The organism is Paenibacillus sp. B-A-8 (assembly GCF_048572915.1).
Taxonomy (GTDB): domain Bacteria; phylum Bacillota; class Bacilli; order Paenibacillales; family Paenibacillaceae; genus Paenibacillus_AQ.
In genome coordinates this window covers 5,361,885-5,477,227 of record NZ_CP183882.1, presented here as the reverse complement: position 1 = coordinate 5,477,227, position 115,343 = coordinate 5,361,885, and the positions used below count along the sequence as shown (strand labels likewise).

General features: G+C 46.5%; 94 protein-coding genes, 9 tRNA genes, 3 rRNA genes and 1 other annotated feature (2 of these 107 cut by a window edge). Of the genes, 87 read left to right on the top strand and 19 right to left on the bottom strand.

Annotated elements, in window-relative coordinates:
• From ACN6MV_RS24745 to ACN6MV_RS24590, 32 genes are all read left to right on the top strand, one after another.
• Positions 1–443, top strand: partial view of a peptidoglycan DD-metalloendopeptidase family protein gene (locus ACN6MV_RS24745; protein WP_419885059.1) — the 3' portion only. Its footprint begins 421 nt before the window's first position; 443 of the gene's 864 nt are visible here — the last part of the coding sequence; the start codon falls outside the window, past its left edge; it ends in the stop codon at positions 441–443.
• Positions 436–1,278 (top strand): M50 family metallopeptidase, encoded by an 843-nt coding sequence (locus ACN6MV_RS24740; RefSeq protein WP_042130570.1) that lies wholly within the window; start codon positions 436–438, stop codon positions 1,276–1,278. The genes ACN6MV_RS24745 and ACN6MV_RS24740 overlap by 8 nt, the downstream gene beginning before the upstream one ends.
• Before the next feature lie 59 nt (positions 1,279–1,337).
• A complete protein-coding gene (locus ACN6MV_RS24735) occupies positions 1,338–2,579 on the top strand; it encodes an Rne/Rng family ribonuclease (RefSeq protein WP_419886810.1) in 1,242 nt (413 codons plus the stop codon).
• Positions 2,560–2,709, top strand: a complete 150-nt coding sequence (locus tag ACN6MV_RS24730; RefSeq protein ID WP_156114857.1) for a hypothetical protein — start codon at positions 2,560–2,562, stop codon at positions 2,707–2,709. The genes ACN6MV_RS24735 and ACN6MV_RS24730 overlap by 20 nt, the downstream gene beginning before the upstream one ends.
• Positions 2,642–2,727: a sequence feature (ribosomal protein L21 leader region), on the top strand. (Overlaps the previous gene by 68 nt.)
• A gap of 14 nt (positions 2,728–2,741) precedes the next feature.
• The gene (rplU, locus tag ACN6MV_RS24725) at positions 2,742–3,053 is read left to right on the top strand and encodes a 50S ribosomal protein L21 (protein ID WP_042130566.1); all 312 of its coding nucleotides are present in this window, start codon (positions 2,742–2,744) and stop codon (positions 3,051–3,053) included.
• Positions 3,054–3,065: 12 nt separating this feature from the next.
• The gene (locus ACN6MV_RS24720; protein WP_076120423.1) at positions 3,066–3,401 is read left to right on the top strand and encodes a ribosomal-processing cysteine protease Prp; all 336 of its coding nucleotides are present in this window, start codon (positions 3,066–3,068) and stop codon (positions 3,399–3,401) included.
• Positions 3,402–3,418: 17 nt separating this feature from the next.
• A complete protein-coding gene (gene rpmA, locus ACN6MV_RS24715; RefSeq protein ID WP_042130564.1) occupies positions 3,419–3,730 on the top strand; it encodes a 50S ribosomal protein L27 in 312 nt (103 codons plus the stop codon).
• 279 nt (positions 3,731–4,009) lie between these two features.
• On the top strand, positions 4,010–4,750 hold the full coding sequence (locus ACN6MV_RS24710; RefSeq protein WP_042130563.1) for a Spo0B domain-containing protein: 741 nt from the start codon (positions 4,010–4,012) through the stop codon (positions 4,748–4,750).
• Positions 4,751–4,765: 15 nt separating this feature from the next.
• Positions 4,766–6,076, top strand: coding sequence for a GTPase ObgE (gene obgE, locus ACN6MV_RS24705; RefSeq protein WP_042130561.1), 1,311 nt, complete (start codon positions 4,766–4,768; stop codon positions 6,074–6,076).
• A gap of 212 nt (positions 6,077–6,288) precedes the next feature.
• The gene (locus ACN6MV_RS24700; protein WP_076120420.1) at positions 6,289–7,608 is read left to right on the top strand and encodes an SPFH domain-containing protein; all 1,320 of its coding nucleotides are present in this window, start codon (positions 6,289–6,291) and stop codon (positions 7,606–7,608) included.
• An 11-nt stretch (positions 7,609–7,619) separates the two neighbouring features.
• Positions 7,620–8,366 carry a hypothetical protein gene (locus ACN6MV_RS24695; RefSeq protein ID WP_042130557.1) on the top strand — a complete coding sequence of 249 codons (747 nt, stop codon included), beginning with the start codon at positions 7,620–7,622 and terminating at the stop codon, positions 8,364–8,366.
• A 15-nt stretch (positions 8,367–8,381) separates the two neighbouring features.
• A complete protein-coding gene (locus ACN6MV_RS24690; protein ID WP_042130556.1) occupies positions 8,382–9,152 on the top strand; it encodes a DeoR family transcriptional regulator in 771 nt (256 codons plus the stop codon).
• A 66-nt stretch (positions 9,153–9,218) separates the two neighbouring features.
• Positions 9,219–10,580 carry a hypothetical protein gene (locus ACN6MV_RS24685; protein ID WP_339287786.1) on the top strand — a complete coding sequence of 454 codons (1,362 nt, stop codon included), beginning with the start codon at positions 9,219–9,221 and terminating at the stop codon, positions 10,578–10,580.
• 158 nt (positions 10,581–10,738) lie between these two features.
• Positions 10,739–11,176: an ACT domain-containing protein gene (locus tag ACN6MV_RS24680; RefSeq protein WP_042130552.1), complete on the top strand. Its 438-nt coding sequence runs from the start codon at positions 10,739–10,741 to the stop codon at positions 11,174–11,176.
• Positions 11,177–11,212: 36 nt separating this feature from the next.
• Positions 11,213–12,499 carry a homoserine dehydrogenase gene (locus ACN6MV_RS24675; protein ID WP_042130551.1) on the top strand — a complete coding sequence of 429 codons (1,287 nt, stop codon included), beginning with the start codon at positions 11,213–11,215 and terminating at the stop codon, positions 12,497–12,499.
• Positions 12,500–12,558: 59 nt separating this feature from the next.
• Complete coding sequence (gene thrB, locus ACN6MV_RS24670; protein ID WP_419885058.1) at positions 12,559–13,539, top strand: homoserine kinase; 981 nt, start codon at positions 12,559–12,561, stop codon at positions 13,537–13,539.
• Positions 13,536–14,423: a prephenate dehydratase gene (gene pheA, locus ACN6MV_RS24665; RefSeq protein WP_042130547.1), complete on the top strand. Its 888-nt coding sequence runs from the start codon at positions 13,536–13,538 to the stop codon at positions 14,421–14,423. Before thrB ends, pheA begins: the two co-directional genes overlap by 4 nt.
• A gap of 4 nt (positions 14,424–14,427) precedes the next feature.
• Entirely contained in the window at positions 14,428–15,309 is an 882-nt protein-coding gene (ilvE, locus tag ACN6MV_RS24660) for a branched-chain-amino-acid transaminase (protein ID WP_042130546.1), read from the top strand.
• 326 nt (positions 15,310–15,635) lie between these two features.
• Positions 15,636–17,429: a LysM peptidoglycan-binding domain-containing protein gene (locus tag ACN6MV_RS24655; RefSeq protein ID WP_419885057.1), complete on the top strand. Its 1,794-nt coding sequence runs from the start codon at positions 15,636–15,638 to the stop codon at positions 17,427–17,429.
• Positions 17,430–17,916: 487 nt separating this feature from the next.
• Positions 17,917–19,474, top strand: a 16S ribosomal RNA gene (locus ACN6MV_RS24650).
• A gap of 212 nt (positions 19,475–19,686) precedes the next feature.
• Positions 19,687–22,615: ribosomal RNA gene (locus ACN6MV_RS24645) — 23S ribosomal RNA — on the top strand.
• A 214-nt stretch (positions 22,616–22,829) separates the two neighbouring features.
• Positions 22,830–22,946 (top strand): 5S ribosomal RNA (gene rrf, locus ACN6MV_RS24640).
• The 16S, 23S and 5S rRNA genes sit together here, the layout of an rRNA operon.
• Positions 22,947–23,151: 205 nt before the next feature.
• Positions 23,152–23,679: an AAA family ATPase gene (locus ACN6MV_RS24635; RefSeq protein ID WP_042130542.1), complete on the top strand. Its 528-nt coding sequence runs from the start codon at positions 23,152–23,154 to the stop codon at positions 23,677–23,679.
• A 93-nt stretch (positions 23,680–23,772) separates the two neighbouring features.
• Positions 23,773–23,847 (top strand) — tRNA-Glu (locus ACN6MV_RS24630).
• An 88-nt stretch (positions 23,848–23,935) separates the two neighbouring features.
• A tRNA-Val gene (locus ACN6MV_RS24625) sits at positions 23,936–24,011 on the top strand.
• Positions 24,012–24,055: 44 nt separating this feature from the next.
• Positions 24,056–24,132, top strand: a tRNA-Met gene (locus tag ACN6MV_RS24620).
• 25 nt (positions 24,133–24,157) lie between these two features.
• Positions 24,158–24,235, top strand: a tRNA-Asp gene (locus ACN6MV_RS24615).
• A gap of 15 nt (positions 24,236–24,250) precedes the next feature.
• Positions 24,251–24,323, top strand: a tRNA-Lys gene (locus ACN6MV_RS24610).
• A gap of 36 nt (positions 24,324–24,359) precedes the next feature.
• A tRNA-Gly gene (locus ACN6MV_RS24605) sits at positions 24,360–24,434 on the top strand.
• Between the two features lie 10 nt (positions 24,435–24,444).
• A tRNA-Arg gene (locus ACN6MV_RS24600) sits at positions 24,445–24,521 on the top strand.
• A 19-nt stretch (positions 24,522–24,540) separates the two neighbouring features.
• A tRNA-Leu gene (locus tag ACN6MV_RS24595) sits at positions 24,541–24,619 on the top strand.
• Positions 24,620–24,699: 80 nt separating this feature from the next.
• Positions 24,700–24,772 (top strand) — tRNA-Lys (locus ACN6MV_RS24590).
• Positions 24,773–25,221: 449 nt separating this feature from the next.
• Here the strand turns inward: ACN6MV_RS24590 and ACN6MV_RS24585 are convergent.
• Positions 25,222–27,225 (bottom strand): beta-galactosidase, encoded by a 2,004-nt coding sequence (locus ACN6MV_RS24585; protein ID WP_419885056.1) that lies wholly within the window; start codon positions 27,223–27,225, stop codon positions 25,222–25,224.
• 128 nt (positions 27,226–27,353) lie between these two features.
• On the opposite strand from ACN6MV_RS24585, the gene ACN6MV_RS24580 reads away from it, so the two are divergent.
• Positions 27,354–28,265 carry an AraC family transcriptional regulator gene (locus ACN6MV_RS24580; RefSeq protein WP_419885055.1) on the top strand — a complete coding sequence of 304 codons (912 nt, stop codon included), beginning with the start codon at positions 27,354–27,356 and terminating at the stop codon, positions 28,263–28,265.
• Here ACN6MV_RS24580 and ACN6MV_RS24575 read toward each other — a convergent pair.
• Positions 28,262–29,149: a helix-turn-helix domain-containing protein gene (locus tag ACN6MV_RS24575; RefSeq protein WP_419885054.1), complete on the bottom strand. Its 888-nt coding sequence runs from the start codon at positions 29,147–29,149 to the stop codon at positions 28,262–28,264. The two genes, ACN6MV_RS24580 and ACN6MV_RS24575, sit on opposite strands and share 4 nt — an antisense overlap.
• Positions 29,150–29,279: 130 nt before the next feature.
• On the opposite strand from ACN6MV_RS24575, the gene ACN6MV_RS24570 reads away from it, so the two are divergent.
• From ACN6MV_RS24570 to ACN6MV_RS24535, 8 genes are all read left to right on the top strand, one after another.
• On the top strand, positions 29,280–30,044 hold the full coding sequence (locus tag ACN6MV_RS24570; protein ID WP_419885053.1) for a GDSL-type esterase/lipase family protein: 765 nt from the start codon (positions 29,280–29,282) through the stop codon (positions 30,042–30,044).
• A gap of 58 nt (positions 30,045–30,102) precedes the next feature.
• The gene (locus ACN6MV_RS24565) at positions 30,103–32,412 is read left to right on the top strand and encodes a helix-turn-helix domain-containing protein (RefSeq protein ID WP_419885052.1); all 2,310 of its coding nucleotides are present in this window, start codon (positions 30,103–30,105) and stop codon (positions 32,410–32,412) included.
• A 290-nt stretch (positions 32,413–32,702) separates the two neighbouring features.
• A complete protein-coding gene (locus tag ACN6MV_RS24560) occupies positions 32,703–33,689 on the top strand; it encodes an ABC transporter permease (protein ID WP_419885051.1) in 987 nt (328 codons plus the stop codon).
• A gap of 15 nt (positions 33,690–33,704) precedes the next feature.
• A complete protein-coding gene (locus ACN6MV_RS24555; RefSeq protein WP_042130532.1) occupies positions 33,705–34,589 on the top strand; it encodes a carbohydrate ABC transporter permease in 885 nt (294 codons plus the stop codon).
• 38 nt (positions 34,590–34,627) lie between these two features.
• Positions 34,628–36,178 (top strand): ABC transporter substrate-binding protein, encoded by a 1,551-nt coding sequence (locus tag ACN6MV_RS24550; RefSeq protein ID WP_042130530.1) that lies wholly within the window; start codon positions 34,628–34,630, stop codon positions 36,176–36,178.
• A gap of 290 nt (positions 36,179–36,468) precedes the next feature.
• The gene (locus ACN6MV_RS24545) at positions 36,469–37,149 is read left to right on the top strand and encodes a hypothetical protein (protein ID WP_042130528.1); all 681 of its coding nucleotides are present in this window, start codon (positions 36,469–36,471) and stop codon (positions 37,147–37,149) included.
• The gene (locus tag ACN6MV_RS24540; RefSeq protein WP_419885050.1) at positions 37,142–41,326 is read left to right on the top strand and encodes a glycoside hydrolase family 2 protein; all 4,185 of its coding nucleotides are present in this window, start codon (positions 37,142–37,144) and stop codon (positions 41,324–41,326) included. Before ACN6MV_RS24545 ends, ACN6MV_RS24540 begins: the two co-directional genes overlap by 8 nt.
• A 32-nt stretch (positions 41,327–41,358) precedes the next feature.
• Positions 41,359–43,752, top strand: coding sequence for a GH36-type glycosyl hydrolase domain-containing protein (locus ACN6MV_RS24535; RefSeq protein ID WP_042130526.1), 2,394 nt, complete (start codon positions 41,359–41,361; stop codon positions 43,750–43,752).
• A gap of 243 nt (positions 43,753–43,995) precedes the next feature.
• Here the strand turns inward: ACN6MV_RS24535 and ACN6MV_RS24530 are convergent, their stop codons facing one another.
• The 5 genes from ACN6MV_RS24530 to ACN6MV_RS24510 form a co-directional block, all read right to left on the bottom strand.
• Entirely contained in the window at positions 43,996–44,856 is an 861-nt protein-coding gene (locus ACN6MV_RS24530) for an AraC family transcriptional regulator (protein WP_042130525.1), read from the bottom strand.
• A 93-nt stretch (positions 44,857–44,949) separates the two neighbouring features.
• Positions 44,950–46,080: a glycoside hydrolase family 88 protein gene (locus tag ACN6MV_RS24525; protein ID WP_419885049.1), complete on the bottom strand. Its 1,131-nt coding sequence runs from the start codon at positions 46,078–46,080 to the stop codon at positions 44,950–44,952.
• A gap of 264 nt (positions 46,081–46,344) precedes the next feature.
• Positions 46,345–47,265, bottom strand: a complete 921-nt coding sequence (locus tag ACN6MV_RS24520) for an aldo/keto reductase (RefSeq protein WP_341114625.1) — start codon at positions 47,263–47,265, stop codon at positions 46,345–46,347.
• Between the two features lie 175 nt (positions 47,266–47,440).
• A complete protein-coding gene (gene fabV / locus ACN6MV_RS24515) occupies positions 47,441–48,631 on the bottom strand; it encodes an enoyl-ACP reductase FabV (protein ID WP_042130518.1) in 1,191 nt (396 codons plus the stop codon).
• Positions 48,632–49,147: 516 nt separating this feature from the next.
• Positions 49,148–50,083, bottom strand: coding sequence for an aldo/keto reductase (locus tag ACN6MV_RS24510; RefSeq protein ID WP_042130516.1), 936 nt, complete (start codon positions 50,081–50,083; stop codon positions 49,148–49,150).
• Between the two features lie 184 nt (positions 50,084–50,267).
• Between ACN6MV_RS24510 and ACN6MV_RS24505 the strand changes: the two genes are divergently transcribed.
• The 11 genes from ACN6MV_RS24505 to yajC all read left to right on the top strand — a co-directional run bounded on the left by ACN6MV_RS24505 (position 50,268) and on the right by yajC (position 62,488).
• Entirely contained in the window at positions 50,268–51,242 is a 975-nt protein-coding gene (locus ACN6MV_RS24505; RefSeq protein WP_419885048.1) for an ornithine cyclodeaminase family protein, read from the top strand.
• An 11-nt stretch (positions 51,243–51,253) separates the two neighbouring features.
• Positions 51,254–52,417: a dipeptidase gene (locus tag ACN6MV_RS24500; protein WP_419885047.1), complete on the top strand. Its 1,164-nt coding sequence runs from the start codon at positions 51,254–51,256 to the stop codon at positions 52,415–52,417.
• A gap of 11 nt (positions 52,418–52,428) precedes the next feature.
• Positions 52,429–54,555, top strand: a complete 2,127-nt coding sequence (locus ACN6MV_RS24495; RefSeq protein WP_042130512.1) for a CocE/NonD family hydrolase — start codon at positions 52,429–52,431, stop codon at positions 54,553–54,555.
• A gap of 191 nt (positions 54,556–54,746) precedes the next feature.
• Positions 54,747–55,391, top strand: coding sequence for a BofC C-terminal domain-containing protein (locus tag ACN6MV_RS24490; RefSeq protein ID WP_419885046.1), 645 nt, complete (start codon positions 54,747–54,749; stop codon positions 55,389–55,391).
• Positions 55,392–55,644: 253 nt separating this feature from the next.
• Positions 55,645–56,148, top strand: a complete 504-nt coding sequence (gene ruvC, locus ACN6MV_RS24485; protein ID WP_036677679.1) for a crossover junction endodeoxyribonuclease RuvC — start codon at positions 55,645–55,647, stop codon at positions 56,146–56,148.
• The gene (gene ruvA / locus ACN6MV_RS24480) at positions 56,145–56,762 is read left to right on the top strand and encodes a Holliday junction branch migration protein RuvA (protein ID WP_042130510.1); all 618 of its coding nucleotides are present in this window, start codon (positions 56,145–56,147) and stop codon (positions 56,760–56,762) included. The genes ruvC and ruvA overlap by 4 nt, the downstream gene beginning before the upstream one ends.
• 35 nt (positions 56,763–56,797) lie before the next feature.
• On the top strand, positions 56,798–57,805 hold the full coding sequence (ruvB, locus tag ACN6MV_RS24475; RefSeq protein ID WP_042130508.1) for a Holliday junction branch migration DNA helicase RuvB: 1,008 nt from the start codon (positions 56,798–56,800) through the stop codon (positions 57,803–57,805).
• A 32-nt stretch (positions 57,806–57,837) separates the two neighbouring features.
• Positions 57,838–59,940 carry a SpoIID/LytB domain-containing protein gene (locus ACN6MV_RS24470; RefSeq protein ID WP_419885045.1) on the top strand — a complete coding sequence of 701 codons (2,103 nt, stop codon included), beginning with the start codon at positions 57,838–57,840 and terminating at the stop codon, positions 59,938–59,940.
• A gap of 9 nt (positions 59,941–59,949) precedes the next feature.
• Positions 59,950–60,978 (top strand): tRNA preQ1(34) S-adenosylmethionine ribosyltransferase-isomerase QueA, encoded by a 1,029-nt coding sequence (gene queA / locus ACN6MV_RS24465; protein WP_042130506.1) that lies wholly within the window; start codon positions 59,950–59,952, stop codon positions 60,976–60,978.
• Between the two features lie 21 nt (positions 60,979–60,999).
• Positions 61,000–62,136 carry a tRNA guanosine(34) transglycosylase Tgt gene (tgt, locus tag ACN6MV_RS24460; RefSeq protein WP_042130504.1) on the top strand — a complete coding sequence of 379 codons (1,137 nt, stop codon included), beginning with the start codon at positions 61,000–61,002 and terminating at the stop codon, positions 62,134–62,136.
• A 43-nt stretch (positions 62,137–62,179) separates the two neighbouring features.
• The gene (yajC, locus tag ACN6MV_RS24455; protein WP_042130502.1) at positions 62,180–62,488 is read left to right on the top strand and encodes a preprotein translocase subunit YajC; all 309 of its coding nucleotides are present in this window, start codon (positions 62,180–62,182) and stop codon (positions 62,486–62,488) included.
• Positions 62,489–62,579: 91 nt separating this feature from the next.
• Here yajC and ACN6MV_RS24450 read toward each other — a convergent pair whose 3' ends face one another.
• Together ACN6MV_RS24450 and ACN6MV_RS24445 are read right to left on the bottom strand one after the other, a co-directional pair.
• Positions 62,580–63,419 carry a phosphatase PAP2 family protein gene (locus ACN6MV_RS24450; RefSeq protein WP_419885044.1) on the bottom strand — a complete coding sequence of 280 codons (840 nt, stop codon included), beginning with the start codon at positions 63,417–63,419 and terminating at the stop codon, positions 62,580–62,582.
• Between the two features lie 95 nt (positions 63,420–63,514).
• Entirely contained in the window at positions 63,515–63,907 is a 393-nt protein-coding gene (locus tag ACN6MV_RS24445; RefSeq protein ID WP_042130498.1) for a TIGR04086 family membrane protein, read from the bottom strand.
• A gap of 225 nt (positions 63,908–64,132) precedes the next feature.
• Here ACN6MV_RS24445 and ACN6MV_RS24440 point away from each other — a divergent pair, with 225 nt between their 5' ends.
• Positions 64,133–64,897 carry a DUF421 domain-containing protein gene (locus tag ACN6MV_RS24440; protein WP_042130496.1) on the top strand — a complete coding sequence of 255 codons (765 nt, stop codon included), beginning with the start codon at positions 64,133–64,135 and terminating at the stop codon, positions 64,895–64,897.
• 5 nt (positions 64,898–64,902) lie between these two features.
• Here ACN6MV_RS24440 and spoVB read toward each other — a convergent pair whose 3' ends face one another.
• Positions 64,903–66,498 (bottom strand): stage V sporulation protein B, encoded by a 1,596-nt coding sequence (spoVB, locus tag ACN6MV_RS24435; protein WP_419885043.1) that lies wholly within the window; start codon positions 66,496–66,498, stop codon positions 64,903–64,905.
• A gap of 196 nt (positions 66,499–66,694) precedes the next feature.
• Here spoVB and ACN6MV_RS24430 point away from each other — a divergent pair, with 196 nt between their 5' ends.
• The 6 genes from ACN6MV_RS24430 to ACN6MV_RS24405 all read left to right on the top strand — a co-directional run bounded on the left by ACN6MV_RS24430 (position 66,695) and on the right by ACN6MV_RS24405 (position 73,512).
• Complete coding sequence (locus ACN6MV_RS24430; protein WP_042130493.1) at positions 66,695–66,946, top strand: post-transcriptional regulator; 252 nt, start codon at positions 66,695–66,697, stop codon at positions 66,944–66,946.
• Between the two features lie 221 nt (positions 66,947–67,167).
• Complete coding sequence (gene secD, locus ACN6MV_RS24425) at positions 67,168–68,418, top strand: protein translocase subunit SecD (protein ID WP_042130491.1); 1,251 nt, start codon at positions 67,168–67,170, stop codon at positions 68,416–68,418.
• Positions 68,408–69,310 (top strand): protein translocase subunit SecF, encoded by a 903-nt coding sequence (gene secF / locus ACN6MV_RS24420; protein ID WP_042130490.1) that lies wholly within the window; start codon positions 68,408–68,410, stop codon positions 69,308–69,310. Before secD ends, secF begins: the two co-directional genes overlap by 11 nt.
• Before the next feature lie 165 nt (positions 69,311–69,475).
• Positions 69,476–70,426, top strand: a complete 951-nt coding sequence (locus ACN6MV_RS24415) for a cation diffusion facilitator family transporter (protein WP_076117411.1) — start codon at positions 69,476–69,478, stop codon at positions 70,424–70,426.
• 29 nt (positions 70,427–70,455) lie between these two features.
• A complete protein-coding gene (gene recJ / locus ACN6MV_RS24410; protein ID WP_419885042.1) occupies positions 70,456–72,858 on the top strand; it encodes a single-stranded-DNA-specific exonuclease RecJ in 2,403 nt (800 codons plus the stop codon).
• Between the two features lie 135 nt (positions 72,859–72,993).
• On the top strand, positions 72,994–73,512 hold the full coding sequence (locus tag ACN6MV_RS24405) for an adenine phosphoribosyltransferase (protein WP_042130484.1): 519 nt from the start codon (positions 72,994–72,996) through the stop codon (positions 73,510–73,512).
• A 240-nt stretch (positions 73,513–73,752) separates the two neighbouring features.
• Here ACN6MV_RS24405 and uraA read toward each other — a convergent pair whose 3' ends face one another.
• A complete protein-coding gene (gene uraA, locus ACN6MV_RS24400) occupies positions 73,753–75,066 on the bottom strand; it encodes a uracil permease (RefSeq protein WP_042130482.1) in 1,314 nt (437 codons plus the stop codon).
• A gap of 306 nt (positions 75,067–75,372) precedes the next feature.
• Here uraA and ACN6MV_RS24395 point away from each other — a divergent pair, with 306 nt between their 5' ends.
• Together ACN6MV_RS24395 and dtd are read left to right on the top strand one after the other, a co-directional pair.
• Positions 75,373–77,553, top strand: a complete 2,181-nt coding sequence (locus tag ACN6MV_RS24395) for a RelA/SpoT family protein (RefSeq protein WP_042132407.1) — start codon at positions 75,373–75,375, stop codon at positions 77,551–77,553.
• Between the two features lie 21 nt (positions 77,554–77,574).
• The gene (gene dtd / locus ACN6MV_RS24390) at positions 77,575–78,018 is read left to right on the top strand and encodes a D-aminoacyl-tRNA deacylase (RefSeq protein ID WP_419885041.1); all 444 of its coding nucleotides are present in this window, start codon (positions 77,575–77,577) and stop codon (positions 78,016–78,018) included.
• A gap of 136 nt (positions 78,019–78,154) precedes the next feature.
• Here dtd and ACN6MV_RS24385 read toward each other — a convergent pair whose 3' ends face one another.
• From ACN6MV_RS24385 to ACN6MV_RS24375, 3 genes are all read right to left on the bottom strand, one after another.
• Positions 78,155–79,276 (bottom strand): TolB family protein, encoded by a 1,122-nt coding sequence (locus tag ACN6MV_RS24385; RefSeq protein ID WP_419885040.1) that lies wholly within the window; start codon positions 79,274–79,276, stop codon positions 78,155–78,157.
• 131 nt (positions 79,277–79,407) lie between these two features.
• Complete coding sequence (locus tag ACN6MV_RS24380; RefSeq protein WP_419885039.1) at positions 79,408–80,871, bottom strand: sensor histidine kinase; 1,464 nt, start codon at positions 80,869–80,871, stop codon at positions 79,408–79,410.
• A gap of 2 nt (positions 80,872–80,873) precedes the next feature.
• On the bottom strand, positions 80,874–81,566 hold the full coding sequence (locus tag ACN6MV_RS24375; protein ID WP_419885038.1) for a response regulator transcription factor: 693 nt from the start codon (positions 81,564–81,566) through the stop codon (positions 80,874–80,876).
• 283 nt (positions 81,567–81,849) lie between these two features.
• Here ACN6MV_RS24375 and ACN6MV_RS24370 point away from each other — a divergent pair, with 283 nt between their 5' ends.
• The 16 genes from ACN6MV_RS24370 to ACN6MV_RS24295 all read left to right on the top strand — a co-directional run bounded on the left by ACN6MV_RS24370 (position 81,850) and on the right by ACN6MV_RS24295 (position 99,888).
• A complete protein-coding gene (locus ACN6MV_RS24370) occupies positions 81,850–82,005 on the top strand; it encodes a hypothetical protein (RefSeq protein ID WP_156114855.1) in 156 nt (51 codons plus the stop codon).
• A gap of 147 nt (positions 82,006–82,152) precedes the next feature.
• A complete protein-coding gene (locus ACN6MV_RS24365; protein WP_042130474.1) occupies positions 82,153–82,662 on the top strand; it encodes a type 1 glutamine amidotransferase domain-containing protein in 510 nt (169 codons plus the stop codon).
• A 44-nt stretch (positions 82,663–82,706) separates the two neighbouring features.
• A complete protein-coding gene (locus ACN6MV_RS24360) occupies positions 82,707–83,156 on the top strand; it encodes a hypothetical protein (protein ID WP_419885037.1) in 450 nt (149 codons plus the stop codon).
• A gap of 350 nt (positions 83,157–83,506) precedes the next feature.
• A complete protein-coding gene (locus ACN6MV_RS24355) occupies positions 83,507–83,647 on the top strand; it encodes a hypothetical protein (RefSeq protein ID WP_156114854.1) in 141 nt (46 codons plus the stop codon).
• A gap of 197 nt (positions 83,648–83,844) precedes the next feature.
• The gene (gene hisS, locus ACN6MV_RS24350) at positions 83,845–85,098 is read left to right on the top strand and encodes a histidine--tRNA ligase (RefSeq protein WP_419885036.1); all 1,254 of its coding nucleotides are present in this window, start codon (positions 83,845–83,847) and stop codon (positions 85,096–85,098) included.
• Between the two features lie 83 nt (positions 85,099–85,181).
• Positions 85,182–86,960, top strand: coding sequence for an aspartate--tRNA ligase (aspS, locus tag ACN6MV_RS24345; RefSeq protein ID WP_076117403.1), 1,779 nt, complete (start codon positions 85,182–85,184; stop codon positions 86,958–86,960).
• A gap of 66 nt (positions 86,961–87,026) precedes the next feature.
• Positions 87,027–87,782, top strand: a complete 756-nt coding sequence (locus ACN6MV_RS24340) for a tRNA threonylcarbamoyladenosine dehydratase (protein ID WP_042130468.1) — start codon at positions 87,027–87,029, stop codon at positions 87,780–87,782.
• A 238-nt stretch (positions 87,783–88,020) separates the two neighbouring features.
• Positions 88,021–89,319 carry an NCS2 family permease gene (locus tag ACN6MV_RS24335; protein ID WP_042130466.1) on the top strand — a complete coding sequence of 433 codons (1,299 nt, stop codon included), beginning with the start codon at positions 88,021–88,023 and terminating at the stop codon, positions 89,317–89,319.
• Between the two features lie 129 nt (positions 89,320–89,448).
• Complete coding sequence (locus ACN6MV_RS24330; RefSeq protein WP_042130465.1) at positions 89,449–91,632, top strand: HelD family protein; 2,184 nt, start codon at positions 89,449–89,451, stop codon at positions 91,630–91,632.
• 391 nt (positions 91,633–92,023) lie between these two features.
• Positions 92,024–92,305, top strand: coding sequence for a CD3324 family protein (locus ACN6MV_RS24325; protein ID WP_042130463.1), 282 nt, complete (start codon positions 92,024–92,026; stop codon positions 92,303–92,305).
• Positions 92,306–92,501: 196 nt separating this feature from the next.
• Positions 92,502–93,806: a replication-associated recombination protein A gene (locus tag ACN6MV_RS24320; protein WP_042130461.1), complete on the top strand. Its 1,305-nt coding sequence runs from the start codon at positions 92,502–92,504 to the stop codon at positions 93,804–93,806.
• A gap of 376 nt (positions 93,807–94,182) precedes the next feature.
• Entirely contained in the window at positions 94,183–95,199 is a 1,017-nt protein-coding gene (locus ACN6MV_RS24315; RefSeq protein ID WP_419885035.1) for an ABC transporter ATP-binding protein, read from the top strand.
• Positions 95,186–96,121, top strand: a complete 936-nt coding sequence (locus tag ACN6MV_RS24310; protein ID WP_042130458.1) for an ABC transporter ATP-binding protein — start codon at positions 95,186–95,188, stop codon at positions 96,119–96,121. The genes ACN6MV_RS24315 and ACN6MV_RS24310 overlap by 14 nt, the downstream gene beginning before the upstream one ends.
• Positions 96,122–96,125: 4 nt before the next feature.
• A complete protein-coding gene (opp4B, locus tag ACN6MV_RS24305) occupies positions 96,126–97,088 on the top strand; it encodes an oligopeptide ABC transporter permease (protein WP_042130456.1) in 963 nt (320 codons plus the stop codon).
• A gap of 27 nt (positions 97,089–97,115) precedes the next feature.
• Positions 97,116–98,021, top strand: coding sequence for an ABC transporter permease (locus ACN6MV_RS24300; protein ID WP_419885034.1), 906 nt, complete (start codon positions 97,116–97,118; stop codon positions 98,019–98,021).
• 19 nt (positions 98,022–98,040) lie between these two features.
• Positions 98,041–99,888 (top strand): oligopeptide ABC transporter substrate-binding protein, encoded by a 1,848-nt coding sequence (locus tag ACN6MV_RS24295; protein ID WP_042130453.1) that lies wholly within the window; start codon positions 98,041–98,043, stop codon positions 99,886–99,888.
• A 349-nt stretch (positions 99,889–100,237) separates the two neighbouring features.
• Here the strand turns inward: ACN6MV_RS24295 and mnmA are convergent, their stop codons facing one another.
• Entirely contained in the window at positions 100,238–101,359 is a 1,122-nt protein-coding gene (gene mnmA / locus ACN6MV_RS24290) for a tRNA 2-thiouridine(34) synthase MnmA (RefSeq protein ID WP_042130452.1), read from the bottom strand.
• A gap of 292 nt (positions 101,360–101,651) precedes the next feature.
• Between mnmA and cymR the strand changes: the two genes are divergently transcribed.
• Positions 101,652–102,071 carry a cysteine metabolism transcriptional regulator CymR gene (gene cymR, locus ACN6MV_RS24285; RefSeq protein ID WP_042130450.1) on the top strand — a complete coding sequence of 140 codons (420 nt, stop codon included), beginning with the start codon at positions 101,652–101,654 and terminating at the stop codon, positions 102,069–102,071.
• A gap of 195 nt (positions 102,072–102,266) precedes the next feature.
• Here cymR and ACN6MV_RS24280 read toward each other — a convergent pair whose 3' ends face one another.
• Positions 102,267–103,403 (bottom strand): sialidase family protein, encoded by a 1,137-nt coding sequence (locus tag ACN6MV_RS24280; protein ID WP_231573899.1) that lies wholly within the window; start codon positions 103,401–103,403, stop codon positions 102,267–102,269.
• Between the two features lie 114 nt (positions 103,404–103,517).
• Positions 103,518–103,883, bottom strand: coding sequence for a hypothetical protein (locus ACN6MV_RS24275; RefSeq protein WP_042130447.1), 366 nt, complete (start codon positions 103,881–103,883; stop codon positions 103,518–103,520).
• A 264-nt stretch (positions 103,884–104,147) separates the two neighbouring features.
• On the opposite strand from ACN6MV_RS24275, the gene ACN6MV_RS24270 reads away from it, so the two are divergent.
• The 3 genes from ACN6MV_RS24270 to ACN6MV_RS24260 all read left to right on the top strand — a co-directional run bounded on the left by ACN6MV_RS24270 (position 104,148) and on the right by ACN6MV_RS24260 (position 107,015).
• Positions 104,148–104,522, top strand: coding sequence for a hypothetical protein (locus ACN6MV_RS24270; RefSeq protein WP_042130445.1), 375 nt, complete (start codon positions 104,148–104,150; stop codon positions 104,520–104,522).
• Positions 104,523–104,682: 160 nt separating this feature from the next.
• Positions 104,683–105,891 carry a glycosyltransferase family 2 protein gene (locus ACN6MV_RS24265; RefSeq protein ID WP_042130442.1) on the top strand — a complete coding sequence of 403 codons (1,209 nt, stop codon included), beginning with the start codon at positions 104,683–104,685 and terminating at the stop codon, positions 105,889–105,891.
• A gap of 26 nt (positions 105,892–105,917) precedes the next feature.
• Positions 105,918–107,015, top strand: a complete 1,098-nt coding sequence (locus tag ACN6MV_RS24260) for a glycosyltransferase family 4 protein (protein ID WP_419885033.1) — start codon at positions 105,918–105,920, stop codon at positions 107,013–107,015.
• Positions 107,016–107,264: 249 nt separating this feature from the next.
• Here ACN6MV_RS24260 and ACN6MV_RS24255 read toward each other — a convergent pair whose 3' ends face one another.
• Positions 107,265–107,933 (bottom strand): SOS response-associated peptidase, encoded by a 669-nt coding sequence (locus ACN6MV_RS24255; protein ID WP_419885032.1) that lies wholly within the window; start codon positions 107,931–107,933, stop codon positions 107,265–107,267.
• Positions 107,934–108,057: 124 nt separating this feature from the next.
• Between ACN6MV_RS24255 and ACN6MV_RS24250 the strand changes: the two genes are divergently transcribed.
• From ACN6MV_RS24250 to leuS, 6 genes are all read left to right on the top strand, one after another.
• Positions 108,058–108,507 (top strand): DUF523 domain-containing protein, encoded by a 450-nt coding sequence (locus tag ACN6MV_RS24250; protein ID WP_076117383.1) that lies wholly within the window; start codon positions 108,058–108,060, stop codon positions 108,505–108,507.
• Between the two features lie 229 nt (positions 108,508–108,736).
• Entirely contained in the window at positions 108,737–109,882 is a 1,146-nt protein-coding gene (locus ACN6MV_RS24245; protein WP_375103745.1) for a cysteine desulfurase family protein, read from the top strand.
• A gap of 100 nt (positions 109,883–109,982) precedes the next feature.
• A complete protein-coding gene (locus ACN6MV_RS24240; protein ID WP_042130435.1) occupies positions 109,983–110,504 on the top strand; it encodes a PRC-barrel domain-containing protein in 522 nt (173 codons plus the stop codon).
• 14 nt (positions 110,505–110,518) lie between these two features.
• Positions 110,519–110,728 (top strand): hypothetical protein, encoded by a 210-nt coding sequence (locus tag ACN6MV_RS24235; RefSeq protein WP_036677557.1) that lies wholly within the window; start codon positions 110,519–110,521, stop codon positions 110,726–110,728.
• Between the two features lie 213 nt (positions 110,729–110,941).
• Positions 110,942–112,009: an AI-2E family transporter gene (locus tag ACN6MV_RS24230; protein WP_042130433.1), complete on the top strand. Its 1,068-nt coding sequence runs from the start codon at positions 110,942–110,944 to the stop codon at positions 112,007–112,009.
• 514 nt (positions 112,010–112,523) lie between these two features.
• The gene (gene leuS, locus ACN6MV_RS24225) at positions 112,524–114,974 is read left to right on the top strand and encodes a leucine--tRNA ligase (RefSeq protein ID WP_419885031.1); all 2,451 of its coding nucleotides are present in this window, start codon (positions 112,524–112,526) and stop codon (positions 114,972–114,974) included.
• Between the two features lie 59 nt (positions 114,975–115,033).
• Here the strand turns inward: leuS and comER are convergent, their stop codons facing one another.
• Positions 115,034–115,343, bottom strand: partial view of a late competence protein ComER gene (gene comER / locus ACN6MV_RS24220; protein WP_375103733.1) — the 3' end only. The gene runs 542 nt beyond the window's last position; 310 of the gene's 852 nt are visible here — the last part of the coding sequence; its start codon lies off the right edge, out of view; the stop codon is at positions 115,034–115,036.

Below are 115,343 nucleotides of genomic sequence, written 5' to 3'. Positions count from 1 at the left end.
TTAACGGTGCACCAGCGTTCATACCGATATTTGGGGATAAAGATGAACCTGCTCAAAAGGCAGCGGCTCATCATGAGCTTAGCGCTCCGGTAGCCGGGAGCATTGTGGAGCCTTTTGCATCCACGCTAAAAGGTGTTGAAATTATGCCTCAACTCGATTCAACCTTAAATGTGACGGTGAAGAGTATAGACATGGGACGCGTTCTTTCCATATCCAAAGAATTGGACGGAGGAATTCGAATTGCGGTCCAGCATTCTGGAGGAATTACAGCAGAATACGGACATTTAAGCGGCACCAAGCTGGAGATAGATGACTGGATTCAAAGCGGAGATTCACTTGGCTGGATGCTGGAGAAAGAGGGCTCCTCAGCACCAACGCTGTTTTTTGCCGTGATGAAAGACAAGACTTATATTGATCCTACAGAAGTGGTATCGTTTGATTAGGATCTTAGGGATCGATTTGTCACTACATCCATTGTTCGTAATCATCATGTTGTTCTCTGTACTCACAGGACAATTTCTGGAGCTGCTGACTTTATTTACGATCGTCCTCATACATGAATTAGGACATGTGGTGGCTGCCCTTCTGGTTGGTGTTACCGTCAAGTCGGTTCAGCTTCTTCCGTTTGGTGGCGTTGCGGTTATTGAAGATCATGGGCGGCTTACAGCTAGTCGTGAGATTGGCATTGCACTTGCCGGTCCGCTGCAAAATGGAATCATGATTGTTATGGCTCTTGGGCTTCAGCAGGCAGGTTACGGCAATCAGGAATTTTTAACCTATTTCATAAATGCCAATGCAATTATTGCACTCTTTAATCTAGTGCCTGTTCTCCCACTTGACGGAGGCAAAGTACTTCAAGCGACAGTGAGTCTTTTCCTTCCTTATTACTATACTTTGCTGTGGAGCGGACGAATTAGTGTTGCTGCAAGTGTTCTTGTGATTGTTTATGCGCTACTGCCCCTTGGAGCGGGTGGAGGACTCAGGCTGAATATGGTCATGATCGGTGCCTTTCTGCTGTATTCAAATCTTACGGATCATCGGAATTTACCGTACCGATTCGTTGCATTTTTGATGAATAGGGAGGCTGTCTACGAGTATCATTTGCGGACAGGTAGTGTGGCTCGTCCAATTGTTGCCTTATCGGCGAAACCTTTAGATGCTATATTGCGTCTATTTAAACGTAATCAATATCATTTTATCTATGTATTAAACGGCAAAGGAAATGTTGTTGCTGTTGTGCCGGAACAGCGCTTAATATCTACTTACTTCGGAATGTAGTGTATTTATGCAGAGAATGAGCAAGTAATCAATGAATGAACGAAACCAGAGGTGAAGCCATGAAACAGATGATCGTTCACTGCACGCAGCACATTACCCGAATGGCTCTTCTGGAGAACGGAAGGCTTGTGGAGTACGCGGCTGAGCGCGATCAGCAGCAAGGGCTGGTCGGAAGTTACTACAAAGGCCGTGTGATTAACGTACTTCCAGGTATGCAGGCTGCTTTTGTTGACATCGGACAGAAGAAGAATGCTTTTTTATATGTTGATGATGTATTGCACCCTCATTTGGATAAACAGCCGGATGTGAAGCCTTCTATTGAGACGCTTTTACAGCCTGGTCAGGATATTGTTGTACAAGTAAGAAAAGAGCCAAGTGGCGGTAAGGGGGCCCGTGTAACCACACATTATACATTGCCAGGTCGCTGGATGGTGTATATGCCTTTTGCTGATTATGTCGGGGTATCCAAAAAAATAAGTCGCGATGCAGAACGTAGCCGGCTCAAAGGAATCGGCGAACGTCTGCGCATGAAAGAAGAAGGGCTTATTATGCGGACTGTCTCTCAAGACGAGCCGCATGAAGCGGTGGAAGGTGATCTTTCATTTTTACGTGCACAATGGGATAACATTACACGTCGGGCGCAAACTGCAGAAGCTCCGGCACTGTTGCATCGTGATCTTAGTATTGTTCAGCGCTTCATTAGAGATGCATTTAATCCGCAGCGAGATCAGTTGATTATAGATTCTCCTGCCGCAGTTAAAGAAGCCACGGCATTTCTGGATGACATGGCACCTGATGGGTACAAGCCTGTAAGTTTATATAATGGATCGGAGTCCATTTTTACAGCGTATGGAATTCAGGAACAGCTGCACAAAAGCTTCAGTCGCAAGATCACACTGGAGGGCGGAGCAACAATGATCTGGGATGAAACGGAGGCGCTCACCGTTATTGACGTTAACACTGCGCAATACATTGGAGGAGCATCGCTTGAAGAGACGGTGACGAATACTAATATGCTTGCAGCTGAGGAAATTGGTCGTTTGATCCGTTTGCGAGATACGGGCGGAATCATTATTGTCGATTTTATTGACATGGAGGAAGAAATACACCGTAAAATGGTTACTGAACGGCTGGAGAAGGTGATCTGCAAGGATCGAACCAAAACACATATTCTCGGTTGGACAAGACTTGGACTCCTCGAGATGACCCGGAAGAAGGCAAGACATGATTCAGCCAGCTTCGCACCTATCCTTTGTCAGTGCTGCGGAGGGACTGGGAAAGTTGGAGAATGGATGGAATGAGTTGACGATAGGCGATAAGTATGATAATATCTTCAAGTATGTGTTTGATTCATTCGGTCCTGCACATGCTGTAACCGCTCCGATCGGGTACATAAGTGCAGTTCCCACGGGAATCTGCCACCTAGACTAGGCGAGTCTGAGACATGAGGAGGTGCAAGTAAAATGTATGCAATTATCGAAACTGGCGGTAAACAATACAAAGTCCAAGAGGGCGATGTTTTGTTCATTGAGAAGTTGGAAGCTGAAGACGGCGCAAGTGTAACTTTTGACCGTGTATTGGCTGTTTCTAACGAAGGTGGTCTGACTGCAGGAACTCCGCTCGTAAGCGGCGCGTCTGTAACAGCTAAAGTCGAGAAACATGGTAAAGGCGCTAAGGTTGTAGTTTACAAATACAAACCTAAGAAGAACTACCACAAGAAACAAGGCCATCGTCAACCGTACACGAAAGTAACTATCGAGAAGATTCAAGCGTAAGAAGGTGCGTGAATGATTAACGTACGGATTACACGATCTTCGGATCTAGGGACTATCGTTGGCTTTGAGGTAAAAGGGCACGCGGGTTATGCAAAGCGTGGCGAAGATATCGTATGTGCCGGAGTTTCGGCCGTAACGGTTGGAACCGTCAATTCGATTGAGACATTGACCGGAATCTCCATGGATACATCCATGAAGAACGGATTCCTAAATGGAACATTAAGTTCCATTGATGATTTCGATACTTCCGCGAAGGTGCAATTGTTGCTTGAATCCATGGTCGTGATGCTAAATGATATCGCAGAATCATACGGAAAGTATCTTCAAATAGAGCAAGTAAATATTTAAAGAAGGAGGTTGACAACATGTTGAAATTGAATCTTCAATTGTTCGCATCGAAAAAAGGTGTAGGTTCCACAAAAAACGGACGGGATTCCCATTCCAAACGTCTTGGCGTGAAACGTGCTGACGGTCAAGCAGTAACCGGCGGTAACATCTTGGTTCGTCAACGCGGAACAAAAATTCACCCAGGCACTAACGTAGGCATCGGTAAAGATGATACGTTGTTCGCATTGGTGGATGGCGTAGTGAAGTTCGAACGTTGGGGCCGCGATCGCAAAAAAGTGAGCGTATACCCAGTTGATGTCGCTCCGGTAGCAGCGGCACTGGAAGCGTAAGCTTACGGAACCATATTTGCATGTAGAAGCCTCCGGCATGAGTGCCGGAGGCTTTTTTGTAGAATATTCAGAATCGTTTGTGAAACCTCTTTGAGCACTTTAGAAACATACCTTCAGAGTTTTAAGAAAGCATGAACATCCTTAAACATATGTAAAATACTCATGGTTATCTCTGGTGAACTACAGGGAACTGCTGTGTTATACTAGGAAATGGTAATTGATGAGGTAATATTCTAAACAAAGTCATGAATTTTGCGAACTGAGGGACGGGGAGAAAGAATGAAATCCTGGAAAAGTGCAATCTGGGCAGTCATGTTATCCGTAATGCTTCCTTTAGGACTCGTGTATTGGCATACCTCCCTTTTGACGTGTCTGTTGCTTGGAATTTGGGTAGCGGTAATAGTTGCCTTTAGTTTCATTTGGAATCAGCGTCATTGGGAACGGGAACTGCGCATACAAGAGAACACTCTGCAACAGGCGGCGATTCGGACACTGAATCATCATCGTCATGATTGGATGAACGATTTGCAGATTCTTTATGGATATATTCAGCTTGGAAAACCTGATAAATCCGTGGAGTGTGTGGAAAGAATAAAGGAACGCATAGCGCTTGATAGTCGTATCGCTAAGCTGGGCATTCCTTCATTGGTCTTTTTTATCCAATCTTTCCGAACTTACCGGACTAGTCTGGAACTGGAAGTTCAAGTGGAGGAAGGATTGCAGCTGGAGGACAAGCTAAACCGGGAAGCAGGAGATGAGCTGACTTCAGTGATTATGCAGACCGTACGGGCTTATCAATATAACGGACTGGCTCCCCAGGGAGAAACGCGCAAGCTGCGTCTTGGCTTTATTCAGGATGGAGGAGACATTCTTATCTCCTTCGAAGGTGAGGGAGAGCATGGCAATCCCGAGCAGCTCAAAGGGCAAATTTATAATATAGTACAAGGAAAAATCATGAAAGCGGAGCAGTTTAAGCCTAGTAAGGCTTATGTAGAACTGCGGTTGCCGCTTGAAATGTGAGGAAGGTGAACATTAATGTTCGTAGATAAAGCTAAGATTTATGTTAAGGGCGGAGACGGCGGGGATGGTATCGTTGCGTTTCGTCGGGAAAAGTATGTACCGGATGGTGGTCCAGCAGGTGGTGACGGTGGCCGTGGTGGCGACGTTATCTTCCGCGTAGATGAGGGCTTGCGTACGCTGATGGATTTCCGTTATCAGCGCCATTTTAAAGCGGACAAAGGGATTAAAGGACGTAACAGAAGTCAGCATGGGGCGAACGCTGATCATATGATCGTGCGGATTCCACCTGGAACCATATTAATTGACGATGATACACAAGAGATCATCGCCGATTTGACTCGTCATGGTCAGCAAGTTGTTGTTGCCCGTGGGGGTCGTGGGGGTCGTGGGAATTCTCGTTTTGCCACAGCAGCTAATAAGGCTCCAGAGCTAGCAGAGAACGGCGAAGAGGGTCAAGAGCGGTATATTGTTATGGAACTTAAGGTTATGGCTGATGTGGGACTTGTAGGCTTCCCGAGTGTAGGCAAATCTACGCTACTGTCGGTCGTATCCGCAGCTCAACCAAAGATTGGTGCATACCATTTCACTACGATTACACCGAACTTAGGAGTAGTAGATGTTGGGGATGGACGAAGCTTTGTAATGGCGGATCTGCCAGGGTTAATTGAGGGAGCTAGTGAAGGCATAGGGCTTGGTCATGAATTCCTACGTCACGTTGAACGTACACGGATCATTATTCACGTAGTGGATATGTCTGGTTCAGAGGGGCGTGATCCCTTCGAGGATTGGGTTCTCATTAATGACGAGCTGAAGCAATATAATGCGGCTCTAATTGATCGTCCTCAGATCGTGGCTGCAAATAAAATGGATATGCCAGCGTCAGAGGAGAATCTCATCGCTTTCCGAGAACGCGTAGCTGAGGTGCGTCCGGATCTTGAGATTATGCCAATCTCCTCGCTTACTCGTCAGGGTGTTCAGGAACTGTTATATCGTGCAACGGATATTCTTGATAGTATTCCGGTGGCACCGGTAGTTGAAGACGTATCAGGTACAACTGAACGTAAGGTTTATAAGCTAGAAGCGGAAGATGATAACTCATTCACGATTACACGTGATAATGAAACATATGTGGTCAACAGCCCTCGTATCGAGAAAATGTTGAAACGTATGCAGCTTAGCACACATGATGCGATTCTAAAGCTCGCCCGGACTTTGCGGCATATGGGTGTAGATGCAGAGCTTCGTAAACGTGGAGCTGTAGAGGGGACTATTGTCCGTATTGGTGAGTTCGAATTCGAGTTCGTAGAGAGTAGTAGTTACTATTAATATTTAGCTGATTACAAAGCGCGACTTGTGTTCTCCTGTAAAGGAAGACACAAGTGGCGTTTTTTTTATTTCCGTACAGAGCATTTTTTTTTCAAGAAAAGAACCCAAAACACGATATATATCGTATACAATAAATATCGAAATACACTTATTCCCAACCGGGAACACATACGTTATTCGTATATCATAGATGATGAAAGAAGGAATAGCAGATGGCAATTATAGAAGTGGTGAAGTACGACGGTCCTCCAGGGATTTTCGCATGGAAATATCCTAACCAAGAGCTAGGAACATGGACTCAGCTAATCGTTAATGAATCTCAGGAAGCGATCCTGTTTAAAGGAGGACAGGCGCTTGATTCCTTTTCGGCAGGAAGACATACCCTAAGCACCGCCAATATACCAATTTTATCTAATATCGTTAATCTCCCTTTCGGCGGGAAGTCACCATTTACAGCAGAAGTATGGTATGTGAACAAGACTAACTCGATGAATGTTAAATGGGGAACAAGCGCACCTTTACAACTCCAAGATCCTAAATATAAAATTATGATTTCTGTTCGTTCCTTCGGACAGTTTGGTGTAAAGGTCGATAATCCGCGTAAATTTTTATTGCAGCTCGTTGGAACGCTTCCTCAGTTTGATCACGATACGCTGGTTAATTATTTCCGGGGCTTGCTTATGTCGAATATAAATGAACTGATCTCATCCTACCTTGTACATAAGCAAATCAGTATTCTGGAGATTAATGCTTATGTTGCAGAGATCTCAAAGCATATCCAGGGGCGGTTAGCATCGACTTTTCTGGATAATGGTCTTGAGCTGAATAACTTCTATATTGATTCGATCAATATTCCTGATGATGATCCGGCAACGATTCGATTAAAGGAAGCTTTAGCTAAAAAAGCAGAAATGGATATTATCGGTTTCAATTACCAGCAAGAGCGGGGCTTTAACACGATGGAGAAAGCAGCCGGCAATCCTGGCAATCTTGGTGTAGGTATGATGAACACTGGGATGGGACTTGGGCTTGGAATGGGATTCGCTGGTCCGGCTATGGATATGGTAAACCGTATGACCCGAGGGATGAGTTTTGATTCAGGGACAACAGTTGTACGTCAAGAACGCTCCTGTTCGAAGTGTGGGGTTATGAATCCTGTAGAGGGAAGGTTCTGCAGCGGCTGTGGGCATGCTCTGGAGAGCATTCAGCAAAGTACGCCGTCCGGAAATAAGATCAATTGTTTGGAGTGTGGACATGAACTGAAACCTGGAGCCAAGTTCTGTCCTGGCTGTGGTAATCCTTATCGAGCTTGTCCAACCTGTGGAGCGGATAATCCTGAGGGTGCTTCTTCCTGTGTCTCTTGTGGAAAAGAAATGCCTAAGGCCTGTGGCAAATGTGGAGAAATGGTATCGCCAGGGGTAAAATTCTGTCCTCATTGTGGAGACAGCTTGGTTATTAAATGCGGAGGCTGTGGGCATGAGCTGAAGCCTGGACAGAAATTCTGTGCTGAGTGTGGAACTAAGGCAGGCTGAAGGAGGACGTAATGAACAAGGGTAAAAGCTATATTCGTATCATCACCATTATTTATGTTGCTGCTATAATACTAACGGTGTTCTCCTTTATAGGATTAGGCTTCTCTGAATCCCTGTTTCGATTCGTGACTTCGCTAGTTGCTGTTCTGCTGGCGGAGAGTGTGGTGTATGGCTATTGTATTTTTTGGCTCCGTAGTGCAGGTAGTGTTCAGAGAACCTCACCCGTTCTTCTCAGTGGTGCATTCATCACGGGAATCTATGCGGCTGTCGTATTCGTATCAGCTATTGTTTTTGATTGGCTGCTGGAGATGTCTCCTTTGTGGTATGCTGCCGTGCAACTGCTGATTCTTTTGATTGGTGGAATCACACTGGCTGTGATCGGGATCTATGGATGGAATGCAGGAACAGAAGAACAGCAACTGCGGAGATCCTTACAAGCATTTCGGCAGCATCAGAGTGAAATAAACGAGATCAGAGCGCTGGCAAGCAGCTGGAAGGATCCCGAATCTGAAACGCTTGTGAAGATGCTCAATAAGTTGCAAGATCAATTTAAGTTCAGCGATCCTGTTTCAGATTCATCTTTATATGCTACTGAGGATATCATGCATCAGCAGATCTCCCTGTTGCATGATCATGTGAAGCTGCTGCTCATGACAAATGAGCCACATGAGAACTGGCAAGCTGAAATCAACGAAATGGCCGACAGTATTAAAGCTACTCTAGAGCGGCGAAATCGGGAATTAGCGGCACTTAAATAGGAGGAAAATAACTACATGAACAGATTGAACATACAAGAGCCGTCACCGAACCCAGCGGGGAGTGCAGCGGTTCCTCTGATTAAATTAGATCGGACTGGGTTTGATTATGTCATTCTAGCGGCAGCTTATTTATTCATGCCCATTGGACTCGTCCTTGCATTGTTACGGTTGATGCTGACCCATTATAAAAATTACCGGAGGCCCACCAATCTAAATCTGCTCATGCATGTATTTATCGGAGGATTTGTTGAGCTCTCTATTGCAATGTTTGTGGATACCATGAGTGGAAACACTGGAACTTCCGAATTATTAACGATCCAGATTTTCCTTGCAGTCATATTTTTGATTCCGGCTTTTATTCTTGCGAGTGTGACAGCAAAAGCTAAATATACACTTTCTAAACTTAACACTTCTTATATAGAGCTGATTCAAAATAAAAATATCCGATATGTCGGCAGTATAGCAGAACGGATAGGTATAAGCGAAAGTGATGTACGGAGGGATGTCCAGTATCTAAAGAATAAAGGATTACTAGATATTGATATTGTCCTTTCGGAGGGGCGCCAGACGCCAGATCCATCCATGACAGCACCTAATCTTGTTCATCCTGGAAGGCCATCAGGCTTCGGAGCCCAAGCCTCGGGACAGCAGGTTCATACTCAACCTCAGTCCTCGCCGCAACTGCCTAAGTCCATTCGTTGTCCGGGCTGCGGAGCACAGAACACGGTTCAGCCTAGTCAGTCCAAGAGCTGTGATTATTGTGGAACAATGATATCGTATAGTTAATGCCGTCAACCAACAGATTAGCTGCATCGCATATAGGATTACATAAATAAGGGGATTAAAGACAAAATGAGTGGATTGGATATACGCAGACAGCCGCCGACATCGGGAAAGCCCGTGTATAAGCATGAATATGAGCGGACGGCGTTTGATTATACGACTATTGTGTTTGCGTATATATTTGCTCCGGTTGGCTTTATATTGGCTGCCATTCGGTTATTATCTACACATTCCAAGAGACAGCGCAAAGCAAGCAATATTAACCTGTTTTATCATGCGTGTATGGGTGCCTTTGTAGAATTGGCGATCTATTTCATTATTAGTAAGCTACTCGGTCAAATCGATTATGTCGCACTCTTGATCAGGCTGGTGATTATCTACGCATTGTTTAGGATTCCTGCCATCAAATTGTCGGTTAGGGCCGTAGGATGGAGAGAGGGATTCACCTATCTTTGCAATGACTATATCGCATTGGTTCTTGTGGACGGCATAAGGCATATCGGCAGCCTATCCGATATTCGCGGATTCAGTGAAGAGAACGTCCGCGAGGTTTTGGAATATTTAAAAGATCAGGGAGTACTTTCTCCAGATATTGTTTATTATGAAGGACGTGTAGACAATCCATTTGTAAAATTGCCGCCGAAGCTTATTTATTCCAAACGGGCACAAGCACTGGTGCGTGCTCCTGAGAATAACCTTCGCTACCGTAACAAGCGAGACCGGACAGTGTTTGATCGAATCATCATGGCGATTGCCTATTTGTTTGCTCCGCTTGGGTTTGTACTTGCGATGCTTCGTTTTGTAAGCACTCATTATAAGAATGAGCGGAAATCATTTAACTACAAATTGCTCTATCATGTATGTATGGGAGCTTTTATGGAACTTGCCGTCCTCTTCGCCGTGGGGACCTACAAAGGGGATTTTAAGTGGTTCACTTTATTGATCATTCTGGTGGTCCTCTACTTGATCTTTATAATTCCGGCGGACAGCTTTGCAGGGAGGGCTACCTTCGCAACAGAAAACTTTGATTTTCTGTGCAAGAAGTATCTCATGCTGATCATAGTGGATGATGTTAGACATATTGGTAATTTAGCTGATATCACGAAACAAAGTGAAGATGATGTACGTAGAGACCTACGGTATTTGGTGAGATGGGGGTTACTTGCTTCTGATCTTGTCTATTATGAAGGACGTGTTAAGCTCTTAGATAAACAACCGCCCAATCTTGTGCATCCTGACCGGGCACAGCCCTCCGCGGCATCAGAGAACCAGCCATCATCTGGGCGGCAGTCATTACCGGAGAATAGGCCTAAGCCACCTGTCCAACTGCCGAAATCCATCGTTTGTTCGAGTTGCGGTGCTAAGAGTAGAGTACTTCCTGGGCAGGATAAAATCTGTGACTATTGCGGGACGACGATTCCATACAGTTAGTGTACATACGATTGTCTGCTGCCCCCGGGAATCCGGGGGTTTTGCTGCACCGAACTCCCCGACCTCAGAGTATACATATAAAGTTATTGCATTTTATAAGTCTTTTCCGATATAATGTCCACTAAGAAAACACAAAAGTCTTTGAGGTGAGGACGTTCGTGAAAGAACGCTATTATTTGGTCCGTGAGGACATATTACCTGATGCCGTACTTAAGACAATGCAGGTCAAACAATTGCTTGAGGCCGGGGATGCGAAGACCGTACATGAGGGTGTAGAACAGGTAGGATTAAGCCGAAGTGCTTTTTATAAATACAAGGATGGCATTCACCTGATCCATCAGCTCGAACGTGAGCGAATTGTTACGATCTCCATGGATTTGGAACATGAATCTGGGATGCTCTCCAAGGTTCTAGGATCTGTGGCGGGACATGGGGCTAACGTGCTGACGATTCACCAGAGTATTCCGCTACAAGGACGAGCGAATGTGGTGATTTCCGTGGAAATCTCACATTTGAATGAGGAGCTCGGAGAGATGCTTGATAGTCTGAAGAATATTCCGGGAGTGAAGCGCGCCCTAATCGTTGGACAGGGATAGAGAAGTTATATACGTAAAACTTTTAGGAGGATACAGATGAAGCCGGTTAAAGTAGGGTTGCTGGGTCTGGGAACAGTTGGTACAGGTGTAGTTCGTATCGTGGAAGGAAATCAAGAGGATTTGAGCAGTCAAGTAGGCTCTCCAATACTCATTGAGCGCATAGCGGTGAATAATTCCAATAAGCCACGTGATATTGAGGTTGACCCTGCCAAAATAACAACAGATCCATGGGATGTTATTCGTGATCCTGAAATTGATGTAATCGTTGAAGTGATGGGTGGTGTCGATGGAACAAAGGAATATATTCTTGAAGCTTTGGACCGCGGTAAGCATGTCGTAACTGCGAACAAGGATTTGATGGCGCTGCACGGTTCGGAGATTCTGGCTAAGGCGCAAGAGAAGCAATGTGATGTCTTTTATGAGGCTAGCGTTGCGGGTGGCATTCCGATTATTCGGACGCTTATCGAAGGCTTTTCTTCAGATAAGATCATGAAGATTATTGGAATTGTAAATGGAACAACTAATTACATACTAACCAAAATGAGTCAAGAAGGCGCATCCTACAATGATGTGTTAAAAGAAGCGCAGGATCTAGGATATGCAGAGGCCGATCCAACTTCCGATGTTGAAGGTCTGGATGCTGCCCGCAAAATGGCGATTCTCGGAACCTTAGGCTTCCGCACTAACGTGGAGCTACATGATGTAAGTGTGAGCGGGATTTCAAAAGTGAGTAAAGCCGATATTGCTTTTGCGAAGCGTCTCGGATATGAAATCAAGCTTCTGGGTATCGCTGAACGTCAGGATGAGGAATTTAGTATCAGTGTTCAACCGACCTTGATTCGAACAAGTCATCCGCTTGCATCCGTAAATGGTGTCTTCAATGCAGTTTATGTTTATGGTGAAGCGGTAGGAGAAACGATGTTCTATGGTGCGGGCGCGGGTGCAATGCCAACAGCAACTTCGATAGTAGCTGACTTGGTAGCCATTATTAAGAACCTCAAGCTGGGTGTTAATGGATTGAAGCAAAAAGTACCTTATAAGCAGAAGAAGCTTAAGAGTGATGAGGATATCTTTTATAAAAACTTCCTACTTTTACACGTTGATGATAAAGCAGGTGTATTGGCCAAGATTACTCAGGTGTTTGCCGAGTATGATGTGAGTCTTGATTCGGTAGTTCAACAAGCCAATCCAAATAATCCTGATGCGGAGATTATTATTGTTACCCATAACGCCAGCAAAGCAAGTATGAATAAAGTGCTGCGCCACTTTAAGGAACTGAAAGTCATCCACCGGATCAAGAGTCATTATCGTGTGGAAGGTTAGCACTGTAGATGGACTATACTTTCTATATTTAAACAATGAGTAAGGAGATTGCACCTGTTATGAGTACTTATGGAGTAGCAAGGGTTAAAGTACCTGCTAGTACTGCCAATCTTGGTCCGGGCTTCGATACTCTTGGCATGGCATTGCCGCTGTATGCCTGGATTGAGATGGAGGAAGCAGAGGAGACAGTTTTTCATCTATATGGTGACGAGATGAAGGGAGTGGCTCGGGATAAGAGTAATTTACTCTATAAGGTCGCTCAAATGGTATTTGCAGAGGCTGGCGTTACGGTGCCTGAAATATCTATTTCGATGTACTCTGAGATTCCGCTTACGCGTGGACTCGGCAGCAGTGCCTCGGCCATCATTGGGGGCATGGTCGCAGCTAATACGATGATCGGCTCTCCGCTCGATGATGCGAAGCTGTTTGATATGGCTACCCAGCTTGAGAAGCATCCTGACAATGTAGGAGCTTCCTTATTTGGTGGCATCATTACCGCAGTGTGGGACGGTGATCATGCGGATTACGTTCGCCTTGATCCACCTCAAGACCTTGAGGTTCTCGTGGTTATTCCTGAATTCGAGCTGGAAACCACAAAAGCACGGGGAGTGCTTCCAACAGAAATCTCAGTTAGTGATGCTGTGTACAACATCAGTAGAACCTCTTTAATGACGGCATCGTTTGCATCAGGTCGGCTTGACCTGATCAGTAGAGCGATGCAGGATCGTTTGCATCAACCTTATCGGGCAGCGCTTATTCCAGGCATGGAGAAGCTGCTCGCAGAAGCACCTAAACATGGTGCTTTAGGGATCGCACTTAGCGGTGCCGGCCCTACGCTACTGTGTTTAGTTGATCGCCGTGAGACTCGTAAGAGTGAGCTTGAGGCTTTCCTGAAGAATACGATGCAAGAACACGGCATCTCTGCTAAGACTTGCTGGCTGATGCCTTGTACTTCAGGTGTTACATCAGAGCTGCTTAAAAGAAACGAGATGCAAAACGTATCATTTTTGGATATGATAAAAGGAGAAGTACGGTCATGAAATCAATAGCGGTATTGCCGCAGGGCTCAGTATCTCACGAAGCGCTGCTGCATTTGTTTAACGGTGAGCCTGTAAAAATTGTGCATCACAAGTTAATTTCCGATGTCTTTCTCTCTACGGATGGTGGAGCCACTGATTACAGCGTTATCCCGATTGAGAATACTATTGAAGGTTCGGTTAGTCTCCATATTGATTGGCTTATTAATGAAGTTGATCTACCTATGCAGGCGGAATGGATCTTTCCATCGATACAGAATCTCATCGGTCACCCGCTGGAATTCAGAGATACGAACGGTAATAAGGATTTCACTAAAGTGAAAAAAATCCTTTCGCATCCTGTTGCAATGGCACAGTGTATGCAATTTGTTCGGAAGCATGCACCTTGGGCTGAACTGGAGTCGGTCGGAAGTACCTCTGAAGCTGTTGAAATCGTTAAGAACAATCCTGGAAAGGGTTGGGCTGCGATCGGTACTGCGCTTGGTGCAGCTACTCATGGACTGGAGATTGTTGATCGGAAAGTTACAGATCACAACAACAACTACACAAGATTTGTCCTTGTCGGTCCGCAGAAGGTAGATCTTCCACGGAGCAGCAATGGTGTAAAGACGAGTGTCCTAGTAACGCTGCCTGAGGATTTTCCAGGTGCTTTGCATCAGGTTCTCGCTGCCTTTTCTTGGCGAAAGCTGAATTTATCGCGTATTGAATCACGACCAACGAAAAAAAAGCTGGGTACTTATTATTTTTATATTGATGTGCTGGAACCGATAGAATCGGTCCTGCTGCCAGGGGCTATTGAAGAGATTAATGCTTTAGGCTGCCAGGTACGGATTCTGGGCTCGTATCCCACATACACCTATGAGGAAGAGAAAGCGGAGGTGCAGTAAATTCATGGCTGAACAATGGATCTATCTGGATGGACAACACGTAACTAAGGAAAATGCAAAGGTATCCGTTTTTGATCACGGTTTTTTGTATGGAGACGGCATATTTGAAGGTATTCGTATTTACAATGGCAATATTTTTAAATGTAAAGAGCATTTGGACAGACTTTATGATTCGGCGAAGTCGATCATGCTGGACATTCCGCTCACTTATGACGAGATGCTGGAAGCTATGGCTGAAACGATTCGACTTAACGACATGCGTAACGGCTATATTCGACTGATCGTATCCCGTGGTCCTGGTAACTTGGGTCTTGATCCACGCCGTTGCCCTAAAGCCAGCGTAATCATTATCGTTGAACAATTAGCTATTTACCCAGAGCAAGCGTACATTAATGGGCTTCGTGCTGTTTCTGTATCCCAACGCCGTAATATTCCGGATGCACTGAATCCGAAGATTAAATCGCTTAACTATCTCAATAATATCCTAGTGAAAATTCAGTCCAATCTGGCAGAAGCCGATGAAGCGATTATGATGAACGCTCAAGGATATGTTACTGAAGGATCTGGCGATAATATTTTCATCATCAAAAATGGCGTGGTCACCACTCCACCTTGCTATCTGGGTGCGCTCGAAGGAATCACACGTCAGGCTATCATCGAGCTATGCGAGAAATTGGGTATTAAACTGAAAGAAGAACCATTCAGCATGCATGATGTTTACATCGCCGACGAGGTATTCTTCACTGGAACGGCAGCAGAGGTTATTGCAGCGCGTGAAATTGACGGACGCATCATCGGAGAAGGACATGCAGGTCCAATAACGTTGAAGCTTCTTGAAGAATTCCGCAATGTTGTTGACAAAGATGGCTACAAGGTTTGGGAATAACAGTTACTCGTACAATATGCTCTTTTACATGCTTGTCGTGTAAAAAGTGTTAAATAGGCATTAATAATCCTTTCATGATACATGAAGAAGATGTCCGGAAGTCTACGGTAGATCTTTTCATGATACATGAAAGGATTTTTTTTATTTCAGGGATGTCATTCGCCCATGGGCTGCATAAGATGTAGTAACGAAGGAGGCGGCTGTACCGCATATAACTTTGTAAGAGAGCAATGTTCTATCCAAAGGGTGTTTGCTTTCAAAGCCAGTTTTGCTGTGTAGCTGTAAGAAAGCAATACTCCACAAAACTTTTAGGAGGTTAATGCTACGTGAAAATACACATTGTCAAACAAGGCGATAGTCTGTATGCATTATCGCAAAAGTACGGAGTGCCGTTACAAAAAATTATTGAAGCTAATCCACAGATCAGTAATCCGAATGTGCTGGCACTTGGTGAAAAAGTAAAAATACCTACGGCTCCTGTATCCGTACCGGATAACAGTGAAGTTTACTACAAGCATACAGTTAAACAAGGAGATACCTTATGGAAATTATCTAAGGCGTGGGGAATCCCCTTAAAGGATATGGTTGAAGCAAACCCTCAGCTAAAGAATCCGAATGTATTGATGTTAGGGGAAATAGTTAACATTCCTAAAAAGACATCAAACGCTTCGCCCGTACAGCCAGGCTACATGCCTTCTAATGCTTCTGAGAAAACACAAGTTGGTGGGAAGGAATATACGGGTCCAAAAGAACAGCCAGTTGCTGAGGTGGTTCCTGCACCAAAACCGGAAACTAAACCAGAGGTTAAACCAGAAACTAAACCGGAAGCAAAAGCAGAAACTAAACCTGAGGCAAAAGCAGAAACTAAACCTGCACCTAAACCAATGCCAAAAATCGCACCTGAATCCAATTCAGCACCACATCCATCGGTAAATATAGCTCCAATTAATGCACCGAACCCTGCGCCAAATATGCAAATGGAAGTTGCTCCTGTGCAAGAAATTGAAATGCAGAGCTTGTTTGTTCAGATTACAGTACCAAATCAAGAGCCAGTAGCACAACATGAGGCGTCAAAAGCTGAGATGAAGCCAGTGGCTTGCAAAGAGGAAAAGGCGAATTCTTGTGACAGTATGGGATATCCAGGTCTAGGTGGAAATCCTTATCTCTATGATTCTTATCAAAATAACCCTAATATGAATATGAACTGGGCACCAAGTTATGTTCAGCCAGCGGCATTTGGACCAGAGTGCATGTCTCCATACTACTTTTCAGAAAACATGTATTCACCTAATATGAGTCCAGAACAATGGAATCCGAACGCTGCGCCTAACGTGAGTCCGGAACAATGGAATCCGAATGCTGCTCCTAACGTGAATCCGGAACAATGGAATCCGAATGCTGCGTCTAATGTAAGTCCGGAGCAATGGAATCCAAATGCTTGGCCTAATATGAGTCCGGAGCAATGGAATCCAAATGCTGCGCCTAATGTAAGTCCGGAACAATGGAATCCGAATGCTTGGTCTAATGTGAGTCCGGAACAATGGAATCCAAATGCTGCACCTAACAATATGGAGGCTAATGTTTCGGGGATGAACCCGATGTATGGGATGTCATCGAACCTTCCTTGGCCAACTACTTGTGGGTGCGGGGGAATGCATGTTCAACCCTATTCATATGAAATGCCCGTATATAATAACTATCCTGCATATGGTGACCCAAATGCATTCTCTGCTTATGGAGCAGGAGCACCTAATCAGGGAATAGTCCCAGCTTCTCCTCTTGGAGCTTTTGGCGGGCCGATAATGTCGAGTATTCCGTCTAATCCGCAGTATCCTGGTATAGGTAATTATTCGCAGCATAATCGGGTTCCGGAAATCCAAGATCCTGAAACGTTTGTACAGGACACTCCCGAAGTTGCTAGAACAGTGAGTGAGGAATCTAGCTCTGGTAGTTCGCTCAAGAGTAAGGGGAATGCAACGAAGGAAACGGCAGCAAAAGCAAAGACCTCAAGTCAAAATAGCAGCAAGAAGACCAAAACGGTTGTGAAATCTCAGCGTTCAAGTGCAGGTGGTCGTACAGAGAGTTCTAAGAAACGCAGAAATCCGTGGATTTCTAATTAATACAGTTTTAAACTAAAAGCCAATCTCTCTTTAACGTGCAGATTCTGATTATCAGAGTTTGCACGTTTTTTATGAGAAGAAATGAAGCAGATGTAAGAATGAGGCGAAAGTATTTTTTTGAATTTTTAAAATTTAGGGGTTGTTTTTAGAGTGGGTTATATGTTACATTATAAATCCAGTCGCAAAGAGGAGATATAAACTTTCGATTGGTGAATGTTAATCCAGATGAGATTACACAAGACTTTGAAAAAAAAGTATTGCAATTCATCGGAAAGCATGATATATTATAAGAGTTGCTGCTGAGACATTAAACGGCGCCAACGAGAACTTGATCTTTGAAAACTGAACAACGAGTGAGTAGGAAATCACGAAAGTGAAATCCAAAACTGATGAGTTTCACAGCGTACTTTACGCTTTTGAAATTTCATCGTGAGAATTAATTTTCTCGTCAGATGTTTCAAAATGAGCATATCGCTCTTTTCAATACTAATTGGAGAGTTTGATCCTGGCTCAGGACGAACGCTGGCGGCGTGCCTAATACATGCAAGTCGAGCGGAGTCATTTTGAAAGCTTGCTTTCAAAATGACTTAGCGGCGGACGGGTGAGTAACACGTAGGCAACCTGCCCCTTAGACTGGGATAACTACCGGAAACGGTAGCTAATACCGGATAATTTCTTTTTTTTCCTGAAGAAAGAATGAAAGACGGAGCAATCTGTCACTGAGGGATGGGCCTGCGGCGCATTAGCTAGTTGGTGGGGTAACGGCCCACCAAGGCGACGATGCGTAGCCGACCTGAGAGGGTGAACGGCCACACTGGGACTGAGACACGGCCCAGACTCCTACGGGAGGCAGCAGTAGGGAATCTTCCGCAATGGACGAAAGTCTGACGGAGCAACGCCGCGTGAGTGATGAAGGTTTTCGGATCGTAAAGCTCTGTTGCCAGGGAAGAACGTCCGGTAGAGTAACTGCTACCGGAGTGACGGTACCTGAGAAGAAAGCCCCGGCTAACTACGTGCCAGCAGCCGCGGTAATACGTAGGGGGCAAGCGTTGTCCGGAATTATTGGGCGTAAAGCGCGCGCAGGCGGTCATTTAAGTCTGGTGTTTAAACCTTGGGCTCAACCTAAGGTCGCACTGGAAACTGGGTGACTTGAGTACAGAAGAGGAAAGTGGAATTCCACGTGTAGCGGTGAAATGCGTAGATATGTGGAGGAACACCAGTGGCGAAGGCGACTTTCTGGGCTGTAACTGACGCTGAGGCGCGAAAGCGTGGGGAGCAAACAGGATTAGATACCCTGGTAGTCCACGCCGTAAACGATGAGTGCTAGGTGTTAGGGGTTTCGATACCCTTGGTGCCGAAGTTAACACAGTAAGCACTCCGCCTGGGGAGTACGGTCGCAAGACTGAAACTCAAAGGAATTGACGGGGACCCGCACAAGCAGTGGAGTATGTGGTTTAATTCGAAGCAACGCGAAGAACCTTACCAGGTCTTGACATCCCTCTGAATCCACTAGAGATAGTGGCGACCTTCGGGACAGAGGAGACAGGTGGTGCATGGTTGTCGTCAGCTCGTGTCGTGAGATGTTGGGTTAAGTCCCGCAACGAGCGCAACCCTTAACTTTAGTTGCCAGCAAGTAATGTTGGGCACTCTAGAGTGACTGCCGGTGACAAACCGGAGGAAGGTGGGGATGACGTCAAATCATCATGCCCCTTATGACCTGGGCTACACACGTACTACAATGGCCGGTACAACGGGAAGCGAAGCCGCGAGGTGGAGCCAATCCCATCAAAGCCGGTCTCAGTTCGGATTGCAGGCTGCAACTCGCCTGCATGAAGTCGGAATTGCTAGTAATCGCGGATCAGCATGCCGCGGTGAATACGTTCCCGGGTCTTGTACACACCGCCCGTCACACCACGAGAGTTTACAACACCCGAAGTCGGTGGGGTAACCCGCAAGGGAGCCAGCCGCCGAAGGTGGGGTAGATGATTGGGGTGAAGTCGTAACAAGGTAGCCGTATCGGAAGGTGCGGCTGGATCACCTCCTTTCTATGGAGAATCGTCTTCTGCAATGAAGACATTCAAATCGGAAGTTAAACTTCCAAAACTCACTCGTTGCTCAGTTTTGAGAGTTTAAGCTCTCAGTAAGACTTGATCCTTGAAAACTGGATACCGAAACGAATTTGCGTTTTAGAACATCTTTTAGCAACTTGTTCAAACAAGTAAATGTTATTAGTGAGATTTTTCGAAAGAAAAATCAAGGTTAAGCTAATAAGAGCACACGGAGGATGCCTAGGCGCCAGGAGCCGACGAAGGACGTGGCGAACAACGAAACTGCCTCGGGGAGCTGTAAGCAAGCTTTGATCCGGGGGTGTCCGAATGGGGAAACCCAGCTGTGGTAATTCGCAGTTACTCATACCTGAATACATAGGGTATGTAGAGGCAGACCAGGGGAACTGAAACATCTAAGTACCCTGAGGAAGAGAAAACAATAGTGATTCCGTCAGTAGCGGCGAGCGAACGCGGAACAGCCTAAACCTAAGAGCTTGCTCTTAGGGGTTGTGGGACGTCTCACATGGAGTTACAAAGGAATATGGTAGGTGAAGAGGTCTGGAAAGGCCCGCGATAGAGGTAAAAGCCCTGTAACCTAAACTGTGTTCTCTCCGAGACGGATCCCGAGTAGTGCGGGGCACGTGAAACCCCGTATGAATCCAGCAGGACCATCTGCTAAGGCTAAATACTACCTGGCGACCGATAGTGAAACAGTACCGTGAGGGAAAGGTGAAAAGCACCCCGGAAGGGGAGTGAAATAGAACCTGAAACCGTGTGCTTACAAAAAGTCAGAGCCCTATCTATGGGTGATGGCGTGCCTTTTGTAGAATGAACCGGCGAGTTACGTTTAACATGCAAGGTTAAGTCGAGAAGACGGAGCCGCAGCGAAAGCGAGTCTGAATAGGGCGAATTAGTATGTGGACGTAGACCCGAAACCGTGTGATCTACCCCTGTCCAGGGTGAAGGTGCGGTAACACGCACTGGAGGCCCGAACCCACGCACGTTGAAAAGTGCGGGGATGAGGTGGGGGTAGCGGAGAAATTCCAATCGAACTCGGAGATAGCTGGTTCTCCCCGAAATAGCTTTAGGGCTAGCCTCGGTATAAGAGTAGTGGAGGTAGAGCACTGATTGGGTGCGGGGTCCGCAAGGATTACCAAGCTCAGTCAAACTCCGAATGCCATATACTTATTGCCGGGAGTCAGACAGTGAGTGCTAAGATCCATTGTCAAAAGGGAAACAGCCCAGACCATCAGCTAAGGTCCCCAAGTGTGTGTTAAGTGGGAAAGGATGTGGAGTTGCACAGACAACCAGGATGTTGGCTTAGAAGCAGCCACCATTGAAAGAGTGCGTAATAGCTCACTGGTCGAGTGACTCTGCGCCGAAAATGTAACGGGGCTAAACACACCACCGAAGCTATGGCTAGATACGTATGTATCTGGGGTAGGGGAGCGTTGTATGTGGGTTGAAGGTGTACCGTAAGGAGCGCTGGACAGCATACAAGTGAGAATGCCGGTATGAGTAACGAAAAGATCAGTGAGAATCTGATCCGCCGAAAGCCCAAGGTTTCCTGAGGAAGGCTCGTCCGCTCAGGGTAAGTCGGGACCTAAGGCGAGGCCGAAAGGCGTAGTCGAAGGACAACAGTTTGAAATTACTGTACCACCGTAATCCGCTATGAGCGATGGGGTGACGCAGGAGGGTAGTGACGCGGACTGATGGATATGTCCGTCTAAGCAGTGAGGCTGATGTGTAGGCAAATCCGCACATCGTTAAGGCTGGGCTGTAATGGGGAGCGAAAATTGTAGTAGCGAAGGTCATGATCTCACACTGCCAAGAAAAGCCTCTAGCCAGGAGAAGGTGCCCGTACCGCAAACCGACACAGGTAGGCGAGAAGAGAATTCTAAGGCGCGCGGAAGAACTCTCGTTAAGGAACTCGGCAAAATGACCCCGTAACTTCGGGAGAAGGGGTGCCCCGGTAGTGTGAATAGCACGAGGGGGCCGCAGTGAAAAGGCCCAAGCGACTGTTTAGCAAAAACACAGGTCTGTGCGAAGCCGCAAGGCGAAGTATACGGGCTGACGCCTGCCCGGTGCTGGAAGGTTAAGGGGAGTGGTTAGGGGTAACCCGAAGCTATGAACCGAAGCCCCAGTAAACGGCGGCCGTAACTATAACGGTCCTAAGGTAGCGAAATTCCTTGTCAGGTAAATTCTGACCCGCACGAATGGCGTAACGACTTGGGCGCTGTCTCAACGAGAGATCCGGTGAAATTTTAATACCTGTGAAGATGCAGGTTACCCGCGACAAGACGGAAAGACCCCATGGAGCTTTACTGCAGCTTGATATTGAATTTGGGTACGATCTGTACAGGATAGGTGGGAGCCGTAGAAATCGGAGCGCAAGCTTCGGTGGAGGCGCCGTTGGGATACCACCCTGATCGTATCTAGGTTCTAACCTAGTGCCCTTACCGGGTACGGGGACCGTGTCAGGCGGGCAGTTTGACTGGGGCGGTCGCCTCCTAAAGAGTAACGGAGGCGTTCCAAGGTTCCCTCAGAATGGTTGGAAATCATTCGAAGAGTGCAAAGGCATAAGGGAGCTTGACTGCGAGACCTACAAGTCGAGCAGGGACGAAAGTCGGACTTAGTGATCCGGTGGTACCGCATGGAAGGGCCATCGCTCAACGGATAAAAGCTACCCTGGGGATAACAGGCTTATCTCCCCCAAGAGTCCACATCGACGGGGAGGTTTGGCACCTCGATGTCGGCTCATCGCATCCTGGGGCTGAAGTAGGTCCCAAGGGTTGGGCTGTTCGCCCATTAAAGCGGTACGCGAGCTGGGTTCAGAACGTCGTGAGACAGTTCGGTCCCTATCTGTCGTGGGCGCAGGAAATTTGAGAGGAGCTGTCCTTAGTACGAGAGGACCGGGATGGACGTACCGCTGGTGCACCAGTTGTTTCGCCAGAAGCATGGCTGGGTAGCTACGTACGGACGGGATAAGCGCTGAAAGCATCTAAGCGTGAAGCCCCCCTCAAGATGAGATTTCCCAATTAGTAAGACCCCTTGAAGACGACGAGGTAGATAGGTTGGAGGTGGAAGTGCAGTAATGCATGGAGCTGACCAATACTAATCGGTCGAGGGCTTATCCTAAAAATACCCCAAAAAGTGAAGAAGAAGCTGCGAAGCTAATTCCTAGTACTTTCCGGGGGCCCCGTAAGAAGGGCGAACGCAAATTCAATTCGGATTCAGTTTTCAGGAATCAAGTTCTAACCCATATGGTACTAGTGACCGTATGATGATGAATTTGTTTTCAGCATTTGGCGATGCTGAGACCTGAATAATGCATTTGTACCGCAAATGCCCGTTTGGTGGCGATAGCGGAGGGGTTCCACGCGTACCCATCCCGAACACGACCGTTAAGCCCTCCAGCGCCGATGGTACTTGGACCGAAGGGTCCTGGGAGAGTAGGACGTTGCCAAGCACGCGAGACCACTGTTGAGTAATCGACAGTGGTCTTTTTGTTATACAGAGAACCTGCATGTAAGGGTTTAAAGAAAACAAAAAGAACTAAATCTATTAAATACATTATTACATGAAAGGATTCTTATGATATTGTGATTAATAGAGTCTTAATGAGACTAGTCTTGGCCACTCAAAATATAGATTATTTATGGGGGAGAATCATCTTGATTATATGGATCAATGGAGCTTTTGGTGCGGGGAAGACAGAAACTGCATATCAATTACATCGCAGGCTTCCTAATTCCTTTGTATACGATCCAGAGAATGTTGGGTATTACATAAGAGCAAACATTCCCGATGTGATGACAATAAGTGACTTTCAGGACTATCACCTTTGGCGTGAAATTAATCATTCCATGTTAAAATACATAGTTAGCGAATATAGTGGGACGATTATCGTACCTATGACTATAGTCAACCCAGATTATTGGATAGAGATTGTGGGGAAGCTAATGAATGAAGGAATAGAGGTTCATCATTTCACTTTATGTGCCTCACGAGAGACGCTGCTTAAGCGATTGACTAGTAGAGGTGAGGAGAAGGACTCATGGGCCGTTCAACAGATCGACAGATGCATCACAGGACTGAACCAGGACGTATTCCGAGAGCATTTAGACACGAATAACCGGACTGTTCTTGAAGTCGTGGAGCTTATATCACTCAAGCTAGGCATTACTTTAATGCCTGCTTAGAATAGAAGTGAAAGTATTTTAATTTATGTATTGCTATACTTCGAAATACATGATATAATCTTTTTTGTTGTCAAAACATTTTGTTTTCAATAAGGCCCGTTGGTCAAGGGGTTAAGACACCTCCCTTTCACGGAGGTAACATGGGTTCGAATCCCATACGGGTCACCAATTTCTTTAAAACGTTATTGTTCTTCTGAAATAAAATGTTGCATTACTGGTTAGATTGTGTTATGATAATTGAGTTGCTTCTTTACATGGAGGCTTAGCTCAGCTGGGAGAGCATCTGCCTTACAAGCAGAGGGTCGGGGGTTCGATCCCCTCAGCCTCCACCATGAAACTTTCTTATTGTAATGGATAGTTGAATATTTTTTAATGACGCGGGGTGGAGCAGCCCGGTAGCTCGTCGGGCTCATAACCCGAAGGCCGCAGGTTCAAATCCTGCCCCCGCAACCAATTTTCATCAAGCAATTATATTTTTGGAACCGTGGTGTAGTTGGCCTAACATGCCTGCCTGTCACGCAGGAGATCGCGAGTTCGAATCTCGTCGGTTCCGCCATTTTTCTTGCTTTATGAGCCATTAGCTCAGTTGGTAGAGCACCTGACTTTTAATCAGGGTGTCGAAGGTTCGAGTCCTTCATGGCTCACTTCTTTAGTGAGTCGGACATCAATACATACCGTGTGCGGACGTGGCTCAGCGGTAGAGCATCGCCTTGCCAAGGCGAGGGTCGCGGGTTCGATTCCCGTCGTCCGCTCCATATAAATTTTGCGCCCTTAGCTCAGCTGGATAGAGCGTTTGACTACGAATCAAAAGGCCGGGAGTTCGAATCTCTCAGGGCGCGCCATCTTTTAACTCAATAATTTGCCGGTGTGGCGGAATGGCAGACGCGCTCGACTCAAAATCGAGAGGGAAACCGTGGAGGTTCGAGTCCTCTCACCGGTATCAATTAGCAAGCGAAGCTCTTATGCGTTATGCTAAGAGCTTTTGCTTTTCAAGTTCTATAAGATAAATCATTATATTGTGGACTCTTAGCTCAGTTGGTAGAGCAGTAGACTCTTAATCTATTTGTCCAGGGTTCGAGCCCCTGAGAGTCCATCCTAAAGGAGTTTATAAGATTGCTTACTAAGCGATTTTATAAACTCTTTTTCTTTGCTGAAATATATTACATCTTTATTGTCTTATTCATGGTTTGTGCTATGTTGATTTTTGAATTGAACCTAAGGTGATTCCTGAACTTTTTTTATACTGACGCCATTGGAAAGAAGCGCAGTAACACAGCACAACTATGACGAAGAACATGGTCTTTGGTGCACTGGGAGGACTGGCACAGCAAATGGCTTAAGCTTGAGATTTTCTATGAGCAACTTTGTTTAAAATATAGCTATGGATCAACTCATCTGCGATGGGTTGATTTTTTTATATCTGAATCGGAGAGGATCGGCGAAGGGACTATGTTTTGAAGGGGACATTGCAATAAGAAAAGGGAGGTTATAGAAGCCATGACAGGTTGCTGGACCTCCCTGATTCTGTTTGATTGAGCGAATTTACTCTACTGGCAATTTCTCCTGTGCCAGCTCTATTACTACCATTTGGTGATTCTCCAAGCAAGGAATTATATAAGAGATTTCATCCTGGCCTACCGTAAACGGCAGAGCTGTCATTGACGGGGCCAGATAGACCTGCTGGACAGGAGCAGAAGATAGAAGACGCAGGCTGACAGAAATGTCCCGTAGCGGCACGATGTCTTCGATAACTTCAATGCGTCCTTTTAGCACGGGGGAGGCATAAAGCAGATGGTTCACATAACGCTGCTCCGTCTGCTGATACTGCAGGGTCGCTATTCCCCGGGCCGGCAGATTGGTGCGCAGGGCAGGCTGGGGGACCAGCCGTGATAGCGCATGAAGCACCATCTCTTTCAGGATAAGATGGCCTGCTTCCGCATAATCGCTGAACACATCCCAAGCGATATAGATTCCATTGCTGCTTTCGACCATGCCTGGTCCATTGTCTTCCTTGGTACCAGGCGTGTGCTGATGTGAACAAAAGGTGAATACATCGCGGTTGAAATATGGATTCTCCAGATTACCCAGTGATTGTCCGTCATGCAATTCCACAAGCTGACCTTCGCCGTACATTACGTAGGAGGCTGGCAGCAGAGCCCCCGGGGTGAAATGCGGATAGAAATAAGCTGGCCGGTAAGGATTGGTTCCCAGCCAGTTGATACCCAGGTTCAGTGCAAACGCATCGCCTGCTGTGTTCAGACCTGAACGCCCGGTGGCGAGCACTTTACCTCCTCCAGCTGTGAAGATTTCAATAGCGGTGGATAACTCCGGCCATACCGGTACCTCATCCGGCAGTATCAGTACCTTATAAGCGGCAAAATCGCTGAAGGTATCTACGATGTCGAACAGATAATGGCCCTCGGTAAGCATGCGTACCGCACCCGCGTCGGCCAGATTGCGCGCTCCTCTCAATGCCTGCCCGTCGGGGCAGGCCTCACGTGCCGCCTCCAGGGACAAGACGGCAATGTCTGCAACGGACTCAACTCCGCTGCACCACTGCTCTTTCGCCTCCACCTCAGCGTAGGCAGCGCCGATCAGGGCATAGGTCGCTTCATCCATTAAGCCTGAAGGATGAAGCTGATCACCAATGGAGCATTTGGCACCGTGGGCCAGACTGAGCGCTGCTTCAAACCGCAGCGCATTCGGGTGCTTGTATCCGCCGAATTCGCCCCAGGAGGTATGGAATTTGCCGGTCATACCGAGAAATTCCATGCCCAGCGTCTGGGCGTACCGTGCTGACAGCGGGAAGTGATCGTAGCCCCAGCCTCCTGTAGGGAGCGACTCGAGCTCGAGATGGCTATTGACCTGCACGAGATCCCGGCGGCCCCGCTGCTGATGACCGTTGTTGTGATAGACCGGTAAACCAGGCTTCACAGCATCGATTGTCTCCCGGACGCGGCGTGCATAATTCAGATAAGTCTGCTCGCCCAAGGCAATGACTGAAGCCTCGTCGCGGGGGTCCAGGCCTGAGGCACGAAGTGCGTCAACGCAATACTGGCAGCGGCATTTACGGACGCCGACGATATCAAGAAAGATACCGTCGGTGTCATACCGGGAGACCACCTCATGGATTTGCGCCAGTAAAATGTCCAGATAAGGCGTGTTAAGGCAAAATTCGTGGTAACCCGGTGTCATAAAGTCCTTCACCCAGCGTGTGCGGTCCTCTGCATCGCGGATCAGCCACTCGGGATGCCGGCGAGCAAGCTTCTCGTCAAGACCAGCCGACAAATATACCGGCGTCAGTACTCCGATATCATGAGCTGCGGTGATCATCTCCCCCAGCAGATCAAAAGAGAGCTGCGGATGGATTTCATTGGCTTCGCTGGGATGATAAGCCCACCCGTGATGGCATTTGGAGAACACAGTGATAGAGTCTACATGACCGGCACGCAGCATGGACTGAAACTGGGATTTGGAGAATTCATTGGCTATGCCGGGAATGGCTTCAGAAGTATGGAAATCAAGGTGAACCTGACGAAAGCGCATGGATATACAGCCCCTTATCTAATTGGATGAAAAGCGGGTTCCCAGTCAATGTAACTCTTTTCTGCCGGAGCAGCCAGTGATAATATAGACTTGGAATAGCATAAAATCGACTTTGACAGGAGAGATATATGGTGCTGTGCCTGGAATTCGCGATACCTCCGTTGCCGCAATTTGTCACGGTGGGACATGCCGTCTGGTCGCCGGGAGACCGGCATTTCGTCCGCACCTTCGGCGTGTATGATCTGCTGCTGGTCAAACGGGGAACACTCTATATGACAGAAGAGGGCAGGGATTATGCAGTGGGTCCGGGAAAACTGCTGGTGCTGGAGGCAGGGCTGCTGCATGATGGGTATCGGGCCTGCGGGGAGGATACGGAGATTTACTGGGTGCACTTCATCCATGGATGTAAGCCAGCTCATATCCGGCGGGAGGACATTCCATGGTCGTCTCTGCTGGCCAAAGGAACGGTAGAGGATGAGGAGCCCTCTGTACAACAGCGTCTATACATGCCTAAGTACGCCACTGTTGACGTAGAAGCATTGGAGCCGATCTTGCATGAGATGAACGAGATCCATAGCCGGCTGAATGCTGAGAACGCACTCCGGCTTCATCTGCTGCTGGCTGGGCTGCTGGCGGCACTGCAAGAGGAATGTGCGCGGACTACCCTGCCGGAGCCGGCGGTCCGGCTGGCCCGGGCAGCCGCTGCCTATCTAGATATTCAATGGAGACAGCCATTTAACCTTGCCGCACTCGAGGAGGAGCTGCACTTCCAGGCGGATTATATTACGAGGTGCATGAAACAGCATATCGGAACCACACCGCTACAGTACGTGCTGCAGCGGCGCCTGGAAGAAGCCAAGAAACTGCTAAGCGGTACGGTGCTGGGCATCTCCGAAATCGCCGAACGGGTGGGCATTCACGATCCAAACTACATGACACGTTTGTTCAGCACAAGATTCGGCGTAACGCCCGGAGCGTACCGGCGGCGGCTGCGCCAAAAGGAAGATGCTACTGCCGTGAACGATACGCTGGAGCTCTAGGAGTTCCTTGGGGTCCGGCAGGATTCCTGATTTCTCTCTCGGTATTCGCTGGGTGTACAGTTAAATACTTTGCGGAACTGGCGGGAGTAATAGTTCTGGTCATGAAAGCCGCTGTCCATGGCCACCTGGGAAATCGTGAGTCCGGGGCTGCGCAGCAGCGTGCAGGAATAGTCCAGCCGCTTACGGATGACATAGTCCATAGGAGTGGTCTGATAATTGCGGGTGAAGACTCTCAGAAACTGGCGGGTTGACATATAAGCCATATCCGCCATGGATTGCAAGGTGATTGGCTGTAGAAAATGCTCTTCGATATAGGTGACTGTCTCACCGATCCGCAGCGCCTTGTTATCCTCGTGTTTGCTGCTGGTTTGGTAATAGCGTGATAGCATGCCTACCAGAGCAGTAAAATAGGTGCGGATCATCAGCCTGTACCCTTCAGGCTGCCGGTCATGCTCTTCGAGGATATTATCCAGCAGCCGTGTAGCCTCCAAGAGTTGTTCTGCTTCAAGGGAGAGCATGCCTTTGAAATACATTTCCTTTCGGTAAAAAGGCTCAATGTAAAATAATGCCTGAAAGCCCGGCATCAGTCTGAGCTCGGACTGCTGCAGCAGCTGCTCAGGCTGGAACATCACATTAAAGTATTCGATGCCGTCGACATCCTTGTAACCATGGGAAACATCGCTGTGGATCAGAAAAACCTGGCCGGCAGTGACTGGATACTCTCTCCCCTCAATGATATGCACGGCGTTTCCCGACAGAATGACGACCAGCTCGGAGAAGTCATGGCTGTGGACATAGTAATCATGGGTCAGTGGACATTTCTGGATTCTAAAAGTGAAACCGGGTTCAAGTCCGATGTCCTGTGCAAATATTTTGGTTGTCATGGCCATATTATGCTAAAGAAGGTCGAAATCGTCAAGGCGGAAAAGGACAGCCGGCGCTACCATTAGAATGCGGGGCATCGCCTGGCTTCGGCCAAGCGGGAGATCTGCGCGATGGTCAGGAGGGATAAATATGTTGCATCTATTTACTGACAAGGTAACAAAAGATTCCGCAGATTCCCAGATTCTATTTCTAGGGGACAGCATTACGGCTGACGGTCTATATATCCGCTTAACCAGGGAGTGGCTGCAGGTGCACCGTCCGGATTGGACGGTAGAACTGGTCCCTTGCGGTGTTCCCAGCGAGACGGCTTCGGGACTTAGCGAAGCCACTCATCCTTTTCCACGGCCCTGTGTACATAACCGGCTGTCAAGAGAGCTTAAGGAAGCCTCTCCCAGTGTGGTCGTAGCCTGCTACGGGATGAATGACGGGATTTATCATCCCTTTTCGGAAGAACGTTTTGCAGCCTATCAGGTGGGGATGCTGCGGCTGAGCACACAAATTCGGGAAGCAGGGGCCAAAGCCGTGCTGATGACACCGCCGCCATTCGACGCCCCGTCAATGAACGGTACGCTGCAGCCGGCGGAAGCGGATGATTTCAGCTATTTGGTGCCCTACAGAGATTACGATCATGTGCTGGAGCGTTATGCGGACTGGCTGCTAAGCGGGGGCTGTCCCGCTGATGGTGTCATCGATCTGCGCACACCGCTGCTGGAGCATATCCGGCATGAGAGGTCGGTTAATGCCTCGTATAGATATGGCGACGGTATCCATCCGGATGTATCAGGACATAGGGTTATAGCACGCATACTTCTGCGGGATTTGTTCCACGCAGAGCTGGATAAGCTGTCGGATGCAGAGGATTCGCGGGAGGCGGCCCGCGAAAACGCGGATTGACAAGCAAAACAAGGCGGGATTATATTAAGGTCACCCTAAAATCAGGGAGTGAGGACACATGAATGTACTGCAGACAATCCGTTCGCGCAAATATCTACAGCGGATTTTGCTCAGCTTTATGCTTGTTGTCGCCGTTCTGGCGGTCGCTTCGCTGGTTGTGAACTCGAGCGCCCGCGGCAAGGTACTTAGTCTGCAGAACGAAGCCGACCGGAAGCTGCTTACCCAAATTAACTACAATATAGAGAATATGAATGGTATCGTTAAGGATCTGGCAGTATCCCTTTATAATGATGAAGAGCTGCTCGCGCTGAAGTCCGGCGCAGATTACAAACAGAGCATTCTCAAGATCGAGCGCCTAAACCATACAGTGGCGGCTTCCCCGTATTTGCATGCAGCTGTCTTTTACAACGGTGCCCAGCACCGGTTCTTCTCTTCGCTGAATCATGAGATTAACAATAGTCTTCTTTACGATTCCTTGAAGAAATACATGAACTCCCGGGCTGATCTGCCGAAGCTGCAGCTGATTCCGCTGGACCTTGACGGAAAGGACGGGGGGATTGATGTGTTTGCTACATTCATTTATGACGGGGAGTCTCTTGGTTCTATCAATGACAATGTGCTGATTTTAACGGTGAAGCCGGGTTGGATGCTGGATAACATGAAAGCGCTTAATCATGTAGCGGAACGGGAAAATGATGTGCTCTTTATCACGGACAGCGAAGGCGAGGTGCTTATTTCTACCAACGGGCAGCTGCCTGACGGGCTTAACATCAAGGCGGATTTGCTGCCGCGGATTTCCTCCTCGGATACGGTTCTTAATTCTTTTAACTATACGAATGGAGAAAGGAAATATAAGGTCACTTATCTGAGCAAAGCGATGAATAACTGGCAGATCGTCAGTATGCAGGACTACGATGTTGTGCTGGGCAGCGTCCGGCAGATGAAATGGACGGAGGTAGCGGTCACGCTGTCTGTAGTCCTGCTCGCTATCCTGCTGTCCGTATTCTTTGCATTGCGGCTGTATAAGCCGGTGGGTCAGCTGCTGACGCTGGTGCCGCAGGATGTACGCGGCGCCCCGCAGGCGAAGGATGAGCTGTCGCTGATTGCGGCCAACGTAACTGAGATGATCAGCAAGCTGAAGGGTCTGGAGCTGGAACGGGCATCGCAGTCGAATATCGCTAAGCTTTACCAGCTGCGGAGTCTGATCGGGTCAAGCGGCAGTATTGATGAACAGGCATTCCAGCAGATCAGAAAGCAGCACGGAATTGACATCGCTTTTCCGTCGCCTCTGCGACTAGCCTTGGTGCAGATCGACAATCTGCAGGGACTTGCGGCAGATCCGGGGCTGCCGATGGAATCCCTGCTTTACTTTGCCATTGCCAATATCGGTCAGGAGCTGTTGCGGCTTGAAGGGTCCTGCGAAGCGGCGGACATGAAAAGCGGCCATCTTGTCTTTATCGTCGGCAGTGAAGCAGGGACACTTACGAAGCTGGATGAGCGCTTTAGAGCGCTTCAGCAGACTATTTTTGACTATTACCATATTACCTTTACGGTTACGCTGAGCGAATTGTTCACAGATTACCGGTGTATATCGGAGCATTATAATCTAGCCATTCGCCACTCCAATTACCGGATGATTTTCGGCAAGGGAGTAGTGCTTGAACCTGAAATGCTTCGGGAGAATGAGGAGAATGAATCCCTGCGCATTCCGCAGGAGCTGGAAAGGCAGCTGACGGAAGGACTGAAGGGCGGGGATCTGGCGGAGACGGAGCAAGCGATACGCAAATGGAGGGAGCTGCTCGGCGGCTTCAGTTTCGAAAATATGTTCTCTGCGGTGCTTCATCTTGCTGTTACATTAAGCAATACGCTTGGCGAGATGAACAATCGTAACGTCAATCCGGTGCCTTACAACCTGCAGGCCATTAACCGTCGTATTCTTGAAAAAGAGACACTGGATGAGATTGAGGGCGTACTCCTGGAGGTTGTACGCGAGGTCACAGGGCAGCGCAAGAGCGGGCGTGAAGATAAGAACAGGCTGCTTGCAGAAACGGTGAAGGAAATTATCGACAAGCATTATGCCGATCCAGATCTTAATGTGCAGCGGATTGCCGACATGCTCAAGATGAGCTCCGTCTATCTGGGCCAAGTCTTCAAAGCGCAGGAAGGAACGACCGTTGTTGACCAGATTAACGCAGCGCGTTTGAGCAGTGCCAGAGAGTGCCTGGAACAGAAGGACTTAACCGTAACTGAAATTATGGAAAAGGTCGGGTTCGGGAATGAAAGCTATTTCTACCGTTTATTTAAACGGCGCTATGGAACGACACCGAAGGAGTACCGACTGAAATCTGCCATTGACCGCAGCAGATAACCTGTCCAATTTATACTTAAGTCAGCCCGCAAATGAACCCTGTTCATTTGCGGGCTTTTTGCTAACTAAAGGAATCTAAAAGATCCCCGCTATAAATTATCTTTCTATTACCCGCTGCTTCAACTCCGCCCGGCCAGAACAGTAAACTGGCAACAATACAGTCCCTCTTTACAGCAATCTTGCAATTGTACAGTAACGCCAAAGCTTGATTCTGCGCTATTGTTAGTCTTGCAAAGCTGGAACACAGGCAAACAGCTGCAGCTAAGGAAGGAAAGGAAGGGGCTTTGGTTATGTTGAATAAGGTTCCACTAGCGGATCAAAGAGCAAATTCAGGTGTGCCGCCCGGAACGCGCAAAAAGAATTGGATCGGAAGAGAGCTTCATCATTTCCGGAATAACCGGGAGCTGTTTCTACTCTCGCTGCCGGGATTACTGTACAAATTGATTTTTGCCTATATTCCAATGATCGGCTTGATTATCGCCTTCAAAAATTACCGGTATGATCTCGGAATCTTCGGCAGCAAGTGGGTAGGTCTGGATAACTTCCGTTATTTATTCACTACCGACACAGCGTGGCGGATTACCCGTAATACAGTTCTTTATAACACCGCTTACATTCTGGTAGGCACCTCGGCAGCGCTGCTGCTGGCGATTCTCATGAACGAAATCAAGGCAAAGTGGAGCAAGTTCTACCAGACAGCCTTGTTTCTGCCCCACTTTCTTTCCTGGGTACTGGTGGGTTACGTGGCGTACGCCTTTTTGAACCATTCTGACGGCTTTATCAATCGTACGCTGGAATCCTTCGGTCTGGACCCGGTAAGTTGGTATCAGAATGCTACACCGTGGCCGGTGATTCTTATCCTGGTTCAATTATGGAAAGTGGTAGGGTTCAACACGCTGATTTATTTTGCCGGCATCATAGGTATTAACAGCGAATATTACGAGGCGGCGCGGATCGACGGGGCAACCAAAAGGCAGATGGCGTTCAAAATCACCATTCCGCTGCTGGCTCCGCTGGTCATTATTATGCTGATCCTGTCCATTGGCAACATGTTCCGCGGCGACTTTGGCCTGCATTATTTTATACCGAATAACTCAGGCTTTCTCTACGGTTCTACCGATATCATCGACACCTATGTGTACCGTGCGCTGCGCGAAGTCGGCAATGTGAGTATGTCTGCGGCTACAGGTTTCTATCAGTCGGTTGTCGGTCTGGTGCTGGTGCTGAGTGCAAACCGAATCGTGCGCAGAATCAATCCCGATCATTCCTTATGGTAAGGAGGTGCCCTGAAAGTGTCCAAGAAATTCGAGTTTTCCAAGCTATTTATTAACCTGCTGTTTACGGTGCTTTCACTGGTGGTCGTCCTGCCTTTTCTGCTCGTTATAGCAGTGTCGCTTACGGATGAAAAGTCGCTGACCGAAAACGGGTATCAGTTTCTCCCTAAATCGTTCAGTCTGGATGCCTATCGTTATCTGCTGGACGCTCCCGACATTCTGCTCCGGGCTTACGGAGTGACGCTCATGGTGACCGTGATTGGCGCATTAGCCGGGCTGCTGCTGACTGCGATGACCGCATACGTCATTTCAAGGCAGGATTATCGGTATAACCGGGTGACCACATTTTATGTGTTTTTCACCATGCTGTTTAGCGGGGGACTCGTTCCTTCCTACATTCTCATTACGCAATATTTGCATCTGAAAGATAGCCTGCTGGCGCTGATTCTTCCTATCCTGCTGTCGCCGTTCAACATCATGGTCATGAAGGGCTTCATGTCCAAAATTCCCCTTGAGATCATTGAATCAGCCAAAATTGACGGAGCGCGGGAATTCCGCATTTTCTTCAAGATTATTTTGCCGCTGTCGACGCCAGCACTGGCTACGCTGGGTCTCCTGATTTCATTTACGTACTGGAATGAATGGTTCAACGCGATGTTATACATTGACGATCCTAATAAAGTTCCGTTGCAGCTCCTGCTGGTTCGGACACTCAACAGTATTGAGTTTCTGACTACGAACTCGGAATTTACGCAGCAGCTCGGCATCGATCTGGCGAGTTTCCCTAACAATTCGGCGCGGATGGCGATCGCTGTGCTGGCCGGTGGACCGATGCTGGTGATCTTCCCGTTTTTTCAGCGGTTTTTCGTTAAAGGACTTACGGTTGGCTCCCTAAAGGGTTAACATACAATTACATGTACAAAGTACAGGAGGTCACTTACATGAAAAAGAGGCTGTTTGGAGTTTTGGCATCCGTATTGCTCGTTGCATCCGTGTTGTCAGGCTGCGGAGGGAACAATAACGGTGGCAACAGTAATGCCGGGAAAGGCGCGGAAGGAAGCGGAGCGGAAAGCACACAAAGCGCGGCTCCGGAATCAGGAAACGCAGGCGAGCTAAAGCCGGTTGAATTGACCTGGTATTATCCGCTGTCACAGCTTCAGGCCGACCAGGAGAAGGTACAGGAGGAAGTTAACAAAATCGTGAAGGCGAAGATTAATGCCACAGTCAAGCTAATGCCTGTTGCGATCGGAGATTATGTGCAGAAGATGAACACGGTGCTGGCGGCGGGGGAGAAGTTCGACATTCTCTGGACCGGCTATATGCTGAAGCCGGAAGAGCTGGTGCGCAAAGGAGCCATCCAGCCGATGGATGCTCTGCTTGATGAATACGCACCGGAGCTGAAGGCGGATGTACCGCAGGTGATGTGGGACGGTCTTTCGGTCGACGGAGAAATTTACGGTATCCCGAATCAGCAGATCAACGGCTCCCGTTACGGATTTATCATCCAGAAACGTTTTGCTGACAAGTATAATCTTGATACCGCTTCCATCAAGAAAATTGCAGATATTGAACCGTTCTTGGCCCAAATCAAGCAAAATGAACCGGACATTATTCCATTTGGTTTATTCGGCACTTCTTTCATCAATCCGCAATCACATGACGACAAGTACTGGGTAGTTCCGGGACTAGATGACCATTTCTATATCAAAACTGATGATCCTACCTACACACTGCAGCGTTATCCGGAGGAAGAGCTGGACAATTTCCGACTGGCTAGCAAATGGTATAAGGAAGGTTATATTTATAAAGATGCAGCTACGGAAAAAATGAATGATTATCTCGTCAAAGGCCAAATCGCAGTCGATTTCAACGTTACACTGAAGCCCGGTGTGGAAGCTGAAGTCAAGGCCAAAAACGGCGGCAATGAGGTTATTACAGTTCCGCTCAGCGACTGGTTCTCCAACGGATATTCGGCTACGACCAACCAATCGATCAGCCGGACTGCTCCTAATCCGGAACGTGCGATGATGTTCCTCAATCTGGTGAATACCGATAAGGAGCTGTACAATCTGCTCTGCAACGGCGTAGCTGGTGAACACTATGAGAAGACCAATGGTGAATACATCAAGGCTCTGGCAGATTCCCGTTATCTGCCGAATATGGACTGGGTTTTTGGGAGCGTATTCAATTCTTATCTGAAAGAGGGACAGCCGGAAAACGTCTGGGAAGAAACTAAAAAGATCAATTCCAATTCAGAGGTCAATCCTGTCGGCGCCTTCAAGTTCAATTCCGAGCCAGTGAATACGGAGATCGCCAACCTTAACGCTGTCTGGGGTGAATACAAACGGGGACTGGTTACTGGAACACTCGATTTCGAAGAAACCTGGCCTGCACTTTACGGCAAGCTGAAGGAAGCGGGCGAAGAGAAATACGTAGCGGAAGTAACCAAACAATTCGAGCAATTCCTTAAGGATAAAGGATTGAAGAAGTAAGGAGATCGTAGGAACCTGCTGCTTAAGGACGGCTTCGCCAAGGCTTAACACCGACGGCTTCTCCTACATGCTGTTCGATGACATCACCTTCTCGGTTATGGCTTAAATGTTATTGGGCGCTCTTCCTATGGGGAGAGCGCTTTATAGTTAACCTGTGAGGAGGAGTCTAAGGAATATCCCATCAATGCTCTTGTAGACAATGTCGTAATTATGCTAAACAAGGTCAGCATCGTCAAGGCCGGAAAGGCTTGCATGCAGTAACATGAGTGTGAAGGATAAGGAGGTGCGGAATGAAGCGCTGTTTATATAGAGCTGAAGAACTGGAAGGTGAGGAGGCCGCTGCTTTATTCCGTAACAGGGAGGTCTCTCATTCGCTTATCGACGTTATGGAGCGTCTCCGAGTGGACCATTTAAGCTTGTTTGTCTGCAGCAGCCAACTGTTTCTATATTATGAATGTCTCGGAACGCCGGTTTCGCCGGAAGTTTTACTGCCGGAGGTCTCGGAGCGGCTTGCCGTGTGGCCTGGAGGGAAAAAAGGGCGCCGCTGGGTGCCGATGACGGATATTTTTCATTACCAAAAGCCAATCTCCATACAGCACTGGGAGCGCCGGAGCACGGAAGGCAAGCCTTACGGACGGCTTGCGCTGCTGAAGCCAGAAGAGGCAGCCAGCTATATTTATTACCACTATCAATACCAGGAGGAGCGGCCGGGGGACGGCGATAAATACGGCATGATCGGCCTGCATGAGAATGTGCTGTTTTTTTATGCAGAGCAGCCGGCTACCCGGGAGCCAGCCCCTTATGAAGGAAAACTGAAGACCCGGCTGCGGCCGGACAACTGGGCTGAAGTGATGGAGCCGCATTTTATCAAATGGGAGGAAGCGTCTAAGGGCCAGGAGCTGTGGCGGGAGCTGGAGAATGTGCTCGAAGTACGCGCCTTCCCTGGAAAGTGGGGAACAAGAGATGCGTAATCTGCTATGTCTAAACGGGAATTGGAATTTCATGCCCTTATATGATCAGCCACAATGCCGCAGGCTGCCCGAAACAATCAACTATGAGGAGCGCAAGCTTCAGGTACCTTCCAGCTGGAGGCGGACCTACCCGCTTTCGGACGGCAAATCATTCGGCGGCATCCCGGAATATGAGTATGCCCCGTTTGACCTGTACGGCTATCCGGAGGAGTGGGATGCCGCTGAAGCGGGTGTGCTGCATCGGAGCTTCCGGGTTCCAGAAAGCATGGCCGGGCAGAGGATCATATTACGGCTGGATGGTATTATGCAAAAGGCTGTGATCTATATTGACCGGCAGGAGGTTGGCGTTTGGGAAGACGGGTACCTGCCGCTGAGACTTGATATTACTTCCAGGGTAGAACAGGAACGGGAGCATCAATTGCATGTTGTCTGCAGCAGCTTCGACACCGTCGTGCTTCCAAACGGTATGTCAAAAATAACGGGGCTTATGGGCTCCTGGTATGGAAGAATCAGCCGGGGAATCTGGCAGGATGTTTATCTGGAAGGTATTCCTGTGCTGTCGCTGGAGGATGTTACGATCCGCACTTCCGTCAGGGAGGGGCGAATAGAGGTGAAGGCTGTGGCTGCCGGATCAGGAACAGCCGGGGGCAGAGGTCCGCTAACAGTAAGGCTGGGCATCTGGGAGAAAGGCGTGCTGCGGCAATTTGCCAGAGGGCTGGAAGCGGCAGAAGATTCCGAAGAGCCGAGAGCCGCAGCTATGGCTAGTGCTGGGATAAAAGGGGAAGAAGTAGAGCTGTTGACAGCCTCCTTGACGTCAGGTAGTGAGGAGAGTTACGAGGTGGCAGCCGAACCCGGGCCAGTTCTATCTGCGGAGTGTATAGCCGGAGCTGTTGATGCTGCCGCTGCGGAGAAACTTAGGCTGTGTGAGAACGAACGGGCTGGTGAAGTGTATAATGCCTCATTTCATCTGGATTGGAGCGGCGCCAGACTGTGGAGCCCGGATGAGCCGTTTTTGTATAGTGCGGTGCTGGAACTGCTCGAAGACGGGGAAGTCATCGACCGGTATGACCAAGTATTCGGTTTCCGAGAATTCTGGTGTGAAGGACCGCGGTTTATGCTGAATGGCATTCCGGTCAATCTAAGAGGCGACTCCTGGCATTTTCAGGGAGGACTTCAGATGACGGAAGCTTATATCCGCAACTGGTACCGCATCTGCCGCACCGCCGGTATTAACAGCATCCGACTGCATGCCGAGCCTTATCCTTCCGATTATGTCCGTATCGCTGATGAAGAAGGTATGCTGATCGTCGATGAGACGGCGATTTACGGCTCGGGTAAATCGATGCAGGCGGACCATCCCGCTTATGTGGAGAACTGCCGGCAGCATGTACGCCGATTAGTACAACGCGACAAAAACCATCCATCTGTCATTCTCTGGAGCCTGCAGAACGAAATGCGCTGGGTAGACGGACGGGATGGCTTCAAACAGTATATGCCCGGCCTGATCGCGGAGATCCGTGAACTTGATCCTACTCGTCTGGTGATCGCCGAGGGGGACAACCGGCTGCTGCCAAAAGCCTATACGGAGGTGGAAAGCCGCCATTACAATATCGACGGCACGATCAGCCAGTGGGACCGTACGGTTCCGCTGACTTTCGGCGAACACGGCGGCTGGTGGTATATTTGTCCGCAGAATAGCAGCATGTACAACGGATTGCAGGCCTACCGCGGTACGGACGAAAGCACAGCAGGGCTGGCGCTGAAGGAGCGGCTGTTTGTGGAATATGCAAGGCGGCAGGGGGTGTCCGGCATTTCCACCTTTAATTTTGCCCATTATTTCATGCGGCCGATGCCGGAGCAGAATCTTACGCTACCGCCGTCTGAACCGGGAACGCCCGGAGTGAAGCCGGAATGTGTCCCGGCCTATTCGCTGTCTATCAACAACGGTCTGCTGCCGGAGGAATACCCCCTGTATCAGCCTAATCCGGCTTTTGCGATTATGGCTGAGGCATTTAAACCTGCTGTGATCATTGCCGCTGAGTATAACAGCTGCTTCTATGACGATAAGCCGGTCTTCCGGAGCTTTGACGTATATAACGATACTCTGTCCGCACAGGAAGTTAGAATGGAGTTCGTAATCTGGCAGGGGAATAAGAACGTTCATGAGCAAAGCTTCACTTTCAGTCAAAATCCTGCTGAACATAAGGTCGTTTCGTTTTCTTGGATGCCTGTTCCTGCTGCCGACGGAGAGCAGGCGACGCTGACAGCACAGTTGTTCCACGGTGGGCAGCTGGTGCACAAGCTGCGTTTGGAGTACAGGCTCATGTCCGCAAGCCTGCTGAGTCAGCCTGTGAATGTGCGGCGGAGGTCCGCCTATTGGGGGTCGGACCTCGATTTTGAGCACATTCGCCGGCTTGTTCCGGGCTGTGAAAGAGTGGAACGTTCACTACTGAACGATCTGCCAGCCGATTATCTGCTTATTGTCGGTAGCCGGATGGAGGACGCAGACGGCAAAGTGGAGGTACTGCTGAAGGCATTTGCCGCGCGGGGCGGCCGGCTGCTGCTGCTGGAGCAGAACCAGCTATCGCTGGGCAAGCTGCCGCTCTCACGGCGGCCGTTCTTCCGTGCCCATGCCGGCAGCTACCTGCATCCGGTGCTCGCTGGGCTGGGTGACAGGGATCTGATGTTCTGGCATGAAGAGCTGCGCGAAGAGGGGCCGACACCGATTATTCAGGCCGCCTTTGAGAAGCCGGTAACAGGCGACTTCTCACTGCTGCTGGAATGCAGCACGGGCGATTTTGGAGACGGCGGCGATCTGTGGTCTCCGCTGCTGGAATACCGCAGCGGAAAGGGCCTGTTCCTGGCCAATCAGCTGGAGCTGATGGCCAATCTGGAGCAGGTTCCGCAGGCTTGTCTGCTGCTGCGGAACCTGCTGGCCTACGCCGGCGGCGGGGACACCGCCGGAGCTCAGGCCCGGCCCGCGGCTGCGCTGGTGCGCCGCGGCGGGCAGACCGCAGCGTTCCTTGAACAGCTGCGGCTGCGGTATACGGCGCTGGATAACACAGCGCCGCTCGGGGTCATGCAGGACTTCGGCCTGATCGTGGCCGAAGCCTGCATGCTGGAAGCGCCGGGAGCCGCCGAGGCGCTCCGGTGTTACGCTGAAGCCGGCGGGCAGGTGCTGCTCCTGCCGGCTTCGGCAAGCCAGCAGGCGGCGCTTGCCCGCCTGCTGGACCGCCCCGTGCGCGTGAAGCCGCACGAGGCGTATCACTTGGCGGCGGACGATGTCCATGCCGCCGTGCAGGGGTTCAGCCCGGTCGACCTGTTCGGCTTCGACAAGGTATTTCTGTCGCCGCGGGATGTACTTAACCGGGTGCTGGCTGCGGACAGCCTGGAGATACCGGACGCAACGGTTCTCTGCACGAGTGTTGAAGGTACCGTCTGGAAGGATTATTTCGTCCATGGCTACACGGCGGAATACAGCCGTCTCGCATTGGTGGAGCTGAACCGCAGAAATACGCGTCCATCGGAAACCTACCTGACCGAAGTCAAGCTGGGAACAGGCTCTGTGCTTTGCTCCCAGCTGCTGACGGACTCCGGAAGTGAGAAGGCACTCCGCCTGTATTCCCGTTTGCTCGCTAATCTGGGCGCGTCATTTGCCGACGGCTTGCTGGACAGTGTGAAGGGAGATGAGGAGTGGGCCGTGGAAACTATGATGGCACTGCCTTGTCAGCCCCATGTTGATTATGAGGAGATGAAGGCGTACTACACCGATCCGGCGTTTTCTTTGAATAATCTGGGCGAAGGCCTTTACGGCTGGATGCAGAAGAAAGAGCGGCGTTCCGGCAACGGTACTTTGCAAATAGCGGATGCGGGAAGAGGTCCGTGGTTTCTAAGCTGCTTTGTGCATACGCCGGAGGAATGGGGGGGAGAGGGACAGCTACACCGGGGGAGGCTGCGTATCAACACAACCGCCTCTTATGAGATTTATTTGAACGGTGCTCTGGTGATAGAGCCAGAGCGGGAGATTACGCTGCAGAGCGGACTCAACCGGCTGATTGCGATAGTTCGGGGAAGCGGCGGTGACCTCATAATTGGTCTGACCTTTCTGAATTCTGACGGCACTTATATGAAGGGCCTGGAATACCGGCTGACCCTTGACGAGGTCGAGCCGAAATAAACCCGATAATCTTATAAAGGAGCTGGAACCAAGTGAGAGCTGATCCCCATGAACATACCGATCCCAAGGATTATTATATCTTCAGGGACGAGGAGAAGGAGGTGGAATTCAAACGGCCGGATATGCCGACGCCGTGGATGAACTACCTGTCGAACGGTACCTTCCACACGATGCTGTCGCATGCGGGCGGCGGTGTGGCCTTTTACAAGTCGCCCCAGATCTGGCGCATTACGCGCTACCGTTTCTTCCATCTGCCGATGGACCGTTCAGGCCCTTATATTTATATACAAAATGCGGAAACAGGCCGCTACTGGTGCCCGACCAGCGAACCTGCCACAGATAAACCGGAGATGTGGAAGAGTTCCCACGGCATGGGATATACCCGGTTCGAGGCAAGTCAGGGGAGCATAGCAGCCCAAACGGTGTATTTTGTCGGGCCTTATGAAAATTCACTGATCTGGAATCTGACCTTGACCAATCAAGGCAATACTCCGCAAGAGCTCAAGGTCTATGCCTACGCCGAATTCGGTATGCTGGAATTTATGCGTGAGCTGCAGTGGCAGTGCTACAACAAACATCAGGTTTCGGTGCAGTACCATGAAGCGGAGGCGCTGGTGTACCGGTATGGCGTCGAGAACCAGCCCAAACCGGAGGAGACACCGCTTGTCTATCTGACAGCGGATATGCCGCTTGCCGGTTATGACGGTGATCGCGAGGAATTCATTGGCTGTTACCGCAGCGAATCCAATCCGGCGGCAATTGAAAACGGGGGCTGCACCAACTCCACCCTGATGGGCGGCGACCCGTGCGGTGCGCTGCAGTTTAACCTGACGCTGCAGCCAGGGGAAAGTCGCACGATAAATGTCTTTCTCGGTACTGCAGCGGATGAGCAGGCGATTGTGAGGGCAGTCGCTCACTCCCGGGAAGCGGGATTCGTAGAAGCCTCCTTCCGGGCGCTGAAAGAAAATTGGGCGGATTACCTGGGTGCGTGGGAGAGCAGTCTGCCGGATAAGGATGCCGAGCGGATGATTAACATTTGGAATCCATACCAGGCGCACCGTAACTTTCTGTTTTCGCGCAACATTTCCTTTTATGCCACGGGCACGTTCAGAGGTGTCGGCTACCGGGATACCGCGCAGGATATTTTGGCGGTCGTGCCCTTTGATACGGAGCTTGCCTTTGACAAGCTGAAGCTGTTGCTCGGCCAGCAGTACAGGGACGGGCATGTGAATCACTACTTCTTTCCGAACGAAGGCTGGGACCCGGTAACGAGCATCCATTCCGATGATCATTTGTGGACTGCGCTGGCGGCATGGGATCTTCTGGCGGAAACCGGAGATGCCGCTTTTCTGAAGACCAGGGTACCTTATTATGACGGCGGTGAGGGAACGGTGTATGCGCATCTGAAGGCGGCGATTGATTTTACCGTGTCGAAGCTGGGACAAAGCGGTTTCCCATTGATGCTTCGCTCGGACTGGAACGATCAGCTGTTCCGCGTATGCCGTGAGGGGCGAGGAGAAAGCATCTGGACGTCGATGCAGTTGGGAACGGTGCTGCTGCGGATGACTGATCTTGCGGTATTCGCCGGCCACCCGGAGGACGTCGCACAGTATGAAGCTATGTACGAGACGCAGCGTAAGCTGGTTAACAGTATCGGCTGGGACGGGAGTTGGTTCCGGAGGGCGATTATGGATGATGGTCGGTTCCTCGGCAGCGATGAACACGATGAGGCCAAAATCTGGCTCAACGCCCAGACCTGGGCCACTATGTCCGGCATGGCGGACCAAGATAAGGGCCTGAAAGCAATGGATAGCGTACGCAAAATGTTGGACACAGAGCTCGGCATCAAAAAAATTCATCCTTCTATTACCACCTTTCCCGATCCTGCGGATCCTTTGACCAATTACAATAAGGGGACGGGAGAGAACGGTGCGGTATTCTGTCATGCCAACACCTGGGCAATTATAGCTGAATGCATGCTTGGTCGGGGAGATTTGGCCTATAAATATTATCGTCAGCTGCTGCCGAATGTGGCCATGGATAAGGCGGGCTTATGGCGTTACAAAGCAGAACCTTATGTCTATGCCTCCAACCTGTTCGGGCCGGAGTCAGACAAGTTTGGTCTCGCCAATGTTTCATGGTTAACAGGCACGGCTGCATGGATGTATATCGCCGCCACCCAATATATTATAGGTGTGAAGCCCGTGCTGGAAGGCTTGTCCGTTGATCCCTGTATTCCCGCAAATTGGGAAGGGTTTACGGTAAAACGGCGTTTCAGAGGCTGTGTCTATGACATCACCGTTACGAATGTCAGCAAGGTCTGCAAAGGCGTCAAAGTAATCACCGTTGATGGAGAACAGGTGGAAGGTAATGTACTTCCCCCTTATCCCGGACGTTCATCGGTCAAGGTTGAAGTTATTCTGTAGAGAAGTACACCACTCGTATTTTACTGGCAGGTGAGACATTCGACCGTTGGCTGCGGATCCTGCCGTTTCCAATCTGTTTCTTGTTTCACGTCTTTGTTCGTCTTTAAATAAATTTAAATCACCCTTTCGTAAAATGGCTGCTTAGTACTCCATTTTATGAAAGGGTGATTTTTTGCAGTGATCATGAGACAGGTATTTGATGGATTATTTCTATTCTTGTTTGTACCATCCAAAAAGCTGGTTTTAGCGGATGCTCCTTCTGTATTTTTCGGGTGAAATCCCTTTATTGTTTTTGAACATCTGACTGAAATATGAAGGGGAAAGATGGCCCACTTCTGCCGCAATCTCTTTAACGGGTTTAGTGGTATTGGCAAGCAGTATACAAGCTTCTCTTACACGCCGCTGCATCAGATATTCGGACAGCGTGATGCCTGCAAATTCCTTGAACAAATGCGAAATATGATAGGGTGACAGGTGCATCGCGGCAGCCAGCACTTCGAGGCTGAAGGGTTCTTTGTAATGCTCATCAAGCCATTCGGTGATACGCTCAGCATGTGAACCTCCACGCGAATGTAGCGGGCTAACTTCGGTCAAGTCACCTGACATGTGTTTTTGAAGCAGACGAATCAGCTGAAGCATCAGAAATCCGATATTTTCTTCTGTGCCAGCTGCAGAGTTATTTGTGGAATAATCTAATTCCTCCAGCAAATCAGGAATCAGGGTGTCCTGCAAATCATAGAAAACCGGCATCTGAAGGCTGCCCTTCCACATCCTGCGGAAAAACTTCTCCATTAAAGGAAAAACGGAGAGGTACTGCTCTAGAAGACTGGGGTCAAAGGTCAGATTCGTCCGGATATATGACCGGTTGGGTGTCGGAGGAACCATCACACGGTGCAGCTGATAGGGCTGAAACCAGACCAGTGTATGATCCCGGATAGGGTAGGTTTGATTCTCTGCCATGATTTCCCCGCGGCCGGTGTAAATATATAGTATTTCAATTCCCCGATGTGCGTGAAACCAATGGGCTTCCTCATTTTCATATTTATAATTGTACATAAATAAATTAGGTTTAAATCTTTGGGGTAAATGATCGTTCCTGTTCATGGAACACTCCCTTAATAACCGTTATTAATTACAGTATAGATCATTCATTTCATATGAGCCACGGGTGACACGGGGGGCTGATGCGTAATCACTTTAGTGCTCATACCAATATCCCGGAACACCTTTCTGCAGACGCAGCAGCGCTTCCAAAAAGAAATAGTCACCCCAGATCATGAAATCATCGGGAGATGAATTTCCTCTGACAGAATAGGAGCCATGCCGCAGGAAACCCTCTTCAGATGGACTGCCTGCGGTAAAGTAGCGGTTCAACAGGGAATCCATAGACTTCTCTACGGCCTCACCAAACAATGCCCGCTGCGGGTCATCCTCCGGCAAATGTTCCAGCAACTCCAGGAGTCCGCACACAAAGATGGCGGAAGCCGAACTGTCGCGGGGCGTGGAATCCTCCTGCGGCAAATCGAAATCCCAATACGCAACATGATCAGCAGGAAGATGCTCCCAAAAATATCGGGCCATTCTTATGGAGGTTTCCAGATAATGCGGCTCTTTGAAATAGCGGTAGGCTAAGGCAAAGCCATAGACACCCCAAGCCTGTCCCCGTGTCCAAGTTGAAACATCCTGATAGCCCTGTGCGGTTCCTCCACGGATGGCATTGCCCGTCAGTTGGTCGAAATAAAAAGTATGAAAGGAGGAATCATCTCCTCTCACCAGGAAGCGTCGGCTCTTCTCGGCATGAATCTTCGCGTAATCCGCATAGCTGCTGTCTCCGGTCTGCTCGGTTGCCCAATAGAGCAGCGGAAGATTCATCAGGCAGTCAATAATAATCCGGGCTCCGTTATCATGATCGCCTTCCGGTCCCCAGGCTTGAAACAGCTGCGGGACAGAGCGCCAGCGTTTCATTAGAATGTCTGCTGCCTGCAACGCCAGCAGACGCGATTCTTCATCCTTATCAACGATCCAGCGGGCCTTGGCGGACAGCGAATACAGAAAGCCGATGTCATGGTGATCGAGCTCCTGTTCCGCTTCCATGCGCTTCTTGAAAGAATCAACCGTTTGGATGGCTGCGGCGTGAATCTCCGGGTCTTTGCTGTATTCATAGCTCAGCCACAAAATACCTGACCAGAATCCTTCCGTCCAGCCGGTATGGTCAGTTAAATGATATTTGCCGTCTCCCAGGCTTACAATTGGAAAAGAGTCACCAAAGCGCTTAATGTTAAGACGGGTGGTGGAGAGCGTGTGTTCAATCGCCGATTTCCAGTTCATAATAACCTCCATAGTATTGCTAAATTGTTATTATGTTCATTATATGCCTAGTGTTCTATTGATTTGTTGTGCAAATGGTTAGCTGAATTGCGGTTAAGAACGGGAGTGTCTAAGCTTTGATTTATGGAGTATAACCGTTGTCCGCCCCCAGTTGGCAGAGCAGTTGACTCTTAATCAATTTGTGCAGGCTTCAAATCTCTGAGAGTCCATCCAAAAAGAAAAACCACGAGGTACGTTATTAACGTATTTCGTGGTTTTTTATACTTATGGAAGTATATTGCCGGCAGCTCGGTATATTTCATACCATTCTGGTCGGGTGAGCGTAATATCAGAAGCCTTGGCAATATCCCGCAATCGCTGCGTATTGGTTGTACCGACAACAGGCTGCATATTTGCCGGATGTCTGAGAATCCAGGCGATGGCAATAGCAGTATTGGTCACCTCTTTTTCAGCAGCTAGGCGGTTAATGACCTCATTCAATTCAGGGAACTTGTCGTTATCCAAGAACACACCTTCAAAGAAGCCGTATTGGAAAGGTGACCATGGCTGAATGGTCATGTCATGTAGACGGCTGTACTCCAAAATCCCGCCATCATGGACAACCGAACCGGAGTTAGTCATATTTACATTGAAGCCGGTATCAATCATACCCGTAAACATTATACTCAATTGCAGCTGGTTGAACAGGAGTGGTTGTTTAACATTTTTCTTGAGTAGCTCGATTTGCAGCGGGTTTTGGTTGCTCACCCCAAAATGCTTGACCAATCCTTTGCTCTCCAGAATGTCAAAAGCCTCAGCCACCTCTTCAGGTTCGAACAGCGTGTCGGGTCGATGAAGCAGGAGCACATCGATATAATCGGTCTTTAAGCGTTTAAGGCTGCCCTCCACGGATTGGAGAATATGCTCTTTAGAGAAATCAAAATAGCCCTTGCGGATTCCGCATTTGGTTTGGATCAGCATTTTTTCACGCATACCAGGATTATTCTGAAGTACTCCTGCGAATACTTCTTCAGCTTTGCCGTCTGCGTAAATGTCAGCATGATCAAAGAAGTCTATTCCGAGCTCCAACGCACTATGTACATGTGTATCAGCCTCTTTTGCAGACAAATCCGCGATCCGCATACAGCCAAGCGAAATTTGGGATACGTCTAGTACACCATTCGCTACACTAATTTTTTTAACCATGAGTGATTCACTCCTTCGAATGTAAGTAGAACTTGCAGTATTCTATCAAACCATAACATATAGAGGGAGGCTAAGCCAATATATCCTGTGTCGTATTGAAAGGTATGCTTAGAAAAATAAAAGAGGCGGCCACATCAGTAGAATTCACTACTTTTGCGGACCACCTCATTAGCATTTAGACCATATTAGGAATGTCGACATTCGGATCAATATCAGCTTCGTAGTCTACGCCATCTGTTCTGAAGCCAAATAGATTGAAGAAGTCTTGGCGGTAGCCTTCAAGATCAGCTAGGTCGGCAGCGTTCTCAGTTGTCAGCTCGTCCCAACGTTTCATAACCTCAGTCTGCACATCTTCGCGCATTTCCCAGTCATCAATACGAATCAGGCAGCTTCCATCAGTAGTAGCCTTGCCTTCTCCGTATAGGTGCTCAGAGAACAAGCGGTACATTTGTTCAATACAGTTCTCATGCAGGCCTTTTTCCTTCATCACTTCGTAAAGTGCAGAGATATAAAGGGGCACTACAGGAATCGCTGAGCTGGACTGTGTTACAAGCGCCTTATTAACGGATACAAAGGCACGTCCGCCTTTTGACGCAAGAAGGTCATTCATTTGGATCGCCGTCTGTTCCAGATCATGCTTGGCTTGTCCAATGGTTCCGTCCCGATAGATAGGGTGAGTGATTTCAGGTCCGATGTAGGAGTAAGCAACGGTAGTAGCACCGTCTGCAAGGACACCAGCTGCTTGAAGCTGATCGATCCACATTCTCCAGTCTTCACCGCCCATAACGGCGATTGTCTGACGTACCTCTTCTTCCGTAGCAGGCTCAATAGTGGTCATGGATACTTCACCTGTGTGGAAGTTCAAGGTTTTATTCGAATAAGCTGTTCCCACTGGTTTAATTACGGAGGAGAAGGTTTCTCCTGTTACCGGATGGGTACGACGAGGTGAAGCGACACTATAAATAACTAAATCGACAGTGCCATATTCAGCTTTAATCAATTCAATGGTCTTTTCTTTAATAGCATCAGAGAAGGCATCGCCAACTATGCTGTGTGATTTAAGCCCAAGCTCTGCTGCTTGTTGTTCAAAGGCAGCGGAGTTATACCAGCCTGCAGAAGCGGTACGCTGACCTTCCGCAGCTTTATCGAAGAACACACCAATGGTATTGGCGCCAGCACCAAAGGCAGCTGAAATTCTAGAAGCTAGTCCGTATCCGGTAGAAGCACCAATGACAAGTACATTCGCAGGTCCCTCAATTTTCTTTTGTGCTTTTACATATTCAATTTGTTGTTCTATTTGTTTGGCGCATCCCTCTGGATGGGCTGTTGTGCATATAAATCCGCGTGTTTTAGGTTGAATAATCATCAAGGAATTCCCCTTTGTATAAAAATTTAAGTCTACTGATACACAGAGAAAGTATAGCAAACAATATTTACTAATACAAAGAATTTAGGATATTAAATAAGAAACACTACTCTGAGTTTTTAGCGGTTAGACAAGGATCGCTACTCCGTGGCTCGCTGGCAGGCTGCACCGCTGAAACTTAATACATCCACTGCGATTTACGGACCTCACTGACGTTATTCTTTAGAAAAAGGTCCTTATTGGATGTATTACATGCCAAGAGCGGCTATGGGGGCCGTTAGGATTCCAAATATGTAATCATGCTCTGTTTAAGGTCAGCTGTGTCCGATTGCAGCTGTGCATGTGGGCATGTTAGTTAAAGATGTTCTTCCAACGAATCCAACGAATGAAATGCAGCGCAATGAACGTAACAAACCAATCAAACCGCTCAAATAATAGAACAAAGCAAAAAGGGGCTGCCCCAGTAGCCATTTCATGACTTCTGGGACAACCCCTTACTTTAGTTATAAGGCGTTATTACGCCTTAAAGATTGAATCAATCGCTCTGATCTCTTCAGATGACAGTTGAACCTTTAGCGTTTCCAGGTTCGATACGATCTGCTCTGGACGTTTAGCACCGGGAATAAGTGCGTCGATAGAAGGTACAGTCAAATACCATGCGAGCACCACATGAGCGACTTCAACACCTTTGGCATCGGCAATTTGGCGAACCTTATCCACTTTCTCCAAGTTTTTAGCAAAAGTCTCCCCTTGGAACAGTGGGTCGTTCTTTCTAATGTCGCTGAATGTATCGCCTTGCTTATATTTACCGCCAAGCAGGCCGGATGCAAGAGGGAAATAAGGCACGAAGGAAATACCATGCTCCTGTGTATAAGGGAGCAAATCTTTTTCCGCATCACGTTGCAATAAATTGTAGTGGGATTGAAGAACATCTACATGCCCGTCTTTGTTGGCTTCTCTCAGCTGTTCAATGGAGAAGTTGGAGACCCCAATTGCTCTGATCTTTCCTTCATCTTTCAGCTTCTTAAGCTCGCCAACAGCTTCATCTTTATGTGTGCTTTCATCCGGGAAATGAATATAGTAAAGATCGATATAATCGGTCTGGAGGCGTTTCAGGCTGTCTTCTACAGATTGTCTTAGAAAAGCTGGAGAGTTGTCGATTGTAACCTTATCACCAGTAATCTTGTGAGCACCCTTAGTAGCGATGACCACATTGTCACGGCCGCCTCTTTCTTTCAGTACTTCTCCAATCAGTTCCTCAGATCTACCTGGACCATAAATATATGCGGTATCAATGAAATTGATCCCATGATCAAGAGCGTTGCGAACGATGTTTTTACCAGTCTCATCATTTAAGCCGGGAAATAAATTATGCCCACCAACAGCATTGGCACCCAGTCCGAGAGGGAGTACCTGCAAATTTGTTCTACCTAAAGTTATTTTACTAGACATAATCAATCGTCAGCTCCTTAAAATAGAATATGAACTATATTAAGTATAGCTAATGGCTCGTGGTAAAACAAATTCATGGCTTCCAGCTTTATACATGAATAATTAAAGCGTATAAGTTATGATATAAAGAATAATTTTGCATTCCCATATTTGTTCTCACAATGAAGTAAAGGAGGGTTGTCTTATGCTAGTCATTAATCAAAATGAAGTGACTGAGCTATTAGCAATGGAGTCTTGCATCACAGTGATGGAATCTGTTTTGAAGGACTTGTCCGCTGGACAAGCTGTACAGAGCTTAAGACAAGTACTCCCGCTGCACCAAGGCAACCTGATTGGCTTAATGCCGGGCTATTTGCAGGGTGAAGAAGTAGCAGGAGCCAAAATCATCAGTGTATTCCCAAGCAATCATGGCTCAGGTCTACCTTCCCATCAAGGACTTGTTACGCTATTCGATTCTATTACCGGTGTTCTGAAAGCCGTAGTAGATGGACTAAAGATTACGGCAATTCGCACAGCGGCTGTTAGCGCAGTAGCCACTCGTTATCTGGCCAGAGAAGATGCTGAAGTGCTTGCCATTCTTGGTACGGGCGAACAAGCCAAAAGCCATCTGGAAGCGATGCTGCTGGTTCGATCCATACGTGAGGTCAGAGTTTGGAGTAGGACACTTGCAAAAGCAAGAGATTTCCAAGCAGAGATGAGCCGTAAATATGGTATAGAGATCGTTGTCGCTGAGTCTGTACAAGAGGCAGTCAGCCCAGCAGATATCATTTGTACCGTAACAGCATCCACAGAGCCTGTACTTAAAGGAGAATGGCTGAAGTCCGGTGTTCACATCAATGCGGTTGGAGCGTGCAGACCAGCGGATCGTGAGCTGGATTCGGAGGCCGTCCGGTTAGCTAAGTTGTATGTAGACCGATTGGAATCCACGCATAATGAATCTGGGGATTATTTAATTCCGCTGAACGAAGGCGTGATCACTTCAGGCCATATCATCGGTGAAATGGGTGAACTGATCAGCGGGAGTATCGAGGGCAGAGCTACAGCTGATGAGATCACTCTTTTTAAAGGACTAGGACTTGCCATAGAGGATTTAGCAGCAGCTAACTTCATTTATAATGAAGCAATTAGATTACAAAAAGGGATTGAAATTGCATTTTAAGGAGCGACCACATGATGAGCACATATGAAGGTTTGTATGATTTCAAGTTGACGGAGCTAGAAGAAGAGCGGGCCATACGTTTACATGAGCAGAACATTAATATTGATTTGCTATTTCAAGGACCCTTATCTCCAAGCGCAATTCCAGAATCTGTGTCCGAAAAAATTAAAGAGCTGTGTGAGCCCTATAAAGATGAGCCGATGGTATACAGCAGTATGCCAGCTAAAATGATCACTAAGCTGTCGGCCAGCGGTGAGATCCCAGAGTATAAAAGTGAATGGTATAAATCAGGAATTACCGCGGGGAACCGGGAACTTCATTTAGAATCCTTAGAAAGCATGATCACTAGCATGGCTGAAGTTCAGCTTCAGTTCGACTCCGCAGATTGGTTAGTTAAAGCTTTAACCGCAGGAGACATACGTGCAGCCAAGCGTAATGGCCATAAGTCGGGTATTATCACGGCGCAAGAAACGGATGGTCTAGGTACGAATCTGGATCTATTAGATGTGTTACATAATTTTGGCTTGAGAATTCTACAATTAACGTATAACAATCAGAATCAGGTTGGTGCAGGTTGTGCAGAACAGTCGAACGCTGGGATTACGAATTATGGAAAAAGGTTCATTGAGCGTCTGAACAAGCTGGGGATCATTGTAGATACGGGACATTGCGGAAAACAGACCACGCTCGATGCTTGCCAGTATTCTAAGACTCCGGTTATTGCTTCACACACAGGTGTAGAGGCCATCTATCCGCATATGCGCTGCAAAAGTGACGAGGAAATCATTGCGATCGCTAAGACAGGTGGAGTGATCGGTATTTTTGCTATGCCATGGTTTGTTCATGAAGACCCTAATCATACAACTATTGATCATGTGCTGGATCATATCGAATATGTAATCCAGCTTGTAGGCGTAGATCATGTCGGAATTGGGACGGATTGGCCGATGAGTGATGTGCTCTGGTCTTTGATCTATTTTAAAGAACATATCGCACCTAAACTAGGTTTCGCCAAAGGAGACGGACCTTCTACTGAAACCGTTGCTGGGCTTGAAAAATATAGTTATTTTATCAACTTTACTAGAGGTCTAGTGGCTCGCGGTTATAAGGATGAGGATATTGCAAAAATCATGGGTGGCAACTGGTTGCGCGTATTTGAAGAAATTTGGGGATAGGGGATAAATAGATGACAACATATTTGAACACAACTACATTTAACTTCTACTGTTCGGGCATTTATTCAGGGAAAATACATTTTACGGAACAACAGATTATGCTCGCCAAGGTTGATCCACGTAGACGAACACAAATGCAGTACAACGTGTTGGATAGCCAGTTCAAGACCGTTCTTCCATTTCAGAAAATCCATGAACATATAGACGCTTATGCTAAAGCAAAATGGGTCAATGATGAGGTAGTTCTAAGTAACGGTGATCTTTATCAAAAGCATATTCAGTATCAGGCTGTAATGGATGGCCGTGAGCTTACTTCACAAGTATGGGCGCTGCGAAATGAGACGGCACTGGATATCGTGACCTTGGACGGTGAGATTATTGCTTTTCTTACGCCGAATCGGTATGGCATCGAGCTGATTGTTAAAGCAGGATATGAGAAGCTGACGCCTCTGGTTGTTTATGATGATCCCCTTTTGTCCAAACCAGAGTATGGTGTGAATGATTTGGGTACGGATCTGATTCCGATGCGCGACGGTGTGAGATTAGCGACGGATGTATTTCTACCTGAAGGCATTCAGCCGGGAACCAAGCTTCCGACGATTCTGGTAAGAACCTGTTATGACCGTAACGGGAAAAAAGAGATTTTTATGAGATGGGCCAACAAAGGTTATGCCGTGGTGTCGCAGGACGTTAGAGGCCGGGCGGATTCGGAAGGGGAATTGATCCCTTTTTATAATGAACGGGATGATGGCTATGATACGATCGATTGGATTATCGCGCAGGAATGGTCGGACGGAAATGTTGGCATGTGGGGCGCGTCCTATCTGGGCTTTGTGGTTGTCTCAGCGGCGACCAGCGGGCATCCCAATTTAAAGGCTGTTGTGGATGAAGTGAATGTCGGCTCACCGTTTGTAGATACGGCGCGTAAGGGTGGAACGCTTTGCTCTTGGCCACTCTTGTCTTGGACGCTTGCACAATCTGTAGGCACCCGAACGGATTTTGATATTTTTGGGGGCATTACGGTGAACCCAGAAGCGGCCGTCGATGCAAGACCGATTAAGGAGATTCCTCAACAAATGATCGGTAAAGCATCCGGACCATGGGATCTATGGAGCCAGCATCCGGAGTATGATGATTTCTGGAGAAACTGTACCTTTACAGTGCGTGGGGATCAGGTGCAGGTCCCTATGTATGTAATCTCAGGCTGGTATGACGGTGACAGCCCTGGTGTATCGGAGACTTGGAGAATGCTGACTGAACATGATGTGCCGAATCGCAAAATCCGTTTAGGAGCTTGGGAGCATGGTCCAAACCGGGCCAGAGACTATGAGGGTGTAAGCTTCGGCAATGATGCAGTGGTTTATGATTATGATGTTTCTGTATTGCGCTGGTTTGACCGCTTCCTCAAAGGCATTCCGAACGGAATAGATCAGGAGCCTAGAGCCTCTTATTATGTCGTTGGTGAGAATCAGTGGAGAACATCGGAGGATTGGACACCGGTTGAAGCAACAACTACGCCGTTTTACCTTTCCAGTGGTGGCCGGGCTAATTCAGGACAAGGAGATGGGAAGCTGCTTACAGCGCCAGAGGAGCATTCACCAGAAGATACTTATGTCTATAACCCAAATGATCCTATGGATGATAGCGGGGAACGAGAGCCTGAAAACTTGAGAAAATATGAGCTGCGAAATGATATTCTTGTGTACACTAGTGAGGTGTTGACAGAAGAATTAACTATAGCTGGCGAATTGTCTGCTATCATCTACGCTGCCAGCACAGGTAAGGATACGGATTGGGTAGTTACGCTTAGTGATGTAAATGAACAAGGAGACTCTATCAGGTTATCTAACTATATTGTCAGAGCAAAATATCGTCACGGGTTTGATGCACCAGAACTGCTCACTCCTGGCCAAGTGGAGGAATACGATATTTTCATGCCGAATATTGCTCACAGATTTGCGGTAGGACACCGAATTCGTTTCTCGATTACCTCGTCCAGTAAATTCGTTGCTTTCCCTAATACGAATACTGGCGGTAACCCGTATGAAGATACAGAGGCGATTACAGTGCTGCAGACGGTTTACCATAATAGTGAATATCCAAGCCATGTGAAGCTGCCGGTTATTCCTAACGCCTGAACTATACTGTAAGGTCAACCTTGTAATTGTAATAAAATATCGATTATTCACAGAAAAGCGCATAAATGATCCCTTCTCAGGTCACAATAGGGAAAAACCAGAATGAAGGGATTAACGTGTCGCGCATAAAAAAACAACTTTGGCAGCGATGGAGACGTTGGAAAAAAGCGCTTTGGGTAGGAGCAGCTTGTGTGGCTTTTACTTTACTAGCTTGGCGCAGTATGCAGGTGCCTGAGGAAATCAGTGGGCTGCTGACGAATTCTAGCTTGGCGGATAGTACTGAAAGTGAATTGGCCGCAGCTGTGTTTAAAGTAGGCGTGGACAGCGGTGAGGAGAAAGAGAAGGCTGCTTTAAATAACGAACAACTGTTGCAGACAATCACTCAAAGCGGACTCAGTAGAACCGTTCATTTAAAAATATCGTATGTATCCGGGGAAGAAATTCAGACATTGCCGGGTGTAAAGAACCCGCTTCAGCTTAAGAAAATTATTAACGAACACCCTGCTTGGAACGGTTGGATCAGCACCGAGGGAGATTTGTGGCTGGAACAAAAAGTGAATGATCTGTCGACCCTAACGAAAAAAGAAGCCTATATCGGTGTCGATGCTTTTGGAAATTTGAAATTATTTAAAGGACCTCCGGTGCAGGAAAAGGTTTTGAAGACTTTTTTTCAAATGGATATGGGTTCCTTAAAGTCCTCTTTACCGGAAAATATGTGGAAAGAGCTTCATGAAGGCATTCGTGTGCAGGATATAGAGGAGTACAACAGCGTGTTGTCCACCTTCAGTGACTATGCGCGTGAGGCTGCCGAACATGTCATGCAGAACAAGCAATAGCATCAAAAGCATACGAGCTGTCCTAAAGTCATTATTAATGGCTATAGGGCAGCTTTTTTTTGCAAATATAAGAAAGTTTAAAGTTCCCATTGTAGGCCTAAAGTTGTCATTTCGCATCAAAGGGTAAACTTTTTTTCTCCCGGAAGGGGTATTTTTGCTATAATGGTTTGAAGGAATACATATGTTCGCTTCATTGCGGAGTAATGGATGAAAACGGTGGAATAAACTGCCTGTTATAGAGGAGAGATCGTGCTTGCGCATTTTGGGAATTGATCCAGGGCTGGCGATTGTCGGTTTTGGCTTTGTAGATAAGGAAGGTCATAAGTTGACTCCGGTCCAATATGGTTGTATCCAGACTGAGGCTCATACGCCTGAGGAAGAACGTTTGCTGCATGTCTATGAAGGCATGGGTCAGCTCATTGATAAATATAAACCTGATGCTGTAGCGATAGAGAAGTTGTTCTTCGCACGTAATGTTACAACCGCATTGCCAGTAGCGCAGGCCCGCGGAGTAACGATATTAGCTGCTGTACAGCGCGGCCTACCCGTCTCGGAATATACACCGATGATGGTGAAGCAGGCTGTTGTTGGTTATGGTAAGGCAGAGAAGCGGCAGGTACAGGAAATGGTGAAGCTGTTGTTGAAATTATCGGCGATCCCTAAACCGGATGATGTAGCGGATGCACTTGCGGTAGCGGTATGTCATGCCCATTCGAGCAGTCTTAATTCTAAATTAAATGAGGTATTGCGAAAATGATAGATTTCTTAAGAGGACCCGTCGTTCATTTGGAGTCAGAATATGTGGTGCTGGATGTACAAGGAGTAGGCTATCGGGTGTTCTGCCCGAACCCCTATACTTTTGCTAAAGTAGAAGGGCCTGTAACGATCTATATTCACTATCAAACACGTGAGGATGCTACGCTGCTGTTCGGGTTCCCGACTCGGGAGGAGCAAAGATTGTTCCGCAAGTTGATAGAGGTATCTGGGATCGGTCCGAAGGTTGCACTCGGAATACTGACAGGGGGAACTCCAGATCAGTTGATTTCGGCAATTTACCAAGAGAATATCACCTTCCTAACGAAACTGCCGGGCATTGGCAAAAAAACGGCGCAGCGGATGATCCTAGATTTGAAGGATAAGCTGGACGGACTCAGTATGGCCTCGATGCAAACGGGATTATTTGCAGTGCCGATGGAAGAAAGGGCGGATGGATTAGCTTGGCAAGAAGCTAGAGATGCTCTTAAAGGATTGGGGTATACCGAAAGTGAATTGGATCGTGTGTGGCTCGCTATGAAGAAAGAGGGAGCGGAGACAGGGACTGTAGATGTGTTAATGAAGAAGGCACTGGGGCTGTTATACATTGCTAAATAAAGCCGAACACATCCTGAAGAAAGGGAGCGATAGGAATGGATGACCGGATCATATCCGCAAATTTGATGATGGACGAGCAGGCGGTAGAATTAAGCTTACGCCCTCGTTATCTGGGAGAATATATCGGACAGAATCAGGTAAAAGAAAACCTGAAAATATATATCGAAGCGGCCAAAATGAGAAGTGAAGCGCTGGATCATGTGCTGCTTTACGGGCCTCCAGGTCTCGGTAAAACAACACTCGCGAACATTATCGCCAATGAGCTGGGTGTGAATTTACGAACCACGTCCGGTCCTGCTATAGAGCGGCCGGGAGATCTAGCCGCCCTGCTGACGAACCTGCAGGAAGGCGATGTGCTGTTCATCGATGAAATTCACCGCTTGCACCGGACGGTGGAGGAGGTTATGTATCCGGCGATGGAAGACTTCGCGCTGGATATCATGATCGGCAAAGGACCAAGTGCCCGTTCGGTACGATTGGATCTGCCGCCTTTCACACTTATAGGTGCTACCACCCGTGCCGGGCTGTTGTCAGCGCCACTGCGTGATCGCTTCGGAGTGGTCAGCCGCTTGGAGTACTATACGATAGATGAGCTGAGCTACATTGTGGCTCGAAATGCAGATCTTTTAGGGATTGAGATTATCGGTGATGCGGCGGAAGAGATAGCGCTTCGTTCCCGGGGAACGCCGCGGATTGCGAACCGACTATTGAAACGGGTTCGTGATTTTGCTCAAGTGCGCGGAGACGGGATTATAACCCCTGAGATTTCTGGGGAAGCCCTGAGGATGCTACAAGTAGACCCACGCGGGTTGGATAGTATCGATCACAAGATGTTAAGAGCAATGATTTCAAGCTTTCGTGGCGGTCCTGTAGGGCTGGATACGATTGCTGCCACAATTGGTGAGGAAAGTCAGACGATTGAGGACGTTTATGAGCCCTATCTGCTGCAGATCGGATTCTTGCAGCGGAGTCCTCGTGGAAGAATTGTAACCCCGGCCGCTTATCATCACTTAGGCCTTCCGCTCCCTCCGGAGCAGCACTGAGTCAGTAACTACATTCAAAAGGAGGATGCTGGATGAAGCATACGAAGATGAAATGGAGAGGTATAGCTCCACTAAGCAAAGGATTGCTAGCAGCTGCAATTGCTGTGGGAAGTCTCTTGATCCCTGCGGGTGCCAGTCATGCCGATTCTAATAGTACGATACGAGTTGCCCTTTATGCCGATATTGGTAGTAAATATAAATCTACCGTGCCAGTAGTAACTATGCAATCAACACAAAGCTTTACTTTGATGTCAAACCAACCAGGGAGCGCTCCTTTGTTATCGGTGCCTGCGCAGAGCAGAATTCGTGTTAGTGTGGATGGTTATAGAGTGAAGGTAATGGAGATTTCAAGCTGGAAAACAGCTGCTGATGCGGCTAAAAAGCTTCAGTCTACTTCTGATAAGCCTCAGATTTTTATGATTTCTAGAAATGGAACCAATGTGTACCAGTTGTATACAGGGGTCTATGCCAGTGAAGCTGCTGCCAAGGATGGGCTTGCCCGTGTAGTAAAGGCAGGGCTCGGTATTCCTGCTGATCAAACCCCTGCAGTGAAAGGCGATAGGCATTTATCGGCGGGTCGCTATTCTTCGGAACAAGAAGCTGATAGTGCTCTGAGTAGTATTACAGCTGCTGGTTTTGATGCATGGAAGGTGTTATTGTCGGGAAGTGATGGCAGCGCTCAGTATGAAGTATGGGTTGGCGAAGCTGCGAACGATAAAGATTTGGCTGCTGTTCAGACTGCAGTGTCTGCAGCATTGCCGCAGCTGGCTGGATCTGCTGCGACTTCACCCGGGTTAATGTTGCGTGTAGATGCTGGGCTTGATTTTAGCAATGAAATACAGGCTAATCATTATATGGTTTCCGGAAATGATGCTAAGTTTTTGGCAGTTGGCAATGAGGCTGGAATTCAGCTCGAAGAAAGATCCAAGCGTACCTACCGTGGAAATATGGAGCTAAGTAATTTGAGAGGCTCTCTAGCGGTTATCAATGAAGTGCCACTGGAACAATATTTGTACGCAGTGGTTGGAGGAGAGGTTTCCTCCAGCTGGCCGGATGAAGCTCTAAAGGCTCAGGCTGTCGCCGCCCGAAGCTATGCAATGGCGCAAGGCAACCGTTTTGATGTAGCGAATGTAGTAGATTCTACATTGAGTCAGGTATATAACGGAATTGGATCAGAGGCTCCTGTCATTATTAAGGCTGTGGATGCTACTGCTGGTGAAGTGTTGATGAGTGGTGGCAAAGTTGTGGAGGCTGTGTTCTCCTCGAACAGTGGCGGTGTAACAGCTGATCCATCGGAGGTATGGGGCAATGGTGGAGATGCATTCGCCAGTGTTCCCAGCAAAGAGGATGTCGCAGCTACCGCGACCGCTAAGAAGTGGTATTATTTACTGCTCGCTAATGGCACCTCAGGATACGCACGTGAGGATAACATTAAATTGACAGGGAATAAAACTGCAGCGGGACTGGACATCGCGACAGCTACCACTAAAGATGTCAATGTACGACCCCTTCCTGCTGTTGAAAGTAGTGTAAGTGCGGTAGGTAAGTTGAATCCAGGCGAGAATGCAGTTGTTCTGGATAAAGTTTATGAGTCCGGCAGCTATAGCTGGATCAAAGGGCCATATACCTCTGCCGACCTTCTAAAAAGCTTGCAGGGTAAAACAACCAGCACGCTCCCTTCCAGCATTCTTAATTTGCAGGTTACTCAGCGCGGTCCTTCTGGAAGAGCGATTCAGGTGAAAGCAAATGGTCAGTCTCTGGATGTGAAATATCCTGATATGTTCCGTTCTGCGTTTAATGGATTGCCAAGTACATTGTTTGATATTGTACCAGCCGGAAGTTATACTGTATTAGGCGCTGACGGTACTACTAGCACGATTGGAAGTTCACAGAGCGCAGGTGTACTCTCTGCATCAGGTAAGGTTAATGTAAACGGCAGTGGAACTGTAGTGATGGGCGGGGATTCATCAGCCAGAGCGATTACTAACAGTTCGGGCTTTCTATTCATTGGCCAAGGATACGGTCATGGTCTAGGCATGTCACAATGGGGCGTAAAAGGCATGGCTGACAGCGGGTATGATTACAAGCAGATATTGCAACACTATTATCAGAACGTTACTATAGTTAAGGAATGAAGACAGACCATGAATGTAGACGCATATGATTTTCATTTGCCGGAAGAATTAATTGCCCAGACACCACTCTCTGACCGTAGCTCTTCTAGACTACTCCTAGTAAATAAGGAGGATGGGGCGCTGGCTCACCGGCATTTTACCGATATTATTAATTATTTTCAACCGGGAGATACGCTCGTTCTGAATGATACGAGAGTCATTCCTGCCAGATTGTTTGGGGTTAAAGAAGATACGGGAGCTAAGGCTGAAGTGCTTCTTCTAAAGAATTTGGGAGACGATCGATGGGAAGCGCTTGTTAAGCCGGGCAAGAAGCTTAAGACAGGAGCGGTTATCATCTTTAGTGATGAGCTTCGTGCTGTTATCGAGGACGAGGCTGATATGGGCGGCCGAACGCTTCGCTTCATTTATCAGGGTATTTTCCAAGAGATTTTGGACAGGCTGGGAACGATGCCACTGCCTCCTTATATTAAGGAAACACTGGATGATCGTGAACGATATCAGACCGTTTATGCTAAGCATGAGGGATCGGCAGCTGCTCCTACAGCAGGGCTTCATTTTACCAAAGAACTGTTGGAACAGATTGAGGCAAAGGGTGTAAATATCGCTTATATCACACTTCATGTGGGTCTCGGTACGTTCCGTCCAATGTCTGTTGAGAAGGTTGAAGAGCATGTTATGCATTCAGAGTATTTTGTAATGTCTCAAGAAACAGCAGACACTATAAATGCTACCAAGGAACAAGGGGGCCGCATTATTGCAGTTGGAACGACTTCTTGTCGGACACTTGAGACGGTAGGAAGACAATGTGAAGGCGGTCCGCTTGTTGAATGTAGTGGTTGGACGGATATTTTCATCTATCCGGGATATAAGTTTAGTGTAGTCAATGCGTTAATTACTAATTTTCATTTGCCAAAGTCAACTTTGGTAATGTTGGTTAGTGCTTTGGCAGGTCGGGAACATATTTTAGCTGCTTATGAAGAAGCGATAAATCAGAAGTACCGGTTTTTTAGCTTTGGAGATGCAATGTTTATTTACTAAGGTAAGAGGATGGGTTAACTTATGGCAGCAATTACTTATGAGCACATCAAAACGTGCAAACAATCCGGAGCAAGACTTGGAAGAGTCCACACTCCACATGGTGTGATTGAGACACCTGCATTTATGCCAGTCGGCACACAAGCCACAGTCAAGACAATGAGTCCTGAAGAACTGAAAGAAATGGATGCTCATATTATTTTGAGTAATACGTACCATCTATTCCTGAGACCGGGACATGATATCGTTCGTGAAGCAGGCGGACTGCACAAGTTCATGAACTGGGACCGTCCTATTCTGACGGATAGCGGCGGGTTTCAAGTATTCTCGCTCAGTGACATGCGCAAGATCACAGAAGAAGGCGTTCATTTCCGTTCTCATCTAAATGGGGACAAGAAGTTCTTGTCTCCTGAAGTAGCTATGGAGGTTCAAAACGCACTTGGCTCTGATATCATGATGGCATTCGATGAGTGTCCACCATTCCCAGCTGAATATGATTACGTGAAAAAATCACTGGAGCGTACAACACGCTGGGCGGAACGTTGCCTGAAAAGTCATGCTCGTCCGAATGATCAAGGTCTATTCGCTATCGTGCAAGGTGGTATGTATGAGGATCTTCGCCGTCAGAGTGCGGCTGATTTGACTTCCATGGATTTCCCGGGGTATGCTATTGGGGGGCTCAGCGTCGGAGAGTCCAAGCAGCTAATGTATGAAGTGCTGGATTATACAGTTCCCCTGCTGCCACAAGGAAAACCTCGCTATTTAATGGGCGTTGGTTCACCGGATGCACTGCTGGAAGGATCAATCCGGGGAGTGGACATGTTTGACTGTGTTCTGCCTACTCGTATTGCTCGAAATGGAACAACGATGACCAGTCAGGGAAGACTCGTTGTACGCAACGCAAAGTATGCCCGCGATTTTGGGCCGCTTGATCCGGAGTGCAATTGCTACACATGCCGGAATTATTCCCGCGCTTATTTGCGCCATCTAATCAAAGCCGATGAAACCTTCGGACTTCGATTGACGACATACCATAACTTACACTTCCTGTTGGATTTGATGCGTAAAGTACGTGAAGCCATCAAGGAAGATCGGCTGCTTGATTTTCGCGATGAGTTTTTCGCAAAATACGGATTATATGATAATCTTAAAGGCTTCTAGGTTGAATTTAATGCCTTAATGTACTTTGAAAGGGGGGAGAAATATGTTTCAATATGCAGCAGCAACAGGTGGAGGTAGTATACTAGGTCTTGTAGGTCCATTTGTACTTATGTTTGTAGTATTCTACTTCTTGCTGATTCGTCCGCAACAAAAGAAGACCAAAACTCGTAATGCGATGTTAAAGGCTTTGAAAAAGGGCGACAAGATCGTCACAATTGGTGGTCTTCACGGTACGATCATGGAAATCTCCGATGATATCGTGGTTCTACGGGTTAATGATGTAACTAAACTGACCTTTGATCGCGGTTCCATTAGTCACTCCGTTGCGACGGATGTGGAGGAGAAAGTATAGTTTTATCAGTATTAACTACATAAAAAGCGGTGTCTCTCTTTAAGAGGGACACCGCTTTTTTGACTTTCATTTTTCAAAGTGATCTATTCGTTTAACGCATATCCGTTATTCGGCTGCGAACTGTGAGTGATTCTTCACGTCCCCGTAAAGTCAATTTGGCAAGCTGAACACCAACAGTAGAAGCCAAGACTGCTAGCAGAGTGCCGCCTATCATATCTGTAAGCCAATGAATGCCCAGATAGAAAATACCAAAGACGATTACGACTGCGGAAATACTCGTAATGACCATCCAACGGCGGTTTCCTGAACGGAATGCCAGTAGTGCCATTGTAACGGAAATGGACGTATGTAGACTCGGGAAGCAGTTGTTGAGACCGGATAGAGGGCGGTACTCTTGCTCAAACTTCGGAAATACATCCAGCATAGTAAACCTAACACCTGCAGGTACATAGGACCATACCTCATTTACAGGGAAATATAGGTAGAATGGAATCGCTACGGCATAGTTAATGATAATAGCATAGCAGGTTGCGTACAGCATCACACGGTTCTTATCTAACAGATAAACACCTAGAGAAGCTGCTAGTACAGATTGAAGCATGAAAATGTAGAAGAAAACTATGATAGGCGTTAGCCATGGACTATAGAATATATCCTGAACAGCTTGGACAAAATGCCCCTCTAATCCAAATACAAAGGATGTATAATCTGAGGCAAGATGCATTTTTTCTTCAATTTGCAGTTCATATTTATTCAAGACCAGTACACCAAACATTCCTGCCATCAGTAGCAAAAACTTATAGGATCGCAGCATCTCTCTCCCAATTTCAACTAATGCCATGATGGGATTACGACGAGCGCCAATCCATATTAATATCACTACTAATGCAACTGTGTACAAAACAATATGGTTCATTGATTGGTAAAACAAAGCATTCGAAGCCTCCTTGATTCTCTTTATGAAGTCAGATGATCACAGTTTAACATATTTTCAAGGAATGTTTCGAATTTAATGAAATAATAATTTTAGCTTTTCTGTAAATTAACCCCAAACATTCCGCCAAGCGCTCCAATTGCTGCAGCAGCCAGCACCCAAAGAAGATCAACACCAGAAGGTGAGCTATCCAGAGCCAGAAATCCAATTAGCAGAACGATAATCCCGTAAAAGACTCCTGTAAGACTTCCCTGATACCAGCCTTTGTTCGTGGCTCTGCGACCGGCGGTTAGTCCTCCGAATGCTGCGGCTATGCCGTGTACTATATAAGTGTACATTGAGAGATCTTGCTCCTTGAGACCGCTGCCCCATAATAAAAGAGAGAGGACAAACGCGCCAAACAGCATCCAAAGGAATGATCGACATAGACCAGATAACACAGGATTGGCTATTCTCCATGAGAACAGGCGCCGGATTAAATACATGGTACAACCTCCTAAAGTTTTTTTAGAAAAATAATCTACATAAGTTATTATTCATTGTATGGGGAGGCTTGCCCCAATAGTACAAGAATGGGCATTGCAGCCTTTTTACCATTAATTAATATGTTCGCTTCCGAATGTTCCCTGTGCTGAGCGGTCAGAATAGGGTTACATTAATCCGCCCGAGAAAACAAGTCTGCGGGTGAGAGTGGAGGGGAGCGAAGCTATATGTCCCAGCATATCACTACCCATATTTTCTTGACCGTGCTGATGTATTTCTTCATATTCCTGTGCATGCGTATCATGGGGAAGAGGGAAATCGGTAAGTTATCTGTATTTGATCTAACGATCTCAATTATGATTGCTGAGATTGCTGTTTTTGTGATCGAGGATATTAATCGCCCGATTTACGAAGGTCTGGTTCCGATGGCCACATTGGTTATCATTCAGGTTGTGGTTGCTCAGCTCAGTCTTAAGAGTAGAAAGATTCGGCTGTTAATGGACGGTAAACCGAGCATACTTATTTCTGGAGGTAAGCTGCACCGGGGAGAGATGCGTAAACAAAGGTACAATATTGATGATCTGCTGCAGCAATTGCGAGGTCAGAACATAGCTAGTCCTGCAGATGTGGAATTTGCGATTCTGGAGCCCAGTGGTCAGCTTACCGTTTTTGAAAAAGACAAAGGACTTTCATCTTCCAATCAAACAGGCAATAGCAGTTCAGTTGCTGAGAACAATAAGAACGATGAGGATGCAGATGTAAGCAGTCAGAAAGTAAAGCTGCCAAAGAACAAAATCAGATATGAAGGGCTTCCTATTCCACTGATTATGGATGGAAAGGTCCAGGATCATAATTTAGAGATGATAGGGAAAACAAGGTTCTGGCTGAGAACCCAGATTCGCCAAAAGGGAGTATCAGATTTCCGGGATGTATTTCTTTGCTCCATTGATCATAAAGGCCGAGTGTATGTTGACCGTTTGGATAACAGATAACCATTCTAAAGCCAGCGCTTAATGAACGGCAGTCGATCCAAATCACGAAGTGAGATAAGACCAGCTAATAGACTGATACCGAAATACAGGGCCATTCCTATCGCAGAGGCAAATAAAAATTGAATCCATTGTGCATCTGCAATGGGAATGGAGATGTATACATAACGCACGCCCGCTCCCATAATGATCATCGCACATAAGGTCTTAATGGTATCAGTTATTCGTAAGGATAATGAAATTAGACTGACCACGCTGTACCCGTGCAGTAGAGTAACAAGAACACTGTTCACAATTATGGCAATGATTGCGCCGTAGATTCCGTAATCAGGCTGTGAAGCTAATATAACAATCAAAATGATTTTGACTACTGCCCCAATAAGGGTATTGATGAGTGCCCTTCCCGGTTTGTCCATAGCTTGAAGCGCAGCTTGTAAGGGGGCTTGAACATAGAGGAACAAAGCGAAAGGGGCCATCAGCTTTAGCATAGGAGCGGTGTCCGCATTGCCGTATAACAAATTACATAGTGGGACCGCCAAGACATACATAAGAACAGCAAAGGGAGCGCCTGTTACCAGAGCGAGTCGAAGGGCTTGATGCATTCGTTTGTGAATGGTAGGCAAGTCCTTTCTCGCGGCAGCCTCGGATAAAGATGGGACCAAAGACACCGCAAGGGAGGAGGTCAAAGCTCCGGGAAGCAGCAGTAAAGGAATCACCATTCCCTGTAAAGACCCATACTGCGCAGTCGCTGCGGCTGTTGCGATTCCTGCCAATGCAAGACTTCGTACGGTAATTATAGATTCCAGTAGATAGGAAAAAGAGCCCACAAGTCGGCTTGCCGTTACAGGAATAGATACACCTAGTAAACGCCGCAGTATGGGGGAGGTTGATTTTACAGCTTCTGGATTAGAGGGTATACTCTCCTGTTCGACCGGCTGCTGCTCTAGGAAGGGGGTTGTTTTTTTATCTTTTTTCGTGATGACATAATATTGCCACAGAATGGCTAACATTCCACCAATCTCTCCCACAGTTACACCGAGCATCGCCCCTGCAGCAGCTAAAGCGATACCTTTAGGTAGCAGAAGCCAAGAGAACCACAGCATAAAAAATATTCGCACGATAGACTCAAAAACCGAAGAAAGTGCGGAAGGAATCATGTTCTGCCTACCTTGGAAATAACCACGGTAGATCGCAGATACAGCAACAATTCCAATCATTGGGATCATGGCAATAAAAGTATAATAAACTCGGCGGTCTGTTAAGAGCACATTGGAGACCCATGAAGCACTGACCAGCGCAACAATGGTAAAGAAGATCCCTAGTCCGACACTAAGGGTAAGGCCAGTCCGTAAAATTTGCCGCGATTTCTCAGGGCGGTTCTCTCCCTCAGCTTCCGCCACCATTTTAGCAATAGCCAGAGGAATACCACCTGTAATGACAGTAACCAGCACGAGAAAAAAAGGATACACGAGCTGATATAGACCCACGCCCTCTGCTCCAATGATGCGCGGCAAAGCAATTCGGGGTATAAATCCAAGCATTCGATTAATGATGCCGGCGGCAAGCAAGATTAAAGTTCCTTGAATAAAGCTCTGTTTCCTCAAAGGTCACGCCTTCTTCCCCAAATGAAATGAAACGCTGGCCAACTTGTCTATTCTTATGGATATGCTGTACCCCTATCCCTGCATGCCTTGTTTTAGTAGTTGTAACTTTTTGTGACGGAAGGAGGAAAGCAGAGAACTTGGGTCGAATACTTATGGTAAGCATACGCACACGAGCGATCTTTGGAGGTGTCATCACGTGGAATCGGAACAGTGGAATCATGATCAACATAGTGAAGAAATCGAAGCCATGTGCCGCAGCAAAGCTGAAGAATTCCGGCTCCTCGGCTATGAGTATGTAACCAGCAAGGATATTTGGGATTGTATCAGTCGTAATTATGATAAGGACGGGATGCCTCCCTTGCATAAGCTGGTAAATGATATTTATTCCTTAAAAGCCAATAGTTACATGACTTATTTGACTATAGCGGCCTATCGGGGGTTGAACTGAATAACAAACACTCCGTTTCTTTTTGCGAATAGGTACATAAAGCTGTAAAGTGAGAGAATAATAACTTCACATTTCCTATATAAACGGATGTCTTGCTGTTATGAGCAGGGGCGGCCGTTTCTTTGTGTGAGTATAGCTATGTCCATGCTGTGAATTGACGGTCATTTCGCGTGTAGCTATAATAGGAATATTGAGTTAATGAAAGGGGAACTAGCTAGAGCATGAAGAGACTAATGGGCTTTATTATTACCGTGCTCGTTTTGACAGGCGTCATGGTATTTACTACTCCTGGACTGCTGGACAAGGTTAGACTTGGTCTTGACCTGAAAGGCGGATTTGAGATTCTGTACCATGCAGAGCCTATGGAAGCGGGAGCTGCATTGTCCCGAGCTTCACTGTTGAAAACAGCAGAAAGTTTGGAAAAACGGGCTAATGCGCTCGGAACCAGTGAACCAGAGGTTACAACTGAAGGTACTGACCGTATTCGTTTGAAAATTGCGGGCGTTACTGATGAAGCAGAGGTTCGTAAGAAGATGAAGGAGCCTGCAGTTCTGACTTTCCGTAGTGCTGCTGAAGGTGACGCTGAAGGTACTTACAGCAAGATCGAACTGGTAGGTAGTGATTTTGTTGAAGGTGCAGCAGAGGTTGGACGGGATAACCTGAATCAGCCAATCATCAGTATCAAAATAAAAGACAAGGATAAATTCGCAGAGATTACTAAACGCCTCTTAGGAAAGAATCTCGCAATTTATTTGGATGAGAACAAACTATCGGACCCTACGGTACAAGCAGTACTTACCGATGGTAGTGCGTCTATTTCCGGTCAGTATACAATTAAAGAAGCACGTGAACTGGCTGACACTATTAATCTTGGTGCGTTGCCACTGAAACTTACTGAGAAATACTCCCAAAGTGTGGGTGCAACACTTGGTAAACAGTCGCTTGAACAAACGATCAAAGCTGGCTTAATAGGTTCTTTGATTATCCTTATCTTCATGATCGGTATGTATCGCTTGCCAGGTCTCTTGGCTAGTTTTGCACTGATCTTGCATACATGGTTGCTAATTGTGGTCTTTGTCTTTGCGGACTTTACATTGACATTGCCTGGTATAGCCGCGTTTATTCTGGGTATAGGGATGGCCGTCGATGCCAATATCATTACAAATGAACGGATAAGGGAAGAAATGCGCAGTGGTAAAAGTGTACTTTCCTCTGTTAAAGCAGGTAATAAATCCTCTTTCCGGACAGTAATGGACTCCAATGTCACAACTGTTATTGTGGCGGCTGTCATGTTCGCCTTCGGTACAGGTGCAGTCAAAGGTTTCGCATTGGTACTGATCGTGGAAATCGTACTGAGTATCGCTACGAATCTTTATTTCTCCCACTGGTTGCTTAGCCAGCTTGTTAAAGCAGGTAAGCTGAACAAACCGAAGAGTTTCGGTGTTAAGGAGAGTGATATTCGTGCGCTTTAAGAAAGAGCTTGATTTCGTACATTTGAGTAAATTTTTCTATGTTTTTTCCATTGCTCTTACAGTGGCAGGTTTGATTTTCCTAGCAACCTTTGGATTGAATTACAGCGTTGATTTCAAAGCAGGATCTAATGTTGATATCTCTCTGTCTAAGAATTTGACATTGGAAGAAGTTAATTCAGCGGTTGAAAAAGTTGGGATTTCAAGTGAGCCAAGCATTACGTTAGGAAGTGAACGGGTCAACGTTCGTTACGATCAAGTACTTGATGAGCAACAAGATGAAGCGCTTAAAGCAGAGATCTTGAAGCTGGACGATAAGGCATCGTTTGAGATTAACACCGTGGATACTGAAATGTCTAAAGAACTTGCACGTAATGCGATCTATGCGGTTCTCATTTCTTGTCTAGGGATTATCATTTATGTAAGTATCCGTTTTGAATGGCGGTTTGCATTGGCAGCTATCGTTTCACTGATCCATGATGCTTTTATGGTCGTTGCCATCTTCTCTATCTTCCGTTTGGAAGTGGATTTGACATTTATTATAGCGGTGCTTACCATTATCGGTTATTCCATCAATGATACGATCGTTATCTTTGACCGTATCCGTGAGAATTTACGTTTTGGTAAACAGAAGACCTATGAAGACTTGAAAGAACTTGTGAATAAGAGTGTGGCTCAGACCCTTATGCGCTCTCTCTACACAGCATTTACCGTGTTTATTGCGGCGTTCTTCCTGTTAATTCTCGGAGGAGAGTCCATCAAGATGTTCTCGCTTGCGATGGTTATCGGATTGCTATTCGGAGCGTACTCTTCCATCTTTATTGCAAGTCCGGTGTGGCTACTGCTTAAGAAACGTGAGAAGACAAAGGTAAAAAGTAGCCCAGCTAAAGGTTAATGTCTCAAGAGAAATAACATGGCTACACTTGAATGAAAAAAACATCAACTTTATAATTTAAGAAAGCCGCGTCAAATGCGACGCGGCTTTCGAAATCTTTGGGGTAGTATGTCATGTGTATTGTATCATCATGAGATTACTTGCTAGTGGTAAGGGGGGCCTCGTATGAATAAAGAACGATCACCGCAAAGCAAGACGGTTGCTTGGACAGGGATCATCAGCGATGTTACTTTGGCAGTAGCTAAGGGTAGTTTTGGCTATATTTCAGGTAGCAAGGCATTAATGGGCGATGCTTTATACTCCGGAGCAGATGCTGCAGCTAAATTGGCGGATATTCTTCCGTGGCGCTCTGAAGAGAACAGAAAGAGCAAGCAACGGATAGAAGATCGGCGGGGGAGTAAGGAACCGCTTTTAGCTATACTTTTTTCGGTATTAATCCTAATGGGAGGGCTGCAGATCGTATTCTCTGCAATCCGTGACTTAACCGAAGGACAGTCATCTACTCGCGGTGAACTTGCACTTGTAACTGTCTTGCTATCTATTGTATTTAAAGAAGCTGTATTTCAATATCAATATCGGTACTTTAAAAAAATAGGTGATGGCAGTCATGCTGCTTATACCAATAGTCATCGTTTCAGTTTATATACTTCTATCACAGTATTAGTTGGGATATCATTATCAATGGGAGGGACCTATTGGCATCCTCTACTCTATATGGACCCTATTGCCGCACTTTTAACTGGATGCTTAATTCTTCGTAAAGGCTATATACTCATTGTTAGTACGGTAAATGGTAAGAATGTGCAGGAGCTACCTTCTGAGGAGGCAGCTAATTTTATTGAAACTGTACAACGTGTTCACGGCGTTATCCGTGTGGAACATTTGAAGGCGCTTGAGCAAGGGAATTATGTGAATCTGCATGTGAAGATCAGTGTAAATCCGCGGATAACGGTGATGGAAGCACAGGATATATCGGAATGTGCAAGAAAGTTATTACAACACCGGTTTGTTCATGTTGGTGAGGTACACATGGACGTAGTTCCTTATGACCCCGGATATCCATACAAAAGTAACTATGAATTGGCGGATAATGATATTCCGACGTTGCTTCAGTAGTTCGCAAGGTGAGAGAAAGGTGAGCGCTATTGCTTTATTCAAAAACAAGATGGCAATCTCCGGCAGCCGATCCCGACATCGTAAGGGATATGGCCCGGAGCCTTTCTATTTCTCCGCTCTTATCCTCACTATTAGTGAATAGAGGAATGAATACGCCGCATGAGGCTCTATCGTTCATGGATGGCGGTGTGGAAGCTTCGCATGATCCTTTCCTCCTAAAAGGAATGGCCGAAGCGGTTCCCAGAATTAGAAAGGCTTTAAAAGAAGAAGAACATATTCTTATTTACGGTGACTATGACGCCGATGGTGTGTCCAGTACTGCATTAATGATTCATTTGCTACGTTACTTGGGCGCTTCCTTTGATATTTATATCCCGCACCGTTCGAATGAGGGCTACGGGCTGCATAATCATGCTTTGGATTGGGCTCTACAGCAGGGTGTATCCTTAATTATTACTGTAGATACTGGCATTAGCGCCTATCATCAGATTGCTTACGCTAATGAACTCGGGATCGATGTGATCGTCACGGATCATCATGAGCCACCAGAGCTTCTCCCTGAGGCTTACACGCTGATTAATCCGAAGCTGCCCGACTGTCCATATCCCTTCAAAGGATTGGCGGGTGTGGGGGTAGCTTATAAGCTTGCCCAGGCTATGTTAGGGGAGGAAACTCCCGAAGAATGGGCGGAAATAGCTGCTATCGGTACTGTAGCGGATTTAATGCCGCTTCTAGACGAGAATCGCGAGATTGTTCGAAACGGGTTAGTCAGTATGCGAAACTCTCGATTCCCTGGTATTCGTGCTTTACTAGGTGTCAGCGGGGTGAACATGAGTACCGTGAGTGCGGTTAATATCGCTTTTGGAATGGCGCCTCGTATAAATGCGAGCGGTCGTCTGGATCATGCTGGACGGGCAGTGGCTTTACTTACAACAGAGCATGCTGATGAGGCAGAGCAACTGGCTGGGGAACTTGATCTGCTCAATAAAGAACGCCAATTGGTTGTAGAAAGAATTGTAGTGGAGGCCACTGCAAAACTGGAGCAGATGACTCAGGGCGGAGAAATACCAGATATCATTGTTCTTGCTGAACAAGGTTGGAATGTGGGTGTGGTAGGTATAGTGGCTTCTAAACTGCTGGAGCGTTACTATCGGCCTGTGATTATTCTGGATATTCATCCAGAGACCGGTATGTGCAAAGGCTCTGCCCGCTCCATTCCTGGCTTTGATATATATGCGGCGTTATCCTCTTGTTCTAACTTAATGGAGCATTTCGGTGGTCATCCAGCAGCCGCAGGAATGAGTCTGCATCAGGACGGCTTAGAAGCCTTCGCTGCGGCATTAAATGAATACGCGGCTACTGTGTTGACACCGGAGCATTTCGTTCCTGTTACTTCTGCTGATGCAGAAGTGTCGATATCTGATTTGTCCCTTCAGACCGCGCTTGAATTGGAAAGGCTTGCACCTTTCGGGATGTCAAATCCTTTGCCAAAGTTTATCATTCGTGGGGCTACCGTGAAAGAGACACGAACAATGGGGCAAGAAGGAAAACACTTAAAGATTGTATTGCAGCAGGGGAAGAGCACGATTGAAGCCTTAGCTTTTGGTAAAGGAAATTTGGCTAAGCTCCTTCCTGCGGGCACCACAATCAATGTGCTGGCAGAACTGTCGATCAACGAGTGGAATGGCTCGAGGAAACCACAATTGATGCTCCAGGATTTATTTGTTCAAGATGCTCAGTTATTCGATCTCCGTGGCGCTGCTGACGCTGTACGGCAAGCTGCGCATATTAGAGAGCTGCTGCTGCCTTATAGCGGTGCTGGTCCATATCGTGCCGCAGCAGTGTTTCAGAGCGGACGTATGACTCCACAGACTGAATTGATAGGAATGTCCTTCTGGGTATATGATAAAGAAGATGGCATTAGCGCCGCTAATAAGGATGACTCAATTCAGGAATCAGGGCATGTCTCATTGTTATGTCTACTGGATATGCCGGAGACGCCTGAACAACTTGACGCGTTACTAAAGGCTTTTCCTAATGCTGATAATATCGCTCTGTTGCATTCTATAAAGGATGGTCGTGAACGACTTATCATTCCGACACGGGATCATTTTAAAATACTTTATAAACTGCTGGCGTCAATCACTGCTGTTGCAACACCTGAGAATGAAGTGCTGCTGCGGCTAAGCCGACAATCATCATTAAGTATTCGAATGCTTAATAAAATGTTAGATGTGTTCGAGGAGCTTGATTTTATCGAAAGAAGTCAGGGAAGTGTGACCTTTATTACGCAGCCCGCAGCTAAGAGTCTTACAGCATCAAGTCATTTCGTTAGACTGGGGCAGATGGCGGAAATGGAGCAGTACTTCATGGAAGGTAGCCTGTCTGAGCTACAGGATTGGATGTTATCACGTCGTTTAGGCGTATCGTAATTACGAAGCAAGTTTTGCCGAACTGAACTCAAAGTAGCATATGCTAACAAAACAAAGCAGACGCTTACGAAGTAAGTTTTGCCGAATTGAACTCAATGAAGCATATGCTAACAAAACTTTTAGGAGATGAAAAATTTGGATTTTAAAGATAGTATTCGCGTGATTCCTGACTTTCCAAAAGAAGGTATTAGTTTTAAAGATATCACCACTTTGCTAAAAGACGGTGACGCTTACCGCCAGGCGATTGATGCACTGAAAGCTCTTGTAGCTCACTTAGAAATAGACGTAATAGCTGGACCGGAAGCACGTGGCTTTGTAGTTGGTGCACCGCTTGCTTATGCATTGGGTGTAGGTTTTGTGCCAATTCGTAAGAGTGGGAAACTGCCTTATGAGACTATCGAGGTTGGGTATGATCTTGAATATGGTAAAGACACACTTGCTGTTCATACAGATGCGATTAAGCCTGGACAAAATGTATTAATTGCTGATGATTTATTAGCAACAGGAGGCACTATAGCTACTTCGGTAAGCCTTGTGGAGCAGCTTGGTGGTAAGGTGGTAGGCGCAGCATTTTTGATTGAATTGGTTGAGCTTGCTGGACGTAATAAGCTTTCTGGAATTGAAGTTATTACTTTAGTTGATTACGAAGATTAATCCGATAAACTTGTCTTTTCCCGGGAAATAAATGGGCATTTATGTATCGAATGATGTTGAAAAGTGCAAACAACAGCAATTCTCTGTCACCACTTGCGGAGAATTGCTGTTTTGCATTTTTTGATCAAAATGCTTCTTAAACGATCAACCGGAAATTTCAGTTTTGAGTCAAAAAAAAGACTGCTTAATCCATAAAATGGATCTAGAGCAGTCTTTTTGAATTATTAATTCATAAATAAATTAGTGAGCAGCTTTATCGCTTTCCCCACCATCATTGGACAGTCCAAGAACTTCAATGAGTTTGAAGAATATGGCTAGAACGATACCAACAATTGTAGCTAGAGCCATACCACTGAGTTTTACGTTGCCCATAGTAAGGGTTGTGCCACTAATTCCGACAACAAGTACCAGGGTAGCCATGATCATGTTAGTAGCCTTGGAAAAATCAACTTTTTGCTCAACAAAGATCCGTAAACCTGATGCGGCAATTACGCCGAATAACAGCAGGGATACACCACCCATTACAGGTGTCGGGATGTTAGCAATAACGGAGGAGAAAGTCCCTGAGAACGAAAGCACAATGGCGATCACCGCTGCACCGCCAATAACATATACCGAATAAACTTTAGTTAAAGCCATAACCCCGATATTCTCACCGTAGGTTGTATTTGGAGTAGAACCGATAAAACCGGAAAGAATGGTTGATATCCCGTTACCCATCAGGGAACGGTCAAGTCCAGGATCTTTAGCCAAATCTTTACCGACGATATTACTGGTTACAAGCAAATGTCCAATATGCTCAACAATTACAACAAGCGATACTGGAATAATGGTTAGGATTACATTCCAATCGAAGGATGGAGTAACAATGGTAGGGTGTGCTAAAAAATTTGCATTAGATATGGCAGCAGTATCCACCATTTTCATAATATAAGCTAAACCATAACCAGTTACGATACCGATGAGGATATGAATGATTTTAGGGAAACCGCGGAAAAGCACAGCTCCGATTACCGTTACGCCCAGTGTTACCATAGAAAGTGTGATTGCTTTGCCATCAGGAGTCCAGTCTGCAACTGCAACACCTTCAGGAGCAATAAGTCCTGCCATACGCGCGGCAACAGGCACAAGCTCAAGTCCGATCGTTGCTACGATAGCACCCATTACAGCTGGTGGGAAGACGACATCAATCCATTTTGTTCCTGCATAACGGATGATTAAAGCAACGAGTACAAAGATAACACCAGTGATGATGAAAGCGCCTAAAGCAAGCGAATACCCTTTCATATGATCATCTTGATGATCGGCAAGCACAGATAAGACTGGTGCGATAAATGCAAAGCTGGAGCCTAGGTAGGCAGGTATTTTACCACGGCAAATCCAGATGTATAACAGTGTGCCGATACCGTTCATCAGCAAAATCATCCCAGGGTCAACCCCGAACAAGTTAGGCACTAGCACTGTACTGCCAAACATGGCGAACAAATGCTGTAGGCTTAATAGAAAACCGGGGCCCCATGGAAGTTTTTCATTAACTTGAATTTCGCGTTGCAATGGAGTTCACTCCTCTTTCTTATTGGCTATGATATTGTCCAGCGAAAATCCGCCTTTACTAGATTAAATAGAACTGGGCATTTTTACAACAACATTTTCACAAGTGTTATTAATTTGTCCGATTTTCATAACTTTTACTTCTTGAATACCATGAGATGGCAAGTGTTGACGTAATCCTTCGTAAGCGTCATAATTATAGACAACTTTGAACAAGAGCGTAAGTTGCTTGCGAAATGATTGGAACCTGCAGATTGTAGAATGATTGCGGGTTCATTTTATTATAGAAAGGAAACGGATACGACGAGAATGGGCATAGAGCGATTAATTGATAAGGCTGGCGCCTATATAAAAGATAAAGATCTTCTCCGCATCCGGGAAGCTTATGAATTTGCCGATCAGGCTCATCACGGGCAGATCCGCAAGTCGGGGGAGCCATACATTCTGCATCCGCTGGCGGTGGCAGATATTGTCGTCAATATGCAAATGGATGTTATATCTATTGTTGCGGCGCTTTTGCATGATGTTGTGGAAGATACGACGGTCTCATTGGAACAAATCCGCGCGAAATTTGGGGATACCTGTGCGATGCTTGTCGATGGCTTAACTAAGCTGGAACGCATCCGTTTTCGCTCAAAGGAAGAGCAGCAGAACGAGAATTACCGTAAGATGTTTATTGCGATGGCGCAGGATATCCGGGTTATCGTTATCAAACTAGCGGATCGCCTGCATAATATGCGTACGTTAAAGTATCAATCTGAAGAGAGCCAGCGCCGTATTTCTTACGAAACGTTGGAGATTTTCTGTCCTGTGGCTGATCGTTTGGGGATTTCCGCGATTAAGTGGGAGATGGAGGATATTGCACTTCGTTACTTGAATCCGCAGCAGTACTATCGCATTGCTAATCTGGTGCATAAGAAGCGGGCAGAACGTGAGCAATTTATCGACAGCGTAATTGGCCGTATTCGTGCCAAGCTGGATGAAATGGGCATTGAAGGTGATCTTTCAGGTCGCCCGAAGCATATCTACAGTGTCTATAACAAAATGAGCACAAAAAACAAACAGTTTAACGAGATCTATGACCTCTTGGCCATCCGTATCATTGTGGATAATATCAAGGATTGTTATGCAACCCTCGGAATTATTCATACGCTTTGGAAGCCGATGCCAGGTCGATTCAAAGATTATATAGCTATGCCCAAAGCGAATATGTATCAATCTTTGCATACTACAGTGGTAGGTCCTGGCGGAGAGCCAACCGAAGTGCAAATTCGTACTTGGGAAATGCATCGCACGGCTGAATACGGGATCGCAGCACACTGGGCATACAAAGAAGGTACCAGCAATAATGTGAATCCGGAGAACCGGATGCCATTTTTTCGCGAAATATTGGAGCTGCAGCATGAGGCCAAGGATGCCGAAGAGTTCGTAAAATCACTCAAAATGGATTTTTTCTCGGATCTTGTGTTCGTATTTACGCCTAAAGGCGAGGTTATTGAGCTTCCTGCGGGTTCTGTACCGCTTGATTTCGCATTCCGTATTCATACGGAAGTGGGGAATCGCACGATCGGTTCTAAGGTGAATGGAAGAATCGTACCGCTGGATCACAAGCTGAAGACAGGCGATATTGTTGAAATACTGACGTCTAAGCATTCTTATGGACCGAGCCGCGACTGGCTCAAGATTGCCCAATCCTCTCATGCGCGAAGCAAAATTAAGCAATGGTTCAAAAAAGAAAAGCGTGAGGAAAATGTCGAAAAAGGTCGCGAAGCGATTGAACGTGAGCTGAAGCGTCTGAATGTCGAGGTTTCTGAGTGGATTTCCGATGAAAAATTATTAGAAGCTGCGAAGAAATTCGCTTTTAACGATGTTGAGGATATGTTATCTGCTGTTGGCTTTGGGGGAATTACCGCTTCTCAGATTGCTTCCCGTTTGACGGAGAAGCTGCGCAGAGAGCAGGAAGAAGCCGCTAATCACTTAGAGCTTACCTCAGAGATGAAGGAGATCAAGTCTTCCGGCGAAAAACGTAATCAACCTACCAATGGTGTTAGTGTAAAGGGAATTGAAAATTTACTTGTCCGTTTTGCACGATGTTGTAATCCGGTACCGGGTGACGATATTGTAGGTTATGTTACACGGGGCCGGGGAGTATCTGTACACCGCCAGGATTGTCCTAACATTCCGGGTGAAGGTGATGGAGAAGAAGCAGCAAGAGTGATTGAAGTGGAATGGGAAGGCACGATGGAAGCGAACTACAGTGTGGATATTGAGATTACTGGTCATGATCGTAATGGACTGCTCAATGAAGTGCTGCAGGCGGTTTCCGAGAGTAAAACGAACATTTCTGCGGTCACTGGGCGCTCTGACAAGAATAAGATGGCAATGATTCATATGACCATTCTCATCCGTAACACAGAGCATCTGCAATCCGTTGTAGATAAAGTGAAACGAGTCAAGGATGTATATACAGTGAATCGGATTATGCAATAGGGCAAGGAGCGGAGTAGTACGATGAGAGTTGTAGTACAGCGTTGTAAGGATGCCAAAGTAACCGTGGATAGTGCAGTGACCGGAGAGATTGGCAAAGGCTTGATGCTGCTAGTCGGCGTTACGCATGAAGATACAGAAAAGGATGCCAAATATTTGGCGGACAAAATAGCAGGACTGCGTATTTTTGAAGATGATGCCGGTAAAATGAACTACAGTGTCACGGAGACTGAGGGAGCAATTCTTTCGGTATCCCAGTTTACTTTATACGGGGATTGTCGCAAGGGGAGACGGCCGAACTTTATGGGAGCAGCAGCTCCAGCGGAAGCCGAGCGACTTTATGATTATTTTAACCAAGAGCTTAGAGCCGGAGGTCTTCAGGTGGAGACGGGTGTATTTGGAGCGATGATGGATGTGTCGCTGACCAATTGGGGCCCGGTTACTCTCATTTTAGATAGCCGCAGTTAATGAAAAAAATGTCGAAGATTGCTTCCTATTTATCAAGACCTTAACATCAAAAATTTCAAAATTAAAAAAGCGTCCAACATATTAGTCGTGACTAATATGTTGGACGCTTTTTTGGTATTGTAATTAACCATATTAATTACTTCAACACTAACCGATAAGTCGTTAGTTTGGGCTTATTATCCACAAATGTGCTTGTCGAGACCATTAGTTGCTTGCCCGAAGGGCTCCAGGCGACGGTTGCGACATCCTGGAAATCGCCGAGTTGCTCGATCTTGCCGGTCTTCGCATCCGCAACGTAGACACCGTTCATGCCGTCCCTGTCCTTGTTATACACGGCGAAGGCCAAGTATGAGCTATCTGGGGACCAATCGAAGGCGTACATCTGAGTCGTCACGGCGAGCTTAGTCCGCTTTGAGGTGTCGTTCGAGTTCATGAGGAACAGCGTGCGTTCCGTATCCCCCGTGCTCTTCAGCATGGCTAACTGATTGCCGTCAGGGGACAGTGACATTCTCCAGACGGATTTGTCCACGATCGTCTCTTTCTTCGTCTCCAGATTGTAGGCCGACAGTGTGTTATCGGGATTAGGGTTGATGTAGAAGAGCATATTCCCAGTCTTCGCTGCATAATCGAACATGACGTTTTTATCTTTACTAAGCAATACCTCGTCTTTACTAACTGTCCCAACCTGCAGAATGGCACCTTTACCGTTGCCTACGATCAGGTGATTGGAGTCTGTCCACTGGCCCCATTCCTGTCCGCCCTTATCCTTATCCGTGATTATCCGGCTAGTTCCGGTTGGCAAATGCACAAGGACACCGCGGCCACCGTCCATCATGAAAGAGGTGTTTTCATGGAAAAAGACATATTGGCCGTCCGGCGAGACAATCGGACTCTCTTGCACGCGGTCTTCGCTCGGTTTCAGCGCTTTGACCTGTTTCGTTTTCAAGTTGTAAATATACAGCTGGGTAGGCTTCATTGGACCGGAGTCGGAATCAATCTTCTTCGCGTCCGGATTCGTCTGGGCAATTAACAATTCGTTCTCGTTCAGCCAATCTTGCGCATACAGGCCGTCAAGTCGCTCGAGTTGATCCATGGTGATTGATTCATCGATTTGCGAATCAGGCTTCTCTGGCTTGTTCTTGTCAATGACGGTAACTGGTGGGCTATTAGTTGCTCCACCGCCGTTATTCTGTGTTATGCTGCTGCAGCCTGCGATCCCAACCGCTAGTAATACGATCCCAACTTGTTTCATCTTCATGAATGATGTATCTCCTTCTAAGCTGTGTTATAAAACCTGATAAGAGTGTACCAACAGGATGTCTCCACAGTATTTCGAATTGTTTCCAAGTTGTAAACGTATCGAGACTTGGAGAAGAGAGAAGTTGGGACTTATACAGAATCATGATGATAGAGGGGAAACCGTACTTCGAACACGCTCCCATTGGAGTCTGAGCGTTTCAATTGTATGATTCCTCTTTGCTTCTCCACCCATTGCTGAACGAGAGTAAGTCCCAAGCCGCTTCCTCTCGTTTCTTTTGAACGCGCCTTGTTCGCGGTGTAGAAGGGTTCAAAGATTCGCTCCTGGGATTCGGAAGGAATGCCAATTCCCGTATCAACAATTTCTACTTTTGCGTGATTCTGTTCGGTATACAATCGAATATTGATGCTTCCACCGGGGAGGTTGTATTTGATCGCGTTGTCCAGTAAATTAACGAAGATGTGTATTAAACTCTCGCGTTCCGCCCATATGGTGGCAGGTACTGTGTGAAGCTGAAAGGTTAGACCGAATTTGTCAGCCTTGCCTTTCATAAGAGAGACGAGCTCGTCCAGCACGATATCAAGTGACACGGCTTCAGCCTGGTATTCGAATTCGTACTTCTCCAGTGAGGCAAGGCGCAGCGCGTTTTCCACTAGCTTGTGCAGTCTAGACGATTCCTTGCGAATGCTTTCCATCGCTTGCTGAAACAGTAAAGGATCATCTGGGTATAGTTCCAGTAGATCGGCATATGCAGTGATAGAAGTGAGAGGTGTCTTAAGTTCATGACTAATATTATTAATGAATTGCTTCTGTTGCTGCTCCAACACTTGCAGCTTGTCTACGACAAGCGATAGCTTCGCTTTCTCCGTTTCTAACTTCTTCATACTCGATTCGATCTCACGGCTCATGCTATAAATGCCCTCGCTTAATTCGCCAAGTTCATCCTTACGGACTAGCGGTGCATGATCAATATACGCTCCTGCTTCGATGTTGTTCGCTGTCTGCTTGAGCAGAGTTATAGCTTTGGATTGTCGGTAGACATAGAGGAAGCCAAGCAAGAAGCTGGCGAGCAGAACGGTTGAGCCGGATAGGAAAAACATTGTTCTTGTCTCCCGGTAAAAGGCGTGCAGCTCGCCCACGGGTCTCTGGAATTCGGCTACAGCGATCAGTTGTTCCTCGAACATGATGGGTGTGAAATAATATAGCACGTCCTGGACGTCCGAATAAGCAACTTTGCCCTGGAGTGCATACTGCAGCGCATCCGGCATAGTGGGGGAAGGAACGAGAGGCAGCGAATTCCCGATCTCGACACCGGTCTCATCGTACAGTCGGACGTGCAGTCCGTTGGATTGCCCCAATCGATTGGAGAGATCCATGCCACGATACTTCATGAATGCCTTCAAGCTGACCTGTTCCCCGGACAAGTAGCTCATCTTCACCGTCAATTCGGCGCGGTTCGTCATCTCCGCCATTTCACGCTCCAGTCCAGTACGTTGGTTGTGACGGATACTGCGTAGTACTAGCACACTAAGCACGCTCACCGTGAACAACAGCAAGCCCGCGAGCAGCAGGGAGAACTTCCATCGTAAACTCACCCTCATAAGGACTCCCGGGTGGCTTTGTAACCTACTCCGTATACGGTCTGGAGCAGACGTTGACCTTCGTCGCCCAACTTACTGCGGATGCGCTGTATATGAATGTCTACTGTGCGCGTGCCCCCGTCATAGTCGAGCCCCCAGACAAGATCTAGTAGTTCCTCGCGCGTGTATACCCGTTCCGTATGGAGGACGAGCAGGTGTAGCAGCTCGAATTCTTTGGGCGTCAGCCCCACCTTCTCACCGGTCACCTGTACGTCACGATGTGACGGGTTCACTTTCACCCCACCAATTATGATTGGACTGTCGGAGGGAGCGTGTTCCGCGCTTTTCTCGACTCGACGGTGCAGCGCTCTAACTCGGGCGACGAGCTCTCGAATATCGAACGGCTTGGTCATATAATCATCTGCACCCAGCTCCAGGCCTAGTACTTTGTCTACAATGTCGTTCTTGACCGTGAGCAATAGGATGCCAATCCCTCTCCGGTTCTCCAGCCGACGGCACACATCATAACCAGACAGCCCTGGCATCATAACGTCCAGTACGAACACTTGCGGCTGGAACGATTCGACGAGCCTGAGCGCGGCTTCGCCGTCAGCGGCCGTTTCGACCTGAAAGCCTTCCCGCCGCAGTGCATAGGCGATAGCTATCACGATAGAGCGTTCATCGTCTACGACAAGCACTCTTTTATCCATGCTGTTAATCCTTTCCACCTCGCTATTGTTGTTGTGATACGCCTATTCTACATATTGCGCTCAGCAAAAGCGAACCAATTGGGGGGTTGAAAGCAAACACCAGCTCTAACGGAGCTTCCAAAATTCTAGTAATCCTCCTTCTTCTGATGGCTACAAGCGTCCTTCGCATAAAAGTCTGCTTGTATCTGTTGTGTTGTAGTAGATACTTGCGCGGATAGAGCCACTTGGAGCTGGATAAACTAAAGGTAGACAGTGATCCCGCACAAGGCAAGGAGCTTAGGTAATGAGACAATCACAGAAGGCATGGGTATGGAGAAGCATCCCGGCACTAGCGGCTGGGAGTCCTGTAGAAGCCTATGCATTAGCCAAAAAGACAGAAGAAGAAATTGAATCTCAAGTGATCAAAGGAAGAAGCCGCAATCTCTTACCGCGTACCTGAAATGGTGGTAGAGGCGGCTTTTTGATGCAGTTAACGGGGTGTATTTTCTGATTAGAGTTTAGAAATCATTGTGATAAGGGTAATAGACGACAAGAAAGAACAATAACTACCTTTTCATATGAACAAGCAGAGAGGAGAACTTATCACATGAGTAATGTTGCGTTTTTACTAGCTAATGATTTTGAAGATTCTGAGATGAAGGTTCCTTATGATGAAGTTATAAAGGCAGGACATCAAGCTGACATTATTGGTTTAAAGAAGGGGGAGACCTTACTAGGCAAAAAGAAAGAAGTCTCTTACGCAGCTGATAAAGCTATAGCCGATGTTAAAGCAGGCAGCTATGACGCGATTGTAATTCCAGGGGGTTCTTCCCCCGAAAACTTGCGGCAAAATGCGGATATTCTGAAGTTTGTGAAAGAAGCAAATGAAGCTGGTAAACCAATCGCATCTATTTGCCACGGACCTCAAATTCTGATTAGTGCAGACTTGCTTAAGGGACGTACCATCACCTGTTATCCTCCGCTGAAAGATGATGTTGTGAACGCCGGTGCGGAGTTTAAAGATGAAGAAGTGGTAGTTGATCGTAATTACATTACTTCGCGTACACCGAAAGATGAGCCTGCCTTCGTTCGTGAAATATTGAAGGTCCTGAAATAGCAATTTATAACACTGAGTCTTATAATCTAAAGGAGGTAATGGTAATGACCAGAAAAATCCAAGCATATTTTAGAACGGAAAATGAAGCAGAAGGTGCTAAAATTGCATTGTTTAGTTACAAGGTGGATGGCTTGGAAGTTTGGCCGCTCACGGACCCTATTGGGGAAGATCGTAGAATCCTGTTTCCCATCGCGCCATTTAGTAATACAACATTAGCTGCAGGCACAATAGGGACGCTTGGAACGGGTAGCACTCCGGCAGCTGGAGCTATGCTGGCTCCTGGTGTTGCCGCCTCCGAAACTCGGGATGAACCTGAGACTCATTATAGTGTAGATGAAGACCAGGTAAGTGCGGATGTAGCCGATGACGAGCTTACAGATGGGGATTTAAGTGAACTGCGTTATGTGATGGATTTAAGTGTCGCAGAAGAGAATTATAATGAGGTTGTAGAAATCCTTCGGGGTAAAGGGGCATTTGTTGAGCAATTCGATTAACAATAATCTATTAAAATAAACCGCTTTCATGAATGTAATATAATCGTAATATTACATACATGTTTCCTTAATATAGCGTGTTTATAATAAAGGCATGACCCCCTTTTTAATAATATATGATGATGGACCTGCAGCATTTGGCTGCAGGTCATTTTTTTTGTAACGGTTCAAATGAAAGGTTAGAAGTTGAAAGTTGTCGAATTTTTATTCAGCTTCGTATTTACTGCCTTGACTTTAGCACAGTAGTTCAGTAGAATTTAAAAATATACGATTTTATCATATGGTTTTGATGACGGGAACAAGTAATTCGAGGACCCACAACCCCAGAGAGGAATCCCCTGTAGATTCAGATGACATCCAGTACAACGGATGATTTATCGTTTCCGCTTGGCTGCAAGGATTCTGTTGATGAGCGAATGAATGACCTCCCCGAGAACGTACGGCGAAAGTGGGCAATGGATGTTGCCGCGATCAGTAGCCGTTACGCGTAGGCGGGCGTTAACCGCTTTGAGCGGATTCAGAATGGTTCTGATCCGGAATGTGGGTGGTACCACGGGTGTATTATTGGTTATGATAATCCCTCGTCCCTGTTTTTTATAAACAGGACGGGGGATTTTTTGTTTTGTTTAGCATGATGAAGTGATGAAGAGAGCAGATTTAGAGGGGTATTTTTTAGGAGGGATAGACTGTGGCTAAAGAAAGATTCGAGAAACCTACAGGAACACAGGATGTGCTTCCGGGGACTGTGGAGAAATGGCAGTACATTGAAGGGACGGCTAGAGATTTGTGCCGTCGTTTCAATTATCGTGAAATCCGTACACCAATGTTCGAGAACACGGGGTTATTCGAGCGTGGGGTAGGCGAAACAACGGATATTGTGGAAGGCGAGATGTACACGTTCAAGGATAAAGGCGATCGCGATTTGGCGCTGCGTCCTGAAGGAACGGCAGGTGTAGTCCGAGCTTATGTTCAGAACAAGCTATATGGTGAACCGGATGTAAGCAAGCTGTATTATATCGGACCCATGTTCCGTTATGAGCGTCCACAGGCAGGGAGATATCGTCAATTCCATCAGTTTGGTATTGAGGCTTTTGGAGCCGTGGATCCGGCTATTGATGCGGAAGTAGTTTCTTTAGGCTATCAATTCTATAAGGATCTTGGCCTTAAGGATGTAAGAGTTGAAATCAATTCTGTCGGTAACGCACCTAGCCGTGCAGCTTATCGGGAGAAACTATTGGGTTTCTTAAGACCCATGAAGGATACCCTTTGCAGTGACTGTCAGCGTCGGATTGAGCGTAATCCGCTTCGCGTGCTGGATTGCAAGGTAGATCAGGATAAATTTACAGATGCGCCTTCCATTTTGGATAGTCTGGATGAAGAGTGCACAATTCATTTTGAGAAGGTGAAGATGCACCTTAACATCATGGGAGTGGAATTCACCATTAACCCTCGTCTTGTCAGAGGACTGGATTATTACACGCATACAGCGTTTGAATATAAAGCAGCAGGTATTGGCTCGATTGATACCGTGGGCGGCGGTGGCCGATACAACGGTTTGGTTGAAGAAATTGGTGGACCGGACCAACCTGGGATTGGTTTTGGGATTGGGCTGGAACGAATTCTCCTCATTCTTGAGGATCAGAAGGTAGAGCTGGAGACGGCGAAGCCACTGGATGTGTACTTCGTAGCTCTCGGTGAAGAAGCTGATATCGAAATCTCTAAACAGCTATATATTCTGCGCAGTCAAGGGTTCTCGGCAGAACGCGATTATTTAGGCCGGAAGATGAAGGCGCAGATGAAATCGGCAGACCGTATGTCGGCACGTTATACTGCCATTCTTGGCGAAGATGAGCTGAAGAATGGGGTCATTACAGTGAAGTCGATGAATACCGGGGAGCAGCGCACCGTGAAGCTGGAAGAGCTGGGTCAGGCACTAGTTTAGACCATCTGACTACATCGTCTTATGGTGACTGTATAGAGAAAGATTAAAAATGTATTTTTAACCATGAAGGGGAATGATAAATTATGCAAAGAAGTCATCATTGTGGACAATTAACGCCAGAACATATTGGACAGACGGTAACCTTGAACGGATGGGTGCAGACTCGCCGCGACCTTGGGGGCGTACTATTTATTGATCTGCGTGACAGAAGCGGTATTGTACAAGTTGTATTTAACCCAGACTACTCTGGCGAAGCCTTACAAATTGCTGATAAGGTTCGTAGTGAATACGTCCTGGCTGTTAAAGGTAAAGTTGTTAAACGTGATGCTGAAACCATTAACCGCAACCTGCCAACAGGTGAAATTGAAGTGCAAATTACGGACATTGAAGTGCTGAACGCAGCTAAGACACCTCCGTTCTTCATCGAAGATGGTGTGGAAGTAGACGAGTCTCTGCGTCTCAAATATCGCTATTTGGACCTTCGTCGTCCGGAAATGCAAAGAACCTTGCTGCTTCGTTCGAAAGCTTCTAAGATTTTCCGCGATTTCCTTGATAGTGAAGGATTCATCGACGTAGAAACACCGATCCTGACTAAGAGCTCTCCGGAAGGCGCGCGTGATTATTTGGTGCCAAGCCGTGTGCATGAAGGTGAATTCTTCGCATTGCCGCAATCTCCACAAATCTACAAGCAATTGTTGATGGTGGGCGGCGTGGAGCGCTATTACCAAATCGCTCGTTGTTTCCGTGATGAAGATTTGCGTGCTGACCGTCAGCCAGAATTCACTCAAGTAGACATCGAAACTTCATTCCTATCACAAGATGAACTGCTTGGTATGATGGAGAAGCTGATGCAGCGTCTGTTCAAGGAAACTGTAGGAGCAGATATCGAGCTTCCATTCCAACGTTTGACTTATGCTGAGGCTATGGGCAAATACGGATCTGATAAACCAGATCTTCGTTTTGGATTAGAACTTGTAGAAATGAATGATATTGTTGCAACTAGCGGTGTGAAGGTGTTCGCTTCTGTAATCGAAAAAGGCGGCGAAGTGAAATGTCTAAATGCTAAAGGCTGTGGCACTTGGACTCGTAAAGAAATCGATGACCTCGGACCTTATGCCGCTCGTTATGGCGCGAAGGGGTTGGCATGGATTCAAGTGAAAGACGGTGAATTCAAAGGGCCGATTGTGAAATTCTTCTCCGAAGAAGAAATTGCGGCTGTGAAGGAGCGTACAGGCGCTGAAGAAGGCGACCTTCTCCTCTTCTCTGCTGATAATAAAAAGGTTGTAGCAGACGTTCTAGGCGCTCTTCGTGTCAAAATCGGACGTCAACTCGGTCTGATCGACGACAACGTATTCAAGTTCGCTTGGGTTACTGACTTCCCACTCCTTGGTTATGATGAAGATCAGAAACGTTATGTGGCGGAACACCATCCGTTCACTCGTCCACGTGAAGAGGATCTGCATCTGTTTGACACAGATCCAGGTGCAATCCGTGCGCAAGCTTATGATATCGTTCTGAACGGTTATGAAGTAGGCGGGGGCTCCATGCGGATTTACAAACGTGACGTACAGGAGAAAATGTTCGAAGCCCTTGGCTTCACGCAAGAGGTTGCTTACGAGAAGTTTGGTTACCTGATGGATGCGTTCGAATACGGTACACCTCCACACGGCGGTATCGCGTTCGGTTTAGATCGTCTAGTAATGCTATTGTCCGGTCGTACGAATCTGCGTGAAACCATCGCATTCCCGAAAACAGCAAGTGCAACAGACCTGCTCATGGATGCACCTTCGCCAGTAGATGGTTCACAATTGGAGCAACTGCACATTAAGCTGGCTCTTAAACCGAAGAAAGAAAAAGAATAATTAACTAATCGAAGCGGGCTAGGCAGATTTCTGCTTCGCTATAGCTTTTGAAGGAGGCTGTACCTCATGCTACATCAGTTCTCACGTACGGAACTGGCGATCGGACCGGAAGGTCTGGAGATAATGAAGAACAGCACGGTAGCGGTGCTAGGCATCGGCGGTGTTGGCGGTATGGCTGTTGAGGCTTTGGCGCGCACCGGTATCGGCAGGCTGATTCTGATTGATAAGGATTCTGTAGATATTACTAATGTGAATCGGCAAATTCATGCACTCACCACAACGGTTGGGCAGAAGAAGGCTGAATTGATGGTAGACCGTGTGAAGCTGATCAATCCAGAATGCGAAGCGATTGCGCTCAACATGTTCTATACAGAAGAAACCTATGAGGAATTGTTCAAATTAAAACCTGACTATGTACTCGATGCTTCGGATACGATTATTTATAAGGTTCATTTGATCAAAGAATGTCTGTCCCGTGGAATTCCAATGATCTCAAGCATGGGTGCTGCCAACAAAATGGATCCTACACGATTCCAGGTAGCAGACATTTCCAAGACAACCTATGACCCTATTGCTCGTGTCATTCGTCAGAAGCTGCGTAAGGAAGGGATTAAAAAGGGCGTGAAGGTGGTATTCTCTACAGAGCCGCCAATGAAGCCGCGTCAGGATGTTACGGATAAGATCGTTCCGGAGAATGCGCCGGATCGACGTAAAGCGAAACAACCACCAGCCAGCAATGCATTCGTTCCACCGGTAGCCGGTCTGATCATGGTCAGCGTTGCCGTGCGTGATTTGCTTGAGGCTGGAGGCGTCAGCTTGTAAGTGAACCGCTGAGCTGAAGCTGTTTCAATTATAGCGAAATTAGTAAATAAAATGGACAAAAGGGCGAGCAGCTGGAATCCAGTTGCGTACGCCCTTTTGTTGTGGTTAGCAGGTGAGTCTGCAAGATGCAGACGACATATAGGCATAATAGCTAAACCGGGATGAACCGCTGGTTATTAAGCTTATAATCCGGGTAATATCCGCCTGCGGAACTTAATATCAGTGGAGGTTTTTGTACATGAAATCGAATTTTTGGCGAAATAGTGTAGGGCTTGCGCCTGAGAATGAATGGAAACGGGAATGGGCTGCAGGGATCCTCTCGTATTTTGCTTCGGTATATATTGTGATGGTGAATGCGACGATTCTTCATGACGCTGGTATGCCGCTTAGACCGGCCATGGTGGCTACGTTATTGACTGCCATTACAGGCTGTCTATTAATGGCCTTCGGCGGGAAGACGCCGATCATCGTAGTACCAGGTATGGGGATTAACGCCTTTTTCACATACACACTTGTTCATTCCATGAATTTGGGCTGGAGAGAGGCGCTTACGGTAGTCGTTATAACGGGGGTATTATTCGCTATCGTGGCCTTCACCTCGCTTTATCGTATTCTTAGTGAAGCGATTCCGCAAAACCTGCAGCATGCGATAACTGTCGGGATAGGGCTATTTCTGACCTTTATAGGGCTGCAAAAAAGCGGAATTGTGATCGCACATCAGACCACTTTTGTTGCTATAGGACATTTTAGTGATCCTGCAGTTATCACTTCCTGCGTAACCTTGCTACTCGCTTTAGTACTGTTTATCCGCGGGACCAACGGTGGTTTGCTTATCAGTATGCTGGTTGGTACAGGTCTAGCCTACTTGCTGGGAGCGGCTCACGCGCCTGAGAAGCAGGCATCAGGCCATGTATTTACGGGTTATGGAAGCCTGTTTTTTGGAATGGACTGGGGTGGTATTGTAAGCCTCGTATTCTGGATTGCGGTATTCCTATTGCTGTTAATCGTTGTATTTGAAAATATTGGGCTAGTCGCCTCTCAGACGATGATGGCTGGACGTCCTGAGCGCTTCAAGAGCAGCTTACGAGCACTCTCTATTGCCAATATCGCCGCAGGTCTCTTTGGAAGCAGTCCTGTAGTCGCCGCTGCAGAATCCAATGCAGGGATTGCTGCAGGTGGACGTTCGGGTCTGACCTCGCTTGTGACAGGTCTTTTGTTCGGGGCAACATTCTTGTTCCTCCCTTTGCTCTCCTACATTCCAGACAGTGCTATCGCACCGATCTTGATTGTAATCGGTGGCCTTATGGTACAAAATGTGCGTGAGATGGACTTGAGCGATTTGACAGAGCTTTTCCCTTCTTTTTTGATCATGGTTATGATTCCATTCACTTATAGTATTGTGGACGGGATGGCTTTTGGCTTCATCACTTATCCGATCGTGAAGCTTGCTGTGGGCAAGGGGAAAGAAGTGCCTCCTGCACTCTATGGGATTGCGGGCTTGTTTGTAGCTAACTTTATTTTACAAGCTGTGCTATAGTGGGGGCTCTCTTGAAAGATTTGGTATTTTAGTGCTGATTGTGCTACAATGGGTATCCTTTTTGTGTGAGAAGAGGGAATGAGGAGAATGAAAATTTAAGCTCGATAAACTTTTAGGAGGTAACTGAAATTGGAAGACAACTTTCAAAGTGCCTATCAAGAGGAAGAAGACAGGCTGAATCAAGCGCTTACTGAGATTGACACCTTATTGGAGAAGCTTAACCAGACTCCGGTGTACACGGGACACGATTATACGGAACAAGTGTTAGAAGCGAACCGTGAACAGAAGCGCAAAGATCTTGCCAAGCTTCGGCAGGAGCCTTATTTCGGACGGCTTGATTTTCAGGGCAATGATGAGAAGCAGCGGAAGGCACTCTATATAGGAAAAATCGGCGTAGACCGCGAGCAGGTAAGCGACCGTCCGCTAGTCATTGACTGGCGCGCACCGGTAGCAAGCCTGTTCTATTCGTTTACCGGTGGTACGGAGCCAGCCTCCTATGAAGCTCCTGAGGGACTGATAGAAGGACTGGTATACCTCAAACGCAACGTGGTGATTCGTAAGCAGATTCTGGAGCGGGTCGCAGATACGTACAATCGGGAGAGTGACGCGCCTGTAGTATCAGACGAGTTTCTCGTCTATCGTTTGGGAGAGAACAAAGACAATCGTCTCCGTGATATCGTATCTACCATCCAGGAGGAGCAGGACAAGATTATCCGTGCGGCCAAAAATACAGCGCTGATCATTCAGGGCGTAGCGGGAAGTGGTAAAACAACAGTTGCACTTCACCGATTAGCCTTTCTGCTGTATCAATACAAGGATCAGGTTTCTGCGGAAAAAATGATTATTTTTGCACCGAACCGGATGTTTCTGGATTACATCTCAGATGTACTGCCTGAACTAGGAGTAGGTAATATTGCTCAGAGCACCTTTCCGGATTGGGCGGCAAATGTACTAGGTCTGGAGCTTCCAGAACAGGATGCGACGGAGACGATGAACCGCTGGTTTGAAACCTCTGGCGGTATGCCTGTGATTACAGAAGAAACGCCGGGACGTTTCAAGGGCTCTACGGTTCTGATGAGTATTATTGAATCAAGTATTAAGCTGCTGGAGACAAGTTCTGTTCCTGAGGGAGATTTTATCCCGTGGGAGGGCGCTGTGCTGCGCCGATCGATGATCTTACGTTGGCATAATGAAGAGTACGCTCCTTATCCGCCAGCGAAGCGGAAGGAACGTGTAATGGCACGGATACATCGCTGGATCGAGATGGAGCTGAAGAAGAGTCCATCGGCTGCAGCTATGAAGGATCGCAAGAAAAAAGGTGCTGCGCGAGAAAAAGCATACAGTGCAAAATGGCCTAAGTACGATCCGTTGACGATCTACAAGCAAATCTTCCGTGCGGCTAAAGTCCCGGAAGATTGGCCTGTGAATCCGCCAGAGAATATTCCGGTAGCTGTGCTGAAGGAAACGGCAAAAGATCTGAAAAAAGGAATTATACGCGAAGAGGATTTACCGCCTCTGTTGTATATCCATTATCTTTTGAATGGAGACGAGGGTGTAACTCGCTTTGATCATGTGGTGATTGACGAGGCTCAGGATTTTTCTCCTTTCCAAATTGCGGTGCTGGATTTATATGTGCGGGGTCATTCCTTTACGATCCTGGGTGATCTGTCACAGGGCATACACGCCTATAAAGGCGTACACGCTTGGGAAGAGATGCAGACCTTGTTTGCCCCTGAGAACACGGCTTATCACGCACTGACACGGAGCTATCGTTCTACTATGGAAATTATAGATTTCGCTAATGGCATTCTATCTTCCGGTGTGGAAAGCTCTCTGCTGGCTGTTCCGGTTTTTCGTAGTGGAGATCCCGTGCGAATGATCGCCTACGGGGAGGATACTGGGAAACTGGTGGCTGATGAGCAAGCTCGTCTGCGGACAATAAGCAACTCACTGAAGTCCTTGTCTGGAAGGGAATACCGTACTGTGGCTGTGCTAACACGTAGTTTGCGTGAAGCCACAGAGCTGTACGCTGAGCTGGAGCAGCATTTTGAAGATATACATCTGATAGACGGCAGCATGACGCAATATCAGGGTGGACTATCGGTGCTGCCTGTGTATTTATCTAAAGGTTTGGAATTTGATGCGGTAATCTTAGCGGATGCCGATCGAGATCATTACGGGGCGACAGCATGGGATGCAAAGCTGATGTATGTAGGCTGTACACGAGCACTCCACGAGCTTTGGTTGCTTCATAATGGGGAAATGCCTTCCTATGTGCAAATGACGGCTGAAAGCGATTCTGAGGGGAATTAAGACTGGTGGAGAACAGTTATAACTGTTTTTGAACTTGTAACTCCCCTATAGGTATGGCTTAATAATAAGTGTCCGGCCGGGCAAGAACACTTCTGGAAGGAGGCTGATTGAGATGATTTCAGTATACGAGGTGGTTTCCGTCTAAGACGGAAACCCGCTTAAAGCGAGGAGGCCGTATGGCCTCCTTATTACTAACATAGGAAGTACCACACTTATCCATAAAAACGAAATTTATGAATTAGAATGTAGACGCTACCAAGAGGTTTTTATATAATGAAATTACGGATTTTTCCAAATATGAGGAGAAGAAAGGAGGCAGGTGACGTGATTATAACTAAAAACTTAGTTGACCGACGCATAGGGACACACCTGTTGAAGGAGGAAATGCAAGTTGAGTTATGTAAATGGGAAGGATGTGCTCCCCCCTGGCTTGCTCGAAGAGCTTCAGGGATACATCCAAGGTGAACTGCTCTACATCCCGAAGAAAACGGAAGAGCGGGTTAGATGGGGCGAGAACAGCGGTTCGAGGAAAGAGATAGCGAATCGCAATAAGGAAATTTTCAGTTGTCATCGTGAAGGCGATTCCGTAGCTGAGCTTCAGAAGAAGTATCATCTGTCGGAAGAGAGCATTCGGAAAATCATATCAAAAATGAGGCTGGCGATAAACTGCTAGCGTACAATTTGAAAAAAGAGCATGGCTCCCGCCTTTCTAAGACGAGATCATGCTCTTTTTATTTTTTACGGAGAATACGTCAAGGCTGATACAGTGACCTTGCTTGGAAGGGCATCCTAATTCAGTGCTTTGATATGGTATGATAGGGAGAGGTTTACATTGTGCTTTTACAAGAATATAGCAAGGAAGTGGAGTTATGGATTTATTTTCTATGGGAGAGGACACTGGGGGCGGACGGCTGCTTGCGGACCGAATGAGACCGGAGAATCTGGATGAATATATTGGTCAAGAACATATCATAGGCCGGGGAAAGCTACTGCGAAGAGCGATTGAGGCTGATCAGGTCTCTTCAATTTTGCTCTATGGACCTCCTGGTTGTGGCAAAACAACATTGGCTCATATCATTTCTCATCATACGCAAGGGGAGTTTGTACGCCTGAATGCGGTGGAGGCTTCCGTAAAGGATGTGCGAGAGGTCATTGAACGAGCTCAAAATAATAAAACACTATACGGTTCTAAGACGATTCTTTTTCTGGATGAGGTACATCGGTTCAATAGTTCACGTCAGGATGCGCTGTTGCCGGCGGTAGAAAAAGGAACCATAACATTTATTGGTGCAACTACAGAGAACCCGTTCCATTATGTTAACGGAGCGCTTATGAGCCGTTCTACCTTGTTTCAGCTGGAGGCATTAACGAGTGAACACAGTCTGATCGCGATGCGCAGGGCTTTAGAGGACAAGGATAGAGGGCTTGGATTCATGGAGCTTCAGGTTGATGAAGAGGCATTAATGCATATCGCTACGATGGCTAACGGAGATATTCGGCGGGCATTAAATGCTCTGGAATTAGCGGCGTTAACTACTGCTCCCGAGGCAGATGGCAGTGTGCATATCACGCTGGAGGTGGCGGAAGAGTCAATTCGGCGCCCTATTGTGAAAGCAGATGAATCGACGCAGTATGATGTGCTTTCCGCTTTTCACAAAAGCATACGTGGTTCTAGTGATGCTGCGTTGTTCTGGTTTCTATATGCGGTAGAAAAGCTTGGGATGGACCCGATGACATTTATTCGGCGATTGATTGCGGCTAGCAGTGAGGATATTGGACTGGCGAATCCACAAGCCATGGTCCAAGCCGTGAGCGCGCTCGAAGCGTATAGGAATAACGGTTGGCCAGAAGCGAGGCTAAACATTGCACAAGCGATTCTTTTTGCGGTGGAGAGTCCAAAGTCTAATGCTGTAGTTACTGCGATTTCAAATGCAATGGCGAGTATGGATGAGATTAAATCTGCCGAGGTACCCTTACACTTACGAGACACCCATTACAAAGGGGCTACTGCGTTAGGGCATGAAGGGTATCAATATCCGCACAATTTTCCGGGGCATTATGTGAAACAGGAGTATTTGCCTAAAGAGATTTCTCAACGTGTTTTTTATCAAGCTACAGAGCAAGGGAATGAAATAAAGATTCGTCATAATCAACGACTACGACGCGAACAATAGTCCACTAGTGACTGCAACAACCTCCAAATCTCCCCTATTGAACAAAAAAATAATTTATTCACAATATTATTTATTCCAAAAAAAGGCGGCCTAGAGCCGTTTTTTTGTTTTCTACGTTACATTTAATCACATGAAATAAAATTTTTTTATAGGAAAAGATTGATAATTTACCATAAGTTAATTAAAATGAACTACAAAGTTACGGGAAATCATTTTTTTTAATCCGATTGAAATACTTATAGTATCGTTAATGGTGTTAATAATGATGACAGTATGTGTTTTGTTATGTTTCATGAAAATAAATACTGTTTATATCAAAATTTACATAATATTTCATTGTATGGATTTTGAAACTCTTGCCGTTAGGGGGATTAATTTGAGCGAAGAATTATTAGAAATCAAAAATTTATCGACATCGTTCAGGATCGCAGATGATTATTATGCCGCAGTAGATGATGTTACCCTATCTGTTCGCAAAAATGAGATTCTTGCTATTGTTGGAGAGTCCGGTTCAGGAAAAAGTGCGCTTGCCTTTTCGATAATGGGATTGCACACAAGGGCAAAAATAGACGGACAAATCAAATACAAGGGTCAGGACATCGTTACTATGACTCCTGCTGCACTCAACAAGCTGCGTGGCCAAGAAATGTCTATGATTTTTCAGGACCCTTTATCCGCTTTAAATCCGCTTATGATTATCGGTTCACAGATTGAAGAAGTACTCATCCTACATGATTCCAAGCTTTCGAAGAAGCAAAGAAAAGAGAAGGTCATTGATCTCCTGACCAAGGTTGGAATCTCCCGTCCCGAGCATACATATCAGCAATACCCCCACGAATTATCTGGTGGAATGAGGCAGAGGGTTGTAATTGCTATAGCGATTGCTAATGGTCCTAAGCTTTTGATCGCCGATGAGCCGACTACTGCACTAGATGTAACCATCCAATTGCAAATCCTTGAACTTATAAAAAAATTAAAAACCGATATGCAAGCAGGCATTATCTTAATTACTCATGATCTAGGGGTTGTGAGTGAAATGGCTGATCGAGTTGCGGTGATGTACGCCGGACAAATCGTAGAGATCGCAGATATTTATACGCTGACCTCTAATCCGAAGCATCCGTATACAAGATCCTTGTTGAACTCCATTCCAACCGTTAAAGAAGAGAAATCTAGACTTCATGTGATTCAGGGGATTGTCCCGCCATTACAGAATCTTCCGCGTAAAGGATGCCGTTTCTCGGCCCGGACACCCTGGATTCCGGAATGGGAGCACGAGGAGAATCCGCAGCTGCATGAAGTAGCCCCCGGGCATTTTGTTCGCTGCACCTGCCATAATAACTTTCATTTCCCTGATACTAACGAGGAGGCAAGCCACAATGGGACTTCTTGAGGTTAAAAATTTAGCGGTTCATTTTCCGATCCACGGCGGCGTTTTTCGAAGGGAAGTTGGCGTAGTTAAGGCTGTCGATAATGTTAATTTTACCATTGAGGCAGGGCAAACCTATGGTCTCGTCGGTGAATCCGGATCAGGTAAGACAACTACTGGTCGTGCAATCATTGGACTTAATTCTATTACTAGCGGTAGCGTGATTTTTGAAGGGCAAGATTTAGCCTTGAAGGGTGTGCGTAAGCAAAGAAATGTCCGCAAAGACATTCAGATGATCTTTCAGGATCCGTACTCTTCTTTAAATCCTAAGAAACGCGTGCTGGATATTATTGCTGAACCGTTGCGTAATTTCGAAAAAATGTCTCCGGGGGAAGAAAAGCGTCGAGTACAGGAGTTGCTTTTACAGGTAGGTTTAAGCCCTGAGAACATCCTGAAATATCCGCATGAATTCTCAGGCGGTCAGCGGCAGCGGATCGGAATTGCCAGAGCGATTGCCCTCAAGCCCAAACTTATTATTGCTGACGAGCCGGTATCTGCGCTAGATGTCTCCGTACAGGCACAAGTGCTGAATTTCATGCAGGACATTCAAAAAGAACTGAATCTTACTTTTCTATTTATCAGTCATGATCTCGGGATCATCAGACATATGTGCGATCACATTGGGATTATGTATAAAGGACGACATGTGGAGCAAGGGACCGCTAAAGATATTTTTGACAATCCTCAGCATATTTATACCAAACGTCTCATTGCTGCCATTCCTGATATTGATCCGAAGCAGAGAGAAAAGCAGACGGAGTTTAGAAAATCAGTAAGTATGGAATATGAACAAGCGCACCGGAATTATTTTGATGAAGAAGGCATGGCTTATCCATTAAAATCAATTTCCGAGACTCATCTGGTAGCCTTGCCTGAGAAAGGTTGAGAATATGTGGAAGATTATCGTTCGTAGAATTCTTATAATGATCCCTCAAGTATTTCTATTAAGTATTCTTGTTTTTCTTATGGCGAAGGCAATGCCTGGCGACGCACTCTCAGGAATGCTCGATCCGAATATTGATCCTGCGGCCATTGATGCAATGCGAGAGAAGCTTGGCCTAAATGATCCATGGTACATCCAGTACTGGGATTGGATCACTAAAGCAATACAAGGAGACTTTGGTCAATCCTTCCGTTTCAAGATGCCTGTATCAGAGCTTATCGGTCAACGCCTCATGAATACACTTTGGCTGGCCATTGTCACGCTAATCCTTACATACCTTATTGCTATTCCACTTGGTATTACTAGTGGTCGTTATAACGATTCATGGCTGGATCGCCTCATTACTGGATACACCTATATTGGCTTTGCCGCACCATTGTTTATTTTCGCTCTCTTAATGGTATGGCTCTTCGGATTTCATCTTCATTGGTTTCCTACTAGTGGCAGTGTTAGTCCCGGAGAAGTTCCGGGTACGCTAAGCCACTTCTGGAGTAAGTTATACCATTTGCTACTCCCTGCTTTATCAATGGCGCTAATTGCAACGGTAGGAACGGTACAATATTTGCGAAATGAAATCATTGATACGAAACAAAAGGATTTCATTCTCACGGCAAGAGCCAAAGGCGCTTCAGAGTCTCGTGTATATAATCGCCATATATTACGTAATTCCTTACTGCCGATCGCTGCATTTTTCGGATATGAGATTACTGGGCTCATTGGTGGTACGGTGTTCGTTGAAAGTATCTTCAGCTATCCGGGTATGGGTATGCTGTTTCTCAGCTCGATAACGATCCGGGATTTCAGCGTAGTAACGGCCCTAGTTCTTTTGTATGGGGTTGCTGCCATCGTCGGTGCGTTGTTATCAGACATTATCTTAAGTATCGTAGATCCTCGTATCCGGATTAAATAAGAAGATGAACACTTTGAGGTGAATGAAATGGCAAAGACAAGCGCAGAGATAGCTCTGCTGCAGGAAACAGATAAAAGTCCATCAGGCTTCAGAATTGTTTGGCGGGAATTGGTGCGTGATAAGTTGGCACTGATCTCACTGATTTTCCTATTTACGATTATCGCTGCTGTGTATGGGATTTCCTTATTTTTAGATCAAAAAGAAATTGTTACGGTTGACTTGTTCGCCCTGTATGAGAAGCCTTCGGCTGTGCATTGGCTGGGGACCGACTATGGAGGACGGGATGTATTCGGTCAATTAATTATTGGTACAAGAAACTCTATGTCTATTGCTTTTATGGTTACATTTTTTACTGGCGTTATTGGGATTCTAGTCGGGTTAGTCTCAGGTTATTTTGGTGGAACGGTAGATAATGTAGCGATGCGTGTTGTAGATTTCTTCATGATTTTACCTTTTATAATGATTGTTATAGCTTTTGTGAGTGCAGTTCCTAAATACAATACGTTAACCTTCTCCTTTATCATGACTGCCTTTCTATGGATGGGGATTGCCAGGTTAATTCGTTCCAAGACGTTACAAGAGAAGGAACTGGATTACGTTCAGGCATCTAAGACCCTAGGTTCCTCCAATCTAAAAATAATGTTCACACAAGTGCTGCCGAACTTAAGCTCCATCATTATCGTCACGATGACTTTAAATTTGGCAGCTAATATTGGATTGGAATCAGGCCTATCCTTTCTAGGTTTTGGTTTTCCAGAAAGTACACCCAGTTTGGGTACTCTTGTAAGCTATGCGAGAAATCCGCAAACGCTTGAGTTCAGATGGTGGATCTGGTTACCCGCATCACTGCTGATCTTGGTACTGATGTTGAGTATAAATAATGTGGGTCAAGCGCTCAAACGTGCGACCGACGCAAGACAAAGAAAAGGATGATAAGGGAGGAAATGATTAAATGAGAAAAGCCATTCGTTCAAAAGCTTTACTAGTTTCATTAATGTTAGTAATGTTGTTCGCTCTTGCGGCTTGCGGCTCCAAGAACAACAACGGAGCGGCTGAGTCAACAGCAGCACCAAGTGCCAGTGCTCCTGCGGAAACCGCAGAAGCGACGGCAGCTCCTGAAGCAGAAGACGGACTTTATAACATTAAAGATTTCAGTAACATTAAGACTAATCAAGGTGAAGCTATTGATGGCGGGACAATTACGTTTGGACTCGTTTCCGACAGTCCGTTTGAAGGTACCTTGAACTTGAACTTCTATTCTGGAGCTCCAGATGCTGAAGTGCTGAATTGGTTCGATGAAGGTTTGTTAACTTGGGACAAAGACTATGTGTACACGAATGATGGTGCAGCAACTTATGAAGTAGCAGAAGATGGACGGACCTTTACCTTTACGATTCGCGATAATGTGAACTGGCAGGATGGAAAGCCGGTGACAGCAGAAGATTGGCTGTTCGCGCATGAGGTTATTGGTAATCCGAAATATGATGGTCCACGTTACGGCTCTGACTTTACGAATATTGAAGGTATGGAAGAATACCACTCCGGAAAAGCAAAGACCATTTCTGGTATTAAAGTTCTGGGTGAGAAGAAGCTGCAAATTACTTATCTTAAATCTTCCCCTTCCCTGTTAACAGGTGGCATATGGATTTATCCATTAGCTAAACATATCTTTGGTGGTATGGATGTTGCCAAAATCTCCTCATCCCCTGAAGTTCGTCAAAAGCCAATTGGCTTCGGAGCTTTTAAAGTGGAAAGTATCGTTCCTGGTGAGTCTGTAGTATTCGTTAAGAATGAAGATTACTGGCGCGGCGCACCTAAACTGGATAAAGTAATTTTGAAGGTAATCAACCCTACGACTGTTGTGCAAGAACTGAAGTCTGGTGGAGTTGACTTGGTGGATGCCTTCCCTATTGATCAATTCCCGGATAATGCAAAGATGTCCAATGTTGAGTATCTCGGTGCTGTTGACCGTGCATATACGTATATTGGATTTAAGCTTGGTAAATGGGATGCGGAGAAAAAAGTCGTTGCTACCGATCCTAAAGCTAAAATGGCGGATGTGAACCTGCGTAAAGCCATGTGGGCTGCTGTAGACAATGATACAGTGGGTAAGAAGTTCTATAGTGGTCTTCGCTGGAATGCGACAACTTTAATTCCACCTTCTCATCCGGAATTCCATGATGCTTCTAATCCAGGTGTACCTTATGATCCAGAAGCTGCTAAGAAGATCTTGGATGATGCTGGTTACAAACTTAACGGTGAATTTAGAACGAATCCGGATGGTAGTGAGCTGAAAATTAATTTCATCTCGATGACAGGATCGGACATCGCAGAACCATTAGCTCAATATTATGTACAATCCTGGAAAGCGATTGGTCTGAATGTGAATTTGGAGATGGTAGAATTTAATACGTTCTATGACCGTGTTGGACAAAATGGTGAGGATGATCCTACCGTTGATGTGTACCAAGGTGCTTGGACTGTAGGAATTGATGTTGACCCAACAGGTCTTTATGGTAAAGACGCGATCTTTAACTTCCCGCGTTACTCGAGTGCAGAGAATGATCGGTTGCTCGCTGAAGGAGTCTCCGAGGATGCATTCGATGTAAATAAACGTAAAGAGATCTATAAAGAATGGCAGCAGTTCATGGTTAACGAGATTCCTGTATTCCCTACGCTTTATCGTGCGGCCCTAGTTCCGGTCAACAACCGTATACTGAATTATGGAATTGGTGATGGAACTGGACTTTACTATAATGACATTGCAGTTTCTGCGGATAAAGCTGTAGTAGCTCAGTAAGTAGGAATAGCAGGAATTAAATTAATACTATTAGTAATAAAAGAACAGCAGTTCAGATAGCGATATCTGAACTGCTGTTCTTTTTGTTTCTATTTGAATCGCTGGCTCCATAGTCATTTAGTTGTATTTCATACAACTAAAACCTCATTTTAGCGCTGATGATGTAGTATAACTGCAGTTCATACATCTATTTTTGGAATGTGAAGACAGAAAAGGGAGATTGGGAGAATTTAGATGTACATCATACAACTAAGTCAAAAAGAAATTCTAAAAACAAGAAATAGCTGTATTAAATACAGCTATTTCATAGGTTTATTCTAGGGTTTATGTTGTAAGTTATAGACTTCACTTAAGCTTGCGCTGAAGGAACGACCTTTTCTGCATATTCGATCGTGCCGCCGCCGAGACATTGCTCACCGAGATAGAAGACAACGGCTTGGCCTGGCGTAATCGCTTTTTGCGGAACATCAAAGTCTACGTTTATCGTTCCGTCTTTCCGTGCGGTGAGCGTTACACCTTGATCAGGCTGGCGATACCGGAATTTAGCAGTGCATTTTAGCGGCTCAGGACCTAGCTCATGCCCGTTAATCCAGTTTACACCGGAGGCAATTAGACTAGTGGAGTACAGGCTGTGGTGCTTGTCTCCTTGAACTACATAAAGAATGTTGCGGCTAAGGTCTTTTTCGGCTACAAACCAAGGTTCGCCGTTACCGGATCCGCCAATGCCAAGGCCTTGACGCTGACCCAATGTATAGTACATAAGACCATCATGGCGGCCTTTGATTTCCCCAGTGGCTATATCTACCATGTCACCAGATTGTGCAGGCAGATACTGGCTGAGGAATTCACGGAAGTTACGCTCACCGATAAAGCAGACGCCTGTACTGTCTTTTTTCTTGGCAGTATAGAGTCCGGCTTCTTCGGCAATTCTCCGAACTTCCGGTTTCGGAAGATGACCAATCGGGAACATTGCTTTAGAGAGCTGATATTGGCCCAGCGCGTTCAAGAAATAGGTCTGGTCTTTATTGTTGTCTACACCGCGGAGCAGCTTGTACACACCATCTTCTTCTATAACGCGTGCATAATGTCCAGTCGCTACATAATCGGCGCCAAGCTGAAGGGCTTTGTTCAGGAACTCCCCGAATTTGATCTCTCGGTTGCACATGACGTCTGGATTAGGCGTCCGGCCGGCCTTATATTCATCGAGAAAATATGAAAATACTTTGTCGAAGTATTCCTTCTCGAAATTAACGGTATAGTAAGGAATATCAATCTGCTCGCATACGCGGCGAACATCCTCTGCATCGCTTTCGGCTGTACATACTCCGAATTCGTCGGTATCGTCCCAATTCTTCATGAAGATGCCGATGACGTCATAGCCCTGCTGCTTGAGCAGAAGCGCCGTGACGGAGGAATCGACCCCTCCGGACATGCCGACGACGACACGGGTGTCTTGTTTTGCTTTTGTCATCGTAATCACCATTTCTGTACCCAAAATACCGGTTATTCATGGAACACCCGGCTCAAAAAGTATTATAACATACCTGTCTACTGTAAACCCTAAAATAAGAGGCTGAAAATAGAAAAATGTCCACCAGGGGTGAACATTTTTGCAAAATGTTTCGTTTGCCATTTCATTTGTGACTTCGAATATGATAACATAAACTAAGAGTAATCATCGGAATACCTTGATATGACAATCGCATGACTTACCAAATCAATAGTATACAATAACTAGAAACTAAACCGAAAGAGGTGCCCCTTTGAAAATATCAACCAAAGGACGTTACGGACTAACAATTATGATGGAGCTTGCACTGAAATTTGGTGAAGGACCGACCTCACTTAAGAGTATCGCTGAGAAAAATGGACTTTCTGAGCATTATCTGGAGCAACTAATCGCTCCTCTGCGTAACGCAGGACTTGTAAAAAGCATTCGTGGTGCATACGGTGGATACATTTTATCACGTGAGGCCAGTGCTATTACAGCAGGAGACATCATTCGTGTGTTGGAGGGTCCAATTTCTCCGGTAGATTTCACTGAAGAAGATGATGCGGCAAAACGTGATTTATGGTTGCGTATTCGCGACAGCATTGCAGACGTACTGGATTCCACAACGCTTCATGACTTGATTAATTTTAAAGAAGAGAGCTTAGCAGACAATTATATGTTCTATATCTAGTTACTGTATGTAGAACAAAAACTTAAAATCTTGGTTTATCAAAGTCTAAGCCCCCTTTTGGGGGCTTTTTAAATGAAAAAATTACTTGAAAAATCACAAATAAAGGATGCCCCATATTGGTTGGGCATCCTTTATTGTAGGTGGATGTACTAATTTAACACTCTTCTAATTAATCATCACAGGTTTATTCATAGCTTATTGATTATCACCGAACCAGATGTTCTCTGTACCAGTCCGCGTGTCCGTCCATACACTCACTAGACGGCCTGTTTGGGGGACGATGGCATTGCCGATGTAGTCCCCAATTAGGGGAATGCCGGTGACGTCAAAGGAAGTTGTCGTTATACGGGTGTTTATAAACGTCATACCGCCATCTCTAGATGTAGCTAGATAAACATCAAGGTTGAGAGGATTAACTCGATTCGTGTAATAGTTAACGAATATTGCACCATCCGCTGGGGACACGGTGATGGCTGGGAAAAAGTTTTGGGAGCCTACTGGACTACCCGTAATGGATATGGGTGCACCCCAATCCACACCGAAATTAGTGGAAGTAGCAATAAATATATCGGAATAGCCTTCTCGAAAATCTTGCCACACAGCATAGACATTCCCTCGCGTCGTCGGTGCATTAGAAATATCTGCTGCGAGGGAAGGGTATGTCAAGCATCTAAATGTATATCCCGGCAATGGATCTGGTGGGACTACAACGCTGGCGACCCTGGTTTCAGGGGTGAAGGTGACCCCGCCGTCTGGAGATGTGGTAATTTTAAGATCGGTATTACCAGGAGGCTGATTGATCCATCCCACAACAACAATCCCATTTAATGTAATGGCTATACCGGGGAATTCTTCAAATTCTTCGATCGAAGACAGCAGGCTGGGACTGGAATAGGTATTACCGCTATCTAGGGAACGATTGAAGAATATCGTATTTCCTGGTATGAATTGCGTGTTGTAATCATGCGTATAACCAGTATATACATTGCCAAAAAAGGGACTTGATCCAGCCTTGTCGGTGACAACGACCACCTGGTCATCATTCACAAACTGTCCAAACCCTTGATTTACGATGACTGGCGGTCCGAATGAAGATGCGTTGTCGACAGATGTATAGGAAACGATCGAGCCGCTGAGACCGTCAGAATCGAAGGCATGAGCCAATACTACGAACGTGGTCGGAAAAATATAATCAATATGTGGTGCTTCGATGCCTGCAAACCCTGTGGGTAACGGTAATAACGTTGTTGTCCAAGTGGCACCTGCGTCAATAGATTTGTACAAACCTATATTGGGAGGGCCTGTTCGAAGATCTACAGCCACGGCGACCATGACCGAAGGATTAAGCCAATTTACCGCGATGGTGGGCTCGAATTGAGTGCTTGTGCTCGGCGAAAGTTGAATATTAACCATACAAAGCTCCTTTCGTCATAGAGTTTTCGGCACTTACGGGTTCAGCTGAGCTATGAAAGTAAGTTCGGATTGCAGCACTCTTTGATGAGGGATGACGTTTCCTGACGAATCCGTTCCGAATACTGTAATAATCGTGTCTGCCGGTGCGTTTCCAGTTACGAGAAATTGTACTTCATATGCTGAATTGCCTGCGATATTAAAACCGAGAAACTGGCTGGTGTTAGCATTAATATTCAATGAGCTGGAGTAGACTAAAGCCTTACTAACAAGAGTATTCCATACGTAAATGTGATAGACCACGTTAGAAGAAAAACTAAGGTTGTCATTGTCGATGTTGATGATCACGTTGGTTGCTGGGATAGTACCTGTGTTCGTAATTATACCTGTTGTGCTTGCCATGAGCTTCACCCTCTTATATTAGTTTGCTATATATATATGAATTGAGGTGCATTGTGCTTGGACAAGGGCATCAGAAAAATTGCGGAAATTGGAGATATGATAAGTAGTATTGAAGGGGAAAATCTCTTTTATGATAAATGAATAAAAAGAACTGTGTGCCTGTCTATTTGGCGATTATTCCATGAATCTCCCCGACCTCCTGTCTCACAACTTCCAAATGACTCCTGAGTATATTGATAGAAAATGAGGGAAGGAGTGATGGAAATGCCTTTTACTACCGGTCTTATTACCAACACAAGAGCAACTGGAACAGCGGCGAGTAATGTAGCTGTTAGTGTTCGTAATACTAGTAATGCAAACGCAATGGTGATCGTCGAAATCTTCGGGGTTCCGTATTCAACGCTTGCACTTACTCCGCTTTATGTCACAGGTTATTATGTTCCTGCGATGAGTTCTGATATCAGAGAGTTCTTCATTGCTGGGAATGTCGCTTACGAGGTTCAGATAAGTACCTCTTTTCCATTAGCAAATGTAGTATGTTCCACGTACGGATTGGACGAGTTTGGAAATCTTGTTACCGATCAGAGAGTGCTTCAATCTGAATTAACGGAGATTTCGGCACTTTCTATACCTGTATAACAAGTTTTTTTTGGGGGAAAGCAAGAAGCAATCACCGATACAAACAGGGTGGTTGCTTCTTTTTTAGGCGCAATAAATCTCATAAAGGCATTCGCACAGGCACTAATGTGGAATTTAAATATACTAATCTTATACTCCAATGTAGAGAGAGGTAAAAATCATGGTGGATGTAGGGGTAGTTATGCCTTTGTATACCCAAAAGCCGGAATTTCTCCGGCAAGCTCTGGAGTCTGTTCTGCGCCAAACCTTCACCGAATTCCGACTGATCATTGTGATTGATGGAGCGCCAGAAATGGAACCGCTTGTGCAGTCCATCATAGCGGAGGATCCAAGGGTAGCTGTTATCTCTTATGTGCCGAATAGGGGGATCGCACATGCGCTGAATACGGGCTTTGATCTTTTGTTTAACGAACCCAATATTCAGTATTTGAGCTGGGTCTCCAGTGATAATGTTTATGAACCCCGCTTCCTCGAGATCCTTCGAGGTGCACTAGTGAAGGGGCCGCAGGAGCTAGGGATCGTGTACAGTTCTTTTCAAAGTATAGATAACGAGGGAAACCAACTTCATAACGAACACCAACTGGCTACTCAGCGAAATTATCAGTCACAGCCCAAAGAGAGATTGCTGGATTATTCGCTAATAGGCGTTTCTTTCATGTACAAATCGCAGGTTGCAAAGCTTGTTGGAGGGTACGGAATGGAGCCTGTGGAGGATTATGATTACTGGCTGAGACTGGCTGAACATTGTGATATTCGCTTTATACCCGTGGAGCTTGTAAATTATCGTGTGGATTCAACCTTTAGTGTATCCGCACAGTTACATTCCATTGAAAATCATCGCAGATGGAGATATACGTATCATTTAACTCGCCATCAGGCGCGATTCCGCAGAGGGATTCCTCCTATGATTACCGTTTTATTTCCTGTAGTAAATGCTAGTGCGGAGGAAATAGCGAGGATAGAGAATCTGTATGAACAGACGTACAGCAATTATGAGTGTCGGGTGCTGGATTTATCGCCTACGCGTCAACCATCTGTTCTTCTGGGTTCAATCCCTCATCCTGCAACCGAGTTCGTTTGGATGCCAGAAGTTGTGGAGTCGCACGCGATTTGTGGAGCACTTGAGCACATGTCCACTCCCTACACGATAGTTTTAGGTCCCAAAATTTTCATAGGAGCACTCGATATTGAATACATGCTGGAGGCTTTGATTACTACCGGTGGGGAAGCGATCTCCAATTATTATACGGATGATCACAGCTTGATTGGATTTCGGCACAGACATGTCCCATCGACCAAAACTCACTACTATAACGAGCTGTTTCGAAGCACAGATTTGTATGATTTGTTGAAGATCTATTTTTCCTAAAAATAATATGCGAATGAGTGATCGTAATGAAAGTTTTGTTCACCTTTTACAACCCGAGTGGAGGTATGCAAACCCTGAATCGAGTGCGCTGCCAAGCGTTGCGTGATCGCGGTGTAGAGTGCCATTTGCTGTACACGCACCCTGGAAAAGGACAGCAAAATATCCCGAACATTCAAACCTATATTACGAATAGTGATGACGAGATCAGGGAATTGCTCACTCGGGAAGCCTTTGATTTGATTGTAGTGTGTACGGATATTTACTTAGCAGAGAGGTTCAGAGGGTTTGGTTACAAGGGACCGCTTGTTTTTGAGGTGCAAGGATTAGGAACTTTAGATGAAGCGGAGCAGGTCATTAGTAATTTTAATGAACGGATTCACAAGCTAACCGATGCACTGCTCTATCCAGAGACCTCCCATTTGCAGACGATTTTCAAAAGTGGATTTCCCTCTATTCCGCAGTATTGCTTTGATAATCCGATCGATTGCGAAGAATTTGGATATACCAATTATCCAGCGAAAAGCTTTCCCATCCTCGGCTGGGTGGGACGAATTCAAACGAACAAGAACTGGAGAGAATTTCTTCAAATTGGACAGAGGCTGCTGGCGATCCATCCCGAGCTTTATTTATGGATTTTTCAGGACGATACGTTGTTTGATCCGGAGCAAAAAGAGAGCTTTGAACAATTTGTAGCGGAAACCGGAATTTCTTCACGTTTGATCTCGCATTCCAATGTCCCTCATGAGCTAATGGCAGATTATATGAGCATTATTGGTGATTCGGGAGGTCTGCTCTGCTCCACCTCTATTCTTGAGGGATTTGGGTATGCGGTGGCTGAGGCAATGTTGTGTCGTTGTCCTGTCCTTACTACGGATTCAGATGGCATTCGGAGACTTGTTATTAATAATCACACTGGAAAAATATATACGAGAGGGCAACTGGATGAAGCTGTGAATGCGGCGCTATCCTTAATGCATGATCCAGCGCTTCGGACCAGCATTAGGATGAATGGAGAATGGCATATCCGAAAAAACCTTTCTTCCGAGCTGTACGCCGATAGATTTCTAAAGATGTCTCATCAATTGATGAGACGCCGGTCAAAGATCGAGCGTCGATGGTCTTAACTTTGCGGTTAACCCGCAGAGTTAAGACGGTTTTTCATGGATTAAAAGTGAGGTCAGAACCAGTGCTAATAAGAGGGTCAGAGCCATACCTATCATCTGAATAATATTGTTATAAGGATCAGGTAGAGTGACATAAGAGAAGATGACATCCTTTAATATAAAAAATATAATTTTGAATAAACTCAGAAACACTAATATCGCTACGATCCACTTTTTTAAGTGTGCTTTATAGATAAGCCTCCCTCCTTTCTATGCCTCTTTAATTAATTCTTTTGTATCATTCCGAACATTTCCCACAGCTGTGGAAACTGGGTAGGCTCTCATTTGGTTTTGATCATAAGGCTTCAGGAGCTTTATTAGAGAGGTTGTGTCCTGATTGCCCCGATCCAGCCATTCTGTCTCATCCTCAGGCTTCAAAATAACCGGCATGCGGTTGTGGATTTCAGCCATTAGATCGTTCGGTGTAGTCGTTATAATCGTACAGGTACTTAGTTTATTCCCTTCCGGGTCCATCCAAATATCATACAATCCGGCCATGGAGAAAATACCCCCATCACGCATCACAATCCGCATGGGTTGTTTACTGCTGCCTTGCGCCTTCCATTCGTAGAAGCCGTCAGACGGGATGATGCAGCGACGTGAGCTTACTAAGCGCTTGAAAGAAGGTTTTTCCAGCAGAGATTCTGCCCGGGCATTAATCATTTTACTGCCGATTTTGTCATCCTTGGCCCATGAAGGAACCAGACCCCAGCGTAGCTCCCCTAACTTGTTGCTGGAGCCTGTATTAATGACTGCTGGAATTTGCTGCATGGGCGCAGCGTTATATTTAGGGGCATAGTGGACAATGGTTGAATCATTCGCAAAATATCTGACCATCAGTTCTTCCATGGTAACGGTTATTGTGTAACGTCCGCACATGATTTACACTCCCCTTCAGTAGATTAGAAGTTCGCTCAGTTTACAGCTCAAATTCAGCATGTTATGCTCGAAATATTTCTTATTATAAACGATGCGGAATGAATGAAGAAAGAGGTGCTCATTGGTGATTCTGGTAAGCTCTTGTCTAGCTGGTATGAAGGTAAGATATAATGGAACGGATTGTTTGGACGAGATGATCCAGAAGCTTTTGAATGAGGATAAAGCCATTGCGGTGTGTCCGGAGTTACTAGGAGGATTCTCTACGCCTAGGGAGCCAGCCGAAATCATTGGTGGAAATGGCGAGGATGTGCTGGCAGGGATAGCTAAAGTAGTGGATCGTTCAGGTACAGATGTTACAGATATGTATTTAAAGGGTGCTTATATCACGCTTGCAAAAGCTCAAGAGGTCTCAGCTACGATGGTGGTGCTCAAAGAAAACAGTCCTTCTTGCGGCAGCACTATGATTTATAACGGAGAATTCAAGGGGAAGAAAATTGCAGGAAATGGCGTTACTACAGCTTTACTTAGAAAAAATGGCATTGAGGTAACCTCTGAAGAGAACTGGTTATTATAATCCTAGCTTTCATAGGGAAATGATTACAATATTGTGTTCTTTCGCTTGTGGAAAACTCACTTCTCGCGCGGTATAATTTAATAGTTCCAAGTATAAACGCCTTCGGCGTCCTTCTTAGGACGGTTAGCGTTTAAACGAGAAATATAAGGATAATGTATAACGTGAAACTTATACCTACTTATATTTTAGATTAACTAGTTTCCTATACTCTAGAAGCGGAGAAATGATTATGAAATCCATCTATTTGGACCACGCCGCATCAACCCCGGTTCATCCCGAGGTGGCTAAGGTCATGTTGAATATAATGACAGAACAATACGGAAATGCGTCTAGTGTACATCAGTTCGGACGTTCAGCTAAAAGAATATTGAATGGGGCGCGCGATTCGATCGCCGCCTTTTTGGGCTGTTCATCTGAAGAGTGGGTGTTCACTGGAGGCGGCACAGAGAGTGACAATTTAGCGCTCTATGGAGCAGCAGCGGCAGTTTCCCATAAAGGAAAACATATTATCACCACCCAGATCGAACATCATGCAGTGTTACATACCTGCGAAGAGCTAGAGAAGGAAGGTTTCAAAGTAACCTATCTTCCTGTGGATTCGTCGGGCAGGGTATCCGTAGCAGACATAGAGGCAGCATTGCAGGAAGACACGGTGCTGATCAGCGTAATGTATGCCAATAATGAAGTAGGCACCGTTCAACCGATTCAAGAGATTGGTCAGCTCGCTAGAGAACGAGGCATTCTGTTCCATGTTGATGCTGTACAAGCTCTAGGTGCACTGCCAATTAAACTCCGAGAACTTCCCGTAGATTACATGAGCTTCACAGCTCACAAAATCAATGGCCCACAAGGGATAGGGGGTCTTTACGTTCGAAGCGGAGCACCACTACATCCTAGGCTTCATGGAGGCCTTCAGGAGCGTGGCAGACGCGCCGGAACAGAGAATCTAGCAGGAGCCGCTGGATTCGCCAAAGCCGTTGAAATAGCGGTTACGGGTCTCTCAGAACGTCAACAAAATATGAAGCGCCTGCGCAATACACTACTTGAGACACTGGATACTCTGATTGGACGGGAGAGTTACTCGCTTAACGGTAATTCTGAGCATTTTTTACCTAGTATACTGAACTTGAGCTTCCCAGGGGCTGGGACAGATGTTATGCTGATGAACCTGGATATGGAGGGGGTTGCAGCAGCGAGCGGTTCGGCTTGCACGTCAGGATCACTGGAAATATCTCATGTTCTGAAAGCAATGGGACTTCCCCAAAATATTTTAGAGTCCGCGATTCGATTTAGTATCGGTTTGGGTAATACTACTGAAGAAATCGAGTACGTTGCTCAAAAAGTTGAAACCATTTTGAAACGCCTACGTAAATGAGACTAGTTACTTTTAGGTTTCGATCTGTATCGGGGCGATTCGGGCTTTTGGCTTTCTGAGAACTCGTAATTACACTCAAAGTGAGGGGAACGAGGCAGCCATGAGACTTCAAGATCTGATCGGCTTGGCTGTATATGAAGTTGAAGAGGGTAATGAAATCGGCAAGATTGTCGATATTCTGCTCGATTCAAACTGGAATATTACGGGTATTGAACTGGAAAGCAAATCTTTTTTTGGCGGCCATGTGAAATTTGTGGCATGGAAAGATATTGTGGCCTACGGCGAGGATGCTGTCATGATTCGTAGTAAAGAGTCGATTGATAAGACAGATGCCGATCATATACCTTGTACATTTCTACTTGGAAAGAACAAACTTAAGGATTTAAAAGTACTGACTACAACGGGAACTATACTTGGACGAATATCGGATGTTTATTTTGACCAAAAGTTGGGAAACACAATAGGAGCGCTGGAAATCAGTGACGGGCTTGTGACTGATTTGATCGAAGGCCGCAAATGGCTGCCTTGTTCTGATGAGATGTCCATTGGTGAGAATGCTTTAATGGTTCCTGCGATGAGCGAAGAACGGCTACAAAAAGCCATTAATATTGTTAACGGATAGGTGGAATGTATTATATGAAGTGTCCAAACTGCAACTCTAAAGATATCGGAAAAATTGGTTCCCACCAGTTCTATTGCTGGGGCTGTTTCATTGAATTAACGGTAAACGGTGAGAAAATGTCGGTGTATCAGGTTGAAGAAGACGGTACACTCAGCTCGCTGGACGATCTGTTCTCCGGGGATGATATGACTCAGGATTTCCCACAAATTCATGCGTCGTCATAACGATGAATCTTGCTTTGTAAGCGAGAATGATCTATGTACTTAAGCGTCAATTTCCTTTCAGCTGAAATCAGCTGCAGGGTTATTGGCGCTTTTTTTGGGACAAGAACCTCACTTTGTGGGGTTATTTTGTGTGCTTGATGGTTATTTTGCTGCGGCCATACATATACTTATTTACGAAGCTAGTCCAGGCTATAGCCGCAGGAGGGTACACTCATGGAGCAATGGTCCCAAAGTAAGTGGTTCCGCTGGATGATCGGAGTGCTGCTCTCCCTGATCATTTTGTATTTTGTTTGGTTACTTCGTCCAATGCTGCAGGGGATATTTGTGTTTTTGAAGGCAATCCTCGCTCCATTTCTGGCAGCTATGATTATTTCCTACGTGCTGAATCCCGTCGTTAGTATGCTGGCCGGACGGAAGATGCCGCGTAGTGTGGCTGTTCTACTTATATATGCAGTGTTCCTAACGGCGATTGCGGTAATTGCAATTAACCTTATCCCGATGTTTATCGAGCAGCTTGAAGAGTTAAATGAACATTTGCCAGAGATGACACTGCAAGCCCAAGGGCTAATGCGACATATGAATTCTAGACTAATCCCGCCTGGGGTCGAGATGGGGATGAACAACTGGTTTTTTCAACTGGAGAGTCGTCTCGCAGAAGGAATTTCTAATTTTCTCGATAATATAGGGACAACGATTAATGTGCTGTTCAATGCTTTTATCGTACCGTTTCTAGTGTTCTATATTCTGAAGGATTTTGACGTGTTTGAACGGACGGTGGTCTCTTGTCTGCCTCGCGCACGTCGTAAGTCTATTGTAACCTTGTTAAAAGATATCGATGATGCACTTGGCAACTACATTCGTGGACAGTTTCTGGTCTGCATTATTATAGGTGTGCTTGCCTATATTGGTTATGCCATCATCGGAATGCCATATGCCTTACTGTTCGCCAGTGTGGTGGCAGTGTTCAATATTGTTCCGTATATGGGTCCCTTTTTGGGGGCTGCGCCAGCCATTGTAATGGCTTCAACCGTTTCTTTTCGTTTGGTGCTGTTGGTTGCAGTGGTTAACACAGTGTGCCAAATTGTGGAGAGTAACATTATTTCACCTCAGGTGGTGGGGAAGAAGCTGCACTTGCATCCGTTGCTCATTATTTTTGCTCTTCTGGTCGGCGGTGAATTGGCGGGAATGATCGGACTTATCCTTGCTGTACCGTTCTTCGCGGCTGGAAAAGTCGTTATTCAACACTTTATGACGTATTTAATCAAACGAAAGCCTGTTTAAAAGGGTTAAAACATTGACTATAGTCAACTGTTTTGTATATAATGTTGGGGAATATTACTGATGAACAATCAGTACATATAGTTGATCGATGATGAGGAGTATTAATTCTATACCGTTATTGCAGAGAGCCGGCACTAAGGTGCGAGCCGGTTAACGGAACGGAGTGAACTCACCTCGGAGTAACGGCGCAAGTTTCAGGATATTCGTTAAGCTTAACGGAAGTCCTAGGTGAACCGCCGTCGCCTCACCCCCGCTAAAGGGTGCAAAGTGAGTGGCAGAATAAAGTATATTCAGCCGCTAACTAGGGTGGTACCACGGGAATTATAACCTCTCGTCCCTAGCGATAATACGCTAGGGATGGGAGGTTTTTTTGTAAATATAAGAGGGTATAGGTTTCACGAAATACTTCATGTCTTATATTTCTCGCATAAACGCTTACCGTCCTTATAAGGATGTCGATGGCGGGTATGCTTGGTTAAGAAATCTATAGTAATACTCCAAGGAGGAGCAGACAATGAGCGACAATCAAACAAACAGTGTACCTGCCGGCGGTTACCGGGCGCAGGCTATTGAGCCCAAGTGGCAAAAGTTCTGGGATGAGAACAAAAGTTTCAAGACAGGTGAAGATCCAACCAAACCGAATTTCTATGCACTGGATATGTTCCCGTACCCTTCAGGTGCAGGGCTGCACGTAGGTCATCCAGAAGGCTACACAGCAACGGATATCGTATCCCGTTATAAACGGATGCGTGGTTATAACGTGCTGCACCCTATGGGCTGGGATGCTTTTGGACTTCCGGCAGAGCAGTATGCGATGGATACGGGTCAGCATCCGCGTGACTTTACGGATAAGAACATCGATAATTTCCGTCGTCAGATCAAATCGCTGGGATTCTCCTACGACTGGGATCGCGAGATCAGTACTACAGATCCAGACTACTATAAATGGACGCAGTGGATTTTCATCCAGTTGTACAACAAAGGCTTGGCTTATGTAGCAGAAGTACCTGTTAACTGGTGTGAAGCACTGGGTACAGTACTTGCAAACGAAGAAGTTATTGATGGGAAAAGTGAGCGCGGAGGACATCCGGTTGTCCGCAAACCGATGCGTCAATGGATTCTGAGAATTACTGAATACGCTGAGCGTCTACTGGAAGATCTGGAAGAGCTGGATTGGTCTGAAAGCATCAAGGATATGCAGCGCAACTGGATCGGTAAATCCAAAGGCGCAGAAGTAAACTTTGAAATTGAAGGTCACGATGCTAGCCTGACTGTGTTTACAACACGTCCAGATACATTGTTCGGAGCGAGCTACTGCGTTTTGGCACCAGAGCATGAACTGGTTGATGCCATTACAACAGAAGCACAACGTGCAGCGATTGCAGAATATCGTGTGAAAGCTTCTCATAAGAGCGATCTGGAACGTACAGATTTGGCTAAAGAGAAGAGCGGTGTATTCACGGGAGCGTATGCAATCAATCCTGTGAATGGCGCTAAGGCACCGATTTGGATTGCAGATTATGTACTTGCCGGATACGGAACAGGAGCAATCATGGCGGTTCCAGGTCATGATACACGTGACTGGGAGTTTGCTAAACAATTTGGTCTGAATATCGTGGAAGTCGTGCAAGGCGGTAATATTGAAGAAGAGGCTTATTCCGGAGATGGACCGCATGTCAATTCTGAATTCTTGAACGGACTTAAGAATGAAGAAGCGATTGCGAAGATGATTGCTTGGCTGGAAGAGAAGGGCGTAGGTAAAGGTAAAGTAACCTACCGTCTGCGTGATTGGTTGTTCAGTCGTCAACGCTACTGGGGAGAGCCGATTCCAATTCTGCATCTGGAAGATGGAACAATGAAGACTGTTCCGGTTGATCAACTGCCGCTGGTACTGCCGGATGTAGATGCAATCAAACCTTCAGGTACTGGGGAGTCTCCACTTGCAAATGTAACTGAGTGGGTAGAAACAATCGATCCAGAGACAGGTATGAAGGCTCGCCGCGAGACCAACACCATGCCGCAATGGGCGGGCAGCTGCTGGTACTACCTGCGTTATATTGATCCGAAAAACGATCAAGAGCTGTGCTCCCCTGAGAAGCAAAAAGCATGGCTTCCGGTGGATCTGTACATTGGCGGAGCGGAGCATGCCGTACTTCACTTGCTCTATGCACGTTTCTGGCACAAGGTGCTTTATGATATCGGCGTAGTGGAAACGAAAGAGCCTTTCCATAAGCTGGTTAACCAAGGCATGATTCTTGGAAATAACAATGAAAAAATGAGTAAATCACGCGGAAATGTCATCAACCCTGATGAAATTGTTGAAGCTTTCGGTGCAGATACACTGCGTGTCTATGAAATGTTTATGGGCCCTCTGGAAGCAACCAAGCCTTGGAATGAAAAAGGTGTGGAAGGGGTTCACCGGTTCTTATCCCGTGTATGGCGCCTGTTCGTGAATGAGGAAGGGAAGCTCAATTCCAAAATCACAGCAGATGGCGGTACGGATGAGTTCAAACGTACTTGGCACAAAACGATTAAGAAAGTGACTGAGGATTTCGAGCATCTGCGTTTCAATACGGCGATTAGCCAGTTGATGATTTTCATTAACGATGCCTACAAGCAAGAAACATTGTCCCATGAAGCTGCGGAACACTTTGTACAAATGTTGTCGCCACTGGCGCCGCATATTGCTGAAGAACTGTGGCAACTGCTTGGACATGAAGGAAGTATCAGCTACGTAACTTGGCCAACTTATGATGAAGCATGGACAGTCGATGCTGAGGTTGAAATCGTTATTCAGGTGAATGGTAAAATCGTACAACGCGCACTGATCCCGCTGGATATGGGTCAGGAAGAAATGCAAGCTCATGCACTGTCACTCCCGAATGTGAGTGCTGCTGTAGAAGGTAAAACCGTACGCAAGATAATTGCGGTTCCTGGCAAGCTTGTGAATATTGTAGTGGGTTAAGCGAAGAACGCAATTTTGCCCGCAGCATCGGAGAAATCCGTGCTGCGGGCTTTGTTGTTCTAACGCTCTTTAGGACCTTTATTAATAGTTTCATGTCCGAATAGTTCATCAAGCTTAATGACATCCTCATCATATTTATCATGTGTAGTTGTGATGAGGCGTTCAAACACACCTTCTAGACTGGTACGTAAGTGGTTTAACGCTTCTGCGGTAATGCCACCGCGAACAGCGACCCGGTCTTGAAGCTCTTGCGGGGTAAACTCCCCTTCTGTCAGCAGTTTGCCTGTTCCAAGCAGCATTTCACCAGCGAGTCGGCTGATTAATGTCTCTTCAATTCCAGTGGCCTCAACGGCTGCTTCAATCCAGCGC

Bases quoted from the DNA above. Each gene is read 5' to 3' on its own strand.
- ACN6MV_RS24735 (WP_419886810.1), top strand. From the start codon at position 1,338: ATGAAACAGATGATCGTTCACTGCACGCAGCACATTACCCGAATGGCT.
- rplU (WP_042130566.1), top strand. From the start codon at position 2,742: ATGTATGCAATTATCGAAACTGGCGGTAAACAATACAAAGTCCAAGAG.
- ACN6MV_RS24720 (WP_076120423.1), top strand. From the start codon at position 3,066: ATGATTAACGTACGGATTACACGATCTTCGGATCTAGGGACTATCGTT.
- rpmA (WP_042130564.1), top strand. From the start codon at position 3,419: ATGTTGAAATTGAATCTTCAATTGTTCGCATCGAAAAAAGGTGTAGGT.
- ACN6MV_RS24710 (WP_042130563.1), top strand. From the start codon at position 4,010: ATGAAATCCTGGAAAAGTGCAATCTGGGCAGTCATGTTATCCGTAATG.
- obgE (WP_042130561.1), top strand. From the start codon at position 4,766: ATGTTCGTAGATAAAGCTAAGATTTATGTTAAGGGCGGAGACGGCGGG.
- ACN6MV_RS24700 (WP_076120420.1), top strand. From the start codon at position 6,289: ATGGCAATTATAGAAGTGGTGAAGTACGACGGTCCTCCAGGGATTTTC.
- ACN6MV_RS24695 (WP_042130557.1), top strand. From the start codon at position 7,620: ATGAACAAGGGTAAAAGCTATATTCGTATCATCACCATTATTTATGTT.
- ACN6MV_RS24690 (WP_042130556.1), top strand. From the start codon at position 8,382: ATGAACAGATTGAACATACAAGAGCCGTCACCGAACCCAGCGGGGAGT.
- ACN6MV_RS24685 (WP_339287786.1), top strand. From the start codon at position 9,219: ATGAGTGGATTGGATATACGCAGACAGCCGCCGACATCGGGAAAGCCC.
- ACN6MV_RS24675 (WP_042130551.1), top strand. From the start codon at position 11,213: ATGAAGCCGGTTAAAGTAGGGTTGCTGGGTCTGGGAACAGTTGGTACA.
- thrB (WP_419885058.1), top strand. From the start codon at position 12,559: ATGAGTACTTATGGAGTAGCAAGGGTTAAAGTACCTGCTAGTACTGCC.
- pheA (WP_042130547.1), top strand. From the start codon at position 13,536: ATGAAATCAATAGCGGTATTGCCGCAGGGCTCAGTATCTCACGAAGCG.
- ilvE (WP_042130546.1), top strand. From the start codon at position 14,428: ATGGCTGAACAATGGATCTATCTGGATGGACAACACGTAACTAAGGAA.
- ACN6MV_RS24585 (WP_419885056.1), bottom strand. From the start codon at position 27,225: ATGCGCTTTCGTCAGGTTCACCTTGATTTCCATACTTCTGAAGCCATT.
- ACN6MV_RS24580 (WP_419885055.1), top strand. From the start codon at position 27,354: ATGGTGCTGTGCCTGGAATTCGCGATACCTCCGTTGCCGCAATTTGTC.
- ACN6MV_RS24575 (WP_419885054.1), bottom strand. From the start codon at position 29,149: ATGACAACCAAAATATTTGCACAGGACATCGGACTTGAACCCGGTTTC.
- ACN6MV_RS24570 (WP_419885053.1), top strand. From the start codon at position 29,280: ATGTTGCATCTATTTACTGACAAGGTAACAAAAGATTCCGCAGATTCC.
- ACN6MV_RS24565 (WP_419885052.1), top strand. From the start codon at position 30,103: ATGAATGTACTGCAGACAATCCGTTCGCGCAAATATCTACAGCGGATT.
- ACN6MV_RS24560 (WP_419885051.1), top strand. From the start codon at position 32,703: ATGTTGAATAAGGTTCCACTAGCGGATCAAAGAGCAAATTCAGGTGTG.
- ACN6MV_RS24550 (WP_042130530.1), top strand. From the start codon at position 34,628: ATGAAAAAGAGGCTGTTTGGAGTTTTGGCATCCGTATTGCTCGTTGCA.
- ACN6MV_RS24545 (WP_042130528.1), top strand. From the start codon at position 36,469: ATGAAGCGCTGTTTATATAGAGCTGAAGAACTGGAAGGTGAGGAGGCC.
- ACN6MV_RS24540 (WP_419885050.1), top strand. From the start codon at position 37,142: ATGCGTAATCTGCTATGTCTAAACGGGAATTGGAATTTCATGCCCTTA.
- ACN6MV_RS24530 (WP_042130525.1), bottom strand. From the start codon at position 44,856: ATGAACAGGAACGATCATTTACCCCAAAGATTTAAACCTAATTTATTT.
- ACN6MV_RS24525 (WP_419885049.1), bottom strand. From the start codon at position 46,080: ATGAACTGGAAATCGGCGATTGAACACACGCTCTCCACCACCCGTCTT.
- ACN6MV_RS24520 (WP_341114625.1), bottom strand. From the start codon at position 47,265: ATGGTTAAAAAAATTAGTGTAGCGAATGGTGTACTAGACGTATCCCAA.
- fabV (WP_042130518.1), bottom strand. From the start codon at position 48,631: ATGATTATTCAACCTAAAACACGCGGATTTATATGCACAACAGCCCAT.
- ACN6MV_RS24510 (WP_042130516.1), bottom strand. From the start codon at position 50,083: ATGTCTAGTAAAATAACTTTAGGTAGAACAAATTTGCAGGTACTCCCT.
- ACN6MV_RS24505 (WP_419885048.1), top strand. From the start codon at position 50,268: ATGCTAGTCATTAATCAAAATGAAGTGACTGAGCTATTAGCAATGGAG.
- ACN6MV_RS24500 (WP_419885047.1), top strand. From the start codon at position 51,254: ATGATGAGCACATATGAAGGTTTGTATGATTTCAAGTTGACGGAGCTA.
- ACN6MV_RS24495 (WP_042130512.1), top strand. From the start codon at position 52,429: ATGACAACATATTTGAACACAACTACATTTAACTTCTACTGTTCGGGC.
- ruvA (WP_042130510.1), top strand. From the start codon at position 56,145: ATGATAGATTTCTTAAGAGGACCCGTCGTTCATTTGGAGTCAGAATAT.
- ruvB (WP_042130508.1), top strand. From the start codon at position 56,798: ATGGATGACCGGATCATATCCGCAAATTTGATGATGGACGAGCAGGCG.
- ACN6MV_RS24470 (WP_419885045.1), top strand. From the start codon at position 57,838: ATGAAGCATACGAAGATGAAATGGAGAGGTATAGCTCCACTAAGCAAA.
- queA (WP_042130506.1), top strand. From the start codon at position 59,950: ATGAATGTAGACGCATATGATTTTCATTTGCCGGAAGAATTAATTGCC.
- tgt (WP_042130504.1), top strand. From the start codon at position 61,000: ATGGCAGCAATTACTTATGAGCACATCAAAACGTGCAAACAATCCGGA.
- yajC (WP_042130502.1), top strand. From the start codon at position 62,180: ATGTTTCAATATGCAGCAGCAACAGGTGGAGGTAGTATACTAGGTCTT.
- ACN6MV_RS24445 (WP_042130498.1), bottom strand. From the start codon at position 63,907: ATGTATTTAATCCGGCGCCTGTTCTCATGGAGAATAGCCAATCCTGTG.
- ACN6MV_RS24440 (WP_042130496.1), top strand. From the start codon at position 64,133: ATGTCCCAGCATATCACTACCCATATTTTCTTGACCGTGCTGATGTAT.
- secD (WP_042130491.1), top strand. From the start codon at position 67,168: ATGAAGAGACTAATGGGCTTTATTATTACCGTGCTCGTTTTGACAGGC.
- ACN6MV_RS24415 (WP_076117411.1), top strand. From the start codon at position 69,476: ATGAATAAAGAACGATCACCGCAAAGCAAGACGGTTGCTTGGACAGGG.
- ACN6MV_RS24395 (WP_042132407.1), top strand. From the start codon at position 75,373: ATGGGCATAGAGCGATTAATTGATAAGGCTGGCGCCTATATAAAAGAT.
- dtd (WP_419885041.1), top strand. From the start codon at position 77,575: ATGAGAGTTGTAGTACAGCGTTGTAAGGATGCCAAAGTAACCGTGGAT.
- ACN6MV_RS24385 (WP_419885040.1), bottom strand. From the start codon at position 79,276: ATGAAGATGAAACAAGTTGGGATCGTATTACTAGCGGTTGGGATCGCA.
- ACN6MV_RS24375 (WP_419885038.1), bottom strand. From the start codon at position 81,566: ATGGATAAAAGAGTGCTTGTCGTAGACGATGAACGCTCTATCGTGATA.
- ACN6MV_RS24370 (WP_156114855.1), top strand. From the start codon at position 81,850: ATGAGACAATCACAGAAGGCATGGGTATGGAGAAGCATCCCGGCACTA.
- ACN6MV_RS24365 (WP_042130474.1), top strand. From the start codon at position 82,153: ATGAGTAATGTTGCGTTTTTACTAGCTAATGATTTTGAAGATTCTGAG.
- ACN6MV_RS24360 (WP_419885037.1), top strand. From the start codon at position 82,707: ATGACCAGAAAAATCCAAGCATATTTTAGAACGGAAAATGAAGCAGAA.
- ACN6MV_RS24355 (WP_156114854.1), top strand. From the start codon at position 83,507: ATGACATCCAGTACAACGGATGATTTATCGTTTCCGCTTGGCTGCAAG.
- aspS (WP_076117403.1), top strand. From the start codon at position 85,182: ATGCAAAGAAGTCATCATTGTGGACAATTAACGCCAGAACATATTGGA.
- ACN6MV_RS24340 (WP_042130468.1), top strand. From the start codon at position 87,027: ATGCTACATCAGTTCTCACGTACGGAACTGGCGATCGGACCGGAAGGT.
- ACN6MV_RS24335 (WP_042130466.1), top strand. From the start codon at position 88,021: ATGAAATCGAATTTTTGGCGAAATAGTGTAGGGCTTGCGCCTGAGAAT.
- ACN6MV_RS24320 (WP_042130461.1), top strand. From the start codon at position 92,502: ATGGATTTATTTTCTATGGGAGAGGACACTGGGGGCGGACGGCTGCTT.
- ACN6MV_RS24310 (WP_042130458.1), top strand. From the start codon at position 95,186: ATGGGACTTCTTGAGGTTAAAAATTTAGCGGTTCATTTTCCGATCCAC.
- opp4B (WP_042130456.1), top strand. From the start codon at position 96,126: ATGTGGAAGATTATCGTTCGTAGAATTCTTATAATGATCCCTCAAGTA.
- ACN6MV_RS24300 (WP_419885034.1), top strand. From the start codon at position 97,116: ATGGCAAAGACAAGCGCAGAGATAGCTCTGCTGCAGGAAACAGATAAA.
- ACN6MV_RS24295 (WP_042130453.1), top strand. From the start codon at position 98,041: ATGAGAAAAGCCATTCGTTCAAAAGCTTTACTAGTTTCATTAATGTTA.
- mnmA (WP_042130452.1), bottom strand. From the start codon at position 101,359: ATGACAAAAGCAAAACAAGACACCCGTGTCGTCGTCGGCATGTCCGGA.
- ACN6MV_RS24280 (WP_231573899.1), bottom strand. From the start codon at position 103,403: ATGGTCGCCGTGGCTGTAGATCTTCGAACAGGCCCTCCCAATATAGGT.
- ACN6MV_RS24275 (WP_042130447.1), bottom strand. From the start codon at position 103,883: ATGGCAAGCACAACAGGTATAATTACGAACACAGGTACTATCCCAGCA.
- ACN6MV_RS24270 (WP_042130445.1), top strand. From the start codon at position 104,148: ATGCCTTTTACTACCGGTCTTATTACCAACACAAGAGCAACTGGAACA.
- ACN6MV_RS24265 (WP_042130442.1), top strand. From the start codon at position 104,683: ATGGTGGATGTAGGGGTAGTTATGCCTTTGTATACCCAAAAGCCGGAA.
- ACN6MV_RS24260 (WP_419885033.1), top strand. From the start codon at position 105,918: ATGAAAGTTTTGTTCACCTTTTACAACCCGAGTGGAGGTATGCAAACC.
- ACN6MV_RS24255 (WP_419885032.1), bottom strand. From the start codon at position 107,933: ATGTGCGGACGTTACACAATAACCGTTACCATGGAAGAACTGATGGTC.
- ACN6MV_RS24245 (WP_375103745.1), top strand. From the start codon at position 108,737: ATGAAATCCATCTATTTGGACCACGCCGCATCAACCCCGGTTCATCCC.
- ACN6MV_RS24240 (WP_042130435.1), top strand. From the start codon at position 109,983: ATGAGACTTCAAGATCTGATCGGCTTGGCTGTATATGAAGTTGAAGAG.
- ACN6MV_RS24235 (WP_036677557.1), top strand. From the start codon at position 110,519: ATGAAGTGTCCAAACTGCAACTCTAAAGATATCGGAAAAATTGGTTCC.
- ACN6MV_RS24230 (WP_042130433.1), top strand. From the start codon at position 110,942: ATGGAGCAATGGTCCCAAAGTAAGTGGTTCCGCTGGATGATCGGAGTG.
- leuS (WP_419885031.1), top strand. From the start codon at position 112,524: ATGAGCGACAATCAAACAAACAGTGTACCTGCCGGCGGTTACCGGGCG.